At 69.6% G+C, this 113,912-nt stretch carries 109 protein-coding genes, 2 tRNA genes, 1 other RNA gene and 1 pseudogene (1 of these 113 running past the window's edge); 65 read left to right on the top strand and 48 right to left on the bottom strand.

Annotation, left to right across the window (positions count from 1 at the left end; genetic code table 11):
• Together ACFSJG_RS14440 and ybaK are read right to left on the bottom strand one after the other, a co-directional pair.
• Positions 1-377, bottom strand: the start of a protein-coding gene (locus ACFSJG_RS14440) for an LLM class flavin-dependent oxidoreductase (protein ID WP_378485877.1). 619 nt of this gene lie to the left of the window's left edge; only the first 377 of its 996 coding nucleotides appear in the window; it begins with the start codon at positions 375-377; its stop codon lies off the left edge, out of view.
• Between the two features lie 77 nt (positions 378-454).
• Positions 455-949 (bottom strand): Cys-tRNA(Pro) deacylase, encoded by a 495-nt coding sequence (ybaK, locus tag ACFSJG_RS14435; RefSeq protein ID WP_378485876.1) that lies wholly within the window; start codon positions 947-949, stop codon positions 455-457.
• A gap of 247 nt (positions 950-1,196) precedes the next feature.
• Between ybaK and ACFSJG_RS14430 the strand changes: the two genes are divergently transcribed.
• From ACFSJG_RS14430 to ACFSJG_RS14420, 3 genes are all read left to right on the top strand, one after another.
• Positions 1,197-1,838, top strand: a complete 642-nt coding sequence (locus ACFSJG_RS14430; protein ID WP_378485996.1) for a sigma-70 family RNA polymerase sigma factor — start codon at positions 1,197-1,199, stop codon at positions 1,836-1,838.
• Positions 1,835-2,116: a mycothiol system anti-sigma-R factor gene (rsrA, locus tag ACFSJG_RS14425; protein ID WP_378485875.1), complete on the top strand. Its 282-nt coding sequence runs from the start codon at positions 1,835-1,837 to the stop codon at positions 2,114-2,116. Before ACFSJG_RS14430 ends, rsrA begins: the two co-directional genes overlap by 4 nt.
• Positions 2,117-2,239: 123 nt before the next feature.
• A complete protein-coding gene (locus ACFSJG_RS14420) occupies positions 2,240-2,737 on the top strand; it encodes an SRPBCC family protein (RefSeq protein WP_378485874.1) in 498 nt (165 codons plus the stop codon).
• A gap of 92 nt (positions 2,738-2,829) precedes the next feature.
• Here the strand turns inward: ACFSJG_RS14420 and ACFSJG_RS14415 are convergent, their stop codons facing one another.
• The 6 genes from ACFSJG_RS14415 to ACFSJG_RS14390 all read right to left on the bottom strand — a co-directional run bounded on the left by ACFSJG_RS14415 (position 2,830) and on the right by ACFSJG_RS14390 (position 8,089).
• Positions 2,830-3,534: a hypothetical protein gene (locus ACFSJG_RS14415; RefSeq protein WP_378485873.1), complete on the bottom strand. Its 705-nt coding sequence runs from the start codon at positions 3,532-3,534 to the stop codon at positions 2,830-2,832.
• A 1,051-nt stretch (positions 3,535-4,585) separates the two neighbouring features.
• Positions 4,586-5,233 (bottom strand): hypothetical protein, encoded by a 648-nt coding sequence (locus ACFSJG_RS14410; RefSeq protein WP_378485872.1) that lies wholly within the window; start codon positions 5,231-5,233, stop codon positions 4,586-4,588.
• 60 nt (positions 5,234-5,293) lie between these two features.
• Positions 5,294-5,962, bottom strand: coding sequence for a hypothetical protein (locus ACFSJG_RS14405; RefSeq protein WP_378485871.1), 669 nt, complete (start codon positions 5,960-5,962; stop codon positions 5,294-5,296).
• Between the two features lie 175 nt (positions 5,963-6,137).
• A complete protein-coding gene (locus ACFSJG_RS14400; protein WP_378485870.1) occupies positions 6,138-6,860 on the bottom strand; it encodes a hypothetical protein in 723 nt (240 codons plus the stop codon).
• Positions 6,861-7,121: 261 nt separating this feature from the next.
• On the bottom strand, positions 7,122-7,793 hold the full coding sequence (locus ACFSJG_RS14395; RefSeq protein ID WP_378485869.1) for a hypothetical protein: 672 nt from the start codon (positions 7,791-7,793) through the stop codon (positions 7,122-7,124).
• Between the two features lie 221 nt (positions 7,794-8,014).
• Positions 8,015-8,089 carry a 50S ribosomal protein bL37 gene (locus ACFSJG_RS14390; RefSeq protein ID WP_095887907.1) on the bottom strand — a complete coding sequence of 25 codons (75 nt, stop codon included), beginning with the start codon at positions 8,087-8,089 and terminating at the stop codon, positions 8,015-8,017.
• 95 nt (positions 8,090-8,184) lie between these two features.
• Between ACFSJG_RS14390 and ACFSJG_RS14385 the strand changes: the two genes are divergently transcribed.
• Entirely contained in the window at positions 8,185-8,400 is a 216-nt protein-coding gene (locus ACFSJG_RS14385; RefSeq protein WP_378485868.1) for a biotin/lipoyl-binding carrier protein, read from the top strand.
• A gap of 19 nt (positions 8,401-8,419) precedes the next feature.
• Positions 8,420-9,931 carry a sensor histidine kinase gene (locus ACFSJG_RS14380; RefSeq protein WP_378485867.1) on the top strand — a complete coding sequence of 504 codons (1,512 nt, stop codon included), beginning with the start codon at positions 8,420-8,422 and terminating at the stop codon, positions 9,929-9,931.
• A 117-nt stretch (positions 9,932-10,048) separates the two neighbouring features.
• Here ACFSJG_RS14380 and ACFSJG_RS14375 read toward each other — a convergent pair whose 3' ends face one another.
• Entirely contained in the window at positions 10,049-10,303 is a 255-nt protein-coding gene (locus tag ACFSJG_RS14375; protein WP_007537924.1) for a WhiB family transcriptional regulator, read from the bottom strand.
• A 395-nt stretch (positions 10,304-10,698) separates the two neighbouring features.
• Entirely contained in the window at positions 10,699-11,655 is a 957-nt protein-coding gene (locus tag ACFSJG_RS14370) for a diacylglycerol/lipid kinase family protein (RefSeq protein ID WP_378485866.1), read from the bottom strand.
• Positions 11,656-11,718: 63 nt separating this feature from the next.
• Between ACFSJG_RS14370 and ACFSJG_RS14365 the strand changes: the two genes are divergently transcribed.
• On the top strand, positions 11,719-12,147 hold the full coding sequence (locus ACFSJG_RS14365; RefSeq protein ID WP_378485865.1) for a hypothetical protein: 429 nt from the start codon (positions 11,719-11,721) through the stop codon (positions 12,145-12,147).
• A 32-nt stretch (positions 12,148-12,179) separates the two neighbouring features.
• Here ACFSJG_RS14365 and ACFSJG_RS14360 read toward each other — a convergent pair whose 3' ends face one another.
• Positions 12,180-12,659, bottom strand: coding sequence for a GNAT family N-acetyltransferase (locus ACFSJG_RS14360; protein ID WP_378485864.1), 480 nt, complete (start codon positions 12,657-12,659; stop codon positions 12,180-12,182).
• 36 nt (positions 12,660-12,695) lie between these two features.
• Positions 12,696-13,292 carry an acid phosphatase gene (locus ACFSJG_RS14355; protein WP_378485863.1) on the bottom strand — a complete coding sequence of 199 codons (597 nt, stop codon included), beginning with the start codon at positions 13,290-13,292 and terminating at the stop codon, positions 12,696-12,698.
• Positions 13,293-13,371: 79 nt separating this feature from the next.
• Here ACFSJG_RS14355 and ACFSJG_RS14350 point away from each other — a divergent pair, with 79 nt between their 5' ends.
• Positions 13,372-14,166: a ParA family protein gene (locus tag ACFSJG_RS14350; protein ID WP_378485862.1), complete on the top strand. Its 795-nt coding sequence runs from the start codon at positions 13,372-13,374 to the stop codon at positions 14,164-14,166.
• An 11-nt stretch (positions 14,167-14,177) separates the two neighbouring features.
• Here the strand turns inward: ACFSJG_RS14350 and ACFSJG_RS14345 are convergent, their stop codons facing one another.
• Both ACFSJG_RS14345 and ACFSJG_RS14340 read right to left on the bottom strand, forming a co-directional pair.
• A complete protein-coding gene (locus tag ACFSJG_RS14345; protein ID WP_378485861.1) occupies positions 14,178-15,410 on the bottom strand; it encodes an Rv3212 family protein in 1,233 nt (410 codons plus the stop codon).
• Positions 15,411-15,419: 9 nt separating this feature from the next.
• Positions 15,420-17,051: a DEAD/DEAH box helicase gene (locus ACFSJG_RS14340; protein WP_378485860.1), complete on the bottom strand. Its 1,632-nt coding sequence runs from the start codon at positions 17,049-17,051 to the stop codon at positions 15,420-15,422.
• A gap of 308 nt (positions 17,052-17,359) precedes the next feature.
• On the opposite strand from ACFSJG_RS14340, the gene ACFSJG_RS14335 reads away from it, so the two are divergent.
• Positions 17,360-18,040 (top strand): ferritin-like fold-containing protein, encoded by a 681-nt coding sequence (locus ACFSJG_RS14335; RefSeq protein WP_378485859.1) that lies wholly within the window; start codon positions 17,360-17,362, stop codon positions 18,038-18,040.
• Positions 18,041-18,163: 123 nt separating this feature from the next.
• Positions 18,164-18,391, top strand: coding sequence for a DUF3107 domain-containing protein (locus tag ACFSJG_RS14330; protein WP_378485858.1), 228 nt, complete (start codon positions 18,164-18,166; stop codon positions 18,389-18,391).
• A gap of 91 nt (positions 18,392-18,482) precedes the next feature.
• Here the strand turns inward: ACFSJG_RS14330 and ACFSJG_RS14325 are convergent, their stop codons facing one another.
• A complete protein-coding gene (locus ACFSJG_RS14325) occupies positions 18,483-19,130 on the bottom strand; it encodes a TetR/AcrR family transcriptional regulator (protein ID WP_378485857.1) in 648 nt (215 codons plus the stop codon).
• A 288-nt stretch (positions 19,131-19,418) separates the two neighbouring features.
• Here ACFSJG_RS14325 and ACFSJG_RS14320 point away from each other — a divergent pair, with 288 nt between their 5' ends.
• The gene (locus tag ACFSJG_RS14320) at positions 19,419-20,465 is read left to right on the top strand and encodes a DUF3152 domain-containing protein (protein ID WP_378485856.1); all 1,047 of its coding nucleotides are present in this window, start codon (positions 19,419-19,421) and stop codon (positions 20,463-20,465) included.
• A gap of 15 nt (positions 20,466-20,480) precedes the next feature.
• Here the strand turns inward: ACFSJG_RS14320 and ACFSJG_RS14315 are convergent, their stop codons facing one another.
• Positions 20,481-20,927, bottom strand: a complete 447-nt coding sequence (locus tag ACFSJG_RS14315) for an acyl-CoA thioesterase (protein WP_378485855.1) — start codon at positions 20,925-20,927, stop codon at positions 20,481-20,483.
• Between the two features lie 107 nt (positions 20,928-21,034).
• Between ACFSJG_RS14315 and moeZ the strand changes: the two genes are divergently transcribed.
• Positions 21,035-22,234, top strand: coding sequence for an adenylyltransferase/sulfurtransferase MoeZ (moeZ, locus tag ACFSJG_RS14310; RefSeq protein ID WP_378485854.1), 1,200 nt, complete (start codon positions 21,035-21,037; stop codon positions 22,232-22,234).
• 80 nt (positions 22,235-22,314) lie between these two features.
• Complete coding sequence (locus ACFSJG_RS14305) at positions 22,315-23,163, top strand: TIGR02569 family protein (RefSeq protein WP_378485853.1); 849 nt, start codon at positions 22,315-22,317, stop codon at positions 23,161-23,163.
• Positions 23,164-23,208: 45 nt separating this feature from the next.
• Here ACFSJG_RS14305 and ACFSJG_RS14300 read toward each other — a convergent pair.
• Positions 23,209-23,364: pseudogene (locus tag ACFSJG_RS14300) on the bottom strand (pyridoxal 5'-phosphate synthase lyase subunit PdxS); the annotation flags it as partial.
• A gap of 55 nt (positions 23,365-23,419) precedes the next feature.
• Positions 23,420-24,067 carry a TetR/AcrR family transcriptional regulator gene (locus ACFSJG_RS14295; protein ID WP_378485852.1) on the bottom strand — a complete coding sequence of 216 codons (648 nt, stop codon included), beginning with the start codon at positions 24,065-24,067 and terminating at the stop codon, positions 23,420-23,422.
• Between the two features lie 371 nt (positions 24,068-24,438).
• Between ACFSJG_RS14295 and ACFSJG_RS14290 the strand changes: the two genes are divergently transcribed.
• The 7 genes from ACFSJG_RS14290 to ACFSJG_RS14260 all read left to right on the top strand — a co-directional run bounded on the left by ACFSJG_RS14290 (position 24,439) and on the right by ACFSJG_RS14260 (position 32,519).
• Positions 24,439-25,662 carry a DegT/DnrJ/EryC1/StrS family aminotransferase gene (locus ACFSJG_RS14290; RefSeq protein ID WP_378485851.1) on the top strand — a complete coding sequence of 408 codons (1,224 nt, stop codon included), beginning with the start codon at positions 24,439-24,441 and terminating at the stop codon, positions 25,660-25,662.
• Between the two features lie 194 nt (positions 25,663-25,856).
• On the top strand, positions 25,857-27,092 hold the full coding sequence (locus ACFSJG_RS14285; RefSeq protein ID WP_378485850.1) for an amidohydrolase family protein: 1,236 nt from the start codon (positions 25,857-25,859) through the stop codon (positions 27,090-27,092).
• Positions 27,089-27,949 carry an SDR family NAD(P)-dependent oxidoreductase gene (locus ACFSJG_RS14280; protein WP_378485849.1) on the top strand — a complete coding sequence of 287 codons (861 nt, stop codon included), beginning with the start codon at positions 27,089-27,091 and terminating at the stop codon, positions 27,947-27,949. The genes ACFSJG_RS14285 and ACFSJG_RS14280 overlap by 4 nt, the downstream gene beginning before the upstream one ends.
• The gene (locus tag ACFSJG_RS14275; RefSeq protein WP_378485848.1) at positions 27,946-28,812 is read left to right on the top strand and encodes an amidohydrolase family protein; all 867 of its coding nucleotides are present in this window, start codon (positions 27,946-27,948) and stop codon (positions 28,810-28,812) included. The genes ACFSJG_RS14280 and ACFSJG_RS14275 overlap by 4 nt, the downstream gene beginning before the upstream one ends.
• A gap of 6 nt (positions 28,813-28,818) precedes the next feature.
• Positions 28,819-31,020, top strand: coding sequence for an acyl-CoA dehydrogenase (locus tag ACFSJG_RS14270; protein ID WP_378485847.1), 2,202 nt, complete (start codon positions 28,819-28,821; stop codon positions 31,018-31,020).
• Positions 31,017-31,898: an SDR family NAD(P)-dependent oxidoreductase gene (locus ACFSJG_RS14265; RefSeq protein WP_378485846.1), complete on the top strand. Its 882-nt coding sequence runs from the start codon at positions 31,017-31,019 to the stop codon at positions 31,896-31,898. The genes ACFSJG_RS14270 and ACFSJG_RS14265 overlap by 4 nt, the downstream gene beginning before the upstream one ends.
• 48 nt (positions 31,899-31,946) lie before the next feature.
• Complete coding sequence (locus tag ACFSJG_RS14260) at positions 31,947-32,519, top strand: TetR family transcriptional regulator (protein ID WP_378485995.1); 573 nt, start codon at positions 31,947-31,949, stop codon at positions 32,517-32,519.
• Positions 32,520-33,016: 497 nt separating this feature from the next.
• On the opposite strand, the gene ACFSJG_RS14255 is transcribed toward ACFSJG_RS14260, so the two are convergent.
• From ACFSJG_RS14255 to ACFSJG_RS14245, 3 genes are all read right to left on the bottom strand, one after another.
• Complete coding sequence (locus tag ACFSJG_RS14255; RefSeq protein ID WP_378485845.1) at positions 33,017-34,048, bottom strand: pirin family protein; 1,032 nt, start codon at positions 34,046-34,048, stop codon at positions 33,017-33,019.
• An 8-nt stretch (positions 34,049-34,056) separates the two neighbouring features.
• On the bottom strand, positions 34,057-34,467 hold the full coding sequence (locus ACFSJG_RS14250; protein WP_378485994.1) for a GNAT family N-acetyltransferase: 411 nt from the start codon (positions 34,465-34,467) through the stop codon (positions 34,057-34,059).
• Positions 34,468-34,612: 145 nt separating this feature from the next.
• A complete protein-coding gene (locus ACFSJG_RS14245) occupies positions 34,613-35,305 on the bottom strand; it encodes a FadR/GntR family transcriptional regulator (RefSeq protein ID WP_378485844.1) in 693 nt (230 codons plus the stop codon).
• Between the two features lie 124 nt (positions 35,306-35,429).
• Here ACFSJG_RS14245 and ACFSJG_RS14240 point away from each other — a divergent pair, with 124 nt between their 5' ends.
• The 6 genes from ACFSJG_RS14240 to ACFSJG_RS14215 all read left to right on the top strand — a co-directional run bounded on the left by ACFSJG_RS14240 (position 35,430) and on the right by ACFSJG_RS14215 (position 43,434).
• Positions 35,430-36,698, top strand: coding sequence for a CynX/NimT family MFS transporter (locus ACFSJG_RS14240; RefSeq protein WP_378485843.1), 1,269 nt, complete (start codon positions 35,430-35,432; stop codon positions 36,696-36,698).
• Positions 36,699-36,875: 177 nt separating this feature from the next.
• Positions 36,876-38,306, top strand: a complete 1,431-nt coding sequence (locus ACFSJG_RS14235; RefSeq protein ID WP_378485993.1) for an MFS transporter — start codon at positions 36,876-36,878, stop codon at positions 38,304-38,306.
• A 129-nt stretch (positions 38,307-38,435) separates the two neighbouring features.
• A complete protein-coding gene (nirB, locus tag ACFSJG_RS14230) occupies positions 38,436-40,934 on the top strand; it encodes a nitrite reductase large subunit NirB (RefSeq protein WP_378485842.1) in 2,499 nt (832 codons plus the stop codon).
• A gap of 96 nt (positions 40,935-41,030) precedes the next feature.
• Complete coding sequence (nirD, locus tag ACFSJG_RS14225; protein ID WP_378485841.1) at positions 41,031-41,516, top strand: nitrite reductase small subunit NirD; 486 nt, start codon at positions 41,031-41,033, stop codon at positions 41,514-41,516.
• Positions 41,513-42,685, top strand: coding sequence for a uroporphyrinogen-III synthase (locus tag ACFSJG_RS14220; RefSeq protein WP_378485840.1), 1,173 nt, complete (start codon positions 41,513-41,515; stop codon positions 42,683-42,685). The genes nirD and ACFSJG_RS14220 overlap by 4 nt, the downstream gene beginning before the upstream one ends.
• Positions 42,685-43,434, top strand: a complete 750-nt coding sequence (locus tag ACFSJG_RS14215; protein WP_378485839.1) for a sirohydrochlorin chelatase — start codon at positions 42,685-42,687, stop codon at positions 43,432-43,434. Before ACFSJG_RS14220 ends, ACFSJG_RS14215 begins: the two co-directional genes overlap by 1 nt.
• Here ACFSJG_RS14215 and ACFSJG_RS14210 read toward each other — a convergent pair.
• Both ACFSJG_RS14210 and ACFSJG_RS14205 read right to left on the bottom strand, forming a co-directional pair.
• On the bottom strand, positions 43,376-45,127 hold the full coding sequence (locus ACFSJG_RS14210) for an NTP transferase domain-containing protein (RefSeq protein ID WP_378485838.1): 1,752 nt from the start codon (positions 45,125-45,127) through the stop codon (positions 43,376-43,378). The two genes, ACFSJG_RS14215 and ACFSJG_RS14210, sit on opposite strands and share 59 nt — an antisense overlap.
• A gap of 42 nt (positions 45,128-45,169) precedes the next feature.
• Positions 45,170-45,637, bottom strand: a complete 468-nt coding sequence (locus ACFSJG_RS14205; RefSeq protein WP_378485837.1) for a winged helix-turn-helix transcriptional regulator — start codon at positions 45,635-45,637, stop codon at positions 45,170-45,172.
• Between the two features lie 51 nt (positions 45,638-45,688).
• Here ACFSJG_RS14205 and ACFSJG_RS14200 point away from each other — a divergent pair, with 51 nt between their 5' ends.
• Positions 45,689-46,114, top strand: coding sequence for a PaaI family thioesterase (locus ACFSJG_RS14200; RefSeq protein ID WP_378485836.1), 426 nt, complete (start codon positions 45,689-45,691; stop codon positions 46,112-46,114).
• Positions 46,115-46,214: 100 nt separating this feature from the next.
• Here ACFSJG_RS14200 and ACFSJG_RS14195 read toward each other — a convergent pair whose 3' ends face one another.
• From ACFSJG_RS14195 to ACFSJG_RS14185, 3 genes are all read right to left on the bottom strand, one after another.
• A complete protein-coding gene (locus tag ACFSJG_RS14195) occupies positions 46,215-46,349 on the bottom strand; it encodes a hypothetical protein (protein ID WP_378485835.1) in 135 nt (44 codons plus the stop codon).
• Between the two features lie 77 nt (positions 46,350-46,426).
• Positions 46,427-46,723: an MGMT family protein gene (locus tag ACFSJG_RS14190; RefSeq protein WP_378485834.1), complete on the bottom strand. Its 297-nt coding sequence runs from the start codon at positions 46,721-46,723 to the stop codon at positions 46,427-46,429.
• Positions 46,724-46,905: 182 nt separating this feature from the next.
• Positions 46,906-47,694, bottom strand: a complete 789-nt coding sequence (locus tag ACFSJG_RS14185; RefSeq protein WP_378485833.1) for an alpha/beta fold hydrolase — start codon at positions 47,692-47,694, stop codon at positions 46,906-46,908.
• Between the two features lie 118 nt (positions 47,695-47,812).
• On the opposite strand from ACFSJG_RS14185, the gene ACFSJG_RS14180 reads away from it, so the two are divergent.
• Both ACFSJG_RS14180 and ACFSJG_RS14175 read left to right on the top strand, forming a co-directional pair.
• Complete coding sequence (locus ACFSJG_RS14180; RefSeq protein WP_378485832.1) at positions 47,813-51,100, top strand: ATP-dependent helicase; 3,288 nt, start codon at positions 47,813-47,815, stop codon at positions 51,098-51,100.
• Complete coding sequence (locus tag ACFSJG_RS14175) at positions 51,031-54,540, top strand: ATP-dependent helicase (RefSeq protein WP_378485831.1); 3,510 nt, start codon at positions 51,031-51,033, stop codon at positions 54,538-54,540. Before ACFSJG_RS14180 ends, ACFSJG_RS14175 begins: the two co-directional genes overlap by 70 nt.
• A gap of 9 nt (positions 54,541-54,549) precedes the next feature.
• Here the strand turns inward: ACFSJG_RS14175 and ACFSJG_RS14170 are convergent, their stop codons facing one another.
• Positions 54,550-54,924, bottom strand: a complete 375-nt coding sequence (locus tag ACFSJG_RS14170) for a DoxX family protein (RefSeq protein ID WP_378485830.1) — start codon at positions 54,922-54,924, stop codon at positions 54,550-54,552.
• Positions 54,925-55,082: 158 nt separating this feature from the next.
• Between ACFSJG_RS14170 and ACFSJG_RS14165 the strand changes: the two genes are divergently transcribed.
• Complete coding sequence (locus tag ACFSJG_RS14165; protein ID WP_378485829.1) at positions 55,083-56,150, top strand: potassium channel family protein; 1,068 nt, start codon at positions 55,083-55,085, stop codon at positions 56,148-56,150.
• 42 nt (positions 56,151-56,192) lie between these two features.
• Entirely contained in the window at positions 56,193-57,077 is an 885-nt protein-coding gene (gene nudC, locus ACFSJG_RS14160) for an NAD(+) diphosphatase (RefSeq protein WP_378485992.1), read from the top strand.
• 24 nt (positions 57,078-57,101) lie between these two features.
• Here the strand turns inward: nudC and ACFSJG_RS14155 are convergent, their stop codons facing one another.
• Entirely contained in the window at positions 57,102-57,359 is a 258-nt protein-coding gene (locus ACFSJG_RS14155) for a mycoredoxin (RefSeq protein WP_378485828.1), read from the bottom strand.
• Positions 57,360-57,619: 260 nt separating this feature from the next.
• Here ACFSJG_RS14155 and ACFSJG_RS14150 point away from each other — a divergent pair, with 260 nt between their 5' ends.
• Both ACFSJG_RS14150 and ACFSJG_RS14145 read left to right on the top strand, forming a co-directional pair.
• On the top strand, positions 57,620-59,785 hold the full coding sequence (locus tag ACFSJG_RS14150; RefSeq protein WP_378485991.1) for an ATP-dependent DNA helicase UvrD2: 2,166 nt from the start codon (positions 57,620-57,622) through the stop codon (positions 59,783-59,785).
• Between the two features lie 512 nt (positions 59,786-60,297).
• Positions 60,298-60,591, top strand: a complete 294-nt coding sequence (locus ACFSJG_RS14145) for a WhiB family transcriptional regulator (protein ID WP_007537839.1) — start codon at positions 60,298-60,300, stop codon at positions 60,589-60,591.
• A 93-nt stretch (positions 60,592-60,684) separates the two neighbouring features.
• Here the strand turns inward: ACFSJG_RS14145 and ACFSJG_RS14140 are convergent, their stop codons facing one another.
• Genes ACFSJG_RS14140 through ACFSJG_RS14130 form a run of 3 tightly spaced genes read right to left on the bottom strand, consistent with a single transcriptional unit; the run spans position 60,685 to position 63,343 of the window.
• A complete protein-coding gene (locus ACFSJG_RS14140; protein WP_378485827.1) occupies positions 60,685-61,623 on the bottom strand; it encodes an exodeoxyribonuclease III in 939 nt (312 codons plus the stop codon).
• 11 nt (positions 61,624-61,634) lie between these two features.
• Positions 61,635-62,150 (bottom strand): nitroreductase family deazaflavin-dependent oxidoreductase, encoded by a 516-nt coding sequence (locus tag ACFSJG_RS14135; protein ID WP_378485826.1) that lies wholly within the window; start codon positions 62,148-62,150, stop codon positions 61,635-61,637.
• Between the two features lie 20 nt (positions 62,151-62,170).
• On the bottom strand, positions 62,171-63,343 hold the full coding sequence (locus ACFSJG_RS14130; protein WP_378485825.1) for an aromatic ring-hydroxylating oxygenase subunit alpha: 1,173 nt from the start codon (positions 63,341-63,343) through the stop codon (positions 62,171-62,173).
• Between the two features lie 200 nt (positions 63,344-63,543).
• Between ACFSJG_RS14130 and ACFSJG_RS14125 the strand changes: the two genes are divergently transcribed.
• Entirely contained in the window at positions 63,544-64,161 is a 618-nt protein-coding gene (locus tag ACFSJG_RS14125; protein WP_378485824.1) for a TetR/AcrR family transcriptional regulator, read from the top strand.
• A 21-nt stretch (positions 64,162-64,182) separates the two neighbouring features.
• Here the strand turns inward: ACFSJG_RS14125 and ACFSJG_RS14120 are convergent, their stop codons facing one another.
• The 3 genes from ACFSJG_RS14120 to ACFSJG_RS14110 form a co-directional block, all read right to left on the bottom strand.
• Positions 64,183-65,511, bottom strand: coding sequence for an ABC1 kinase family protein (locus ACFSJG_RS14120; protein WP_378485823.1), 1,329 nt, complete (start codon positions 65,509-65,511; stop codon positions 64,183-64,185).
• A 33-nt stretch (positions 65,512-65,544) separates the two neighbouring features.
• Positions 65,545-66,420 carry a TOMM precursor leader peptide-binding protein gene (locus tag ACFSJG_RS14115; protein WP_378485822.1) on the bottom strand — a complete coding sequence of 292 codons (876 nt, stop codon included), beginning with the start codon at positions 66,418-66,420 and terminating at the stop codon, positions 65,545-65,547.
• Between the two features lie 99 nt (positions 66,421-66,519).
• A complete protein-coding gene (locus ACFSJG_RS14110; protein ID WP_378485821.1) occupies positions 66,520-67,932 on the bottom strand; it encodes a zinc-dependent metalloprotease in 1,413 nt (470 codons plus the stop codon).
• A gap of 141 nt (positions 67,933-68,073) precedes the next feature.
• On the opposite strand from ACFSJG_RS14110, the gene ACFSJG_RS14105 reads away from it, so the two are divergent.
• Complete coding sequence (locus tag ACFSJG_RS14105) at positions 68,074-69,096, top strand: YlbL family protein (RefSeq protein ID WP_378485820.1); 1,023 nt, start codon at positions 68,074-68,076, stop codon at positions 69,094-69,096.
• Positions 69,097-69,120: 24 nt separating this feature from the next.
• Here the strand turns inward: ACFSJG_RS14105 and ACFSJG_RS14100 are convergent, their stop codons facing one another.
• Entirely contained in the window at positions 69,121-69,741 is a 621-nt protein-coding gene (locus tag ACFSJG_RS14100) for a PPA1309 family protein (protein ID WP_378485819.1), read from the bottom strand.
• A 136-nt stretch (positions 69,742-69,877) separates the two neighbouring features.
• Between ACFSJG_RS14100 and ACFSJG_RS14095 the strand changes: the two genes are divergently transcribed.
• Positions 69,878-72,844 (top strand): UPF0182 family protein, encoded by a 2,967-nt coding sequence (locus ACFSJG_RS14095; RefSeq protein ID WP_378485818.1) that lies wholly within the window; start codon positions 69,878-69,880, stop codon positions 72,842-72,844.
• 86 nt (positions 72,845-72,930) lie between these two features.
• On the opposite strand, the gene ACFSJG_RS14090 is transcribed toward ACFSJG_RS14095, so the two are convergent.
• Positions 72,931-73,503, bottom strand: a complete 573-nt coding sequence (locus ACFSJG_RS14090; RefSeq protein ID WP_378485817.1) for a transglycosylase family protein — start codon at positions 73,501-73,503, stop codon at positions 72,931-72,933.
• Positions 73,504-74,041: 538 nt separating this feature from the next.
• Here ACFSJG_RS14090 and ACFSJG_RS14085 point away from each other — a divergent pair.
• The 4 genes from ACFSJG_RS14085 to ACFSJG_RS14070 all read left to right on the top strand — a co-directional run bounded on the left by ACFSJG_RS14085 (position 74,042) and on the right by ACFSJG_RS14070 (position 76,397).
• Positions 74,042-74,118: transfer RNA gene (locus ACFSJG_RS14085), tRNA-Met, on the top strand.
• Positions 74,119-74,456: 338 nt separating this feature from the next.
• Positions 74,457-74,533: transfer RNA gene (locus ACFSJG_RS14080), tRNA-Met, on the top strand.
• A 101-nt stretch (positions 74,534-74,634) separates the two neighbouring features.
• A complete protein-coding gene (locus ACFSJG_RS14075) occupies positions 74,635-75,294 on the top strand; it encodes a type 1 glutamine amidotransferase (RefSeq protein WP_378485816.1) in 660 nt (219 codons plus the stop codon).
• 122 nt (positions 75,295-75,416) lie between these two features.
• Entirely contained in the window at positions 75,417-76,397 is a 981-nt protein-coding gene (locus tag ACFSJG_RS14070) for an NAD(P)/FAD-dependent oxidoreductase (RefSeq protein ID WP_378485815.1), read from the top strand.
• Here ACFSJG_RS14070 and ACFSJG_RS14065 read toward each other — a convergent pair.
• Together ACFSJG_RS14065 and zapE are read right to left on the bottom strand one after the other, a co-directional pair.
• Positions 76,383-78,005: an acyl-CoA synthetase gene (locus ACFSJG_RS14065; protein WP_378485814.1), complete on the bottom strand. Its 1,623-nt coding sequence runs from the start codon at positions 78,003-78,005 to the stop codon at positions 76,383-76,385. The genes ACFSJG_RS14070 and ACFSJG_RS14065 overlap by 15 nt on opposite strands.
• A 104-nt stretch (positions 78,006-78,109) precedes the next feature.
• On the bottom strand, positions 78,110-79,153 hold the full coding sequence (gene zapE, locus ACFSJG_RS14060; RefSeq protein WP_378485813.1) for a cell division protein ZapE: 1,044 nt from the start codon (positions 79,151-79,153) through the stop codon (positions 78,110-78,112).
• 44 nt (positions 79,154-79,197) lie between these two features.
• On the opposite strand from zapE, the gene ACFSJG_RS14055 reads away from it, so the two are divergent.
• Entirely contained in the window at positions 79,198-79,782 is a 585-nt protein-coding gene (locus ACFSJG_RS14055) for a TetR/AcrR family transcriptional regulator (RefSeq protein ID WP_378485812.1), read from the top strand.
• A 64-nt stretch (positions 79,783-79,846) separates the two neighbouring features.
• Here ACFSJG_RS14055 and ACFSJG_RS14050 read toward each other — a convergent pair whose 3' ends face one another.
• Together ACFSJG_RS14050 and ACFSJG_RS14045 are read right to left on the bottom strand one after the other, a co-directional pair.
• A complete protein-coding gene (locus tag ACFSJG_RS14050; RefSeq protein WP_378485811.1) occupies positions 79,847-81,052 on the bottom strand; it encodes an acyl-CoA dehydrogenase family protein in 1,206 nt (401 codons plus the stop codon).
• Positions 81,053-81,088: 36 nt separating this feature from the next.
• Positions 81,089-82,519 carry an acyl-CoA dehydrogenase family protein gene (locus tag ACFSJG_RS14045; RefSeq protein WP_378485990.1) on the bottom strand — a complete coding sequence of 477 codons (1,431 nt, stop codon included), beginning with the start codon at positions 82,517-82,519 and terminating at the stop codon, positions 81,089-81,091.
• 187 nt (positions 82,520-82,706) lie between these two features.
• Here ACFSJG_RS14045 and ACFSJG_RS14040 point away from each other — a divergent pair, with 187 nt between their 5' ends.
• The 6 genes from ACFSJG_RS14040 (at position 82,707) to ACFSJG_RS14015 (ending at position 88,746) form a co-directional block, all read left to right on the top strand.
• Entirely contained in the window at positions 82,707-83,402 is a 696-nt protein-coding gene (locus ACFSJG_RS14040) for a response regulator transcription factor (RefSeq protein WP_378485810.1), read from the top strand.
• Positions 83,399-84,379 (top strand): HAMP domain-containing sensor histidine kinase, encoded by a 981-nt coding sequence (locus ACFSJG_RS14035; protein ID WP_378485809.1) that lies wholly within the window; start codon positions 83,399-83,401, stop codon positions 84,377-84,379. The genes ACFSJG_RS14040 and ACFSJG_RS14035 overlap by 4 nt, the downstream gene beginning before the upstream one ends.
• A gap of 93 nt (positions 84,380-84,472) precedes the next feature.
• Positions 84,473-85,975, top strand: a complete 1,503-nt coding sequence (locus ACFSJG_RS14030; protein WP_378485808.1) for a DUF4153 domain-containing protein — start codon at positions 84,473-84,475, stop codon at positions 85,973-85,975.
• Between the two features lie 66 nt (positions 85,976-86,041).
• Positions 86,042-86,890 carry a MerR family transcriptional regulator gene (locus ACFSJG_RS14025; RefSeq protein ID WP_378485807.1) on the top strand — a complete coding sequence of 283 codons (849 nt, stop codon included), beginning with the start codon at positions 86,042-86,044 and terminating at the stop codon, positions 86,888-86,890.
• A 48-nt stretch (positions 86,891-86,938) separates the two neighbouring features.
• A complete protein-coding gene (locus ACFSJG_RS14020; protein ID WP_378485806.1) occupies positions 86,939-88,108 on the top strand; it encodes a sensor histidine kinase in 1,170 nt (389 codons plus the stop codon).
• Positions 88,105-88,746, top strand: a complete 642-nt coding sequence (locus tag ACFSJG_RS14015) for a response regulator (RefSeq protein ID WP_378485805.1) — start codon at positions 88,105-88,107, stop codon at positions 88,744-88,746. The genes ACFSJG_RS14020 and ACFSJG_RS14015 overlap by 4 nt, the downstream gene beginning before the upstream one ends.
• An 11-nt stretch (positions 88,747-88,757) precedes the next feature.
• On the opposite strand, the gene ACFSJG_RS14010 is transcribed toward ACFSJG_RS14015, so the two are convergent.
• The 3 genes from ACFSJG_RS14010 to ACFSJG_RS14000 all read right to left on the bottom strand — a co-directional run bounded on the left by ACFSJG_RS14010 (position 88,758) and on the right by ACFSJG_RS14000 (position 91,939).
• A complete protein-coding gene (locus ACFSJG_RS14010) occupies positions 88,758-90,326 on the bottom strand; it encodes a multicopper oxidase family protein (RefSeq protein ID WP_378485804.1) in 1,569 nt (522 codons plus the stop codon).
• Between the two features lie 170 nt (positions 90,327-90,496).
• The gene (hisN, locus tag ACFSJG_RS14005; RefSeq protein WP_378485803.1) at positions 90,497-91,285 is read right to left on the bottom strand and encodes a histidinol-phosphatase; all 789 of its coding nucleotides are present in this window, start codon (positions 91,283-91,285) and stop codon (positions 90,497-90,499) included.
• A gap of 156 nt (positions 91,286-91,441) precedes the next feature.
• The gene (locus ACFSJG_RS14000; RefSeq protein ID WP_378485802.1) at positions 91,442-91,939 is read right to left on the bottom strand and encodes a beta-class carbonic anhydrase; all 498 of its coding nucleotides are present in this window, start codon (positions 91,937-91,939) and stop codon (positions 91,442-91,444) included.
• Positions 91,940-92,081: 142 nt separating this feature from the next.
• Between ACFSJG_RS14000 and prfB the strand changes: the two genes are divergently transcribed.
• The 5 genes from prfB (at position 92,082) to ftsX (ending at position 96,330) form a co-directional block, all read left to right on the top strand.
• Positions 92,082-93,185 carry a peptide chain release factor 2 gene (gene prfB, locus ACFSJG_RS13995; protein ID WP_378485801.1) on the top strand — a complete coding sequence of 368 codons (1,104 nt, stop codon included), beginning with the start codon at positions 92,082-92,084 and terminating at the stop codon, positions 93,183-93,185.
• Positions 93,186-94,097, top strand: coding sequence for a mechanosensitive ion channel family protein (locus ACFSJG_RS13990; RefSeq protein ID WP_378485800.1), 912 nt, complete (start codon positions 93,186-93,188; stop codon positions 94,095-94,097). It begins immediately after the preceding gene.
• The gene (locus ACFSJG_RS13985) at positions 94,094-94,564 is read left to right on the top strand and encodes a hypothetical protein (RefSeq protein WP_378485799.1); all 471 of its coding nucleotides are present in this window, start codon (positions 94,094-94,096) and stop codon (positions 94,562-94,564) included. Before ACFSJG_RS13990 ends, ACFSJG_RS13985 begins: the two co-directional genes overlap by 4 nt.
• 119 nt (positions 94,565-94,683) lie before the next feature.
• Positions 94,684-95,373: a cell division ATP-binding protein FtsE gene (ftsE, locus tag ACFSJG_RS13980; RefSeq protein WP_007534901.1), complete on the top strand. Its 690-nt coding sequence runs from the start codon at positions 94,684-94,686 to the stop codon at positions 95,371-95,373.
• A gap of 51 nt (positions 95,374-95,424) precedes the next feature.
• The gene (ftsX, locus tag ACFSJG_RS13975) at positions 95,425-96,330 is read left to right on the top strand and encodes a permease-like cell division protein FtsX (protein ID WP_378485798.1); all 906 of its coding nucleotides are present in this window, start codon (positions 95,425-95,427) and stop codon (positions 96,328-96,330) included.
• 63 nt (positions 96,331-96,393) lie between these two features.
• Here the strand turns inward: ftsX and ACFSJG_RS13970 are convergent, their stop codons facing one another.
• Entirely contained in the window at positions 96,394-97,473 is a 1,080-nt protein-coding gene (locus tag ACFSJG_RS13970; RefSeq protein WP_378485797.1) for an NAD(P)H-dependent amine dehydrogenase family protein, read from the bottom strand.
• Positions 97,474-97,599: 126 nt separating this feature from the next.
• Between ACFSJG_RS13970 and ACFSJG_RS13965 the strand changes: the two genes are divergently transcribed.
• From ACFSJG_RS13965 to ACFSJG_RS13955, 3 genes are all read left to right on the top strand, one after another.
• The gene (locus ACFSJG_RS13965) at positions 97,600-98,334 is read left to right on the top strand and encodes a glucose 1-dehydrogenase (protein ID WP_378485796.1); all 735 of its coding nucleotides are present in this window, start codon (positions 97,600-97,602) and stop codon (positions 98,332-98,334) included.
• Between the two features lie 186 nt (positions 98,335-98,520).
• Positions 98,521-98,997, top strand: coding sequence for an SsrA-binding protein SmpB (smpB, locus tag ACFSJG_RS13960; RefSeq protein WP_378485795.1), 477 nt, complete (start codon positions 98,521-98,523; stop codon positions 98,995-98,997).
• Positions 98,998-99,013: 16 nt separating this feature from the next.
• A complete protein-coding gene (locus ACFSJG_RS13955) occupies positions 99,014-99,874 on the top strand; it encodes an EamA family transporter (RefSeq protein WP_378485794.1) in 861 nt (286 codons plus the stop codon).
• A 4-nt stretch (positions 99,875-99,878) separates the two neighbouring features.
• On the opposite strand, the gene ACFSJG_RS13950 is transcribed toward ACFSJG_RS13955, so the two are convergent.
• Together ACFSJG_RS13950 and ACFSJG_RS13945 are read right to left on the bottom strand one after the other, a co-directional pair.
• Entirely contained in the window at positions 99,879-101,924 is a 2,046-nt protein-coding gene (locus ACFSJG_RS13950; protein ID WP_378485793.1) for an elongation factor G, read from the bottom strand.
• A 163-nt stretch (positions 101,925-102,087) separates the two neighbouring features.
• Positions 102,088-104,196 carry a peptidase gene (locus ACFSJG_RS13945; RefSeq protein WP_378485792.1) on the bottom strand — a complete coding sequence of 703 codons (2,109 nt, stop codon included), beginning with the start codon at positions 104,194-104,196 and terminating at the stop codon, positions 102,088-102,090.
• 187 nt (positions 104,197-104,383) lie between these two features.
• Between ACFSJG_RS13945 and ssrA the strand changes: the two genes are divergently transcribed.
• Both ssrA and ACFSJG_RS13935 read left to right on the top strand, forming a co-directional pair.
• Positions 104,384-104,754: a transfer-messenger RNA gene (gene ssrA, locus ACFSJG_RS13940) on the top strand.
• A gap of 68 nt (positions 104,755-104,822) precedes the next feature.
• Positions 104,823-105,155 carry a hypothetical protein gene (locus ACFSJG_RS13935; protein WP_378485791.1) on the top strand — a complete coding sequence of 111 codons (333 nt, stop codon included), beginning with the start codon at positions 104,823-104,825 and terminating at the stop codon, positions 105,153-105,155.
• A gap of 116 nt (positions 105,156-105,271) precedes the next feature.
• Here ACFSJG_RS13935 and ACFSJG_RS13930 read toward each other — a convergent pair whose 3' ends face one another.
• The gene (locus ACFSJG_RS13930; RefSeq protein WP_378485790.1) at positions 105,272-106,468 is read right to left on the bottom strand and encodes a lipase family protein; all 1,197 of its coding nucleotides are present in this window, start codon (positions 106,466-106,468) and stop codon (positions 105,272-105,274) included.
• A 65-nt stretch (positions 106,469-106,533) separates the two neighbouring features.
• On the opposite strand from ACFSJG_RS13930, the gene ACFSJG_RS13925 reads away from it, so the two are divergent.
• The 7 genes from ACFSJG_RS13925 to ACFSJG_RS13895 all read left to right on the top strand — a co-directional run bounded on the left by ACFSJG_RS13925 (position 106,534) and on the right by ACFSJG_RS13895 (position 111,838).
• Complete coding sequence (locus ACFSJG_RS13925; RefSeq protein ID WP_378485789.1) at positions 106,534-107,187, top strand: LON peptidase substrate-binding domain-containing protein; 654 nt, start codon at positions 106,534-106,536, stop codon at positions 107,185-107,187.
• 8 nt (positions 107,188-107,195) lie between these two features.
• Positions 107,196-107,615 (top strand): fluoride efflux transporter CrcB, encoded by a 420-nt coding sequence (crcB, locus tag ACFSJG_RS13920; RefSeq protein ID WP_378485788.1) that lies wholly within the window; start codon positions 107,196-107,198, stop codon positions 107,613-107,615.
• Entirely contained in the window at positions 107,608-107,964 is a 357-nt protein-coding gene (locus ACFSJG_RS13915) for a DUF190 domain-containing protein (protein ID WP_378485787.1), read from the top strand. Before crcB (ACFSJG_RS13920) ends, ACFSJG_RS13915 begins: the two co-directional genes overlap by 8 nt.
• Positions 107,961-108,332 carry a fluoride efflux transporter CrcB gene (crcB, locus tag ACFSJG_RS13910; protein WP_378485786.1) on the top strand — a complete coding sequence of 124 codons (372 nt, stop codon included), beginning with the start codon at positions 107,961-107,963 and terminating at the stop codon, positions 108,330-108,332. Before ACFSJG_RS13915 ends, crcB (ACFSJG_RS13910) begins: the two co-directional genes overlap by 4 nt.
• Before the next feature lie 64 nt (positions 108,333-108,396).
• Positions 108,397-108,834 carry a hypothetical protein gene (locus tag ACFSJG_RS13905; RefSeq protein ID WP_378485785.1) on the top strand — a complete coding sequence of 146 codons (438 nt, stop codon included), beginning with the start codon at positions 108,397-108,399 and terminating at the stop codon, positions 108,832-108,834.
• A gap of 39 nt (positions 108,835-108,873) precedes the next feature.
• Entirely contained in the window at positions 108,874-110,514 is a 1,641-nt protein-coding gene (gene pgm, locus ACFSJG_RS13900) for a phosphoglucomutase (alpha-D-glucose-1,6-bisphosphate-dependent) (protein WP_378485784.1), read from the top strand.
• Between the two features lie 46 nt (positions 110,515-110,560).
• The gene (locus ACFSJG_RS13895; protein WP_378485783.1) at positions 110,561-111,838 is read left to right on the top strand and encodes an MFS transporter; all 1,278 of its coding nucleotides are present in this window, start codon (positions 110,561-110,563) and stop codon (positions 111,836-111,838) included.
• A gap of 3 nt (positions 111,839-111,841) precedes the next feature.
• Here the strand turns inward: ACFSJG_RS13895 and ACFSJG_RS13890 are convergent, their stop codons facing one another.
• Positions 111,842-112,642, bottom strand: a complete 801-nt coding sequence (locus ACFSJG_RS13890; RefSeq protein WP_378485782.1) for a VIT1/CCC1 transporter family protein — start codon at positions 112,640-112,642, stop codon at positions 111,842-111,844.
• A gap of 38 nt (positions 112,643-112,680) precedes the next feature.
• On the opposite strand from ACFSJG_RS13890, the gene ACFSJG_RS13885 reads away from it, so the two are divergent.
• Entirely contained in the window at positions 112,681-113,169 is a 489-nt protein-coding gene (locus ACFSJG_RS13885; RefSeq protein ID WP_378485781.1) for a MauE/DoxX family redox-associated membrane protein, read from the top strand.
• Between the two features lie 57 nt (positions 113,170-113,226).
• On the top strand, positions 113,227-113,912 hold a 686-nt coding region (locus ACFSJG_RS13880; protein WP_378485780.1), incomplete at its 3' end, for a DsbA family protein.

Here is a 113,912-nt window from a genome sequence, read left to right as displayed (position 1 = left end):
GACGGGTCGCGGCGCAGAGCGCGCATCGTCTGCTGATCACTGCCCGGGGCGCGACCGAGTCCGAGGTCGATGCGACCGGGATGCAGCTCGGCGAGGGTGCCGAACTGCTCGGCGATGGTCAGTGGCGAATGGTTGGGAAGCATGACCCCGCCCGATCCGAGTCGGATGGTCTCGGTGTTCGCGGCGATGTGCGCGATCAGTACACTCGTCGCGGACGAGGCGATCGCGGGCATGTTGTGGTGCTCGGCGTACCAGATCCGGTGGTATCCCTGGCGTTCGGCGGCCTGGGCCATCTGCGTGCTGGCGAGGAGGCTGTCCCGGGAGGTCTCTCCGGTTCCGATCTGTGCCAGGTCGAGGATGGACAGGGGAACGCTCACGAGGTACTCGCTTTCGTACGCAGGCAGAATCGATTACCCGTTGTAACGATGCCTGGGCGACGAGTTATTCCGATCGGTCACCCTGCGGTGATCGGTGCCAGAACCGCTCCCGTGAGCCGCACCAGGTCGTTCGGGTCGAGATCGATCTCCAGCCCGCGCCTGCCTGCGCTGCACAGCACCCGGTCCCAGGTCACCGCAGACGAGTCGATCACCGTCGGCAACTTCTTGCGTTGACCCAGGGGGGAGATCCCGCCGAGGACGTAGCCGGTGGAGCGCTGGGCCTCCGCCTGGTCCGCCATCACCGCCTTCCCTGTGCCGAGCGCGGCGGCCGCGGCCTTGAGCGACAGCTTCTCGGGGACCGGCAGCACCGCGACGGCGAGCTTGCCGTCGGAGGTCTTGATCACCAGCGTCTTGAAGATCTGCCCGGACTCGAGTCCGAGGGCGCCGGCGAGCGCGTCGACGGCTTCGGTGCCGTACGAGGCGCTGCCGGGGTCGTGCTCGTAGCTGTGGACCTGGTGCGGAACCTTGGCCTTGGCCAGTGCCTGGGTTGCGGGTGTCGCGCTGCCTGCCATGACCGAACACACTAGGACGGCCGGGAACAGTCGGCGTAACGGGTGTGTTGCACCGGGCACTGGTTCGTGTCGAGAGGAGTTGCCGGTGTCGGTGAAGTGCCTGGAGCGTCCCGTCGACGGGGGTGCGGGTCGCGGTGTCGGAGGCGGTGTGGCGGTAGCCTGGATCTCCGACCAGAGCGAAGGGATCACCGTGCCCACCGACCCGAGCGAACCCCGAGACAGCGGCGCGGCCGGACAGGCCGATGCCGTGCCTGTCGACGCCGGGGTCGAAGAGTCCGAGGCCCAGCTGACGGAACGTTTCGAACGTGATGCGTTGCCGCTGCTCGACCAGCTCTACGGCGCTGCGCTGCGCATGACGCGGAATCCGGCCGACGCCGAGGACTTGGTGCAGGAGACGTACGTCAAGGCGTACTCCGCGTTCCGGTCCTTCAAGGCCGGTACCAACCTCAAGGCGTGGCTGTACCGCATCCTCACGAACACCTACATCAACTCGTACCGCAAGAAGCAGCGCCAGCCGGCGCAGTACCCGACGGACGAGATCACCGACTGGCAGCTCGCCGCGACGGCCGAGCACACCTCGCAGGGACTGCGGTCCGCCGAGGTGGAGGCGCTGGATGCGCTCCCGGACGACGAAATCAAGAACGCGCTCCAGCAGTTGCCGGAGGAGTTCCGGATGGCCGTCTACTACGCGGACGTCGAGGGTTTCCCGTACAAGGAGATCGCCGAGATCATGGGCACTCCGATCGGGACCGTGATGTCGCGGCTGCACCGTGGCCGCAAGCAGTTGCGTGGCCTGCTCGCCGACGTGGCGCGCGAACGAGGATTCAACCGAGGTGCCGCGGAGAAGGCCGCGGCCACCACCGGACCGGACCAGGAGGCGTCCCGGTGACCGAGCAGAACGAATTCGAGCAGCTCGACTGCTCCGCGGTGATCGCCGACGTCTGGCTGATGCTCGACAACGAGTGCGACGACCGTGCCCGGGCCCGGATCAAGCAGCACATGGAGGACTGCGGTTCCTGCTTCGAGGCATACGGCATCGAGGCGAAGGTGAAGTCGCTGATCGCCCGCAAGTGCGGCGGCGAGCACGCCCCGGACGGTCTGCGGCAGCGGCTGCGAATCCAGTTGAGCCAGACCACGATCGTCACCCGGATCGACCCGGGTCAGTAGCAGCGAACGCGAGCGGGCCGGGACATTGCCGTGTCCCGGCCCGTCGTTGTTCTCGCGGACCACGAGACCGCGCGGGGTCGTCGGCGCCATGCAACCGGGTACCGGCGGCGGTAGTCTCGACCAATGTCCACTGCGGTCGTTGTCGAGCAGTCGCGCGCGATTCCGGTCACGCTCCAGCGAGCCTTCGATTTGACCCTCCCGATCCCGCTGACGTCGATCTTCTCTCGGCGCTACGGCCTCCTTCCTCCGATCAAGCGGGTCGAGCAGGATGGAATCTGGAGCCACGTCGGACAATCGCGCACCGTCGTCACCACTGATGGTGGAACCATGCGGGAACTGCTGACCGTGGTCGATTCCCCGCGGTCGTTCGGCTACCGGCTCAGCAACATCACGGGTCCGCTGAGACCGCTGGTCGACACCATCGACGGAAGCTGGGAGTTCGCCCCGAAGGGCACCGGAACTCTCGTCACATGGCGATGGGTCCTGCACCCGAAGGGTGTCGGGGTCCTCGTGATGCCGCTCCTCACCTCGATGTGGCGCGGCTACGCCAGGCAGGCGTTGGAGATGTTGTCGGAGCAACTCCTCACCCCGGAATCCACGGATCGTGGGCCAGGCGCCTGAGCCGTGGACCGGCGGTGCGTCGCCCGCACGGCTTCGACGCCGGTGTCGGCCCGTGGTGACCGCAGCGCCTCGAGTCGTGACGTGTTTGGTGTTCAGCTCCCGAAGAAGAGGCTCGCGGGGAAGAGGAAATCGCAGCTCAGCGCGCAGCTCACGGTGACTCCGGTCGGGGACCAGTACAGGGTGTCGAGGCCGTCTGCTTCGACGCGCAGGGCGGCGTCCAGGTTCAGGCCCCGCTCGCCCGCCTCGCCTGTGTCGGCACGGGTTTCGGGGTCGGCCATTCTGCCGCATCCGGTTCCGATTCCAAGGCTCGGGTTGTAGAACTCGTAGACGGTGTCGTAGACGACGGTGGAATCAGTGGTGCGGTCGACCGTCCACGAGCCCGCTGCGCCGTCGTACAGGCTTGTCGAGTCGGTGACGCGTGCACCCGCCTGGTTGGTGTACGTCACCGTCCCGGAAATCGGGACGGTCCAGTCGTGGCCGGTGCACCCGCCGTTCTCGTTGAGCTGATTGATCGCGGTGACCTGCCGGGCGGGGCCCTCGGTTGCGGAGATAGTTGTGCGGTAGTGGATTTCGTCGCCGTAGAAGCCGATGTTCGGGCCGATGACCTCGTGGGTGATCGTGAGGTTGCCGTGTGTCGTCGTCGAATGGGTCGCGGTGGCGTCGTGGCCGGGTGCGACTGCATCGGAGGATTGAGCGGTGGCGAGGCCGGTGGCGCCGGCGGCGAGCAGCGCGGCGGCCGCCGCTGCGGTGGTGATGCGGGCGGCGGTGTGGCGCACGCGCCGGGAGGTGTGGGGCACTGGCTCTCCTGGGGGTGTTCGTCCGTGGACTGTCAGTCAGGAGCCGGGCACCCGGCGAAACCGAAACATACTGATTGGTCCCCCGACTCTGGCCCGGAACGATAGCGCGGTTCGCGGTGGCCAGGCGGGTGGATTCACAGATCCGTCGCGGTTCGGACGCCAAGCAGAGCCGGATATTCGGCAGTCGAGGGCGCAGGTCACATTGATGGTCGGGGACCATGCGAGGGTGCCGAGGCCGTCGACCTCGACGATCAGTTCGGCGTGGACGTCGACGCTCCCGTGTACCGCCCGCAGCGGGCGACGGTGGTGCCGTAGATGATGGCCGGCTCCACCTTTGCGCCGGAGAGATTCCGACACGGTGATGTCGAGAATCTCGACGCGGCTCCGTCCCTGCTGTGAACGCGACCACAACGGGTCGCACCAGCACCGAGGAGGCTCGGGTTCCGGTACCAGTTCCTCGACGGGCGTGAACATCTCGATGACGCGGGTTCCGTCCGGCCTGGTGTAGGTGACCCGAGCGCTGTTCGGGACGTAGGTCATGAACTGCGGGTGGTCGACGTAGCGGGTGATCGAGCGATCGGGGCCGACGGCTGCTGCGAAAGTTGTTCGGAAACCGATCTTCTCGCCGGCACCGGCCACATTGGGACCCACCACTTCCCGGGTGACGGCAACGTTGTCGACGGTGACAGCGGTGGACCGCGGTGGATCGGGACCCCGACCCGTGACTGCGGGGAGGAGGTCCGACGATCCACTCTGGGCGGCCGCGGCGCCGGCGGCGGGGGCGCCGCTCATCACGATGGCGGCGGCCGCAGGTTGGGGCGAGCGCGGGACGGGTCATCGTCGGTCCTCGTCGGGGGGAGGGTGCAGGGTGACCGGTAGGGTAGTGGTCGGCTGCAGGCGCAGACGTCCGAATTGTGGGAATCCGCCTCCCGAACGATGTCCGATCAACACCCGGCTCGACCCGGGACAGAAATGCGTGACAACGCGAGGGCGGGAACAAGCGTCGTGTTCCGGTCCTGGATGTTTCAGTGGGAAGTGGAGTTACGTCGAGTCATTGGAAGCCGATGCATCCGAGAAGGCACGTCACTCGTGGTCCGCTCACGTGCACCATGTCGAGCCCGGTTGCCTTGACTCCCACCCAATGGCGAACGTCGTCCAGATCGCCAGGGCCGAACATGCAGCTGAAACAGCGACCATTGCTGAAGACGAATGTCGACTCGTACACGACCGTGGCACCGGTTGCGGCGTTCAGCTGCCACGGTCCGAGCAGGGTGGCAAGTGGGGACAAGGTGTAGTTCGGATCCTGGCCGCCGTGTACCGCTGGGATGGTCACTCGTTGGCCGGTGGGATCGGTGTAGGTGACGGTGCCGGACCTGAACGTCAGGTGGTCGGCCGTGCTCGGCTGGAGTCCTTGGTCGAAGAAGCTCGTGACCTCGCCGGTGCCCTCGGTCGCGGAGACAGTGGTGCGGAAGGTGACGGTGTCGCCGTTGAAACCGACCGCGGGGCCGACTACGGCGTCGGTGATGGTGAGGTTGCCGTGGGTGGTGACCTCTGTACGGTCGCCGCCGACGGAACCTGTGTCGGCGGCGGTGGCCGTGCCGGTGATGCTCATTATGCTCATGGCGGCGGCCAGGACGCCTGCCGCGAGTGCGGCGAAGGTGCGCGCTTTTCGTCGTACCCGTGGCATGTCACCGAACATCTTCTCTCCCTCTGCATGCGCGGTGTGAATAATGTTGTGGAGTAGCGTGTTTCGTGGTGTTCAGCTGGCGAACGGGAACATCTGAGGGTGGCAGGCGTTGACGCACGACGCCTCCACGCTCATGTGCGGCCACTGCTGGGTTCCGAGTCCCGAGATGTCGGCGGTGACACCGGTTCGGACGCCGACGTACCCTTCGAACGAAGGATTCAGCGCATCCAACCAGCGGTACGAGATGTCGACGATCACTGTCGAGCCCGTGGGGATCGGCCACTCGATGTCGGAGACGAGCATTCCGGCGAGGCTTCCGGGGCCGGTGAGGGTGGGAATGTGACCCGGAACCGGCGTGAGTGACTCGGTGACCTTTGTCCCTCCCGGTTCGGAGTAGGTGACGTGCGCGCTGTCCGAAACGTAGGTCATGCCCTGCGGGTGGTCGACGTAGCGGGTGATGGTGCGGGCGGGGCCGTCGCTGACGGCGAACGTCGTGCGGAACGTGATCTTTCCGCCGGGTCCGGCGACGTTGGGTCCCAAGACTTCCCGGGTGACGGTCACGTTGTCGACGGTGACGGTGGCTGATCTGGAGAGGTCGGGGTCGTTGCCGGTGACGACGTGAACGGCATCGGATGATCCGCTCTGCGCGGTGGCGACGCCGGTCGCGTGCATTCCGGTGACCAGAAGGGCCACGGTCGCGGCGGCGGCGAAGACGTGACGGGTGTGTGTGGACCTTGTCATCGGGGATCCCTGGTTTCGAGCGGACCGGGTGGTCGTGAAGCCGGCCGTGGAGGCGGCGAGAAGTGCGGTGGCGGCGGCACGTGTTCGTCACCGGAGTGGTTGTGGACAGGAACACGCGGAGCTGTGCCCGCCCTGTCTTCCACACCGCCGGCACTCACAGCGGGGAGCAGACTGTTCAGCTTCCGAAGGCGGCGCCCAGGGCGGCGAGGCCAGGGATCTGGCAGTCGAGGACGCATGTCACGGTGACGCCGGTCGGGGACCAGCGGAAGTCGTCGAGCCCGTCTGCGCCGATGGTGAGTGAGTTGCCCAGGTTGAATCCGTTTGCGGGGGTGGCGACGAATGACTGCGCCGCCGCGGCGCGGCCGCATCCGACTGCGGGTCCGACATTGGGGTCGAAAAGCTCAACGACGAGGTCCTGGACGACGGTGGTGTCATTCGCGGGGTCGACCGTCCACGATCCCGATGCGTCACCGGAACTGGGTTCGGTAACCCGTTCACCCGCGTCGTTGGTGTACGTCACCGTCCCGGAGCGGACGACCTGCCAATGGTGGTAGCCGGTGCAGTCCTTCTGGAATGCGTGCCAGTCGATCTCGTTGATCTGTCGCGCCGGGCCGTCGGTGGCGGAGATCGTTGTGCGGTACCTGATCGTGTCGCCGAGCATTCCGAGGTTGTTGCCGATGATTTCGTGAGTGACGGTCAGGTTCTCGTACGTCGTCGTGGCGTGAGTCGCGGTTGAGTCGTGGCCCTGGACGGCCGCGGCGGACCCGAAGACGAGGTCCGCGGATTGGGCTGCGGCGACACCGGTGACGCTCGCGGCGAGCAGTGCGACGGCGGCACCGGCGGTGACGAGGCGGGCGACGGCGCGGCGGGCGGAGCCGCGTCGGGAAATGTGGGTCACTGGCTCTCCTGGGTTCGTGGTGGTCCGATGTGAGGAGCGGTGGCCCATGCGTCACGGATGCGCGATCGCGAAAACATACTGATTGGTCCCCCGACTCTGGCGCGGAACGATAGTCCGATCGCTGTGGTCGCGACTGCGAATCGACCGATTCGTCCAGGCGCCTGCCCGGGAGGACATAGGGCCGGGCACCCGGAGGTGTCCGGCCCTGCGTGCGCGTTACGGTGCCCCGAATCCGTCGGCACGGGGGAGAAGCCGGATGGGTCAGCTGCCGAAGATTCCCTCGACCGATCCGGCCGGGTTGTCGAATCTGCAGCCGAGGGCGCAGGTCAGGGTAACGCCGGTCGGGTTCCAGTCGAGGGGATCGAGTCCGTCGCTGTGGACCACCACCCGGGTGTCCATGCCGATCGGGACTGTCCTGACCCCCACGGAGCAGCCCGCCTGCGCTCCTCCCGGCCCGTACGCGAACGTGCGGACACTGTCGTAGACGACGGTGCTGCCGGCGACGGGGTCGACTCTCCACGAGCCGGCCGCGGGGGTGGAGGAGGGCATCGCGTCGGTGACGCGTTCGCCTGCCGCGTTGGTGTACGTCATGGACGCCGACCGCTTGTTGGTCCAGTGTCCGTAGCAGTCGAAGGTGTCCCTCACGGATTCCCAGATTCCGGTGATCTGGCGTGCGGGTCCGTCGGTGGCGGAGACCGTGGTGCGGACGTGGATCGTGTCGCCGAGGAATCCGGTGTTCCCGCCAACGATTTCGTGGGTGACGGTGAGGTTGTCATGGGTTGTGGTTGCCCGCTCGGTGCTCGTTGCAGACCCGGTGCCGGCGGATTGGGCTGTCGCGGTGCCGGTGACGCCCGCGGCGAGCAGTGTTGCGGCCGCTGCGGCCGTGGCAATGCGGGCGGCGGCGCCGCGTCGGCGTCGGGAAGTGCGGGGCACGGGCGCTCCTGGAGGGTCGTTCGGCGAACTGTCGGGAGGCGGCGGACGTGGCGACAACGAAACATACTGATTGGTCCCCCGACTCTGGCGCGGAACGATAGCTCCGCTCGCGGTGGCCGGAAGGGTGAATCGACGGATTCGTCCGGACGCGGGCCCGGGAGACGACAACAGGGCCGGACACCCGAAGGTGTCCGGCCCTGTGGAGGCTTTGTCTACAACGCTCAGGCGTTGGGACGCTTGCCGTGGTTTGCGGCGCTGCCCTTGCGGCTGCGCTTCTTGCGACCACGCTTACCCATGGTTGTCTCCCTTCTTTGCGAACCAGCTCCTGCCCATTGTTCCATGTGTGGTTGGCTGTTCCTTCATTGGCAGGTCGACACAAGTGAGGTACTCCATGGCCGAGGACGTGCGCGCCGAGATGGTTTCCACGGTTTTCCAGGTGGTCGTCACCCCGGGCGACGAGGTCAAGGAGGGTGACACCCTCGTGATCCTGGAGTCGATGAAGATGGAGATCCCGGTGATCGCGGAGGTGGACGGCACCGTTGCCTCCGTCGACGTCGCCGTGGGCGACGTCATCCAGCAGGGTGACCTCATCGCCGTGATCTCCTGACCTTCCCGGCAGCGTCCTCATGTCGACACTGAGCGATCTTCTCGCCGAGCACACCGATCTGCCCGGAGATGCCGTCGACCACCTGCAACGGGTGGTCGGGGAGTGGCAGCTGCTGGCGGACCTGTCGTTCGCCGACGTGCTGCTCTGGGTGCCGACCGACGTCGGCGCGGATTCCGAACCGGGAACGGACCTCGTGTGCGTCGCGCAGTGCCGGCCGACGACCGCACCGACGGTGTTCGCGGAGGACGCCGTCGGCTGGCAGGTGTCGGCGGTCCGGCACCCGCACGTGCGTCAGGCACTGACGGAGTGGCGGATCGTGCGGTTGCCCGACGATCCGCACGATGCGGAGGTGCCGGTGCGCCGCGAGGCGATCCCGGTTCGCTGCAACGGCGACGTGATCGCCGTCCTCAGTCGTGACACGAACCCCGCGCAGCAGCGGCAGTCGAGCCCGCTCGAGGTCGCGTACCTCGACTGCGCCGCGGAGCTGTGCCAGATGATCAGCGAGGGCACCTTCCCGACCCCTGAGGAGCACGGAGAGATCCTGTCGAGCCCTCGGGCGGGTGACGGCTTCATTCGGCTCGATCCGGACGGCACGGTCGTCTACGCGAGCCCGAACGCGTTGTCGGCCTATCACCGGATGGGGCTGACGACGACGACCCTCAAGGGTGGTGACCTCGCCTCGGTGACGCGGACCCTCGTCACCGACCCGTTCGACGCGCAGGACGTCGCGACCGACATCCGTGAGGCGCTCGCCGGCAAGGCGGGCAAGCGGATGGAGGTGGAGGCGCGGGGTGCGATCGTCCTGTTGCGGACGTTGGTGCTCCGGCCGGGTGGCCAGCCCGCGGGCGCGGTGGTGCTGATCCGCGACGTCACCGAGGTCAAGCGCCGCGACCGGGCGCTGCTCAGCAAGGACGCGACGATCCGGGAGATCCACCACCGGGTGAAGAACAACCTCCAGACCGTTGCCGCCCTGCTGCGTCTGCAGGCACGTCGCACGCAGCACGAGGAGGCGCGGCAGGCGCTCACCGAGTCGGTGCGCCGGGTGACGTCGATCGCCCTCGTGCACGACATCCTGTCGATGTCCGTCGACGAGGAGGTCAACCTCGACGAGCTCGTCGACCGGTTGGTGCCGATCATGGCCGATGTCGCGGTCGTCAACAGCGCGGTGCAGATGCGCCGGGTCGGCAGCTTCGGTGTCTTCCCGGCGGAGCGGGCGACGCCACTCGTGATGGTCCTGACGGAATTGGTACAGAACGCGTTCGAGCACGGCTACGAGTCGGGGCAGAGCGGCACGGTGACGCTCCGGGCGACGCGGTCCGCGCGGTGGCTCGACGTCGTGATCCACGACGACGGCGCCGGGCTGCCCGTGGACTTCAGCCTCGAGAAGTCCGACAGTCTCGGACTGCAGATCGTCCGGACCCTCGTGTCCGCGGAACTGGGCGGGACACTGGGGATCCGGCCCGCGCCGGGAGGTGGCACGGACGCCGAACTCCGGGTTCCGCTGGGCCGCCGCGCTCCCGCGCGGATCTGAGTCGTCCCGGGTTCGCGCGCGAACGGTGAAGCGTCCGTGCGGGCGTCGCACCTGCAACGCGAACACGACTGGGGCCCGGCACCTTTCGGTGCCGGGCCCCAGTCGTGGTTCGGGGTGTCAGACCGCGCTGCGGGCCCGGGTGCGTGCGTTGCGACGCTTCAGCGCGCGACGCTCGTCCTCGCTCATGCCGCCCCAGACGCCCGCGTCCTGACCGGACTCGAGTGCCCACGAGAGGCAGTCGGCGGTCACCGGGCAGCGGTTGCACACCAGCTTGGCGTCCGCGATCTGAGCGATGGCCGGTCCACTGTTGCCCACAGGGAAGAACAACTCCGGGTCCTCGTCCCGACAGATTGCCTTGTGGCGCCAGTCCATCCTTCTGCTCCTTTACCGGGTGCATGTCTGCACCGTGTCGTGTGTTGTCGGTGGTGGTGCTTCGAGCACCTGCGATTCGCGTGTCGTGACACCGAACCGTCTCGCGTAGTTCATGCGCAGAGGACCAAATGTTTCCGCGCTGTTGCTTGTGAATGCTTTCACGAACGCGCAGGAAGTCAATAGAAAATGGCCCGTCCGTGGGGTAACTCACTATTGCCGGTCACCCGATGTGGTCTGCATTACTTTGTACCCCGCTGACGACAACTTTGCAGTATGGGAGTACGCTTTTTCTGAACTTTCTCCAAGGGAACGTCCGGCGATGGCGTCGTGTCGGACGCGGTTCGCTCGGCACGACCGTTGTTCGCGGGGTGTTAGCCCCGGTTGTGTCGGCCGACTCAGCCCCGGCTCGGGGCGATCACCGTCAGTGCGTCCCGCACGGAGACGAACTCGACCTCGGTGCGCTTGCCGATGTAGTCGCCGTCCATCTGCAGCCCGATCGGTGCGCTCGAGGTGATGCGGACCCGCGGTGTGTCGTCGATGCGAAAAAGATTGCGGGACTTGGGGTTCGAGCCGGGGGTGAGGAGCTGACGAACAACCGGCAGGCTCGCTGCCACGCTCATCGACCGCATCGCGAAGACACCGAGGCCGGTGTCGAAACCGGTGTCCGGATTCACCGCAACGGGGCGCCGGTTCAGATACGTCCACGGGCTCGAGTTCGAGACGAACGCGTAGTGCACACCGTCGACGGGATCGTGCCCGGGGACCTCCACCGTCAACGTGGGTTCGTGGCCGCTCGCGCGGAAGAAGGCGCGCACCGCCGTGCGCACGTAGCGGGTCGGTGTCGCGGCGTGGCCCTTGGCGCGAGCGACGTCGATCGCCTCGCACACCTGGGCGTCGAGCCCGAGGCCGGCGTTGAACGTGAACCAGCGACCGTCGCAGTGTGCGAGTCCGATCTTCCTGCGCTCGCGGAGTTCGAGCAGTTCGATCAGCTGGTTCGTCGCGACCACCGGATCGGGGTCGATGCCGAGCGAGCGGGCGAAGACGTTCGCCGACCCTCCGGGAACGACCGCGAGAAGCGGGATCGGCCCGATGGTCAGGTCGCTCATGGCGGCGGGCTCCGGAGCGCCGAGGAGGCCGTTCACCACTTCGTTGACGGTCCCGTCGCCGCCGTGCACGATGATCAGCCCGGTGCCGTCGAGGTGGGCGCGCCGGGCCAGCTCCGCGGCGTGTCCGCGGTGGGTGGTCTGCACCACGCGTACCTGCACCTGGCTGGAGAGCGCGTGAGCGAGCAGGTCCCGCGCCGCCGGGGTGGTCGAGGTCGCGTTCGGGTTGACGATCAGCAGCGCGCGCACGGGACGTCAGCCTAGCCGCAGCACCCGCGACGCCGCCGAACCGCCGTTCTATAGGCTGGCGTCGTGCCGAAGTCGCCCGCATCGCAGCTCACTCCCGCCACGGTCCGCTGGGCCGGTGGCCTCGCCGCTCTCGAAGGCGGCGTTGCGGTCGTCGTCGCCGTCGTGTTCGTCGTGCGCGGTCTCACCGGGCACGACCAGGACGCGGCGAACCCCTACGGCAACGCGGCATGGCTGGTCATCCTCGGTGGTGCGGTTCTCGCGGCCGGTGTCGCCCTGTTGTGCGGGCACCGGTGGGGACGCACCGTGTCGGTCGTCGCGAACCTGTTGCTGCTGCCGGTGGTGTGGTCGTTGCTGACGGATTCGCATCAGCCGGTACTCGGCGTGATCGCGGCGCTCGTGGTCGTGCCCGCGCTCGTGTTGCTGTTCTCCGTACCCACCTCCCGGTGGATGGCGCAGGAGTACGGCGAGGCCGAGGACGAACCGCAGGACTGACGAACCGGGTCGGGCGCCCGCCTCGGGTCGCGTCAGTTCACCACTTCCGCCGCGAGTCGCGTCAGCCCGTCGCCGCTCAATCGGTATCCGAGCCACTCGCTCTGCGCGTCCGCGCCGAGTGACTCGTAGAACTCGATCGACGGCGTGTTCCACGTGAGCACCGACCACGCCAGGCGCGAATACCCCCGCTCGACGCATTCGCGCGCCAGCGCCGCGAGGAGCGCCTTGCCGTGGCCGCGCCCGCGATGCTCCGGCTGGACGTAGAGGTCCTCGAGGTAGATCCCGTGCACGCCGTCCCAGGTCGAGAAGTTCAGGAACCACAGCGCGGTCCCGACGACCGTGCCGTCCTCGACGGCGACGTGCCCGAACAACGCCGGGCTGTCGCCGAACAGGGCGGTCGTGAGCTGCTGCTCGGTCAGCGAGCACTCGTGGCGGGCCTTCTCGTACTCGGCCAGCTCGTAGACCAGTCCCGTGACCGCGGCCGTGTCCGCTGGTTCGATGCGGCGGATCATGCTGTACCTCTTTCGCTTTCGCTGCTCTCGTGGGGCTCAGGTGACGTTGTGGGAGACGATCTGCCGCATGCCGTGTTCGAATCCCAGCACCGTCAGTCCGCTCGGTGAGAGTGCGAAGCGGCGTCCCTCGGCGAGCGGCAGACCGACCCAGCGGGCGATCAGGGCGCGGGAGAAGTGGCCGTGCCCGACCAGGACGACGTCGTGTTCGGGCAGGTGCGACTCGGCGACGGCGAGGACCATGTCCGCCCGCGCCTCCACCGTGTCGGGGTCCTCGCCTCCGGGGCACGGATGCGTCCACACGGTCCAGTGGGGGACGTCGGCGCGGATCTGCGCGCTCGTCAGGCCCTCGTAGCGGCCGTAGTCCCACTCGACCAGGGCGTCCCACGGACGGGCCGGCAGGCCCGCGAGCGCGGCCGTGCGCTCGGCTCGGGTCCGCGGGCTGCACAACACCGCCGGCTCGTGCAGGCTCAGCGCGCCGACGCGGGTACCCGCCTCCCGGGCCTCCCGCTCACCCTCCGGGGTGAGCGGAACGTCGGTACGTCCCGTGTGTCTGCCCGCCGCCGCCCACTCGGTCAGACCGTGACGGAGGACGACGACGCGGGGGTTCGGGCGGTCGTGCGCCGGTGCTACCACCTGCGCATCATCTCAGGCCGGGTCCGGCGCCGCCGCGTGCCGGTCGCGGGCGCGCCGCGAGTACGCAAAGATCACTGCCGTGACGACAGTGCTCGCGGTGGCGAATCAAAAGGGTGGGGTCGCGAAGACCACGACGGTGGCGTCGCTCGGCGCCGCGCTGGCGGGGCTCGGACGGAAGGTCCTGGTCGTCGACCTCGACCCGCAGGGCTGCCTGACCTTCTCGCTCGGCCACAATCCGGACCGGCTCGAGACCTCGGTGCACGACGTGCTGACGGGACAGTTGCCGCTGCGGGACGTCGTCCTCGACACCGACGAGGGGTTCGCGCTCGTTCCCGCCACGATCGACCTCGCGGGCGCCGAAGCGGTGCTGCTGATGCGCCCGGGCCGCGAGTTCACCCTGAAACGGGCACTGGCCACGCTCGACGACGACTACGACGTCGTCCTCGTGGACTGCCCGCCGTCGCTCGGGGTGCTCACCCTCAACGGCCTCACGGCGGCGAACGCGGTGCTGGTGCCGTTGCAGTGCGAGACGTTGGCGCACCGCGGTGTCGGGCAGTTGCTGCGCACCGTGACCGAGGTGCAGCAGATCACCAACCCGGACCTGACGCTGCTCGGTGCGTTGCCGACGCTGTACGACGCGCGCACCACCCACAGCCGGGACGTCCTCTCCGACGTCGCCGACCGTTACGACCTGCCGGTGCTCGCGCCGCCGATCCCGCGCACGGTCCGGTTCGCCGAAGCGAGCGCATCGGGGGCGACGGTGCTCGCCGGCCGCGGCAACAAGGGCGCGCAGGCGTACCGGGAACTGGCGGGAAACCTGGTCGCCCACTGGGACGACGGCGCCGACCTGCGGACGTTCACCGCCGCGGAGTGAGCCGCGGCGGATCAGCCGGCGCGCAGCGCGACGAGTTGGTCCCCGCGCTGTTCGAAGAGGGTGTCGCCGAGCGCTGTGGACGTGATCGGCCGGCCACCCGAGGCGAGGGGATTCTCGTCGCGGGCGACGGGGATGCGCTTCACCTCGGCGCCGGAGGCCGTGTCGATCACCGCGAGGGCGCCGTCGACGGGAACGAGGAACCGGCCGCCCATCTGGGTGCCCGGGCCGAGCGCGTCCTGGACGGTCCATCCCGGGGTGAAATCGGTTGCGCGCAAAGAGATCACCTGTGATCCCGTCCACCAGCTGACGAACGATCCGGTGCGGGCGACCGTGGTCGTGGGGGAGACGTCGGAGGGCGCGGGGAACCGGGCGGACTCGACACCGGCTCCGTCGTACACGACGACCGCGGCGGGGACGCCGTCCGACGGCGGCAGGTAGACGGCGGTCCGCTCACCGGAGACGGCGAGGACGTGGGCGTCGGCCCGGTCGCCGCCGACGTCGAGGACGATCGACCCGTACTCCTGCGGTGTGGTGTTCTCCTTCGGCGCCGGGTTGAGAACGCTGAGCCGCACCGCGGCGTCACCGGGGCAGGACTCCAGGACTGCCAGTCGGCTGCTGCTCGACGCCGCCGAGAGCAGTTCGCACCCGGATCGGGGTTGCACGCCGGGGTTCACCGGCGCATCGACCCGGCCGTACTCGAGCGTGCGCACGAGGTCGGAACGCCAGACCTCCATTCGGCTGTCGCCGAACGCGAGCACGTACGTGCCGTCTTCCGAGAGGGTCACCGGGTCGTCGGCGTCGCTCGACCGCTGGGCCTGGCGGACGCCCGTCGACCCGTCGAGCTGGGTGACCTGCCCGCACCCGCGTCCGTCGGGATAGACGGCGACGGCGGTGTTCCACGCCCCGACGAGCCCGCACAGCGCCCGGTCCCGCCGGTAGTGCCACAGGTGCTCGCCCGTGACCCCGTCCCGACCGGTGACGGTGTCACCGTCGCCTGTGACGGCGACGCCGCCCGCGACCACGGGGGTCGCGGTGGCGTCGCTGTCCGCGCGCCATGCCTCGACGAGGCTGTCGGGTACGGCCGGGGCGTTCTGCGCGGGTGGCGCGGGGTTGTCGGCGCGGACCGACTCGGTGCCGTGCGCGTCACCGGTCAGCCAGATCACGCCGGCCGCCACCACGACGAGTACCGCGATGACGCACGCGGCCAGGACGTCGGCGCGGGTGCGCCGCTCGGGTGCGAGCACGGTGGTCGGTTACTCCGAGGCCGTTGCGGTGGCCGTGCCGACTCCGGCGCCACCGGAGCGGCGGCGACGACGACGGCGCCGAGCGGGTGCCGCCTCGCCGCTGGGGGAGGTCGGCTCCGGTGCGACCGCTTCCGACGAGGTGTCGGCGGGTGCGGTGCTGGCCGCGTCGGCGGTGCGGCCGCCGCGGGTGCGCTTGCGGGCGCGTGTGCGGCGCGGACGCTCGGAGGCGCCGCCCTCGGCCGCACCGTCATCGGTGGAAACGTTCTGTGCGCGTTCCGGTTTGGGCTTCCGGACGGTGCCCTTGGCGTCGGTGGGAATGTTCAGCTCGGTGAAGAGGTGCTCCGAGCTGGAGTAGGTTTCGACCGGCTCCGGGATCCCGAGGTCCAGCGCCTTGTCGATCAGCTGCCAGCGCGGGATGTCGTCCCAGTCGACCAGGGTGACGGCGGTGCCGGTGCGGCCGGCGCGGCCGGTGCGGCCGATCCGGTGCACGTAGGTCTTCTCGTCCTCCGGGCACTGGTAGTTGATGACGTGGGTGACGTCGTCGATGTCGATGCCTCGAGCCGCGACGTCGGTCGCGACGAGCACGTCCACCTTGCCGGTGCGGAAGGCCTTGAGCGCCTTCTCGCGAGCGATCTGGCCGAGGTCGCCGTGCACCGCGCCGACCGAGAAGCCACGCTCGTTCAGCTCGTCGGCCACCTTCTGCGCGGTCCGCTTGGTGCGGGTGAAGATCATGGTGGCGCCGCGGCCCTCGGCCTGCAGGATCCGAGCGACCATCTCGGCCTTGTCCAGCGCGTGCGCGCGGTAGATGTGCTGGCTGGTGCGGTCGTGAACGGCCGACGACTCCGGCTCCTCCGCGCGGATGTGCGTGGGCTGCGTCAGGAACGTGCGGGCCAGGGTGATGATCGGGCCGGGCATCGTCGCCGAGAACAGCATCGTCTGCCGGGAGTCGGGCACCATCTGCAGGATGCGCTCGATGTCGGGCAGGAAGCCGAGGTCGAGCATCTCGTCGGCCTCGTCCAGCACGAGTACGCCGATCTTGCCGAGGATCAGGTGGCCCTGCTTGGCCAGGTCGAGTAGGCGGCCGGGGGTGCCGACGATGACGTCGACGCCCTTCTGCAGCGCCTCGATCTGGGTCTCGTACGGCCGACCGCCGTAGATCGAGAGCACCGAGAGCTTGCGGCCGTTGCTGCCGGGCAGGTGCTTGCCTGCGTTCACCAGGTCCTCGGTGACCTGGATGCAGAGTTCGCGGGTCGGGACGATGACCAGCGCGCGCGGGGTGCCGTCGAGCGGGGCGGTGCCCGGGCGAGCGTCAGCGTCCGCGTCGTCGGTGGTCGCGGTGGCGCTGGACACGCGGTGCAGCAGGGGGACGCCGAATCCGAACGTCTTGCCCATGCCCGTTCGCGCCTGACCGATGAGGTCGTCGCCTGCCAGTGCCAGCGGGAGGGTCAGCTCCTGGATGGCGAAGGTGCGCTCGATCCCGATCTCGGCCAGTGCCCGGACGATCTCGTCGCGGACGCCGAGCTCGGCGAAGGAGGGTGGGGTGTGGGTGGTATCGAGCTGAGCGGACAGGGTGGTCTCGCTCGCGTCGTCTTCGTGGTCGATCGTGATCTTGCTCAGTGCTCTGGCCTTCCTCGTCGGCACGCGCGCACGAGCTGGGCCAGGCCGGTTGCCGGGCGCTGGGCATTGCCCAGTTCCGACTCTCGCCGTTGACCTCGTCCACTGGTCGCTGGTCCTGCGGCCTGCGCGGCGACCCGGGACTCGTGTGTCCGGTTCGCGGCGCGGCGCGGGACGAAGACCTGTGGATCAGGTGCGCGCACATTGTCATGGGCCGCCACGCCTCGTGATCCATCCGATTGGCCGGGTGATCGGGCGGCGCCCCACGACCATGGTAGCTGGCCCCGCCGAGTTCGCAGGTAGTCGCGTGCTCACCGGCGTCTAGGCTGTGCTCCATGGGAGCCAATTCCGCCGATTCGCTGTCGCCCGCCGTCGCCGCCGATCATCCCGGTGTGAGTGAGCTGTTCGCCGTGCTGGCGTACGGCGAGATCTCCGCTTTCTACCGCCTCGCCGAGGACGCGCGGATGGCGCCGACCCTCGCGGGTCGGGTCGCGCTGGCCCGGATGGCGGGCGCCGAGATCCGGCACTTCGAGACCCTCGAAACGGCACTGACCGAGCGCGGACTCGACGTGTACGAGGCGATGACGCCGTTCGTGAAGGCGCTCGACGACTACCACCGTTCGACCCATCCGTCGACGTGGCTCGAGTCGCTGGTCAAGGCGCACGTGGGCGACGGCATCGCGGCGGACTTCTACCTGGAGATCGCCGACGCCCTGGACCCGTCCGTCGCGACCGTGGTCCGCGAGGTGCTCGCCGAGACCGGGCACTCCGAGTTCGTGGTCCACGAGGTGAGCGAGGCCGTCCGGGCGAGCACCAAGGAGAAGGACCGCCTCATGCTGTGGGGCCGGAGGCTGCTCGGCGAGGCGATCACCCAGGCACAGTTCGTGATGGCGCAGCGCGAGGAGTTGACCGACCTCGTGCTCACAGCGAGTGGCGACCTGAACGGTGTCGCCGCGCTCTTCGACCGGATGCAGCAGCGGCACGCCGAACGGATGGCGGTCCTCGGCCTCGTCTGACCGTGTTCCGGCGCCGGTGCCGGTGCTGTTCGCTGTCAGCACACGCCGCGCGCGGGTTTCTCGGCAGGTGTCTGCACTAGCCTGGGCACCGGTAGTGATGGCACGAGACTTCGGAGGTTGGCCGTGGAGGTCAAGATCGGCATTTCTGACAGCCCGCGTGAGCTGATCGTCAACAGCGAGCAGACCCCCGACGAGGTGACCGAGCTCGTCTCCGCGGCGATCGGTGGTGACGCCGCGGGCGTGCTCACGCTCGTCGACGAGAAGGGCCGCAAGTTCCTGATCCAGGCGGCGAAGGTGGCCTACGTGGAGATCGGTCAGGCCGACAGCCGCAAGGTCGGTTTCAGCAGCTGATCGGCGCCACACGGTCCGAGAACGCAGAACGGGACGCGGAGTGATCTCCGCGTCCCGTTCGTGTTCGTACTGTTGATGCCGTCCGACGTGGTCAGGACTGCATCGGCACGTGCGAGAGGCCGCCCCACGCCAGGGCGACGGTCGTGTCCACGGCCTCCTCCTTGGGGATCGGGCGGTTGGCCTGCAGCCAGTAACGCGCCGTGAACTGGCTCGTCCCGACGAGGCCGACGGCGAGGATGCGGGCCCGGTACGGGTCCAGTCCCGAATCGTGGGCGACCAGGTCGAATACGGCGTCGACGCACGCCTCGGTGGCGCGATCGACCTGCGACTGCACCTGGGCGTCGCCCATGAAGTCCGACTCGAACACGAGGCGGTAACCCTGGTTCTCGTTGTCCACGAAATCGAAGAAGGCCAGTACCGCCGCACGGACACGCTGACGGTTGTCCGTCGTCGACCGCAGGGCCTGCCGGACGCCCGAGATGAGGTTGTCCACGTAGCTCTGGAGCACCGCGAGGTAGAGGTCGAGCTTGCCGGGGAAGTGCTGGTAGAGCACCGGTTTGCTCACGCCCGCACATTCCGCGATCTCGTCCATGCCGGCCGAGTGGTAGCCGCGGGTGACGAACACCTCGCTGGCCGCCTGCAGGAGCTGGAGCCGACGCGCATCGCGGGGCAGCCGGGTGCTCCGCTTGGCTCCCTGCCTTCCGGAGGGCGTTGCGGAACGATCCGCGAGTTCAGTCATCGTGCTCCCAATCTGCGTCTTCACGATTCCGTGCCTCGTGCTGCGTGGGTGAGGTGCTCACGGCGCCGGGTGCACAAAGTCATCGAACAATACCGAACCTGCGTCCGGGCATCCGTGAATTGGCGGATGCAACCTCCCCGAGTATTCCAGGTCACTGTCACGGGCCGGTTTCCAGTGGGTGCGACGGCGCTGCGTCGCAGGTCGTGGCGCCTTCCGGTACGGCGCTGCCGGGTGTGTCGCCCGGCGCGCCCGAACGGAGCGCCGCGGCGACTGTGAGACCCTGGGTCCGTGACGGATGGAGGTGGACCGCGGTTGCGGGGTGGTGGACATCCCGGCCGCGAGGGTCGGGTCGACGACCGGACGGACAACCGGGCCGGGTCGCATCAGCCGCTACGGGCGCTGTGGGATCCGGTCAGCGGTGACACCGGCCGCTCGCGTGGACCCCGCCCGGATCGCCAGGTCCGCAAGCAGAGCAGGCTGGGCCGGTTCGTCGCCACCTACGGCTGGCGGGCCTACGCCATTCCGGTGCTCGCCGTCGTGACGGTGCTGGTGCTCGTCGACGCCCTCCGCGGCGGTGGACCGACCGATTCCGCCGAGGACGGGCTGCCGGGTTTCGGGACCCGGAGCACGAGCGTGGACGGGACCGGGATCATCGGCGTGCCGCCGCAGGCGGACGGAAGCTTCGCCGAGTCGATCTCGTCCGGCACGCTTCCGGACGGTGGGCCGTTCACTGCCGAGGGCGCGGGCTCGTGGCGAGTGCTCCCGGGGACCTCGCCGAAGGTCGGTCAGGGCACCGAGCAGGTGTTCACGTACACCGTCGAGGTCGAGGACGGCATCGACACCGCGGGATTCGGCGGTGACGAGTCGTTCGCCCGGATGGTCGACCAGACGCTCGCCAATCCCAAGAGCTGGACGAACGACCCGCGGTTCGCGTTCCAGCGAGTCGACACGGGTGAGCCGACGTTCCGGATCTCGCTGACCTCGCAGATGACGATTCGTGAGGCCTGCGGGTACGACATCCAGCTCGAGGTCTCCTGCTACAACCCCGGCATCGACCGCGTCGTGCTCAACGACCCGCGCTGGGTACGCGGCGCGGTGGCCTTCCAGGGTGACATCGGCTCGTACCGGCAGTACCTGATCAACCACGAGGTCGGGCATGCGATCGGTTACGAGTCGCACCAGCCGTGCGAGGCGGACGGTGGTCTCGCCCCCGTGATGATGCAGCAGACGTTCGGCACCTCGAACGACGACATCGCCAAGCTCGATCCCGAGGGAGTCGTGCCGATGGACGGCAAGACCTGCCGGTTCAACCCCTGGCCCTACCCCCGCGGCTGACGCCCCTTCGCAGCGTCACACCCCGTTCGGCCGCACCCACGGTGCGAGCACCGAGCGCTGGTCGTCGGTGAGCCTCCGGAGGGTGCGCGCATACGGATCGCCGAGAGCCAACTGGGTGGACGCCTCCACCGCCGGGCGTGAGTCGGCTGCGGCGCCCGCGGCCCGGACCTCGTAGTGGACCGTGAGGTCCGCGCTGCGCACCCGGGCCAGCCACATCGACACCTGCAGGGGACTGTCCGCGTGGGCGAGGGGAGTCCGGTACCGGATCTCGAGGTGCGCGACGACCGAGTTCCGCAGCAACGCGGCGACCTCGGGGTCGACGGACGTGAGCCAGTCGATCCGAGCCTCCTCCAGCAGGGTGACCATCCGCGCGTGGTTCACGTGCTTGAACGCGTCCATGTCGGACCAGCGCACGGTGATCGCCGTCCGGTGGACGGCGGGATCTGCTGCGGACTCGGTCATCGGGCTCCTCTGGTGTGCCTGCCGGTGGGTGACGGTCTGGACGGTAGCCGACGGCACCGCGGCGGGGGCACCGTCGCCGCGACGTCGCCCGTGGGGACAATGGTTGTATGGCGTCTCCCGCATTCACTCCCGACAGCCGCTCCCTGCCGCCGCTGGTGGAGCCTGCCGCGGACCTCGACCGCGACGAGGTGGCCCGGTACAGCAGGCACCTGATCATCCCGAACGTCGGTGTGACAGGTCAGAAACGGATCAAGAACGCGAAGGTCCTCGTCATCGGCGCCGGTGGCCTCGGCTCGCCGACATTGCTCTACCTCGCCGCTGCAGGTGTGGGGACGATCGGCATCGTGGAGTTCGACGAGGTCGAGGAGTCGAACCTGCAGCGACAGGTCATCCACGGAAGGTCCGACGTCGGCCGGCCCAAGGCCCACAGTGCGCGGGATTCCGTCCTCGAGATCAACGACCGGGTGGACGTGCGACTGCACGAGTTCCGCCTCGACAGCACGAATGCCGTCGACCTCTTCTCGCAGTACGACCTGATCCTCGACGGCACCGACAACTTCGCGACCCGCTACCTCGTCAACGATGCCGCGATCCTCGCCGGGAAGCCGTACGTGTGGGGGTCGATCTATCGGTTCGAGGGCCAGGTGTCGGTGTTCTGGGAGGCGGCACCCGACGGTAGGGGGCTGAACTACCGCGACCTGTACCCCGAGGCGCCCGCCCCGGGGACGGTTCCGTCCTGCGCGGAGGGCGGTGTGCTCGGCGTGCTGTGCGCCTCGATCGGTTCCGTGATGGCGACCGAGGCGATCAAACTGATCACCGGGATCGGGGAACCGCTGCTCGGGCGGCTGATGATCTACGACGCCCTGGCGATGAACTACCGCACCATCCGGCTGCGGCGCGATCCCGGACGCGCGCCGGTGACCGAGTTGATCGACTACGACGCGTTCTGCGGGGTGGTCACCGACGACGCACGGGACGCCGCCGCGGACGGCACGGTGACCGCGACCGAACTCGCGGCACTCGTGAAGGCGGGCGAGGTCGCGCTGATCGACGTCCGTGAGCCCGTCGAGTGGGAGATCGTGCACATCGCAGGCGCGACGCTGGTCCCGAAGGGCCGCATCCTGTCCGGGGACGCGCTCGTCGAGTTGCCGCAGGACCGGCCGATCGTGGCGTACTGCAAGACCGGGATCCGCTCGGCGGAGGTGCTGGCCGCCCTCAGACAGGCCGGGTTCTCCGACGCCAGGCATCTGCAGGGTGGCATCACCGCGTGGGCCGCGCAGGTGGACCCGAGTCTGCCGACCTACTAGGACTTCGCTGTGTGTCGGCGCGGGGACTTTGTGGCGCGTCAGCGCCGATCGGGGGCGGACTCGGCGGTAGCGTTGGCGGCGTGAGCTCCGTCGAACCTCCTCTGCATGTGCGTTCCACCTTCGGGCTGCGGGAGACGACCCCGGTTGCGCTCGGCCCGGACTGGGAGGGCGGCTGGCGATGCGGCGACGTCGTGTTGTCGCCGGTCGCCGATCACGCTCGCGCGGCCTGGTCGGCGAAGGTGCGGGAGACGCTGAACCCGGACGGGGTGCGACTGGCGCGTCCGGTGCGGGCGACCGACGGCCGCTACGTCGTATCGGGTTGGCGGGCGGACACGTTCATCGACGGCACGGCGGAGCCCCGGCACGACGAGGTGGTGTCGATGTCGCTCCGGTTGCACGCGGTGACCGCACCGCTGGAGCGTCCCCGGTTCCTCATGCAACCGCCGGTGCCGCCGTGGCAGGACGTGGACGTGTTCGTCGCAGCGGACCGATCCGCGTGGGAGCAGGTGCCGCTGCGGGGAGTGAAGGGGCAGTTCGAGCCGTCCACCGCCGACGGCCGCACCAGCATCGAGTTGATCGGACAGCTCGCGACTCTGCGCAAGCCGGTGCACAGCCCCGATCAGCTGGTCCACGGAGACCTGTTCGGCACGGTGCTCTTCCAGGGCTCGGAGGCACCGGGGCTGACGGACATCACGCCGTACTGGCGCCCGGCCGCGTGGGCCGCGGGCGTGGTGGTCGTGGACGCGATCTCCTGGGGCGGAGCCGACGAGGAGCTCGTCGGTCGCTGGGAGGACCTTCCGGAGTGGCCACAGATGCTGTTGCGGGCCTTGATGTTCCGGCTGGCAGTTCATGCGCTGCATCCGCGTTCGACCGATGCCGCCCTCCCCGGACTCGTCCGCACCGCGGACCTGATCCGGTTGATGCTCTGACCCGGTCCTCCCGGGAGGTCGGCACAGCCGCAGTCCGTGATCGGGTCACCAGCCGCGTTCGGCGAGGCGGTGCGGCTGCGGGATCTCGCCGACGTCGATACCGACCATCGCCTCACCGAGACCGCGGGAGACCTTGGCGAGGACGTCCGGGTCGTCGTGGAAGGTGGTGGCCTTGACGATCGCGGCGGACCGCTCGGCGGGTTGCCGGACTTGAAGCGCAGCGGGGGTGTCAGGGGTGCTGACGGGAGTTCTTCCTTCACTGATCGGGGGTGGTGATGCAGGCGTCGGTGGGCCGCAGGGCCATCCCGTCCAGGAACACCGCCAGGCAGTCCTCGGAGAGTTCGTCGAGGGTGTAGGGGTCGTCGGGTTTGCGCCAGTAGACGCTGAACCACACGGAGTCGCGTAGGAACCGGTGGAAGACCTTGGAAGGAACGTCTTTCCGGAGGGAACCGGCGTCCTTTCCCGCCTCGATCGCGTCGAGCCAGATGGTCTGGATCGAGTCCGCGAGACGGCGTGCCTCCGCGTAGTCGAGGAGGTTGCGCAGGTTCGCGAACTCCGCGTGGTAGACCTTCGTCGCGTCGGGTCGTGCGGCACCGGTGGCGAGCGAGACGTCCACGATCGCCTTGAGTCGGGCGCGCGGTTCGAGATCGTCGAGGTTCATCGACCGGTAGTCGGTGAGCAGATCGGACAGGTAGCCGGTCACCAGCTCGTTGACGATGGCATTCTTCGATCGGAAGTAGTGGTACAGCGCGCCGGCGTTGAGGCCGACCGCGTCGCCGATCTCGCGCATGGACGTGCCCGCGATGCTGTGGGCGGCGAACGCGGCTGCGGCGGCGGCGAGGATCTCGGACTTGCGGTCCGGAGCGCTTCTCGATCCCGTTCCCGCTTCCGATTGAACAATCATTCAAACACCATATGGGTCGAGTCGCTCGGGGTCAAACGCGTGTCGACTGCGCTTCGGAACGAGAGTAAAAGTGTTGCACTGCAACGCTGTTGGCGGTCGACGTACGTTCGGGGTGGAATCTCGTTCCAGGTCTTGACGGGTCGATGTCGCCGATCTATATTCCGATTGAATGAACGTTCAAAGGACGTAATTCGCAATTGTCGGACGGGACGGCACCGCGGTGCCTCCGTCATCGCGGCCCGCACGGGTTCGCATCTGCGCACGGAGTGCGACCACGCCTGCATCCGCTCGAATCGATGCGGCGTTCCGGCCGGACGGCGGCATCGGCAGCCGTTCCGGATGTCTACCGAAAACTGTGACGAGGAGATTCCATGACCAGGGTTGTCTATGCCCGCAGCGTGCACGACGAGCGCGAGATCGAGGCGTGCCTCGAGGTTCTGCGCGGTGGCCCGTTCGCGCTCAAAATCGGCAAGAACGTCGCCGAGATGGAGCGGCGGGTCGCCGATCTGTACGGGAAGAAGCTGGGCCTGATGTGCAATTCGGGCTCGTCCGCGCTGTACCTGGCGCTCGAGCTGCTGGATCTGCCCAAGGGGTCCGAGGTCATCACCTCGCCGCTCACGTTCTCGACGGATGTCTCGCCGATCGTGCGTGGTGGGTGGGTTCCGGTGTTCGTCGACGTCGAGCCCGACACCTACAATGTCGACGCCTCCAAGATCGAGGAGCTGATCACCGACAGGACCAAGGCGATCCTGGTTCCGAACCTCGCGGGCAACGCGCCCGACTGGGACACGATCCGCGAGATCGCGGACCGGCACGATCTCAAGGTCATCGAGGATTCGTGTGACTGCATCGGTACCACGCTGCGCGGCACCAAGACCGGCTCCCGCTCGGACATCACGGTCACGAGTTTCGCGATGTCGCACATCATCACCTGCGCCGGCAACGGTGGCATGGTGTGTCTCGACGACGAGAAGCTTCGGGACAAGGGCCTGATGCTGCGGCGCTGGGGCCGTCGTTCCGAGCCGCATCTCTTCGGGTCCGAGCAGGCGAAGACGGGGCGGGTGTTCCGCGAAGACCTCGACGGAGTCGCCTACGACAACGATTTCATCTTCGACGTCCTGCCGTGGAACTTCGAGCCGTCCGAGCTGGGTTCTGCGTTCGGGCTCGTGCAGCTCAGCAAGCTCGACGTCAACTACAAGCGTCGCCACGAGATCTTCGACGCGTTCAGCGCGGCGTTCGGCGCATATCCGGACCTGTTCCGGCTGCCGAAGCCGCTGGAAGGGTTCCACACCGCCTGGCTGTGCTACCCGGTGACGATCCGAGAGGACGCCGGCTTCGAGCGGTCCGACCTGCAGGAGTCGCTCGAGGGTGCGGGTATCGACACCCGAACGGTGTGGAGCGGCAACGTCACTCGCCACCCGATGATGCGGAACGTCGAGTACCGGGTTCCCGAGGGTGGGCTGCCCAACGCGGACGAGGTGTTCGAGCGGGGTATGTCGCTCGGGATGAGTCACGGTACGACGGACGAGGAGCTCGACCACGTGGTCGCCGGCATTCATGCGTTCGCATCCAAGTTCTCGACCGCAACGCAGTAGCGTCCGGGCGCTTCGGGGAGCCCCCGGCCGTCGGGCCGGGGGCTCCCCGGCGTTTCGCGGGAGAACGCACAGCGGATAGAACAGGATTCTAATCGGAGTGAGATCGAGGCTTGACAAGCAGTGAATGCGCGCTAGTCTTCGATGCAAGTAGATAGAACACGGTTTCAGTAGTGCCGTTGATCAGGAGAATCGCAGTGACGAACGAACGCCCGTACATCCTCATCTCCGCCGACAGTCACGCCGGCGCCGACCACGCGACGTACCGCGAGTACCTCGAGTCCGAGTGGCACGAGGAGTTCGATGCCTGGCGTGGTCGGTACAAGAACCCCTATCGCGATCTCGTGGACGACGGCCGAACCCGCAACTGGGACAACGAGCGCCGCATGAAGGAGACCCAGGAGGACGGCACGGTGGGAGAGGTGCTCTTCCCGAACACGGTGCCGCCGTTCTTCCCGAGCGCCGCGGTACTCGCCGGTCCGCCGCGCGCCGAGGACTTCGCGAAGCGACTGGCCGGCATTCGCGCCCACAACCGGTGGCTGAAGGACTTCTGCGACGACGCTCCCGCGCAGCGTGCAGGTGTCGCGCAGATCTTCCTCAACGACGTCGACGAGGCCGTCGCGGACGTGAAGTGGATCAAGGAGAACGGACTGCGGGGTGGCATCCTGCTGCCGAACCTGGCACCGGACGTCAAGTGGGTCAAGCCGCTGTACGACCCCGAGTACGACCGTCTGTGGGAGGTCTGTGAGGACCTCGGCGTGCCGGTGAACAGTCATGCGGGCACCGGTCTGCCCGACTACGGCCGCTACAGGACGTCCTCGATGCTCTACATCAACGAGGTGGGCTTCTACTCGATGCGCCCGCTGGTGCAGATGATTCTCTCGGGCGTCTTCGAGCGGTTCCCGAAGCTCAAGTTCGCGGTCTCGGAGCAGGGGTGTGCGTGGGCGCCGGACCTGATGCGTCAGCTCGACACCGTCGATCTGCGCGTCAAGCGCACAGGCCGGATCGGCGAGCTGTTCTACAGCGAGGACGAGCAGTTGCCGCTGCGTCCGAGCGAGTACTTCCGCCGCAACGTGTGGGTCGGTGCGACGATGCCGTCGGCGCAGGACATGGCGTCGCGCGACACCCTGGGTGAGGGCAAGTTCATGTGGGGCAGCGACTACCCCCACAACGAGGGCACCTACCCGTTCACCCGCGAGTGCATCCGCCAGGTCATGCACGACGTGGAGGAGGCGGAGCTGCGGAAGCTGTTCGCCGAGAACGCAGCCGAACTGTACGACTTCGACCTCGATGCGCTGGCGCCGCTCGCCGCGACGTACGGACCCACGCCGTCCGAGGTCGCGCAGCCTCTCGCCGAGCTGCCGGAGAACCCGAACGACGTGCTGCTGCGCGAGTCCTTCGCGGCGCAGCTCGAGGCGGAGCTGAGCGCGTGACCCACCGGTTCGAGGGGCGCCGGGCGATCGTCACCGGTGCCAGTCGTGGCATCGGGGCGGCGATCGCCCAGCGGCTCGCGGCCGACGGGGCCGCGGTCGCGATCGTCGCGCGCACCGTCGACGAACCGGGCCAGGGATTCGACGGCACACTCGCTGCGACTGCCCACCTGATCCGCGCCGCTGGCGGTACGGTCACGATCGTCCCTGCCGCACTGGAGAATCCGGAGTCCCGGGCGCGGATCGTCCCGGAGGCCGAGGCGGCACTGGGCGGGTCCGTCGACATCCTGGTCAACAACGCGGCGGCCGCGATCTTCCAGCCGCTGCGGCACTACCCGGCCAAGCGGGCGCACCTGACATTCGAGGTGAACGTGCATGCGCCGCTCGATCTCGCACAACGGGTGATCCCGGGAATGCGTGAGCGGGGCGAGGGCTGGATCGTCAACATCACCAGCGGGACCGCCCGGATTCGCCCGGTCGAACCGCTGCCCGCGGGGGAGACCGACCTCGACGCCGACATCCACGGCACCGCCCTGTACGGCATGAGCAAGGCGGCACAGGACCGGATGACAGCCGGCCTCGCAGCCGAACTGAACGGCACCGGAATTCGCGTCAACGCAGTGCGTCCGCGCTCCGCCGTCGCCACCTCCGGTGCGCTGTCGGTGGCATCGACGATGGTCGGCTCGGAGTGGTTCGTCCCGGAGTCGCTCGAGGAGATGGTCGAGGCGGTGACGTGGCTGTGCGATACGCCGCCACACCACACCGGCAGGATCGAGGCGAGCCTGGACGTTCTCGAACGTGAAGGGCTGACCGTCCGGGACCTGCGCGGCAGGCCGATCATGAAGGAGCAGAAGGCATGACGCCCTACGACGGCATACCCGTCATCGACACGCACATCGGCTTCCGCGAGGCGGGCTACGACGAGTACGCCTTCATCACGCGTCAGACGAAGGACCGCGAGAGCCGCGACGAGTACAGCATGCCCGCCCAGTACATGTTCACAGGTGTGCCGGCCGACCTGTCCACCGACGACCCGATCTCGGTGACACTGCACGAGATGGACAGGCACGGCATCGAGATCGGCATGGTGAGCATGGCCAAGGAGTCCGGGCAGCGTGCGGTCCGCATGTTCCCGGACCGGTTCGTCCCGCAGGGATCGGCGGTCGACCCCAACGACATCATGGGCACCCTGAACCGGATGACCCGTGAGTACGAGGAGTTCGGCATCGTCTCGGTGAGTTCGTTCGCCGCGGGCACGTTCCCTCAGGTGGCCCTCAACGCGCCACAGATGTACCCGATCTACGCCAAGTGCGTCGAGCTCGACATCCCGATCTTCGCGTGCGCGGGCATCGCGGGGCCGCGGCTCAAGTCCGCGGTGCAGCACGTCGAGTTGATCGACGACGTGATGTTCGACTTCCCGGACCTGGTGTTCGTCACCCGGCACGGGTGCGAGCCGTGGCAGGACCTGGCCGTCAAACTGATGCTCAAGTGGCCCAACCTCTACTACTCGACCTCCGCGTTCGCGCCCAAGCACTACCCGAAGGCGATCGTCGACTACGCCAACACCCGCGGTGCCGACAAGATCATCTACGCGGGCTACTTTCCGGCCGGGCTGACGCTCGACCGGATCTTCACCGACATGCCGCACGTGCCCTTCAAGGACGAGGTGTGGCCCAAGTTCCTGCACGAGAACGCCCGCAAGGTGCTGAAGCTGAAAGGGTGATCGGACATGCCGATCGGTATCGGAGCAGATCACGACGCGCTCGCCGACGCGCTCGCGCGATTCGTCGCCCGCGAGGCACCCGTGGAACGGACCCGTGGGCAGTTCGACGTGCTCGCTCGCGGAGAACGGCCCGCCTTCTGGGACCAGTTGGTGGGCATGGGGATTCCGTCCCTGCATCTTGCCGAGGAGTACGACGGGGCAGGCGCGGGGGTGCTCGAACTCGCGGTCGCCCTGGAGCGGTCAGGTCACGGCCTGCTGCCGGGACCGCTGCTGCCGACGGTGACGGCCAGTGCCGTCGTCCAGGCACACGGCACCGACGCGGCCCGCAAGACCCTGCTGCCGGGCCTGGCCACCGGCGGCACCGGAACGGTCGCACTGGACCCGGGAACGGTCGTTCTCGACGGTGACGGCGACGAGGTCGTGGCGACCGGCGAGACCGGCCTGGTGCTCGGAGCGATCGGCGCCGACGTTCTCGTTCTCGCAGGGCGATGCCGGGAGAAGGCGGTGTGGTTCGTCGTGTCGGCCGGCGACGTGGGCGTGGAGATCGTCGCCGAGACGGGCGTCGACCTGACCCGGGACATCGGCCGGGTGCGGTTGTCCGAGGTGCGGATTCCCGCCGAGCACGTCCTCGCCGCCAGCGAGGACGAGGTCGCGGCACTGGCCGTGCTCCTGCAGTGCGCAGAAGCCGTGGGAGTCGCCCGGTGGGCTCAGGAAACCGGGCTCGCCTACGCGAGGGTCCGGGAGCAGTTCGGCCGTCCCATCGGCTCGTTCCAGGCGATCAAGCACAAGTGCGCGCAGTTGCTCATCCGCGTCGAGGTGATGACCAGCGCCGTGTGGGACGCGGCGATGGCCGCGGATCGCGGCGACCTCGCCCAGATCGAACTCGCCGCGGCACGCACCGCGACGGTGGTGCGGCGTGAGGCCGTCGACGTCGTCCTCGATTCGCTGACCGTCCTCGGCGGCATCGGCAACACCTGGGAACACGACATCCACCTCTACTGGCGTCGTGTCGTGAGCCTGCTCGCGCTCGGCGGCTCGCAGGACTCGTGGGCCCGGCGGGCCGGTGAACTGGCGTCGACCACGGCACGGGAGGCGGTCCTCGGGTACGAGGACCGGCCCGAGTTCCGTGCCGGGGTGGCGGCGACGATCGCGGAGTCACAAGGACTCGACCCGGCAGCGGCGCGCGTGTTGCTCGCCGACCGCGGCCTCGTCTCGCCGCACTACCCGGAGCCCTACGGGCTGGGAGCGGACACGGCCGGGCAGCTGATCATCGCAGAGGAGTTCGCGCGAGCAGGCGTCGAGCAACCCCGCACGGTGGTCGGCGAGTGGGCGCTGCCGTCCGTCCTCCGGTACGGGACCGAGGACCAGATGCGGCGGCTCGTCGCACCGACGCTGCGCGGAGAGATCGTCTGGTGTCAGTTGTTCTCGGAGCCGGGCGCCGGGTCCGACCTGGCATCGCTGACGACCTTCGCCACCAAGGTCGACGGCGGTTGGCGGATCGACGGCAGCAAGGTGTGGACGTCCAAGGCGCACGAGGCGCACTGGGGGATCTGCCTCGCGCGCACCGATCGGGACGCACCCAGGCATCGTGGGATCAGCTTCTTCCTCGTCGACATGTCGGCAGCCGGAGTCGAGGTTCGGCCGTTGCGGGAAGCCAACGGCGACAGCATGTTCAACGAGGTGACCCTCGACGGAGTGTTCGTCCCGGACGCCGACCTGGTGGGTGCGCCGGGTGAGGGGTGGACGGTGGCCCGCACGACGCTCGCCAACGAACGTGTCGCCATGGGAGCCACTCCCGTCGCGGGCGGGCACCGGCTGGATCCCGTGGAGGTGGCGCGGGCCCTCGACCCGGCCGCCCGGCAGGAGGCGCTGCCTGCCCTCGGCCGGATCACCGCCACCACCGGGGCGCTGGACGCGCTCGCACATCGTGGTGTCCTCAAGCGACTGTCCGGCCTGAATCCGGGCGTCGAGGCGAGCGTGCTGAAGGCCGCATCGGCTCGCCACATCACGGAGGCTGCCGCGCAGGTGCTCGAGTGGTTCGGACCGGAGGCTGCAGTCGGGAGCCTCGGCCCGGACGTGTCCGGCGGCGGGCGCGCGGCCAAGGCGTACCTGTCGACACCGTCGCTGCTCATCGGCGGTGGCACCCTGGAGATCCAGCTGAACGTGATCGCCGAACAGATCCTCGGGCTCCCGAGGGAGGCGCGATGACGGAGCGAGTGCTGGCCGGCCGGACCGCGATCGTGACCGGAGCCAGTGCGGGTCTCGGCCGGGCCGAGGCGCTGGCCCTCGCGCGAGCGGGCGCCGATCTCGTGATCAATGCGCGCGGTGAGCGGCTGCACGACGTCGCCGACGAGATCCGCGGCGTCGGTGGATCGGTCGTGACGTGCGTCGGCGACATCGGCGAGCAGTCAACGGCGGACCGGCTCGTCGCGCTCGCGGTCGAGCGGTTCGGCCGGCTGGACGTCGTGGTCAACAACGCCGGGATAGTTCGGGATCGCATGGTGTTCAACATGTCCGCCGACGAGTGGGACGACGTGCTGCGGATCAATCTTCGCAGCACGTTCCTCACCACCCGCGCCGCCACCGACCACTGGCGCCGGCGCGCGAAGGAATCCGGTGGACCGGTCTACGCCCGCATCGTCAACACCTCGTCGGAGGCGTACGCGTCGGGTCCGCCGGGTGCCGCCAACTACGCGGCATCGAAGGCAGGCGTCGTCGCCCTGACGATGTCGACGGCGCGCGGATGCGAGTCGTTCGGGGTGCGGGCCAACGCCATCTGCCCGCGCGCACGGACGGCCATGACCAGCGAGGTGTTCGGTCCGGGCCCGGATACGGGGGAGGACCCGCTGTCCACCGAGCACGTTGCACCGCTCGTCGCCTACCTCGCGTCCCCCGTCGCCGACGGCGTCACCGGCCGCGTTCTGGTGGCGTACGGCGACCGGATCGACGTGATGGGCCCGCCGACGGTGGCGGCGAGCCTGAGGTCGGCGTCGCGGTGGAATCAGGGCGAGCTGGATGCGGTTCTCGGCGCCCACCTCGTGGATCCGACGCCCGGGACGGCCCTGTCCGCCGCGGGAGCGGACTAGGCTGCGCTCGTGACCGAACCCGTTGCCGCGCCGCTGAGCCCCGACGACATGACCGACACGCAGCGTCGGCGTCGGCAGCTCCTGACCGCGACGGTGATCGAGATGCTCGCCGACACAGGGCCGGACGGAATCCAGATGCGAGAGGTGTCCGAGCGCTCGGGTGTGGCGCTGGGGACGCTGTACCGCTACTTCCCTGCGAAGCAGCACCTGCTCGCGGCCTCGATGGCGGCGTGGAACGACATTCTTGCGGAACGGCTGACAGAGGAACGCGAATCGGGCCGCCATCACGCGGGGTCGGTGCTCGATCGAGTACTGGATCTCTACACGAGGCAGATGAAGGCGTTCCAGCGCGGGCCGAACTTCGCTCGACTCGAGGTCGAGTTGCAGACGTCCGACGATCCGTACGTCCGCGACACACTCGACGAGCGATCGGCGGTCAACAGGAAGGCGCTGTTCGAGTTGATGGACGGCGTGCCCGCCGAACGGGCGCGCCTCGCATCCCTGTCGATCGGCAGCACCATGCTGAACTCGCTCGTGTTGTGGACCACCGGGCGAATCGGGTTTCCGGAGGCTCTCCGGAACGTCCAGGACGTGAGCCGGCTGGTCCTCGGCGACCAGTAGGCACGACGGGCCGGACCGCTGCGACGATCGAATCACCCTTGGGCACAGACGACTCCGACTGTCGTCGTGCGGTTTCTCCCTGCGCTCGATCGTGTCGGCGCCGGGGTTCGACGCGTCGGTTCTGCCCGGTGGATGAGAAGCGCGTTCTCCCCGAATCCTGAGCGGGCGGCTACTCGGCAGTAGCGCTTGTGTATTGATCCGGACTGGCGTTACATATAGATAGAATTACGTTCTATATTGTTCGTGCGTCGCGCGGTCGACGGCAGTTCTGATCGGTCCGTCGATGCGCTGTGTAGCGCGGGTTGCGTTCGAGTGCCGACGGCGCGGAGTGGAACGGATAGCTGACGGAGCAGGACCTGATCGGATACATGCCCGAGCGGATTGCGCGATACAAGATTCCGACGAGGTGGGTCTTCCGAACCGACGAGCTTCCCCGCAACGCCACCGGCAAGGTCAAGCGAGTGGACGTGCTGGCCTCCCTGTAGCGATCCTCCGCGTCACGGGGTGTCGAGGCGACCATCCGGATGCCGGGCGAAGCGGCCCGCGTCGCCGGGCTGGACGGGATCGTCGGAGGGCCACGGCCACCCGCCGAAGCCGGTGCGACGGTAATCCTCGAACGCCTCCTGAAGCCCGGCGGCGTCGTTCATCACGAAGGGCCCGTGCTGGGCGACGGGTTCTCCGATCGGTCGTCCCTGCAGCAGCAGGATCTTGATCCCACCCGGGCCGGCGGTCAGCGTCACCGGCTCGGTCGCGTCGACGAGTACGCCTGTGCCGACCGGGATCTCGGCGGTGGCCGGGTCACCGAGGCGGACCGAGGAACCCTCGTACACGTACAGCACCCGGTGCGTGTCCGGGCCCGCCGCGGCAGGCAGCGTGAACTCGGCGTCGGCCGCGGACTCCAGGTGCCAGATCGCGAGGTCCGCGATCTCGTTCGACGCCCATGACTCGGGTGGCGGAGCGAGGGCGTCGGTGTCCCCGAACGCGCCGGCGACCACGGTGACCTCCGTGCTGCGTCCGCCCGAGTCGGTGTGGACCACACGCGGTGTCTTCTCGCTCCAGAACATCGAGAAGTGCGGATCGGCCGTCTTGGACGCGGCGGGCAGGTTCACCCAGATCTGGAACAGTTCGAGTGGGTTGCGCCGGTCTCGTTCCAGGAGCGGGAACATCTCGGAATGCGAGACGCCGCGGCCGGTGGTCAGCCACTGGGTGTCGCCGTCGCCGTAGCGGGCGGTCGCGCCGAGGGAGTCCGCATGGTCAACCATGCCCTGGCGGACGTGGGTGACGGTCTCGAAGCCCCGGTGCGGATGTTGCGGGAAACCGGGGACCGTCTGCCCGTGGTACATGTTCCAGCCTGCGGGGTTGCCGAAGTCCTGACCGAGGGGGCGTCCGGCGAGCGAGGCGTCGGGGCCGAGGTCTGTCGTGCCCTCCGGATAGTCGTCGAGGTGATAGGCGACGAACAGGAACGGGTCGACGGCCTGCCACGGCGTGCCCAGTCGGAACACCTGCAGCACGGGATCGTTCGCACTCATGTTCCTGCTCAACGTAGGTCCGGTCCGTTTGCTTCCCGGTCGCCCGGCGGCGTCCACCGCATCGGGACGTGGTCGATGCCCGCTTCCACGTAGCCGGGGCCGGTGGTCACGAATCCCAGTGCCGCGTACCAGTTCTCCAGGTACGCCTGTGCGGAGATCTCGACCGGCCCGGTGGAGTCCGCGAGTGCGGCGAGCACGAGGTCTCGTGCGAGGCCACGCCCACGCGCGTCGGCGGCGGTTGCGACCCGGCCGATGTGCGGTGTCGGTTCGTCACGCAGCACACGGAGTGTCGCGAGCACGGTGCCGTCCGCCTCCTCGCACCAGTACAGCGTCGTCGTCGGGTCGAGGTCGCGTCCGTCGAGTTCCGCTTCCTCCACGATGCCCTGCTCGTGGACGAACACCGCGGTCCGCAGCTGCATGATCCGGTACACGGCGGCGGGGTCCGTCGCTCGGAGCGCCGCGTGGCGGATCCGGGGACGGTGCTCGGCTGTCGACACCGTTCGATCGTGGATCAGCGCGCGGGGTCGCGCAACGCCGGCCGGTCCGCGGGGCCGCGGAGTGCGGTCAGTCCGCGGGGCCGCGGAGTGCGATCAGTTCGGTGAGGAAGTGCCGTGCCGCGGACGCGGCGCGCTCGGGATCGGCGTCGATCACGGCCTGCACCAGTTCCGCGTGCTGCGGCTCGAACGAGTTCGCGGCGTCGACCGGGTGCCGGTCGATGGTCTGCTCGATGGCGGGCAGCAGGGAGTCGTAGAACTCGAGGTAGACCTCGTTGTGGCTCGCTGCGACGATTGCGCGGTGCAGGGCGAGGTCCGCGGCGACCGCGGCTCGTCGTTCCGCGTCCCCGGCGTCCACCGCGGTGTTCCACAGCACGTTGCGGCGCTCGAGCAGTGTGCGCAGGTTCTCGACGTCGGCCTCGTCGCGGCGCCGGGCGGCGAGCGCCGCCGCGGTGACGTCCAGTGCCTGCCGTAGTTCGAGGACGTCGCGTTCGTGTGCGGAGGCGAAGTACTTGCCGAGGGTGCAGCCGAGGTCACTGGTGGCGATCACGTAGGTGCCCGAGCCCTGCCGGCGTTCGAGCATGCCCGCGTGCACGAGGGCCTGCACCGCCTCGCGGACGGTGTTGCGGCCGGTACCGGTGAGTTCGGCGAGCGCAGGCTCGGTGGGGATGCGCTCGCCGACCGGCCAGCGGCCGGAGGTGATCTCGGCGCGCAGCTGCTCGGTGACCTGCGCGATGAGGCTGGTGCGGCGTACGGGTTGCACGGTGGCCCTTCTCGGTGGCGTTCGTCGCACGCGAGCTTAACCGGTTGCCCCAATTCGTCCAGTCATCCTATGATTTTGCGATCCGCGCTCGCGGACCTTCTTCGACCAGAACACGAGGTGAACCGTGACCGTGCAGGCGACGGCCCAGACCGACGAGACGCGAACCAGGTCGCTGATCGCGGGTCGCGTCGTCGTACTCGTCGCGATCGTGCTGTCCGCGCTCACCCTCCGCACCGCCGTCACCTCGCTGACCCCGCTGCTCGACGAGATCGGGCACGACGTCGGGTTCGACTCGGCGGTCGTCGGACTCTTCGGGATGCTGCCCACCGCGATGTTCGCGGTGTCCGGCATCCTCACGCCGCGGCTGACCAGGCGGTTCGGTCTCGAGGTCGTCGTCCTCACCGCGATGGTGATGACGGCCGTCGGGCTCGCGGTGCGTCCCGCGATGTCGGGGACCGCCGCACTGCTCGTGTTCTCCGCGCTCGCGCTCGGCGGCATGGGCATCGGCAACGTCGTCGTCCCGCCGCTGGTCAAGCGCTACTTCCCGGACCGCATCGGTGCGGTGAGCACCGTCTACATCCTGTGCGTGCAGATCGGTACCACGATGCCCGCCCTGGTCGCCGTGCCGCTCGCGGACGCCTACGACTGGCGGGTCTCCCTCGGCGTCTGGGCGTTGCTCCCGGTGGCGGCGGCGCTGCCCTGGCTGAGCGTGCTCGCCGCCCGGCGTGGACGTTCCGCCGACGACACCGCGATCGCGGCAGGCGCCGAGCCCGCCGGTCGGGTCTGGCGGTCACCGGTGGCGTGGGGCATGGCCGGGATGTTCGGCATGACCTCGCTCATCACGTACTCGATGTTCACGTGGATCCCGAAGATCCTCACCGAGGCGGGTGCGAGCGCCGGCTTCGGAGGCTCGATGGTCGCGCTGTTCAGCGCGGTCGGGTTCATCGCCGCACTCGGGGCGCCGTCCCTGTGCATCCGGATCGCCAACCCGTACCCGGTGGTCGTCGCCTGTGGCGTCAGCTACCTGATCGGATTCGCCGGACTGCTGTGGGCGCCGATGTCCGCCCCGATCCTGTGGATCGTGGCCGTCGGACTCGGCCCGAGCACGTTCCCGATGGCGCTGACGCTGATCAACCTGCGGACCCGCACCGCCGCCGGTTCGGCGGCACTGTCGGGATTCACGCAGGGGCTGGGATACGCGGTTGCCTGTGTCGGCCCGCTGATGTTCGGTGTGCTGCACGACGTCACGGGTGGGTGGACGTGGCCGTTCGCGCTGCTCCTGTGCGCGGTCTGTGTGGTCATGATCGCGGGCCGGGTCGCGTGCAAGCCCCGCTTCCTCGAGGACTCCTGGCACTCTCACAGCGCCGAACGCGGCACGCATCACACTCCGTAACATGCCGTTCACCTGCGAAAATGTTCTCACACCGGCGGTCTCGCCCGGGTGAGAGCAAGTTCATTGCAGAGTCACTGACGGCAGCACCGAGGCAACATCCCGCTCGTAGTTTTGGGCCACACCCCAACACCACGAGGAGGCTCGGTGACCAGCACACGTTCGGACGACGACGCAGCAGTGACCGTGGGCGCCGCGACAACCGTCGCGACGCCCAAGCACTACATCGCGCAGTGGGATGCCGAGGACGTCGAGGCATGGGAGGCCGGCGGCAAGGACGTCGCCAAGCGCAACCTCATCTGGTCCGTGATCGCCGAGCACGTCGGATTCTCGGTCTGGTCGATCTGGTCCGTGATGGTGCTGTTCATGCCGACGGACGTGTACGGAATCGACGCCGCGGGCAAGTTCTTCCTCGTCGCGGTCCCGACCCTGGTGGGCGCGATCCTCCGGATCCCCTACACCGTCGCGACGGCACGGTTCGGTGGCCGCAACTGGACCGTCTTCAGTGCCCTCGTACTCGCGGTGCCGCTGTTCGGCACCCTCTACCTGATGCTCAACCCCGGTCACTCGTACACCACGTTCCTCGTGGTCGCGGCCATCGCCGGCGTCGGCGGCGGAAACTTCGCCTCCTCGATGACGAACATCAACGCCTTCTACCCGCAGCGGCTCAAGGGCTGGGCGCTCGGTCTCAACGCCGGTGGCGGCAACATCGGCGTCCCGGTGATCCAGCTCGTCGGCCTCCTCGTCATCGCGACGGTCGGCAACACCGAAGCCTGGATCGTGTGCGCGATCTACCTCGTGTTCTGTGGATTCGCAGCTGTTGGCGCCGCCCTGTTCATGGACAACCTGGGCAACCAGAAGGCCGATCTGACCGCGATGGGCAAGACCCTCAAGTTCAGTGACTCCTGGGTCATCGCCTTCCTCTACATCGGCACCTTCGGGTCCTTCATCGGCTACAGCTTCGCGTTCGGCCAGGTCATGCAGATCAACTTCCTCGCGGGTGGCGACACTCCGGCGCAGGCCGCACTGCACACCGCGCAGATCGCGTTCATCGGCCCGCTGCTCGGCTCCATCGCCCGCCCCTACGGCGGCAAGCTCGCCGACCGCATCGGCGGCGGCAAGATCACGCTCTACACCTTTGCCGCGATGACCCTCGCCGCGGGCGTGCTGGTCACCGCCAGCATGATCGACGACAGCACCCCCGGCGCGGCGAGCACCGGCGTCCTGGTGATGCTCGTCGGCGGCTTCATCGCCCTGTTCCTGCTGTCGGGCATCGGCAACGGCTCCGTCTACAAGATCATCCCGTCGATCTTCGAGGCCAAGGCGCAGGGCCTCGATCACCTCGACGCCGAGGGCAAGGCCATGTGGTCGCGGAACATGTCCGGTGCGCTGATCGGCTTCGCCGGAGCCATCGGCGGACTCGGTGGCGTCGGCATCAACCTCGTGCTCCGCGCGTCGTACCTCAGCGACGCGAAGTCGGCCACCATGGCGTTCTGGGTGTTCCTCGCCTTCTACGTCGCCTGCATGGTCGTCACCTGGTTCGTCTTCCTGCGCCGCCCGCGGGAAGGCGTGCTCATCGCGGACAAGACCCCGGCGCTGGTCGCCGACTGATCCGCCGCAGTACCCCGGTCGCCCGGTGAACGGGCGGCCGGGCCGCGGCCCACGAACCGGGCACCGCCAGTCACGGTCCCGGGACAACCACCACACATGCAACGAATTGATCCAGGAAGAGGGTGCGGCATGAGCCACAAGTCTGTAGTGGTCGTGGGCCACGGAATGGTCGGACACCGGTTCGTCGAGGCGATGCGGTCCCGCGACGAGGCAGGCGACTGGAAGGTCACCGTCCTCTGCGAGGAGACCCTCCCCGCCTACGACCGTGTCGGCCTGTCGTCGTACGTCGGTGCGTGGGATCCGAAGGAACTCGCGCTCGCAGGCAACGAGTACGACGGTGACGCCATGGTGGACCTGCGCACCGGCGTCCGCGCCGATGCGATCGACCGCGACGCACGCACCGTCACCACCTCGGCAGGCGACACCCTCTCCTACGACGCTCTCGTGATGGCGACGGGCTCGTACGCCTTCGTGCCGCCGGTCCCCGGCCACGACCGCCCCGAGTGCTTCGTCTACCGCACCATCGACGATCTCGACGGCATCCGCGCCCGCGCCGACGCCGCCGGACCGGGCGCCGTCGGCGTCGTGGTCGGTGGCGGCCTGCTCGGCCTCGAGGCCGCGAATGCGTTGCGGCTCATGGGCATGACACCGCACGTCGTCGAGTTCGCGCCGCGTCTGATGCCGATCCAGGTCGACGAGGGCGGCGGTGCGCTGCTCGCCCGCCTCGTCGAGAACCTCGGCGTCAGCGTGCACACCGGGGTCGGCACCGCGGCGATCACGGAGGGCCCGGACGGGATCGCGGTCGAGCTGTCCGACGGCTCCGTCATCGACGCGTCACTCCTCGTGTTCTCCGCGGGTGTCCGCCCGCAGGACCAGCTCGCCCGCGACGCCGGCCTCGAGGTCGGTCCGCGCGGCGGCATCGTCACCGACATCGGCTGCCGTACCTCCGACGACGCGATCTACGCCGTCGGCGAGGTCGCCGCGGTCGAGGGCGTCTGCTACGGCCTGGTCGCGCCCGGCTACAGCACCGCCGAGGTGGTCGCCGACCGCCTGCTCGGCGGCGCAGCCGAGTTCCCCGGCGCCGACCTGTCGACGAAGCTCAAGCTCATGGGCGTCGACGTCGCGAGCTTCGGTGACGCCCACGCGCAGTCCGAGGGTGCCCTCGAGGTCGTCCTGAACGACGCCGCCAAGGGAACCTACGCCAAGCTCGTCGTCTCCGACGACGCGAGGATCCTGCTCGGCGGCATCCTCGTCGGCGACGCCTCGGCCTACGCCTCGCTGCGCCCCCTCGTCGGCCGAGAGCTGCCGGGCGATCCCGCCGCGCTGATCTCGCCCGCGGGCGAGAAGCCGGGCGCCGGATCGCTGCCGGACGACGCCGAGGTCTGCTCCTGCAACGCGGTCACCAAGGGCACCATCTGCGGCGCGATCGCCGAGGGTGCCTGCGACATCGCCCAGGTCAAGGCGTGTACCAACGCGGGCACCACCTGCGGCGGCTGCCTGCCGACGATCAAGCAGCTGCTGGCGTCGTCGGGTGTCGTGCTCAGCAAGGCCCTGTGCGAGCACTTCGAGCAGTCCCGCGCGGAGCTGTTCCAGATCGTCCAGGCCACCGGCACCCGCACTTTCTCGGCGCTGATCTCCAAGTACGGCAAGGGAACCGGCTGCGACATCTGCAAGCCCGTGGTGGCGTCGATCCTCGCCTCCACCGATTCGGACCACATCCTGCACCGTCAGCAGGCGGGCCTGCAGGACACCAACGACCACTTCCTCGCGAACATCCAGAAGAACGGCACCTACTCCGTCGTGCCGCGCATGCCCGGTGGTGAGTGCACGCCCGAGCAGCTGATCGTGATCGGCGAGGTCGCCCGCGACTTCGGTCTGTACGTGAAGATGACCGGCGGTCAGCGCATCGACATGTTCGGTGCCCGCGTCGAACAGCTGCCGCAGATCTGGAAGCGCCTCGTCGACGCCGGCATGGAGTCCGGTCAGGCCTACGGCAAGTCGCTGCGCACCGTGAAGAGCTGCGTCGGTTCGACCTGGTGCCGCTACGGCGTCCAGGACTCCGTCGGCATGGCCGTCGACCTGGAGATGCGCTATCGCGGCCTGCGCTCGCCCCACAAGATCAAGTTCGGCGTCTCGGGCTGCGCGCGCGAGTGCGCCGAGGCCCGCGGCAAGGACGTCGGGGTCATCGCCACCGAGAGCGGCTGGAACCTCTACGTCTGCGGCAACGGCGGACAGTCGCCGAAGCACGCGGTCCTGCTCGCGGGCGGGCTGGACGACGAGACCCTGGTCAAGTACATCGACCGCTTCCTGATGTTCTACATCCGCACCGCCGACCGGCTGCAGCGCACCGCGCCGTGGCTCGAGGCGATGGACGGCGGCCTCGACCACCTCAAGGACGTCGTCTGCAACGACAGCCTCGGCATCGCCGACGAGCTGGAGGCGGCGATGGCCAAGCACGTGCACGGTTACAAGGACGAGTGGGCAGGCGTGCTCGAGGATCCGGAGAAGCTGGCCCGGTTCGTGTCCTTCGTCAACGCACCCGACGAGGCCGACCCGACGGTGGCGTTCGACGAGTCCGGGGCCCGTAAGGTGCCCGTTCTGATGGGGATGCCCCCGATGCCGGCGTGACATTCACCTGCTTACCGCGAGGGAATCGGCCCTTAACAGTCGGGTAACACCGGCTCCGTAGAAATTGAGGGCAGCTTGTTACAGGGAGGACCACCGATGACCGTCATCGATTCGACGACGCCACCAGAAACCGAGTCGGGGGGTGCAGCCGCCGAGAACCACGGCAGCGGGGCCGCCAGGAACTTCGGTCGGGACAGTGTGAACGACGGCAGACTGGAGTGGACGTCGGCGTGCCCGCTCAGCCGGCTCATTCCGGGTCGCGGCGTCGCGGTCCTGCTCAGCGGGGGCGAGCAGGTGGCGTTGTTCCTGCTCGACGACGGATCGCTGCGCGCGGTCGGGAACATCGATCCGTTCGGCCGTGCCGCGGTCATGTCGCGTGGCCTGGTCGGCGACCGCGCAGGTGAGCCGATCGTCACCTCGCCGCTGCTCAAGCAACCGTTCTCGCTCGTCGACGGGCGGTGCCTGGACGACGAGTCGGTGTCCCTGCCCGTGTACGGCGTCCGGGTGTGGGCCGGTGTCGTCCAGGTCCACAGCCCGCTGCGCGGCTCCGCGGGTGACTCCACCGCCACGACCGGCGAGTGACCGTGACGACCGACGAGACGCGGATCGGTGAGCCCCTCAAGGGGTTCACCGTCGGGGTGACCGCGGCCCGACGTTCGGAAGAGTTCAGTACCCTGCTCACGCGGCGGGGTGCGACGGTCGTCAATGCGCCCGCCATCCGCATCATTCCGCTCGTCGACGACGCGGAGCTGGAGCGGGTGAGCCGGGAACTGATCGAGCGGCCGGCGGAGATCACCGTCGCGACCACGGGGATCGGCTTCCGCGGTTGGATGGAAGCCGTCGACGGCTGGGGGCTCGCGGAGGAGCTGGGCGCTGCGCTGGGCGAATCCCGGATCCTCGCCCGCGGGCCGAAGGCGAAGGGCGCGATCAGGGCGGCCGATCTGCGGGAGGAGTGGTCGCCTGCGTCCGAGTCCTCCGCGGAGGTCCTCGACCATCTGCTCTCCGAAGGGGTGGAGGGCAAGCGGATCGCCGTGCAGTTGCACGGCGCCACCACAGAATGGGAACCGCTGCCCGACTTCTGCGAGGTCCTCCGGCTCGCCGGCGCCGAGATCGTGCCCGTCCCCGTCTATCGCTGGACTCCGCCGCCGGATCAGGCGGCGATGGACCGGCTGATCGAACTGACCGTCACCGGCGGCCTCGACGCGGTGAGCTTCACCAGCGCCCCGGCGGTGGCCTCGATGCTGATGCGTGCCAAGGAGATCGGGCTCGTCGAACCGCTGCTCGCGGCGTTCGGCGGTCGGGTGCTCGCAGTGTGCGTCGGGCCCGTCACCGCGGCGCCCCTCGAAGCGCTCGGCGTCCAGACGACGATGCCGACGCGGGCCCGCCTCGGATCGCTGGCCCGGCACATCGCGGAGGAACTCCCGCGCCGTGCGATGAAGGTGCGCGCGGCCGGACACGACCTGAGCGTTCGCGGCAGCTGTGTCGTGGTCGACGACGAGGTACGGCAGCTGGCGCCCGCGGCCATGTCGCTGATGCGGACGCTCGCGCGGCGGCCCGGCCGGGTCGTCTCACGCGAAGAGCTGCTGGCGGTGCTGCCCGGCGGGGGAGGGGACACCCACGCGGTCGAGACGGCGATCGCCCGGCTGCGTTCCTGCCTCGGCGCGCCGAAGATCGTGCAGACCGTGGTCAAGCGCGGGTATCGGCTTGCCGTCGACGACCCCGCGGACTGCGACGACGACGGGAAACGATGATGAGCAGATCGACTTCCGAACGACCGGCGCTGGTTCTGGTCGCGCACGGCACCCGTAGCGCCCGCGGCGTCGAACTCGTCGCCGCGCTGGCGGAAGAGGTCGCCGCATCCGTGGGGACGACCCGCGTCGCGTTCGTCGACGTCCTCGGTCCGTCCCCGTCGGAAGTGCTGCGCGAACTGGACGCCCCCGCCGTGGTGGTGCCCGCGTTCCTGGCCTCGGGGTACCACGTCCACACCGACGTCCCCCGCGAGGTCGCGGACTCGGGCAACATCGACGTCCACGTGACGTCCGCATTGGGGCCGGACCCGGTGCTGGCAGCCGTGCTGCTGCACCGCCTCCGGGAGGCCGGGTGGCAGCCGGGTGACGCGGTCGTGCTGGCTGCCGCGGGATCGTCCGATCCGCGGGCACTGGCGGACGTGCGGCGGGCGGCGGCGATGCTCGCGGACCTGACCCGAGATCGCGTCGAGATCGGGTACGTCGCGACGGGCGAACCGCGTGTTCCGGCCGTCGTCGCCCGGGTGCGCGAGGAACATGGCCGCCGGGTGTTCGTCGCGTCGTACCTGTTGGCGCACGGGCTGTTCCACTCGCGTCTCGCCGATGCGGGCGCGGACGGGGTGGCCGAACCTCTCGGCGTCCATCCCGACCTCGTCCGGCTGCTCGTCGCGCGCTACCGCGCCGGTGTCGAGGCGGTCACCGCGGGAGCGGGAGCAGTTCGACGACACCACCGTCGGGTGTCGCCGGTTCGATGACCGCGAGCGCCTCGGCCCCGACCAGGGCGCCGAGGTGCGCGGTCCGTACCTGGTTGACCGCGACCAGGGTTCCGTCGGGCCTGCGGTGCACGGGAACGATCCGCGGCGTGTCGCCACGGCTTCCGTTCGGGGCGACCGCGGCAGCGTTCGCAACGGCACCCGTGACCACCGCCGGCCGCGGCGCCCCGATCAGCGCCGCCGCCACCGCAGGAGCGGTGAGCAGGATCGTCGCGACGGCGGCGTACGGGTTGCCGGGCAGTCCGATGACGATGCGCTCGTCCGGCAGCGCGGCGACGACCTGTGACCCACCGGGCCTGCAGCGGACCCGGCTGACGACGATGCGGGCGCCGGCTCGGTTCAGTGCCTGACGCAGGTGATCGGCGGCGCCGCCGCCGGTGGCACCCACGATCACGATGACGTCCGTGTCCGTCGACCCGGGAGCGAGGAGTTCGTCGAACCCGCCCGCCGTGTCACGCAGGTGAGTGCTCGCGTTCGACTGCATGCCGCACCACGAAAGATAATGCGGGAGAACGGGTCCGAGTGAATCCCTGGTCTGGCCGTCGCGGAGGGGTCCGTCGCGGCGGATCTCGTCGCCGGTTACTACGATATGCGCGCGGACCGGACCGCGTACGAGGAGTTCGGTGACCTCCGCGCTGCGGGCGAGCGAGGCGAGCGCCGCCGTCACGCGGGTACCCGTCGCGGCGAGCGTGACGCCCGGGTGCCAGTCCTCGCCGCGACGGCGGGTGTCGTCACGGTCGGGTGTGTCGTCCTTGTGGGACAGCGTCGTTCCGTCCAGGTCGGTGTGCTCGTCGCGGATCACGGCGGTCGCGCCGGCCGGAACGTGTGCGCCCGTGGCGATCCGCACCGCGTGGCCGGGGTCCAGGACGACCTCGTCGGTGGATCCGGCGTACCGGATCGCGGTGTCGAGTTGCCACGGCCCCGGTCCGGACACGGCGTAGCCGTCCATCGCGGACACGTCGACCCGCGGCAGGGCGTCCGCCGCGACGAGCGGCTGTGCGAGTGCGCCGCCGATCGCGTCGATCGGTGACTGCTCAAGGGCCGGAAGCGATTCGATCGCCCCGCGCAGGGTGGTGCGGGCATCGGCGATCGACAGCGGCGTGTGCGCGATGCGGGCGCGGGCCGCCAGCAGATCGGCTTCGGTGTCGCAGTCGGAGATGTCCGACATCGCGACGGTGGTGACGTTGTCCGGGACGAGGGACTTCATCGGCTGGTTGGTGAGACCGCCGAGCGCGGTGAGTCGTTCGCTGAGCGCGGAGGTCCGCCACACGCCGAGCAGGAACTGCACGCGCCCCGACTCGTCGACGGCGAATGCGGCGTCCGCGCCAGTGGTGTCGACCGCTTCGCGCAACCTGTCCACGGCCTCGGCGGTGATGGTGGGCAGGTCGGCCGCGAGCACCGCGACGATCGGCGCCGTGCCGCACTGCTGCAGTCCCGCGGCGAGCGCGGCGACGGGCCCGGCGCCGCGGGGGGACTCCTGCGCCTGTCGCACCGACGGGTCGAGGTCGTCGCGATGCGGTCCGACGACGACGGTCACGTCGGCGTCCTCGACCGCGGCGAGTGCGGTGGCCAGCATGCTGCGTCCGCCGACCTCGATGGCGGGTTTGTCGACGCCGCCCATGCGACTGCCGGACCCGCCGGCGAGGACGATGGCGTCACAGGGTTCCGCGGTCATGCGCTCATCGTCGCACGGCGGCACGGGTGACGGTGTCCGGCCTCAGTGGGTGAGTGCGCGGGCTCCGGGACCGGGGGTGCCGACCGTCTCACGCGCGGTCAGGCCCTCCTCCGTGACAGGTCGGACGACCGCGTGCACGGGGCTTCCGCTGGATCGTTCGCGCACCACCATGGCGGGGCCGTCACCGTCGGCGAGGTGTCGGTCGCCCCATTGCAGGAGGGCGATCAGCACAGGCAGCAGGTCCATGCCCTTGTCGGTCAGGCGGTACTCGTTGCGCGAGCGCCTGCCCTCCTCCCGGTACGGCTCGACGCGCAGGATTCCCGCGGCGACGAGCTTGCGGAGCCGGTCGGCGAGAACGGATTCCGACATGCCGATGTGGCGGTGCATGTCGTCGAAGCGGCGCACACCGTTGAACGCCTCGCGGAGGACGACCATCGTCCACTTCTCGCCGATCACGTCGAGGGTGCGCTGCACCGAGCAGTTCTCGGTGCTCGTCTCCAGCCACTCCATGGCGCCATCGTAGCGCTTGCTGGCTGTGGATTCAGAAGCTAGCCTCGAAGTATGACAACAACCGATTTCCTCGACGCCGCCCGATCCCTGCCCGAACGGGCCTTCGTCGCCGCGGCGGGCCTCGTCGTGGACGAGGTGACGGGCACCAGGGTCGCCGGGCACATCGACCTCACCGACGAGCACTTCACGCCGTGGGGCGTCGTGCACGGCGGCGTCTACGCCACCGCGGTCGAGTCGGCGGCCAGTATCGGCGCCAGTGCGGCCGTCGTCGACCGCGGACAGTTCGCGGTCGGAGTGCACAACGCCACCGACTTCCTCCGCTCGTCGAACGGTGGCGAGCGGGCGCTCGTCGTCGCGGAGCCGCTGCAGCAGGGCCGCGTCCAACAGCTGTGGCTCGTCACCGTGACCAGCGAACAGTCCGGGAATGCCCTCGCGCGCGGGCAGGTTCGGCTCCAGAACGTGCCGCTGCCCGCCTGATCCGGTCATCGATCCACGAAGGGCGCCCCTCCCTGCGTGGGAGGGGCGCCCATTCCCCGGGTGTTCCGGGGGAGTGTCTGACGGTCGGGTGCCGGGTGCGTCAGCTGCCGAAGAACGGTGCCGCCTGCGGCTGCGGCTGAGGCTGAGGCATCGGGGGCAGCGGCTGCTGGTGTCCGAAGCCGCCCTGCATGGGGAAGGCGTTGTCGATGGCGTTGTGGAAGTGGTTGATGTCCATGGCTTCATGTCTACGCACCGAACCTGGGCGGACCGTGGACGCAGCCTGGCAATCGGCTGGGCGCTCGTGGCCGCCCGTCAGTGGGTGTGCCGGCACACCTTCAGGTCGACCCGGCCGTCCGTGATCGGAACACCCTCGGCCGCAAGCCGTTCCAACTGCCTGCGGGCGAGGTGCGGAGCAGGTCGCCCCGATGCCGGGACGACGCGGTGCCAGGGCAGGTCCGAACTGTCGGTCCGCATGATCCACCCGACCGTCCGCGCGGAGCTCAACCCGGAGGCCGCCGCGAGGTCGCCGTACGTGCTCACCCGGCCCGCGGGGATCGCCGCGACCAGCTCCCGGACGCGTTCGACCTGTTCCTCCGTGGTGGCGGCCACTACGGCATACCTCCCGATCCTCTGGTCGGCGCCCCCGGCGCCCGATCGCCGACCGGCTGCGTTGTCATCGTCACCGATACAACCCCGGTTTCGGCTCCTCTTCTGCGCAGGAGCGGAGCCCGCGGAGCGACTCCTCGGGCTTGCCGGACGGCGATCGTTTCGCCGGGTGCATCCGAGAAGGATCAGGAGTCATGCCCGAGCAGCTTCTCGATCAGCGCGGCGACCTCGCCGGGCCGGGCGTTCGCGACCATGTGATCGACGTCCATCTCCAGGACTGTCAAGTTGTCGCCGAGGCGCTCGGCCAGCGCCGCACGCAGGCGCGGCGTCACGTACGGCGGTTGCACCCGCATCGCCTGCACCAGCACCGTCGGCATCGTTGCGGGCGGCAGCACGGCAGGGCGCGCCAGCTCGCCCCAGGACGCGACAACGGCGGGCACCGCGTAGCGCCAGCCGACCCGTCCGTTCTCCAGGTCGACGAGGTGCTCGGCCATCTCCTCGTCCAGCACGTCGGACGCCACGTCCGCCCACGCGCCGTGGACCTTCTCCGACCGTGCCTCGGCCGCGTCGGTGTAGTCGGGGTAGCGCATCGTCAGATCGGCGACCTCGAGCATGCGCGCCGGATCCAGCCCCATCGCGGGGTCGAGCAGGATCAGGGCCCGTACCTTCTCCGGGACCCGTGCGGCGAGATGCATCGCGATCGCCCCGCCGTACGAGTGCCCGACCACGATCGCGGGTCCGGTGGCCTCGGCGTCGAGCAGGTCGACCAGGGAGTCGACCTGGTCCGCGATGCCCCACGGCGGGCTCCACGTGGAGCGGCCGTGACCGCGCAGGTCCGGGGCGATCATCCGAACCTGCGGCAGGTGCCCGTCGGCGAGGTGCCGCCACCGCTTGCCGTGGCCGGTGAGGCCGTGCAGGGCGAGCACCTGGGTCCCGTGCTCGGGGCCGAAACGATGAACCTTCAGATCGGACACGCAGCCATTGTGCCGACCGGACCCGCGTGACGCTCGGTCGCCCCGACCTCGGTGGCGCAGGTCACCCGCTGCGTGACGGTGCGCGGGACTGTCGGGGGCGCGTGGTGCAATTTCGGGCATGAGTCGGGACCGGACGCGTGAGCGGGCGGAGCGTCCGGCCACCACCCTGGTGCGCCGCGCTCCGCGTCTTCCGCACGTCCGCCGGTGGGGGCCCGAGGTCGAGTCCCTCCTCGCGGCATCCGCCGGCGTCGGCGTGACCACCCGCCGCCCGTGGCAGGTGCTCGGAGGGCCGGGTACCGGGAAGACGTCCCTGATCGTCGATCTCGCGGCGTCGCGGATCGGCGGACCGGACGGTGACCCGGAATCGGTTCTGGTGCTGACCCATTCACGGAAGGCCGCAGCGTCCGTGCGCGAGGAGGTCACGGCGGCGCTGCTCGGTGTCGGGTCGGCACGGGCCACCCGCGAACCGCTGGTGCGGACCGTGCACTCCTACGCATTCGCGGTGCTGCGGTTGCAGGCCGCGGCCCACTCCAACCCGCCGCCGCGGCTGATCACCGGTGCCGAGCAGGACGCGGTGCTGCGTGAACTGCTCCGCGGGGACGTCGAGGACGGTGCCGGGTACTGGCCGGAGCGGCTGCGCCCGGCGCTTCCGATGGTGGGCTTCGCGGCCCAGTTGCGCGACCTGATGCTGCGCGCCGGGGAGCGTGGCCTCGGACCCGAGGACCTGGTGCGGCTCGGGCGCGAACACGACCGACCCGAGTGGGTGGCCGCCGGCCGGTTCGTGTCGCGATACGAGCAGGTGATGCTGCTGCGCGGATCGGTCGGGGTGGAGGCGCCGGAGGCGACCGCACCGGCGCTCGACGCCGCAGAGCTGGTCGGCGCCGCGCTCGACGCCTTCGCGACGGACCCGGACCTCCTGGCACGTGAGCGGGCCCGGATCCGGTGCCTGCTGGTCGACGACGCGCAACACCTCGATCCGCAGGCCGCGGAACTGGTCCGTCTGCTCGGTGACGGTGCCGACCTCGCCGTCGTCGCGGGCGACCCGGACCAGGCGGTGTTCGGGTTCCGCGGCGCGGACGCCCGCTTCCTCACCGAGCTCGCCGAGCCGGGCGACGACCACCGCATCGTGCTGGCGACGAACCACCGCAACGCGCCCCGCGTCGCGACGGTCGCCGCGCGCGTCGCGCGGCGTCTGCCCGGCGCCTCGCCGCACCGCGACGCGTCCACCGCCACGGACGATCAGGGACGCGCCTCGGTCGCGGTCCTGCCCGCGGCGGGCAAGGAGTCGGCGCTGATCGCGGACACGCTTCGTCGGGCCCACCTGCACGACGGCGTGCCGTGGTCGCGGATGGCGGTGATCGTGCGGTCCGTCCCGCGGGTGCTGCCGCCGCTGAGGCGCGCGCTGCTGGCCGCCGGTGTCCCGCTCGCCACAGCGGGATCGGAGCTGCCGCTGGCCCGTCAGCACGCCGTCGCGGGACTGCTGCTGGCCCTCCGGGCGACGGCCGGTGGCACGTTCACGGGTGAGGACGCGCTGGCGCTGGTGTCCGGACCGGTGGGCGGTGCGGATCCGGTGACGTTGCGCCGGCTCCGGCGCGGGCTGCGCCGCGTCGAACTCGCGGCCGGAGGCGACCGGGATTCCGCGGAACTGGTCCGCGTCCTCGTGGTCGAGGGCGAGGACGCGCAGCCGGACCTGGTGGCCGGGCTCACCGAAGGGGAGTTCGGTGCGCTGCGGCGACTACTCACCGTCCTGTCGCGGGCGCGCACCGCGCACGCGCAGGGCCGGGGTGTCGAGGCGGTGCTCTGGGCGTGCTGGCAGGCGACCGGACTCGAGAAGCGCTGGGCGGCGGCGTCACTGCGAGGCGGGCCGATCGGCGCCCAGGCCGACCGGGACCTCGACGCCGTCGTCGCGCTCTTCGACACCGCCGCGAACCACGTGGACCGGCTGCCCCGAGCCAGCCTCCTCGGCTTCGTGGAGTACCTCGCCGATCAGGAGATCCCGAGCGATCCGCGGTCGGCGGTCGCGGGGCAGGAAGCGGTGTCGGTGCTCAGCGCGCACGCCGCCGCGGGACGGGAATGGGACGTCGTCGTCGTCGCGGGCGTGCAGGAGGGGCTGTGGCCCGGCCTGCGTCCCCGTGGAACCCTGCTCGGCACAGAGCTTCTCGTCGACCTCACCGCGGGCGTCGCCGATCCGGGCAACCACACCCTGTCCCGGACCGCACCGCTCCTGGCGGAGGAACGGCGCCTGTTCCTGCTCGCCTGCAGTCGCGCGCGCCGCACGCTTCTCGTCACGGCGGTGCGTTCGGCGGGCGGAGACGAGGACCTGGAGCCCTCCCGCTTCGTCGACGAACTTCTCGGCGCGGACACCGAACTCGACGAGCCGGCCGCCGATCTCGAACCCGCGGTGCAGAATCGGGTGCTCGCGCTGCCAACGCTGATCGCCGAGCTCCGGCGCGTCGTGTGCGATCCCGACCTCGCCGAGACCGACCCGGAGAAGCAGCAGCGTGCTGCGCTCCAGCTGGCGCGGCTGGCCGCGGCCGGGGTGCGTGGCGCCCATCCCGAGCAGTGGTACGGCGTCGGCGCTCCCAGCACCGGTGATCCCCTCTGGCGCGCCGAGGACGGCGCGGTACCCCTGTCGCCGTCGACGATCGAGCAGCTCGACACCTGCCCCCTGCGGTGGGCGTTGGAACGGCACGGTGGCAGCGACGGCGAGAACACGCATGCCGTCGCGGGAACCCTCGTGCACACCCTGGTTCAGGCCGTCGCCGGGAGGATGCCGCCCGATCAGGTACGCCGGGCACTCGCGAGCGCCTGGGACGCGGTCGATCTCGGGTCGCCGTGGTACTCGAAGCGCGAGATGGGTCGCACCGAGCAGATGATCGACACCTTCTCGGAGTGGCTGCGGCGCAGTCGGGGGGAACTCATCGAGGTGGGGGTCGAGGTCGCCGTGGACGGAGTACTCGAGGCGAGGGCGGAGGGGGAGCCCGCGGTGCACCTGCGGGGCCGCATCGACCGCCTCGAACGTGACGCCGACGGTCGGCCCGTCGTCGTCGACGTCAAGACCGGCCGTAACCCGGTGAGCAAGGAGGACGCGCAGGCCCACGCACAGCTCGCCACCTATCAGTTGGCGGCGACGCGCGGCGCGATCGACGGTGAGCCGGCCGGACCGGCGGGCGGCGCGCGGCTGGTGTTCGTGGCAAAGGCGCACCGCGCGGACGGCGCCACCCAGCGCGTGCAGGCGCCGCTCACCGAGGAGACCGAGGAGCAGTGGCTGGACACGGTGCACGCCGCGGCCGCCGCCACCCAGGGGCCGAGCTACCTCGCGCGCCCGAACGACGGATGCCGACACTGCCCGGTGCGGTCGAGTTGCCCGGCACGGGACGAGGGCAGGCAGGTGACCCAGTCGTGAGCAGCCGGACGCCACACGCCCGCATCACCCCCGCCGAACTGGCGGCCGCGCTCCGTCAGTTCCCGCCGACTCCCGAACAGTCCGCCGTGATCTCGGCGCCCGTGGGTCCGACGCTCGTCGTCGCGGGTGCCGGCGCGGGCAAGACCGAGACGATGGCCGCGCGTGTCGTCTGGCTGGTGGCCAACGAACTCGCGCACCCCGAGCAGGTGCTCGGACTGACGTTCACCCGGAAAGCCGCACAGCAGTTGACGTCCCGTATTCGTCAGCGTCTCGCGCGGCTCGCGGACCCGGGCGTGACCCGCCGCCTCGGACTGAGCGAGGACCTGCGCAACCGCATCCTGTCCAGCGAACCCGAGGTCAGCACCTACCACTCCTACGCGGGTCGGCTCCTCACCGAACACGGTCTGCTACTGCCGATCGAGCCGTCGTCGGACCTGCTGTCGGAGACGGCGCTGTGGCAGCTCGCGCACCGCGTCGTCAGCTCCTGGGACGGTGACCTCGACACCGACCGCAACCCCACCTCGCTCACCGAATCCGTGCTCGCGCTGTCCGGCCAGCTCGCCGAACACCTCGTCGAGGCCGACGACCTCCGCGAGGCGCACACCGAACTCGACAAGCTGATCCACACCCTCCCCGCCGGACCGCGGCAGCGCGGCGGACCGAAGAAGGACCTCCTCGACATCCTCACCACCCAGCAGGAGCGTGTCGAGCTGCTCCCGCTGGTCCAGCGGCTCGCGGACACCCTGCGCCGGGAGGGCGCGCTCGACTTCGGGAGCCAGATGTCGCTCGCCGCGCGGGTCGCCGCCGAGCACCCCGAGGTCGGCAGATCGGAACGCGAGCGGTACCGGGTGGTGTTGCTCGACGAGTACCAGGACACCGGTCACGCTCAGCGGGTGCTGCTGTCCGCGCTGTTCGGCGCCGGTGAGGACGGCTCGCTGGCGCTGACCGCCGTCGGCGACCCGATGCAGTCGATCTACGGGTGGCGCGGGGCGTCCGCGGCGAACCTTCCCCGCTTCGCCACCGACTTCCCACTCCCGGACGGGCGCCCCGCGCCGCGACTGGAACTGCTCACCAGCTGGCGCAACCCCGCCGAGGCGCTGGACCTGGCCAACGCAGCCTCAGCCACCCTCCGGGATCGGGGCGTCCCGGTTCCCGAGCTGCGGCCGAAGCCGGACGCGCAGCCGGGTGACGTCCGGGTGGCGCTGCACCTCGACGTCGAACGGGAGCGGGAGTGGGTGGCCGATCGGATCGCCGCAGAGTACGCCGCCGCCGACGAACGCGGCGAGGACCCGCCGACCTCCGCGGTCCTGATCCGCCGCAACGCCGACGCCGCCCCCGTCGCGGCGGCACTGCGGCGTCGCGGGCTGCCTGTCGAGGTGGTCGGGCTCGGTGGACTCCTGCACGTGCCGGAGGTCGCGGACGTCATCGCGATGCTGCGCCTGGTCGCGGACCCGCTCGCGGGCAGCGCTGCGATCCGGGTGCTGACCGGCGCGCGCTGGCAGCTCGGCGTCGCGGATCTGGCGGCGTTGTGGCGCCGGGCGCGGGCACTCGCGGTCGGCGCCGCGCGGAGCGCCGGGGGAGCGGTCACCGACCCCGACAGCCTCGACAAGGCACTCGATGCCGCGCTGCCCGGTGAGTTCGCCGAACAGGCCGGGCTGGCGGACGCAATCTCGGATCCCGGTGCGAGGGAGCGTTATTCGGAGATCGGGTTCCGGCGGATCAGCGCCCTCGCTGCGGAGCTGGCCTCGCTTCGGGAGCGCATCGGCCAGCCACTGACCGAGCTCGTCGCCGAGGTCGAACGGGTACTCGGAATCGGCATCGAGGCGCAGGCACGGCTGCCGTGGCTGCGGGCAGGAGGTGCCGGGCGCGAGCACCTCGACGCGTTCGCCGACGTCGTCGCGGGGTACGCGCGCAACACCTCCGCGACGCTGACCGGACTGCTGGCGTTCCTTGCCGCGGCCGACACCGTCGAGAACGGCCTCGCACCCGGTGAAGTGGAGGTCGCGCGAGATCGGGTGCAGGTGCTCACCGTTCATTCGGCGAAGGGGCTCGAATGGGAGGTCGTCGCCGTGCCCCACGTCGTCGACGGGGTGTTCCCGTCGGGTACCGCGACGGGGACGTGGCTGGGCGCGCTCGCGGAACTGCCACCGCACCTGCGCGGCGACCGCGCCGACGACGCCGACGGGTCGGACGGGGTGCCCGTTCCGAACTTCGAGAACGTCTGCGACCGCAAGGACCTCGAGGACGCGCTGGTCGCGCACAAGGAGGCCCTCGCGCGCCGCAAGCTCGACGAGGACCGGCGACTGTTCTACGTCGCGCTGACGCGGACCGAACGGGCGCTGTACGTGTCGGGGCACCACTGGGGCGAGACCGGTGCCGCGCCGAAGGGGCCGTCCGAGTTCCTGAGCGAGATGCGCGCGGTCGTGACGTCCGCGGCGGAGCAGGGGCGGCCGCTCGGTGTCGTCGAGCACTGGGAGGCGGATCCCGAGGCCGAGGCCGCGAACCCGCTGACCGCAGACGTCGACGCCGCGGAGTGGCCTCGGGATCCGCTGGGCGACAGGCGTCCCGGGGTGTCGCGCGGCGCCGACCTCGTGCTGGCCGCACTCGCCGACCTCGGCGGTCGCACCGACGACGGGAAGGTCGAGCCGGCGGTGGCGCTGAGTCTCGACGCCGATCATGCCGACGGCGAGGACGATGCCGTCGGTGCGCCGGACCGTGACCCGGAGGGCTGGGCCGCCGATGTCGACGCGCTCCTCGCGGAACGTGCGGCCCGGGCAGCGGCCCGCGCCGAGGTCGCGCTGCCCGGTCAGTTGTCGGTCAGTCAACTCGTCGATCTGGCCGCGTCTCCCGACGAACTGGCCGCCAGGTTGCGCCGTCCGCTTCCTTTCCCGCCGAACCCGTTGGCACGCAGGGGAACAGCCTTCCACGCCTGGGTCGAGCGCCGATTCGGGGCGACCCGCCTCCTGGACATGGACGAGTTGCCCGGCGCCGCCGACACGGACGGCGCAGCCGACGAGGACCTCGAAACGCTGCAGGCGGCCTTCCTGCGCTCGACCTGGGCGCACCGCAACCCTGTGGAGGTGGAGGTGCCGTTCGAGACCTCGATCGCGGGCACGGTCGTGCGCGGCCGGATCGACGCGGTCTTCGCCGACCCGGACGGCGGATGGACCGTCATCGACTGGAAGACCGGCGCCGAACCGAGCGCCGCCAACGAGCACGCGGTCGCGATGCAGTTGGCCGCCTACCGGCTCGCGTGGGCGGAGCTGATGACGGCCCGCTCGCTGGCCCGCGGCGGCGATCCCGTCGACCCGGCCGGTGTGCGCGCCGCCTTCCACTACGTGCGGACGGGCCGCACCATCGCCCCCGACGACCTGCCCGACGCCGCCGAGCTCTCCCGGTTGGTCGAGTCGGCGGGGGGCCCGGCGACGGACGACGCGTAGCCCGCGGGCTCAGGACACCTGGCGTCGAACCTTCAGTGCCGCGGCGATCATCGGCAGTTGCAGGGGGAGGCGGGCCAGTGCGACCGCCTTGAGCGGCGGGGCGATCTTGTCGCTCCGAACCCAGTCGACGGCCATCTGCACGTTCGCGGGGAATACCGCGACGAGCAGTGCCGCGGCGAGCGTTCCACCCAGCCGGCGAGTGCGCGGAACGAGGAGCGCGGTGCCGATTGCGACCTCGGCGACACCCGACGCATAGGTGTAGGTGCGCGCGTCACCGGGCAGTTGGCGCGGCACGATGGAATCGAACGGCTTCGGCGTGACGAAGTGGAGCGTGCCCGCACCGAGGAAGAGTGCGGCCAGAGCGGGAGCGGGTGAGAACTTCATGGCACCACCCTGCTGTACGGGGTGCCGTGGCGCCAGCGAATCGCGGCATGTTCGCACGTCGGTCAGGGTCCGTCCGATCCTGTCCGCGTGGTCCGTCGTGCGCCGGCCCCATCGTTGGCTAGGCTCCGAGCCGATGTCTGCGAACGGGAGCACAATCCATGGCCGGTAAGTTGCGCCAGCGGCTGAACGATCAGGAGAGCCTGACCGAGCGGCCCGACTTCGCGTTGGTCGGAGTCCTGCGCATTCCCGAGGCGATGCGCAGTCCCTTCCACCTGATCTTCCGGCGCGTCATGATGGCGGTCGCCGTGCTGTTCCTCGCCGTGTTCGTGATCTACCTCGACAGGGACGGCTACCGGGACGCGCAGGAGAACCCGCTGTCGTTCCTCGACTGTCTCTACTACGCGACGGTGTCGCTCTCGACCACGGGCTACGGTGACATCACGCCCATCACCCCTGAGGCGCGCTTGATCAACGTCATCGTGATCACGCCGCTCCGGGTCCTCTTCCTCATCATCCTGGTCGGTACCACGCTGTCGGTCCTCACCGAGCGGTCCCGCCAGGCATTCAAGATCCAGCGTTGGAGGCAGTCCGTGCGCAACCACACCGTCGTCGTCGGGTACGGCACCAAGGGTCGGACCGCGGTCGACGCCATGCTCGGCGACGGCATCAAGCCGGCCGACATCGTCGTCGTCGACACCGACCAGACCGTCCTGGACTCGGCGGCCTCCCTCGGGCTCGTCACCGTCAACGGCTCCGCGACCAAGTCGGACGTCCTCCGGTTGGCCGGCGTGCAGAACGCCGCATCCGTGATCGTCGCGGCGAACCGGGACGACACCGCGGTCCTGGTGACCCTGACCGCTCGCGAGGTCAACCCCAAGGCCAAGATCGTCGCCGCGATCCGCGAGACCGACAACGCCCACCTGTTGCGGCAGTCGGGCGCCGACTCGGTGGTCGTCTCCTCCGAGACGGCGGGACGACTGCTCGGCATCGCCCGCACCACCCCGACCGTCGTCGAGATGATCGAGGACCTGCTCACCCCTGAGGCCGGGTTCGCCATCGCGGAGCGGGAGGTCGAGCACGACGAGATCGGTGGGTCGCCGCGTCACCTGTCCGACATCGTCCTCGCCGTGGTCCGCGACGGCCGCCTGGTCCGCGTCGGCTCGCCGGAGGTCGATGCCGTGGAGGAGACCGACCGACTCCTCTACATCAGGCGCGTCGGGAACTGACCCCGCGCACGCCCTACTGTGGTGCGCGTGACTGATTTCGTGATGACCGAGGTTCCGTTGCTGTCCCGTTCGGTGCTGGACCGGGCGGAGGAACTCCGGTCCGACACCGACGCCTTGCGGGCGGGGTGGGCCGATGCACTGGTCCTCAAGGTGAATCACCGCGGTCAGGCGCACGTCGACGGTGCCGAACTCGTCCTGGAACCGGCGTCGTCGCTGGGTGCGGAACCGGTCTCGGGTGCGGTGTTCCTCGGCCGCAAGCCCGACGGCACGCACCTGTGGGCGGTCCGCGTTCCCGCGATGATCGGCGAGCTCGCCGACCTGCGGATGATCGGTCACCGACTCGACGACTCCAGTGCCGGGCTGCTGACGACCGCGGTCGCGGTGCTGGCCTGGCACGACTCCGCCGGCTTCAGCGCGATCGACGGGTCTCCGACCACGCCGACGCTCTCGGGTTGGTCACGGCACAGCGCGGGCACCGGTCACGAGGAGTTCCCCCGCACCGACCCCGCTGTCATCTGCCTGGTGCACGACGGCGCCGACCGGGTTCTGCTCGCGCGCAACGGCACCTGGCCCGAGCGTCGGTTCTCCGTGCTCGCCGGGTTCGTCGAAGCGGGCGAGTCGCTGGAGTCCTGTGTGGCACGGGAGATCGAGGAGGAGGTCGGAGTGGTCGTGTCCGACATCCGCTACCTCGGGAGTCAGCCGTGGCCGTTCCCGCGATCGGTGATGATCGGATTCTCCGCGGTCGCGGACCCCGAGGCGCCGCTGGAGTTCAAGGACGGCGAGATCGCCGAGGCGCACTGGTTCGAGCGCGAGGAGGTGCGTGCCGCGCTGAAGCTGGGCGACTGGACGTCGCCTGCGGACGCGCGCCTCCTCGTCCCGGGCTCGGTGTCCATCGCCCGCGGCATGCTCGAGGCGTGGGCCCGATAGGACGATCGGAGACCGAGCGGAAGGTCAGAGACCGAGCGCCTTCTTCACGTCGGCCAGCGACGGGTTGGTGGCCGTGCTGCCGTCGGCGTACTTGACGGTCGGGACGACGTGGTTGCCGCCGTTGACGCTGCCGACGAACTCGGCCGACGCGGGATCGTCCTCGATGTCGATCTCGACGTAGCCGATGCCGTTCTCGTCGAGTTGCTTCTTGAGTCGTCGGCAGTACCCGCACCAGGTGGTCGAGTACATGGTCAGGGCGGTGGCGGTCTCGGTAGCAGTCACGAGGATCACAACACCACGGGCGCAGCAGATTGTTCCCGCCGCCCTCCCGGCTGAAGGTGGCATTCATCTCACCCAGCCGCACGAACGGGACCTTCAGCCCGCCGGCGGGTTCGACACCGACGGCGGACGGGTCCGCGGCGGTTCGGGCTGAAAGTGGCATTCATCTCGATGGGGAGGCTGAACGCGGCGTTCAGCCCGTCCGCTGGGGGATTCGGGGCGAGGGCGCTGCGGGGCGTGATCGGGTGTCGGACGGCCCTGCCATGATGGACGGCATGGCAGCGGACCCACCGGACTCTTCAGGACTCGATCCGCAGCAGTCGGCGGCTGTCCTGGCGCCGCGCGGCCCGGTGTGCGTGCTTGCGGGCGCGGGCACCGGCAAGACCCGCACCATCACGCACCGGATCGCGCGACTGGTGGCCGACGGTCACGTGTCGGCCGGACAGGTCCTCGCCGTGACGTTCACCGCCCGCGCCGCGGGGGAGATGCGTTCCCGATTGCGCGGGCTCGGTATCGGCGAGGGGGCGAATCAGGTGCAGGCCCGCACCTTCCACGCGGCCGCGCTCCGGCAGCTCCGGTACTTCTGGCCGCAGGTGGTCGGGGACACCTCCTGGGAGCTGCTCGACCGCAAGTTCGCCGTCGTGGCGCAGGCCGCCAACCGGGTGGGGCTGTCCACCAGCACCGACAGCGTGCGCGACCTCGCGGGCGAGATCGAGTGGTCCAAGGCGTCGCTGATCGCACCCGAGGACTACCCGGCGGCCGTGGCCCGGGTCCGTCGTGACGCGCCCGCGGATCCCGCGAAGGTCGCCGCGGTGTACGCGGCGTACGAGTCGCTCAAGATGCGTGGCGAGACGATGATGCTCGACTTCGACGACCTGCTGCTGCACACCGCGGTCGCCCTCGAGGACCATCCCGCGGTAGCGCAGGAGTTCCGGGAGCGGTACCGGTGCTTCGTGGTCGACGAGTACCAGGATGTCACTCCGTTGCAGCAGCGCGTCCTCGACGCCTGGCTCGGCGACCGGGACGACCTGACCGTCGTCGGCGACGCGAACCAGACGATCTACTCGTTCACGGGCGCGACACCGCGCTACCTCCTCGACTTCTCCCGCCGGTTCCCGGATGCGACGGTGGTCCGGCTCGAACGGGACTACCGCTCGACACCCGAGGTGGTGTCCCTCGCGAACCGGGTGATCGGCGAGGCCCGGGGCCGGATCGCGGGGACCAGGCTGGAACTGATCGGTCAGCGTGCACCTGGCCCGGAGCCGGTGTTCGCGGAGTTCGACGACGAGCCGGCCGAGGCCGCCGCCATCGCCGCCCGGGTCAAGAAGCTCATCGACGCCGGTACGCCGGCCGCGGAGATCGCGGTGCTGTACCGCATCAACGCCCAGTCGGAGGCGCACGAGCAGGCACTGACCGAACTCGGCATCCCGTTCCAGGTGCGCGGCGGCGAGGGTTTCTTCACCCGGCCCGAGGTGCGTCAGGCGGTGACCGCGCTGCGTCAGACGGCCGGCCGCGACGACCTGCCGGTCGGCGCCGACCGCGGCGAAGCCCTGGTCACTCTGGTCCGCGCGGTACTGGTGCCGATGGGACTCACCGACACCGAACCGTCGGGTGCCCAGGCCCGGGAGAAGTGGGCGTCGCTGACGGCGCTGGTCGAGCTGACCGAGGAACTGCTCACCCACGACCCCGAACTCGATCTCGCCGCACTGCTGCGTGACCTCGCCGCCCGCGCCGAGGCGCGGCACCCTCCGACGGTGCAGGGCGTGACGCTGGCGTCGCTGCACGCCGCGAAGGGTCTCGAATGGGACGCGGTCTTCCTCGCGGGGCTCACCGACGGCACGTTGCCGATCCAGCATGCGTTGGGGGACAAGTCGACTCCGCCGGATCAGGCCGCGGTCGAGGAGGAGCGCCGCCTGCTGTACGTCGGGGTGACGCGCGCCCGCGAGCATCTGCAGTTGTCGTGGGCGTTGGCCCGCAACGCGGGTGGGCGTCGATCCCGCCGCCGGTCGCGGTTCCTGCTCGGGCTCGTGCCCGACGACTCGCCGGCATCGAAGATCGCCGCGCCTGCCGGGCCGCAGAAGAAGCGTCCACGGTGTCGCGTGTGCGGCAAGCCGCTGCTCGACGCGTCGACGACGATGCTCGGTCGCTGCACCGACTGCCCGTCGAACCTCGACGCCGCGCTCTTCGACGCGCTCAAGGCGTGGCGCAAGGAGAAGTCGACGGCGATGAAGGTGCCCGCGTTCGTGGTGTTCACCGACACGACGCTGATCGCGATCGCCGAGCAGCAGCCCGGCGACGACCAGGCGCTCGTCGCGATTCCGGGCATCGGCGCGAAGAAGCTCGAACGGTTCGGGTCCGACGTGCTGGCGGTCGTCCGCGGGGAGGATCCGGTGGCCGTCGCTCAGCTGAGTCTCGTCGACGAGACATAACCGCAGGTAGAAAATAGGTTGTGCGCTCCCACCGGGTGCGCCTATCCTGGTCTCCGACGTTGTGGGCTGGTGCCTGCCGTCACGACCGGCCGGGCCGACGCAGTTGCGTGGCGCGGGAAGATGGACGACAGAGGCCGCAGGGCGGCCCGTCAGGGATGGGACAGGAGGTGATCGGACCGATGATCGATCGGATCAGCAGCGCGCAGGGCGCAGTAGGCATGTCGGGCTATGCGCCCGCTCGGATCGATGCCGCCGCTCACCTGCCCGCAGCCCTGTGGGCGGGGAAAGCGCTGACGCGCGTCGCCCGTCGCCCCAAGGCAGCAGCCCTCATGTCCGTGCCCCGGATCGGAAGCCGAGACCACTCTCGGTAGCACTCTCCACCAGGCCACGGACGCCCCAGCGGACCGTGGCCGTTCTTGTTTCTCGGACAGTTCCCCATCGGGAACGTCGTTCCAGGACAGGTCGCCGGTTCGCACCATCCGAACCTCCGACGAGTCCGTAAGGAGCACGACGTGTCCACCGCGACAGTCCGCACCATCACCGAACCCACCACCCCCGGGCCGGTGCAGCGCGAATTGCCTTGCCGTGCTGACAACCCCGACCTCTGGTTCGGCGAAACCCCCGCCGAACTGGAACTCGCCAAGTCCCTGTGCGCTGCGTGCCCCGTGCGTGCACTCTGCCTGAGCGAGGCACTCGACCGTGCCGAGCCGTGGGGCGTGTGGGGCGGAGAGATCCTCGATCACGGCGTCGTGATCGCCCGCAAGCGTCCCCGTGGACGGCCGCGGAAGGTTGCCGTCTGCGCGTGAGGTGGCGCCGCACCGCCGTTTCGCAGCGTCGAGGCCACACCGCTGTTCGGCTGAAGGGCCCGTTCATGCGCTTCGAGCGCATGAACGGGCCCTTCAGCCGGGAGTGGGGTCGAACGAATCGAGGTCGTAGTCCACGACGACCGCGGCGTGGTCGCTGATCCGGCGGTCCGCGGACGGTTCCCGATCAGTGCCCGCCGCGCCGGCCGACGTGGCCAGCGCGGGAGTGGCGAGGTGGTAGTCGATGCGCCAGCCGGTGTCGTTGGCGAACGACTGCCCGAGCCAGGACCACCAGGAATACGGTCCGTCGGTGTCGGGGTGGCGGCTACGGACGACGTCGACGAGCGTGCGTGGCGACAGGATCGAGCCGAACCACTCCCTCTCCTCGGGGAGGTAACCCTCGACCTGGTTGCTGCGCCGCCAGTTCCGCACGTCGTGCCGGGTGTGCGCGATGTTGAGGTCGCCCATCAGCAGGAACTCGCGTCCGGTCGCCCGGGCGGCCTGGCGGGATCGGGTCAGTTGTCGCGCGAATCCGTCGAGGAAGCGCATCTTGCGTTCGTAGCGGGCGCCGCCGTCCGGTGCCTCCCGCATCCGGCCCGGCTTCTGGAGATGTTCGGGGAGGCCACCTTTCGGCAGGTACAGCGAGGCGACGGTGATCGGTGCGTCGGCGAGGTCGACCTCGAGGTACCGGCCCTGCGTGGCGAATTCGCGGAGTCCACGCGCGAGCGGTGCCGGGTCGAGCCCGGTCACCTCGACGTGAACCTCGCCGGGCCCGCGCAGCAGTGCGGTCCCGCTCCACGTCCGCACCGCGTCGGGGGCGTGCCGCGTCAGGATCGCGACACCGTTGCGTCCGGCGAGCACGCCCTCGTCGTAGGCGAGGTGATACGGACCGAAGACGCCCGGTGGGATCGCCGCCGCCCGGGCCCGTACCTCCTGCAACGCGACCACGTCGGGTTCCCGATCGCGCAGCCACTCCTCGAACCCGCGCCGCTGCGCCGCCCGAATCCCGTTGATGTTGAACGTCGCAATCCGCACGATCGTCCAGTCTAGGCAGCGGACTCGCCGGGGTCGTCGGGGGCGCGGGGACGCAGGACGACCACCGGGATCTCCCGTTCGGTCCACGCCTGATAGGTGTCGAAGTCGGCGTAGGCGTCGACGAGCAGCGGCCACAGTCGGGCGCGCCGAGCGGGGTCGGCGGTCTCGGCCGTGACCTCGCGAATCCGACTGCCCATCTGGACCCGGGTGTCCGGGTGGGCGCACAGGTTGCGGTACCACTGAGGATGTTTCGGAAGGCCGCCCTGCGAGGCGACAACGATCACGTCGTCCCCGTCCTCGATGTACAGCAGTGGGGTCGTGTACACGGTGCCGGACTTGCGCCCCCGATGCTCGAGGAGCAGCGTCGGTACCGGTTTGCGGAATCCGGCGCCGATGCGCCACATGCCCCCGATCCGTCCCCCGGTGCGGCGGTAGAGCCAGACCTGGCACCGCCCGACGTGTTTGAAGATCGTCGGCAGGACGGGCGAGTCGAGCTGACGTGGCCGCGGCGGGGTCTGATCGGTCATGGGCGTCTCCTGGTGCGGTGTCATGCGAGGGCGATGCCCAGTTCGGCGGCGAAGGTCGTGATCATGTGCTGGACGCCGATCTCGTTGCGGCCGATGATCATGTGGTCGTGCTGGCCGCGGCGGACGCCCTCTCCGCACTGCGGGAGCATCGCGAAGTCCTCGTCCCGTACCGCAGCGTGCACCTGAGCGAACACGGTGTCGTACAGCTCGCGCTGCTCGTCGGTCGTCGCCGGGTACTTCGCCAACCAGCTGTGCCGCAGGGTGCACGAGGTGGGCGAGCCGGCAGGCAGCATGTCGAGGACCTCGACCCCGACCGGGCTGTTCGCGAGGACGAGATTCGGGTAGATCCAGTAGATGACTCCCATGTTCGCGATGGGATCCCAGTCCCCGTCGGGATTCTCGTCGAGCGCGGCAACCCAGTTGAACGGGAAGCCCATCCGGTGGTGGCGACCGAAGGTGTCGTGAATCGAGGTGTTCGCGACGGTGTTCTGCCCGATGACGCTCTCGCCGTGGACGAACGGGAAGTGGTAGCTCTCCGCGAACGCTTCGAGCGCGCCCTTCCAGCTCACCTCCGACACGAACTCGCGCTGGTCGTGGTAGCCGTACGAGGCGTAGTCGAACTGTGCGAGCTCGGGAGCCATCGGGCCGAGGTGGGCGTCGACGTCGATGGACTCGCCCTCGGTCAGCACCGCCCACACGAAGCCGTACTTCTCCTCGCTGGGCAGTTCGACGAGCCCGTACTCGGCGCGGTTCATGCCCTCGAAGCCCTCCTTGCCGGGCACACCCGCGAGTTCGCCCGTGTTCTTGTACGTCCACGCGTGATACGGGCAGGTGAAGCGGCGGGCGTTGCCGGAACCGCAGGCAGGCATCGCGCCGCGGTGGCGGCAGTAGTTGAGCAGGACGTGTGCGGTGCCCGAGCTGTCACGGGTGACGAGCAGGGAGTCCCCGAGCACGCTGCGGACCACGTAGTCGTCGGGGTTCGGGATCTGCGCGCTCGGGATGATCGCGAGCGGCGTCCGCCGCAGGATCTGCTTCTCCTCGATCTCATGGATCTTCGGGTCGCGGTAGTAGTGCAGCGGCACCTTCAACGGCGACGGCGCCATGTCGGTCGTGCCGACCTGAACGTGCCGCAGCGCGCGGCGGGTGAGCTCTGGGGTGAGTCCGGTGGTGGAGGCGTCGTGCGTGGTCGACATCGTCGAGGCCCTTCGCTGGGGGTGTCGTCGGATGAAGAGACCATACAACTCATGCACTTTGTATTGTCGTGTTTTCGTGAACGGACACGGCGCGAACACACACGGGTAGGGTTCCCCGTCGTCAGTCGATGCCTGTGCGCACTTTTGGTGGTTCCAACTACCAAAAGTGCGCACAGGGTGGGTAGTGAGGAGTTGCGGCGATGCGCACACACGGATGGTCCGGGTCCACGCCGGCCGACGACGCCGAGGCCGTCGCGCGCATCCTCGCCGAGGCCCGCCACGCGCTCGACCGGACCGGAGCCGACATCAGCATCACCGAGGTGGCCCGCGGGCTGGGCGTCACCAGGCAGACCGTCTACCGCTACTTTCCCACCGTGGAAGCACTCCTCGTCGCGACCGCGGTCGCGCAGGTGGGACCGTTTCTCGACCTGCTCGATGCCCACCTCGACGGAATCACCGATCCCACGGACGCCGTCATCGAGGGCATCGCCTACACGCTCGAGCAGATCTCCGAGGAGAAGTACCTGAGTATGGTCCTCGCGCCAGGGCGGGCAAGCGCCTTCTCCGCCGGCGTCACGTCCGACACCGCGCTGACCTTCGGTCGGGCGATACTGGAGCGGTTCGGTGTGGACTGGGCGGCTGCCGGATTCTCCGGCCGGAATCTCGACGAACTCGTCGAGCACATGCTGCGGATCGTGCAGTCCTTCGTCATCGACCCCGGCCGGCCGCCGCGATCCGGGACCGAACTCCGGAACTACCTGCGGACCTGGGTCGCGCCGGCCGTCGACCGAATCCGGGACGCGGGCGCGGCCGTCTGACGGTGCGGGCCGACCCCGGCGTCACTCCGCCCGGCGGACGTCCTCGGTGAATCCGGGGAGCCACTGCGTGAGGATGCCCATGTACGGCGCCTCCGCGTCGAGCTGCGCGCAGATCCCGACCGACCCGAGCAGCACCCGGAAGATCATCACGTACTCCGGAGGCAGGTTCAGTGCCCGAGCGGTCCGGAAGTGCTCGGACGAGAAGTCGGTCGCGGTCCCCGCCGCACGTTGCAGCCAGGACCTCGTGAAGTGGAACGACTCGGTGTGGATGGGGTCGGTGAACGGCCGCAGGTAGTTCGCGATCTCGTCGTCGGTGACGTGCCGCCCCGGCAGGACGAAGTTGTTCGCGCGCAACAGCTCGGTCAGCTCGTCGAACCGTTCCTCCAGTGCGAGCCGAACCATCCGGCCCAGCACCGGGGGCAGGCCACCGGGCATCGGAGCGCATGCACCGAAGTCGAGGACGCCGAGGCGGCCGTCCTCGAGCAGCATGAAGTTGCCCGGATGCGGGTCGCCGTGCAGGAGCCCCACGCGATTGGGCGACGCGAAGTGGAACTCCGCGAGGCGAGCGCCTGCCGTGTTGCGCTGCTCGGCGGTCCCGGTCGCGATGATCGACGACAGCGGCGTCGCCGACATCCACTCCGTCACCACCACCTTCGGTGCGCTGGCGACGACCTTCGGCACCGCGAACTGGGGGTCGCCGTCGAACTCGGCCGCGAACGCGCGCTGATTGTTCGCCTCGATCCGGTAGTCGAGCTCGTCCTCGGTGCGGGCGCTCAGTTCGTCGAGCACGGGTTTCACGTCGACCCCGGGCATCACCGCGGTGAACATGCCCGCCATCCGGGAGAGGGTCTTGAGGTCGGAGCGTAGTGCCTCGTCGGCGCCCGGGTACTGCACCTTCACCGCGACGTCGCGCCCGTCCGACCACACGGCCCGGTGCACCTGCCCGACGCTCGCCGACGCGGTCGGGTCGTCGTCGAAACTGGTGAACCGCTCGCGCCACCGGGTACCCAGCTGCTCGTCGAGCACCCGATGCACCTTGCGGGCGGGTAGCGGGGGAGCCTCGGCCTGCAACTTGGTCAGCGCGTCCCGGTACGGTTCGGCGAACTCCTCGGGGACCGCCGCCTCCATCACGCTCAGCGCCTGCCCTAGCTTCATGGCGCCGCCCTTGAGCTCGCCGAGCACCGTGAACAACTGTTCCGCGGCCTGCTGCGTCAGCTTCGCGTCGATCTCGTCCCGGTCACCGCCGGCGAGCTTGCGGCCGAAGCCGACTGCCGCGCGACCCGCGATCCCCAACGGGATGCTCGCGAGTTTGGCGGTGCGGGCTGAGCTGCGGCGGGGAATGTCTGGCACGACCCCATCATGGCGGACGATCCCCGACTTCGCCTACACCGCAGGTGAGCACCCGCACTCCGGATGACGCGACCATCGCCTGCGGCGTAGGCGGGCCGCGCGCAAGTCGAACTCCAGTGTCGTGTCCAGGCACGACGGCGCCCGCGTGGCGTCTGCGTCCAGGAGGACACGGACCTCGTTGGCCGCGAGCGCCACCGTCGCCCGAACGGTGCCGGGTTCGGCGTATCCGACCCTGCCCACGAGCTGCGCGGCCAGATGCGGCCAGTCGGCGTCGGCGGCCGTCCGCGTCAGGTCCGCGCAGCGCAGGCAGCTGGTTCGGCCCGGCAGCACCATCGGACCGACGACACCGCGCCCGTCGCGCAGTCGGACGGTCAGATGGGGAACCGCCACGTCCATGAGGGCGGCGACCGTCCACGGGTCGGGGACCAGATTGTCGGTGAGGACCACGCATCGTGAGCGGTGGAATGACGGCGGATGCGTCGCGTGATCGGGGCCGGTACGGACCACACGGAGTGGTCCTGCTCCCAGCATCGCGGCGACGCCGTCCGCGAGCGGACCGCGGCCGTGGACGTGGATCTGCGGCAGCGGGCCGGTCTGCTCGGCAGGATCGGGAAGCGCCGGCAGCAGGGCGCCGGCCGCGGACAGTTCGGCCACGATCTGCTCGATCTCCGGTGGTTCGACGCCGACCCGGCTCGCTTCCCATACGATCTCGGCGCGGGTGCGGCGGCCGTCCAGCATCCGCAGCACGTCGGCCAGCGCGGTGGGCGTCACCCCGATCGGCGGCCGGACCAGCAGGGCGGATTCCGGATCCCACCCCAGCTGGACCGAGCCGCTGGGCCGGGTGAGGACGACGATGCGCGGGTCCAGCCGGGGCGCGGCCGGGCGTGGGCCGGGTACATGACGGGTCATAACCGTCAGGGTGTCAGCCGACGGTGCCGCACCCCCGCGCCGAGACCCGGTTGTCCACAGGGTGCAGGCCGCCCTGACCTGGTATTTCGTCAGTCCACGCTATTTGCTCGGATTGTCGCCCTGCGCATCGTCGTCGTCCGCGTCGGCGCCCTCACGCTCTGCGCGTTCGCGGGCCTGCAGCGCCTCCAGCTGCGCGATCGGGTCGTCGAACGAACTGGTGCCGCCGCCGACCACGCGGTCGACGAACGCCGCGGGGTTGTCCAGGTCGCTGGAGTCGGGCAGCAGGTCGGGGTGGGCCCACACGCCGTCCCGGCCGTCGATGCCGGCGGCCTCGGTGACCTGACGCCACAGCTGTGCCGCTTCCCGGACCTTGCGCGGACGCAGCTCCAGGCCGACCAGAGTGGCGAAGGTCTGCTCCGCGGGTCCGCCGGTCGCGCGGCGCCGGCGCAGTGTCTCGCTGAGCGCACCGACGCCGGGCAGGCGATCGCCGAGAGCCTGCGCGACCACCGTCTCGACCCAGCCCTCGATCAGGGCGAGCAGGGTCTCCAGGCGCTCGAGCGCCTGCTTCTGCTCCGGGGTCGTCTGCGGCTCGAAGGTGCCCTGCTGCAACAACTCCTCGATCTTCGACGGGTCGGTCAGCGAATTCGGGTCGAGGCTCTGGGCCGCCTCCTCGATCGCGGAGAAGTCCATCTTGATGCCGCGCGCGTACTCCTCGACGGTCGCGAGCAGGCGCTGCCGGAGCCACGGCACGTGCACGTACAGGCGCTGGTGGGCCGCCTCGCGGGCGGCGAGGAACACCAGGATCTCGCGGTCGGGCTGCTCCAGTCCCTCACTGAACTTCTCGACCGCGCTCGGCAGCAGCGCGGCGACGCCGTTCGGGCCGAGAGGCAGGCCGATGTCGGTCGACGTCAGCACCTCGGTCGCGAGCTGTCCGAGCGCCTGTCCGACCTGTGAGCCGAACGCGAGCCCACCCATCTGCCCGATCATCCCGAGCATCGGGCCCGCCATCTGCCGGGCCTCCTCGGGGAGACCGGACACCCACATGCCGGACACCTGCTCCGCCACCGGATCGCACAGGCGCTTCCACGTGTCGAGGGTGTTCTCGAGCCACTCGACGGGCGTCCACGCGACCGTCCGGGTGGCGCCGGCGGGGAGGGTGGTGGCGCCGTCGAGCCACAGTTCGGCCAGGTGAGCCGAGTCCGCGACAGCCGTCGAGGTCGTCGAGGAGACGGGGGTGACCGAGCCGATCTGCTGGAGCGCCAACTTCTTCGCGACCTCGTAGTTCACCGGACCGGACTGACCGCCCGGTCCCATCGCGCTGCCCATCCCGCTGAGCATCTGCCCGAACTGGGTGAGCATCTGGCCGAGTGCCGCCGGATCGAAACCCTCGGCGTTGAAGCCGAACGGCATCCCACCCGGGCCCGTCGGGCCGCCGGCGTTGTCCCCGCCCGTGTTCTTGTCGCGGTCGGGATCGTCGTCGGAGTTCGAGAAACCAAACGGCAGATTGCTCATACGTCCACGGTACAAGGCGCGCAGCCGGGCATGGGCAGCGGAAATCACGCCGAGCGCGAACACCGGCACCGCCACTGTGACGCACGAGGCACGCCGGGAGGTCTGAACAGGCCGCGCTCCGTCGACCTCTACGCTGGCCGAGTGAATCGACGGATGGTCACCCTGGTCGCGGCACTGGTTCCGGTCGTGGCACTGCTCGGACTCGGAACGGTGGTGCAGGTGCCGTTCGTGGCACTCGGGCCCGGCCCGACGTTCAACACCCTCGGCGAGGTCGAGGGCGAGCAGGTCGTCGACATCTCGGGCACAGAACTGGACCCGACCTCGGGAAACCTGAACATGACCACCGTCTCGGTGCGTGACGGGCTGACGGTGTTCGACGCGTTCGGGTTCTGGCTCAGCGGTCGCTACGGCATCGTGCCGCGCGAGGAGGTCTACCCATCCGACCGCAGTCGCGACGAGGTGCAGGAGGAGAACGCCGCCGACTTCGCGCAGTCGGAGGAGTCCGCGGAACTCGCCGCACTGCACTTCCTCGGCGAGCCGGTGGCGCTCGAGGTGGCCGACGTCGCGCAGGACGGCCCGTCCAGCGCCGCGCTGCGCGTCGGGGACCGGTTGGTCAGCATCAACGGCACGGCGGTACGCACCGTCGGTGACGTGCAGCGGGCGGTCGCGGACCTGGCACCGGGGACGGTCGCCGAGATCGTCGTCGTCCGGGACGGCGCAGAGCAGACGGTGCCCGTCACGCTCGGTGCCCGGCCCGGCCACGACGACGTCGGGTACCTCGGGATCACCCCGGTCGAGAAGCCCGACGTGCCGTTCACCGTCGACTTCAATCTCGCCGAGGTCGGCGGCCCGTCGGCCGGACTGATGTTCGCTCTCGCCGTCGTCGACAAGCTGTCGCCGGGAGAGCTGAACGGCGGGACGTTCGTTGCGGGCACCGGCACCATCGACTCGGACGGCAAGGTCGGACCCATCGGCGGCATCCCGTACAAGCTCGTCGCCGCGAGGGAAGCGGGAGCCGCGACGTTCCTGGTGCCCTCGAACAACTGCGACGAGGCGAAGCAGCAGGTCCCGGACGGGCTGCGGTTGGTCCGCGTCGACGACCTCACCGGCGCCGTCGAGGCGCTGGACTCGCTGAACCGGGGCGAGGACGCGCCCGCCTGCTGATCCGAATCGTGTGGCGGCCGGCCGTCACCAGTCCCCGGGGTCTGCCTCCATGGTTGCCTGCAGTGCGTGAACGAGACCGGGGGCCAGGTTGTCGCCGGTGCGCAGTTCCGGCTCGGCGAACGGGTCGTCGTCGTCCTCGGGTGCCAGTGCGATCGCGCACTCGGACCGCCCGTCCCTGAGCACGGCCGCGATCAGCCGGGCAGCCCGCCGGTCCGGATGTGCCCCGGCTGCCGCGCGAATGATGTCGTCGGCGTCGTTGTCCCGGCCGAGGGCGGCGCCGACGGCCGAGTCGAGATCGGCGGTCGCACTCGGCGGCAGCACCAGGATCTCCTGCACGACCATGCATCCGGCGACACCGGCCGCCCAGCTGGTGGTGCCGAGGTACTCCTCGAGGGCGGCGCTGCCGCCGTGCAGGTCCTCGGGAAGCGGGTGCTGTTCGATGGGGGTGAGCTCCGAACCGTCCTCGAGCTGATCGAGCAGATGGGGCTCGGCGATCGCGATCTGCGCGGTCGGCACGAGCGCGAACATCTTCGGCGGCTGACCCCAGCCGTCCGCGCCGACGTGCGCGGCGACTTCCTGGACACACCGCGTCAGCGCTTCTGAGGAGATCGGGGCCTGGTGGTCGGCGGCGTCGAAGTCGTTCACCCGACCATCCTCGCACCCAGGGCGTCCATCCGGACAACCCGGACGACCGCCCGCACGCACTTCTGGAGCCCACGTAGAGTGGGACAAAACACCCCGCGGCCCGCCCGACGGCCGCCCAACAACCGGAGTGTGACACGTGGGCATGAGGCCCCCTACCGGACTTCCGTCGTTGTCCCGACGGAGCCGAGTGTTGTTGGTACTGGCACTCGTCGTGGCAGTTCTCCTGCTGATCGGACCGCGACTGATCGGCGGCTACACGAACTGGCTGTGGTTCGGCGAGGTCGGATTCCGCGAGGTGTTCTCGACGGTGCTGATCACCCGGCTCGCGCTGTTCCTCGTCGTCGCACTGGTCGTCGGTGGCGCCGTGTTCGGCGGGTTGCTGCTGGCCTACCGGTCACGGCCCGTCTTCGTTCCCGCCGTCGGACCGAACGATCCGATCGCCCGGTACCGGACGGCGGTGATGAGCAGGCTCAAGCTGTTCGGTGTCGTCGTCCCGGTCGTCATCGGCGCCCTCGCCGGGCTGGTCGCCCAGTCCAATTGGGTTGCGGTGCAGATGTTCCTGCACGGCGGCTCGTTCGGGCAGCGGGATCCGCAGTTCAATCTCGACGTCGGCTTCTACGCCTTCGACCTGCCGTTCTACCGGTTCGTCCTGAACTGGCTGTTCGTCGCCGTGATCCTCGCGTTCATCGCGAACCTGGTCACGCACTACGTGTTCGGCGGCATCCGGCTGGCCGGCCGTGAGGGCGCGCTGAGCAACGCGGCACGGATCCAGTTGGCGGTCCTCGCGGGCACCTTCTTCCTTCTCAAGGCGATCGCGTACTGGCTGGACCGGTACTCGCTGCTGTCGAGCAGCCGCAAGGAGCCGACGTTCACCGGCGCGAGCTACACCGACGTCAACGCGGTGCTGCTCGCGAAGCTGATTCTGATGGCGATCGCCGTGATCTGCGCGATCACGTTCTTCGCGGCGATCGTGTTGCGCGACCTCCGGATTCCCGCGATGGCGACCGGCCTGCTGCTGTTGTCGTCGATTCTCGTCGGTGCGGTGTACCCGCTGGTCGTCGAACAGTTCTCGGTCCGGCCCAACGCGGCGGACAAGGAGAGCACCTACATCGAGCGCAACATCGCGGCGACCCGAGAGGCCTACGGCATCACCGACGAGGAGGTGACGTATCAGGACTATCCGGGATACAGCACCAAGTCGCCGCGTGACATCCCTGCCGACCAGACCACGATCGCGAATGCACGACTGCTCGATCCGAACCTGCTGTCGCCGACGTTCACCCAGCAGCAGCAGCTGAAGAACTTCTACGGGTTCCCGCCTGCTCTCGACATCGACCGCTACGACGTGGAGGGCGAGAAGGGCGACTACGTGGTCGCGGCGCGCGAACTCTCCCCGCGCAGCCTCACCGGCAACCAGACCGACTGGATCAACCGGCACACCGTGTACACCCACGGCAACGGGTTCGTCGCAGCTCCGGCCAACAAGGTCAACGCGGCCGCGTCGAACTCCGCGGAGGAGGCCGCCAACTCCAACAGCGGTTACCCCGTCTACACGGTCAGTGACATCGCCTCGCAGCAGGCTGGTAACCAGGTCATTCCGGTGGAGCAGCCGCGCATCTACTACGGCGAGGTCATCGCGGACACCGATGTCGACTACTCGATCGTCGGTGCGGTCGAGGGTGAGGGCCCCCGCGAGTACGACACCGACACCTCCCAGTACACGTACACCGGTGCCGGCGGCGTCTCGATCGGGAACTGGTTCAACCGGCTCGCATTCGCGGCGAAGTACGCGGAGCGGAACATCCTGTTCTCCAGCGCGATCGGATCCGACTCGAAGATCATCTTCAACCGTGACCCGCGCGAACGCGTGACGAAGGTGGCGCCCTGGCTGACTGCGGACGGCAACGCCTATCCCGCGGTGGTGGACGGACGGATCAAGTGGATCGTCGACGCCTACACGACGCTCGACAACTACCCGTATGCGCAGCGGAGCTCGCTCGACGGGCTCGTCGAGGACAGCATCGACCAGACCACGGGCAGGCCGCTGCCGCGCAAGGAGGTCTCCTACATCCGCAACTCGGTCAAGGCCACCGTCGACGCCTACGACGGCACCGTGACGCTCTACGAGGTGGACCAGAACGACCCGGTGCTCGACGCGTGGATGAAGGTGTTCCCGGGCACCGTGCAGGGCAACGACACGATCCCGGACGACCTCCGGCAGCACTTCCGCTACCCGGAGGACCTGTTCAAGGTTCAGCGGGAGATGCTGGCGAAGTACCACGTGAACGATCCGCGTGAGTTCTTCACGAACAACGCCTTCTGGTCGGTGCCGAGCGATCCGACGATCGACACGACCGCCAACCAGCCGCCGTACTACGTGTCGGTCGGCGATCCGGAAACGGCCGAGCCCCAGTTCAACCTGACGAGCGCGATGGTCGGCTTCAACCGGCAGTTCCTGTCGGCGTACATCTCGGCGCAGTCGGACCCGGAGAACTACGGCAAGATCACGGTGCTGAGATTGCCGACCGACACCACGACCCAGGGTCCGCAGCAGACGCAGAACTCGATGATCTCCGATCCTCGGGTGGCGTCCGAACGGACACTGCTCGAACGGTCGAACCGCATCCAGTACGGCAATCTGTTGACGTTGCCGATCGCTGAGGGCGGGATCCTGTACGTCGAACCGATGTACACGGAACGCAATTCGACCAGCCAGGACAGTTCGACCTTCCCGCAGTTGTCGCGAGTGCTGGTGAGCTACCGGGATGCGAGCAACAACGTCCGGGTCGGGTATGCGCCGACACTGTCGGAGGCGTTGGACCAGGTGTTCGGTCCGGGCGGGGGTGCCGCCGCGACCGCGCCGACAGGTACGCCGGAAAGCGGGCAGGCCACCGGTGAGACCACAGACGACCAGGGCCAGGCCGTGCCTGCGACCCCTGCGCCGACGACGCCCTCCGGTGACCGCGACGCGGTGGTCGCCGAGCTCGACGCGGCGATGGCCCAGATGCGGCAGAGCCAGCAGAGCGGTGACTTCGCAGCGTACGGCGCCGCGCTCGACCGACTGCAGAAGGCAGTGACCGCGTACCAGAACCTGCCGAATTAGCACCGCCGCAGCGAGCGGGAATCAACGAAGGCGCCCTGCCGATCGAACTCGATCGGCAGGGCGCCTTCGACTGTGTTGGGGCCGAGTCAGCGGGCGAGGCCGACCAGGTAGACGCTGTTGGCGTCGATCGCGGCGCGAACGTCGCCGCCGACTCCGTACTGGTCGCCGGTGGCGACAGCCAGGTCGCTCGCCTCGCGAAGCTGATCCGCGGTCAGCGCGGGGAAGTTCTCGGGGAGCCCGGGAACGGCGGCGACGGTCGGAACCGTCGCGGGTGCCTCGACGACCGGGGCGGGGGCCGGCTCCGGAGCGGGCTCGGGCTCGGCGACGGTCAGGTACTTGCCGCAGTGGGGCCACGCGCCGGCGCCCTGGGTCGCGAGGACGTTCTCGGCGACGCGGACCTGCTCCTCCTTGGAGGCGTTGTGCGCCTGGCCGGTGCCGCCGTTCGCGGCCCACGTGCTCTGCGAGAACTGCAGGCCGCCGTAGTAGCCGTTGCCGGTGTTGGTGGACCAGTTGCCGCCGCTCTCGCACTGTGCGACGCCGTCCCAGTTGTGGGTGGCTGCGGAGGCGGTGCCCATGCTGAGTGCCAGTGGGATGGTGGCCAGGGTTGCGGTCGCGGCAACGGCGGCGAGCGCACGCGTGGACGTCTTACGAGTGGTCATGCGGGTGAATCCTCTCCGCGCGTGCCGACGGGAACGCACGGCAGCCAGACGCGATCGGATGTGATCAGGCGTGGTCGTGCGATCGGTGCGGATCGGCCGTGGCGGACAGGGAATGCTGTTCGTCGCCCGGCGCTGGGGAATCCGCGCCCGTCCCTGCCCCTCGAAGGTTTCGGGTTCCGATCCCGCGGGGCAGTGTCGAGCAGCGGCGGGTCGGCTGAGCCCGGTCGTTTCGGGCCGGGGACGACGCTAGCCAAGAATTCGCTGCGGTTCATCCCGGTCGAACTGTGGCCTGCCGCAACGCACTTGACGTCGTAGCTCGCGTTTCGCCAGGTCACGTCGGCGGGTCGCGACACCGAGGCCGTTCCGTAACCCCGCCGTTATGTGTGGGGCATCACCACGATTTTGTGAAGTGGGACACAGTGATTGGGGTTGTCTCGGCGCGAACCGCGTCGGTCGAGTCGACTTCCGGCCCTCTCGGCGCGTGCTGTCCAGGCGATTTGTGTTCGCTTCATCTGCTCGTGTAACTTCGTTCAGGCAACGCGGGGTGGAGCAGCTCGGTAGCTCGCTGGGCTCATAACCCAGAGGTCGCAGGTTCAAATCCTGTCCCCGCTACCAAAGATCAGGCCCGGGATTCAGTGCGAATCCCGGGCCTGATTGCATGTGAGCGCTTCCCAATGCCGCCGAAGGTCTCGGTTCGGTCGGTGGACGTCACGAACCGGCGACACGTGGTCTCGGGTCAGTACACGCCTGGTCCGGGGTGTGGAGTCGTTCAAAGCGTAGGTCGGCGCCGGACGGCGTAGTGTCGACGTCCCACACGCGGAGTCGCCCAGATGAGGTGTGACCGTGCACGCCGTCCGCAGTCACTTCTGCTGATGTCGGATCGACAGCCGTATTGCCTGCTCAGGGCGCGATTAGTTGGCAGCGCCCGGTGTCGTGTACTGTGGGAAACGCAACGCGGGGTGGAGCAGCTCGGTAGCTCGCTGGGCTCATAACCCAGAGGTCGCAGGTTCAAATCCTGTCCCCGCTACCACGGTACGAAGACCCGGTCTCATCTCGAGGCCGGGTCTTCGTCGTTTTCGGGGTTCACTGTCGGCCGCGTCGGTGGGGGAGCGATCGTGTGAGGATGCGGTCATGAACTGGTGGATCGTCACGCACGTCCCCTTCGAAGGACCGGCCCTGATCGCAGCCGTCATGGCCGAGGCCGGGATTACTCCGTCGCTGTGCGCCCCTTATGCCGGCGACCTGTTGCCGGCACCCGAGGACTGCGCCGGACTCGTCGTCATGGGTGGGCCGATGAACGCCCTCGACGACGCCGGTCACCCGCACCTCGCCTCCGAACGTGCACTCATCGCGGCGTGTGTCGAACGCGACATTCCTGTTCTCGGAGTGTGTCTCGGTGCGCAGTTGCTGGCCGCCTCGCTCGGCGGCCACGTCTTCGCCGGGCCGGCAGGCGAATTCGGTGCCGGCGTCGTGACAGTGACCGACGAGGGTCGCGTCGACCCGGTGTTCGGCGGCCCGGATGCGCGGTGGCCGGTGGTGCACTGGCACGGTGACACCTTCGATCTACCCACCGGCGCAACGCTGTTGGCCGGCAGCGACCGGTACCCGCACCAGGCGTTCCGCATCGGCCGCGCGGCCTACGGACTGCAGTTCCACGTTGAGCTGAGGGGGATCGATCTGCCCATGATGCTCGAGTACATGCCGCCGGGAACTGCGCCGGAGGCCACCTACCTCACGGAAGTCGAGGGGGTCGGCAGGAAGTTCCTGCGCCGATTCCTCGCCCTTGCCTGACCGTATCTTGCTGATTTCGCAAGCAGCCTTGCTTGAATCGCTTCGTATCGGGACAGTGGAAGTCGGTCCCAGCGCGGTGCGTGGGAGATCGGAAATGTGGTCGGCAGCGAGAGGAGTCGGTGATGGAACTGGAGACAACCCGGACGTCGGACAGCTACGACGTGGTGGTCGTCGGAGGCGGCGCCGCGGGACTCGGCGGTGCGTTGTCGTTGTCCCGGGCGCGGCGGTCCGTCCTGGTCGTCGACGCCGGGCATCCGAGGAACGCGCCCGCCGCGCACATGCACAACTACCTCGGTCGGGAGGGCATGCCACCCGGTGAGCTGCTGCGCATCGGGCGTGGCGAGATCGCCGGATACGGTGCCGAATTCCTCGACGGAACGGTACGTGAGGTCGCACGGGACGGGTCCGGATTCGTCGTCGCCACGGCGACGGGCGAGCGGATCGCCGCCCGGCAGGTGCTCGTGACGAGCGGACTGGTCGACGAACTCCCCGACGTCCCCGGTCTGGCAGACCGGTGGGGGCGCGAGGTGCTGCACTGCCCGTACTGCCACGGGTGGGAGGTCCGGGATCGGCCCGTCGGCATCCTGGCCACCAACTCCTTTGCCGCGCATCAGGCGTTGATGTGGCGACAGTGGAGCGACGACGTCGTCGTGTTCGCCCACACGGGGCCGGAGTTCGATCCCGCCGACCGGGAGAAGTTCGCGGCGCGCGGCATCGAGATCGTCGACGGCGAAGTGACCGGACTCGAGGTGCGCGGCGACCGTCTCGTCGGAATCCGCCTGGGAGAACGGGTGATCGAGCGGGAGGCGATCGTCGTTCCACCGAGGTTCCGGGTGCGGGCCGACTTCCTCGCCGGACTCGGACTCGCGCCGGTACCGATGTACATGGGCGACGAGGTGATCGGCACGCACCTGCCCGCCGAGCCCACCGGCGCGACCACCGTCCCCGGCGTGTGGGTCGCCGGAAACGTGACCGACATGCGGGCGCAGGTCATCTCGGCGGCATCGGCGGGCGTGTTCGTCGGCTCGATGATCAACGCCGCGCTGATCGAGGACGACGTCACCTCGGCAGTCTCGGCACTGCGAGGGTCACACGTCGGGTGACTCCCAGTCGTGGAGAACGCGGCGCAGCAGCTTGCCGGTCGCGTTGCGCGGCAACTCGTCGAGGAACACCACGTCGCGGGGCACCTTGTACCGCGCGAGGTGTTCCTTGACGTGACTTCGGAGTGCCTGCTCGTCCTGCGGGGCGCCGTCGACGGTGACGACGAAGGCGCGCAGCCGGTGACCGAACTCCACGTCCTCGACTCCGACGACGGCGGCGTCGGCGACGTCGGGATGCTCGGCCAGCAGGTTCTCCACCTCGAGTGGGTACACGTTCTCGCCGCCCGACACGATCATGTCGTCGTCGCGGCCGTCGACGAAGAGCAGTCCGTCCTCGTCGAAGTGGCCGACGTCGCCGGTGGAGAGCAGACCGTCGATACGTTCCTTGTCCCGGCCGTCGGTGTAGCCGTTGAAGCTGAGTCCGCTGGAGACGAAGATCCGTCCGATGACGCCGGGTTCGCTGATACGGGTGCCGTTGTCGTCGTAGAGCGCGACGTGGCAGGTGACGGGCGCGCGCCCCGCCGTCCCGGGCGCCCGGGCCATGTCGGCGGGGGTCGCCACCGTGGCGACCGCACATTCGGTGGACCCGTACAGGTTGTAGAGGACCGGACCGAATGCCTCGGCGGTGCGCCGGGACAGGTCGGGTGAGATCGCGGAGCCTGCCGCGAACACGATCGACAGGTTGGTCGTGTCGTAGCCGGACAGGACGTCCGGGCCGAGGTCGACGATGCGCTGCAACATCGTCGGCACGACGACCAGTGAGTCGGCCCGGTTCGAGGCGACGAGGTCGACCGCCTGCAGTGGGTCGAACCGGCGCTGCATCACCACGGTCTGGCCGAGCGCGAGAGCGAGGCCGAGCTGGGACAGGCCGGTGCCGTGGAAGGCGGGTGCCGCCATCACCATCGTCTGGCCGCGCCGCAGCGGTACCCGATCGAGGAACTGAGCGGACGCGAGGGGCGTCGTCCGTTCCCTCGGAGCGCCTTTCGGGGTTCCGGTGGTCCCGCTGGTGAGCAGCACGAAACTGCCGTGGACGGCGGGCGGGTCGACGGGTGCGGAGGTCTGGCGCGCGATGAGGGCGTCGAGGTGGGGCGCACGCTCGGTGGCCCTGCCCCAGGCGAGGTAGCGGCGGACGTCGCCGGGCAGTCCGTCGGCGACGGCGGCGAACTCCTCGTCGTACACGAACGAGCCGACCTGTTCGCGGGCGGCGACGTCGACGAGCTGCGGGGCCGCGAAGCCGGTGTTCATCAGGACGAGCTTGTTGCCGAGCTTGGCCGCCGCGAGCATCGTGACCAGAAGTCCGCGGTGGTTGCGGCACATGGCACCGATCACCGAACCGGTGGTCATGCCCTCGGCCGACCACGCGCGGGCGAGCGCGTTGGACCGCCCCTCGAGTTCGCTGTACGTCAACTGCCCGTGTTCGTCGACGAGGGCGACGGCGTCGAGTCCGGCGTTGACGTGTGCGTGCACCGGGCCGGCGAACGGTCCGTACTTCTCGACCGCGCGAATCGAGGCGATGCCGTGGTCGAGGCGAGGGAACGGCACGAGGCCGCTGCGCACCATCACCCGCACGGCGGAGAGCGTGTCGGTCACCTTGGTCAGCACGCCTGGCATACGCATCCCCCTGAGGAAGGTGTCGGTGATCTGGATCACAGGGTACTGCCGAGGGTGTCCGATGTGGGGGGTATTCGCCGGCGTCGTGGCGCACCGTTCGGGGCTCACGATGCCGCGGTCCGCGGTTCCTCCTTGTCGGTCACCGGTTCGCCGTGCCGCAGCTCGTGCAGACGGCTGGTCATCCGCGCGACCTCGACGGGCATGCCGCTGCCCACCGCGAGTCGGCGCAGCGGTGTGTCGGCGAGGAACACGGTGGGCACGTCGAGGTCGTGGAGGACGTCGACGAGGTTGGCGAAGCGTTGTGCGGGTTCCGCGCCTGCCGACTCGAGGTCGGGTACGCCGTCGACGACCCACCGGCGGTGGTTCCGGGCCAGTGCGAGGTAGTCGGAGGGCGCGGTCGGGCGCACGCAGATGTCGGTGAAGGCGATCCACAGTTCCTCGGCGGACGCGCGACGGGCGGTGACCGGTCGGCCGGCAGCCGGGACGACGATCCGGTCGCCCGGCCCGGGTCGATCCAGGCCGGCGAGGAGTTCCTGATCCCGGGTGCCGGGGAAGAGCCATCGGCCCGCGGCGAACCCGGATCGGTGATCCGATCGGCTCCGGTAGTCGACCTCGCCGTCGACCCCGATCACGGTGAGTCGCCGCTCGATCAGGTCGATCGTCGGCAGGAAGGTGTCGTGGAACAGAGGATTCGGCATGAGTGCGTGGGGACGGTGGTTGGAGGTCAGCACGATGCGGACCTTCCGGTCGAGCAGAGCGGGCAGTAATCGGGCGAGGAAACGGCCGTCCGCCGGGTCGTGCACGTGGAACTCGTCGAAGCAGACGATCTCTACGTCGCGCAACAACCCGTCCAGTGCGGCGGTCAGGTCGTATCGATGTCGGCGGACCGCGGAGTGCAGCTCGTGGAAGAACTCGTGGAAGTGCACCCGCCGCTTCCGGTCGGTGGTCAGCGCAGCGAAGTAGGTTGCCATCAGCCAGCTCTTGCCGCGTCCGGGCGGCCCCCACAGGTACACGTCGTCGCGCGTGGTCGCGAGGACGCGAGCCGCACGCTGTTGGTTCGCGTCGAGCTGGAACCCGAGTTCGTGTGCGGCGGTGTCGAACACGTCGACGGGGAGCGGTCCCTCCCGGTTCCTGCGATGTCGGCGCACGGCCGCGACTCTAGCATCGTAGAGGGATGGACTAGTGTGGGTGCATGACCGAACGTCCGTCCCGCCGTGACCTCATCTGCCGGGCCGCGGTCGAGCTGGCGGCGGAGGGCGGCAATCACGCCGTCACCCATCAGGCGATCGACGCGCGGCTCGGCCTGGCCCGCGGATCGACTTCGTACTACTACCGCACCCGCGCGGCACTGGTGTCCGCGACGATCACGCACCTCGCGGAGCGGTCGCGCACACAGTTCCTCGGTCTCGTCCCGTCGGAGCCGCCCCGGACCGCACGGGACGCGGCAGGTGTGATCGCGGGGTACCTGGGTGCCCTCGTGGCCGATCGGCGCACCGACGTCCTCGCGCGCTACGCATTCGTCTCGGACGCCGTCGCGGACGAACGGCTTCGATCGGAACTGGCGTCGTGCCTGTTCTCCGTCGAGGCTGCTCGGGCTCTCATGGACGTGCTCGCGGTCGACGACGCGGACGCCTCGGCACGCGACCTCGTCAGCCTCTGCGAGGGGCTGGTGTTCGACCTGGTGTGCGGGACGAGGTCGCTCCGGGACGCCGATCCCCGGACCGAGGTCGAAGCCGCCGTAGGCGGGTGGATTCGGACGCTGGTTCCGTCTCGCTGACACATGCCGAACGACGGAAGTCCCCTCCCGATCGGGAGGGGACTTCCGGCATTGGCGTGGTCGACTACTTCAGCTCGGTCGACGACTTCCCGAGCAGGCGGCGAGCGATGATCAGCTGCTGGATCTGCTGGGTGCCTTCGAAGATGTCCAGGATCTTGCTGTCGCGCGCCCACTTCTCGAGCAGGGGACGCTGCGAGTAGCCCTCGGTGCCCGCGAGTTCGACGGCCTTGAGCGACACCGCGGTTCCGGTGCGACCGGCCTTCGCCTTCGACATGGACGCCTCGAGCGAGTTCGGCTGCTTGTTGTCGGCCATCCACGTCGCGCGGAGCGCGAGCAGGTACGCGGCCTCCCAGTCGGCTTCCATCGCCAGGAATTCGGCGGCGGCGGCGTGCTGGTTGTTGGCGGGAATGTCGTAGCTGATCTCGATGCCCGCCTCCGTCAGGATGCCGCGCAGTTCCTCGAGGACGGCGCGACCGAGGCCGATGGCCATGCCGGCGACGATCGGGCGGGTGTTGTCGAAGGTCTGCATGACCCCGGCGAAACCCTTCTCGACGTTGACCTCCGGGTCGCCGAGGATGTTGTCCTTCGGGATCCGGCAGTCCTGCAGCAGCAACACCGCGGTGTCGGACGCCTTGATGCCGAGCTTGTGCTCGAGGCGCGCGACGGAGAGGCCGGGCGCGTCACGGGGAACGACGAAGGACTTGATCGCGGCGCGGCCCTTCGTCTTGTCGACCGTCGCCCACACGACGATGTGGGTGGAGCGCTCACCGGCGGTGACGAAGATCTTCTCGCCGTTGAGGACCCACTCGTCGCCGTCGAGGACGGCGGTGGTCGTGACAGCGGCCGAGTCGGAACCGAAGCCGGGCTCGGTGATCGCCATCGAGGCCCACACCTTGCCGAAGCGCTCCAGCTGCTCGTCGGTCGCGACGGCGGCGATCGCCGAGTTGCCGAGGCCCTGGTAGGGGATCGAGAGGGTGAGACCGACATCGCCCCAGCAGGTTTCGATGACGTTCATCAGCGACGCCATGTTGCCGCCGTTGGCGTTGCCGACCAGCTTCGGCTCGTCGCCGCGGCCCAGGGCGGCGCCGGACGCGCCGGTGCCGGAGTCGTTGAGACCCTCGACCATTGCGGCCATCGTGTCCAGCTCGACCGGGTACTCGTGCTCGGCGAGGTCGTACTTGCGGGAGACGGGGCGCAGGATCTGCGCGGCCACCTGGTGCGCCTGGTTCGACGACACCTTCAGCTTCTTGGGAAGTTCGAGATTGATCACGGTGATGTTCTCCTGTGAAGTGTGAGGGCTCGCGCGTCAGATGAGGACGATGCCCTCGGCGACGCCGATGGCGCGAAGGTCTCGGTACCAGCGTTCGACCGGGTGCTCCTTGGTGAACCCATGGCCGCCCAGCAGCTGGACGCCGTCGAGACCGATCTGCATGCCCTTGTCGGTGGCGAGCTTGCGAGCGAGGGCCGCCTCCCGGGCGAAGGACTTGCCCTGCTCCGCGCGCGATGCGCCACGCAGCGTCACCAGGCGCAGCCCGTCCAGCTCGATGGCGATGTTGGCGACCATGAACGCGACCGCCTGGCGGTGGCTGATCGGCTCGCCGAACGCCTCCCGCTCGTTGACGTAGGGGATCACGTAGTCGAGTACGGCCTGGCCGGTGCCGACGGCGAGCGACGCCCAGCCGAGGCGGGCGAGCCGAATCGCGTCGGCGTAGTCGGTGGCACGCTGGTCGGCGTCCGCCTCGCCGAGGATCGCGGACTCGGGCACGGCGACGTCGGTGAGGACGAGGCGGCCGAGCCCGGCGGCGCGCAGGCCCATGCTCGGATCGGCCTCGACGACGAGGCCCTTCGAGTCGGACTCGACGAGGAAGAAGGTGGGCCGGCCGTCGAGTTCGGCCGCGACGACGAACAGCTCGGCATCGGCTGCCGCGGGGACGAACGACTTGACGCCGCTGATCCGGTAACCGCTGGGGGAGCGAACGGCCTTGGTCTGCAACGCGAACGGGTCGAACAGTGCGCGCGGCTCCGTGACGACGACCGCTGCGGTGGGCACACTCTCGCCGGTGAACGACGGCAGATAGGTCTTCTGCTGTGCCTCGGACCCGAACTGGGTGAGCGCGACCGCGACACCGCTCGGGGCGAGCAGTGGCAGGGCGAGGCCCATGTCGCCGTGTGCGAGGGCCTCGGCGACGAGGGAGTTGGTGACGGCACCCCGCTCGGTTGCGACGCCCTCGAACTCCTCGGGCACGTTGATGAGGGTGATGCCGAGTTCCGCGGCGCGCTTGGCGAGATCGGCGGGTGCGGCGGCGGCGTCGTTGGCGCCTGCGGCGGCGGGGCGCAGGATCTCGGCGGCGAAGTCGCGCACCGTGTCGACGATCATCTGCTGCTCGTCGGTGGGGGTGAGGTCGAAGTAGTCGGCGTTCTTGGCCTCGCCGGCGGGCAGGCGGGTGGGCTTGCCGCCGCCCGAGACCTTCGCGAAGGTGCGGGTGGCCGCGCCGAGCGTCTGGAAGCCGGTCTTGGTGCCCTGGTAGGTGACCCGGTTGATGGGCTCGCGGAGGTTGTACTTCTCCGCCAGGTCCGACCCTGTGATCCTGGTCAGCACGCGCATGGCGGCGCCCATCGCGTCCCGCTTGATCGGGTTGAGTCCGACAGCTGAGGTGTCGCGCGGACGGCGGGCTGCCGGGGTGTCACTGCTCGCGCCGTTGGTCTTCGCGACGCTGTCTTGCTTGGTCATGATCACCATTTTCTCGGTGTACGGACTCGGACTCTTCGTATCTTACTCCGGAGTAAGAAGTGAAGTCGAGAGTACACGTGAATCGGTGTTCCGGGCGGGCATGAGCCGAGTTCGCGAGATCCTGCCGGATCCTCCATCGAACCTTCACAAGTCCCTCCCGGAATCCCCTCATCCGGGCCATACAGTCGAGGTCATGACCCAGCGCACCGTGCTCGTCGTCGAGGACGACCGGACCATCGCCGACGCGATCGCCGTCCGACTGACGGCGGAGGGATACGCGGTGCGGGTCGCTTCCGACGGGCCCACCGGCGTCGAGGAATGCGCCTCGTGTCGTCCGGACCTCGTCGTCCTGGACGTGATGCTGCCGGGTTTCGACGGTCTCGAGGTGTGCCGTCGCATCCAGGCCGGGCGGCCCGTACCGGTGTTGATGCTCACCGCGCGGGCGGACGAGACCGACATGGTGATCGGGCTCGGTGTGGGCGCCGACGACTACCTGAGCAAACCGTTCAGCATGCGGGTGCTCGTGGCCCGGGTGGCCGCGCTGCTCCGCCGCGTCGACCGGGGCGTGGGCGGGTGCGACGGCGAGGTGCTCACCATCGGGCCGGTGGAGATCGACCCCCTCTCCCGCCGGGTCCGCACGGGTGGTGTCGAGGTGCACCTGACGCGAACCGAGTTCGACCTGCTGCTGCACCTGGCCGGCCGGCCAGGTGCAGCCATGCCCCGGGAAGTTCTGCTCGAACAGGTGTGGGGGTGGGGCGGCGGGGCCACCAGCCGGACCGTCGACAGTCACGTCAAGGCATTGCGCCGCAAACTCGGTAGCGACCTGATCCGCACCGTCCACGGCGTCGGGTACGCGGTCGAGGTTCCCGGACGCCGGGTGCCGCGATGAGGTGGCCTCGGCCCCTCGACCCGTTCCGGTCGTTCAAGGTCAAGACCGGATTGCTGGTGGTGTTGTCGGTGTTCGCTGCGTCTGTGACGTTCTGGTTCGCCTCCGACTGGCAGTTCCGCTTTGCCCTCGGCGCGGCGCTGCTGGTGTCACTGGCTGTCACGCAGATCCTCGCCCACGGTATGACGTCTCCGCTGCGGGAGATGACCGCGGCCACCCGGGCGATGGCGGCCGGTGACCTGTCCCGCCGTGTCAGGGCCACTTCCCGCGACGAGATCGGTGAGCTGGCGCGGGCGTTCAACCGGATGGCCGAGGACCTCGAAGCCGACGACCGGTATCGACGCGAGCTGATCGCGAACGTCTCGCACGAACTGCGGACCCCGATCGCCGCCCTGCAGGCGGTCCTCGAGAACATGGTCGACGGTGTCGTCGAGCCCGACCCCGCCGCCCTGCACACCGCCCTCGACCAGACCGAACGGCTCGCGGACCTGGTGCGCGACCTCCTCGACCTGTCCCGTCTGGAGGCGGGAGTCGTTCCGCTGCAACGGCACCGGTTCGAGGTGGAGCCGTTCCTTCGGGGTGTCCTCGACGAGCGCGTCGGTCCTGCGGCCGGCGTCGAGTTCCGGTTGGACGTTCAGCCCGTGACACTGCGCGCCGAGGCCGACACCGCTCGCCTGCGTCAGGCTGTGTCGAATCTCGTGGACAACGCACTCCGGCACGGGGCGTCCTCGTCGGTGCACGTGCGGGCGCACGTCGACCGACGGTCCCACCTGGTCGTCGACGTCCACGACGACGGCCCGGGAATCCCGGTGTCCGAACGGACCCAGGTCTTCGAGCGCTTCAGTCGAGGTGGAACCACCGGCGGGGGAACGGGATTGGGGCTCGCCATTGCGCGGTGGGCGGTCGAGCTGCACGACGGCCGGATAGGGGTCCTCGACACACCGTCCGGATGCTGCATCAGGGTCGAACTACCCACCTGACAGTCCGACGAGACAGAGGGACGCCGGCACCCGCCGCCGTCCCGCGATGACGCCTGCCCTCGACCGGGAGGCGGTGAGGAAGGGAACTCAGCTGTGACCACTCCGACCATCGGTCCACCGTCGGCGACGTGCTCGGGGACACCGGCGGGATCCGGGACCCGCCTGTGGCGGCGCGACCGGACGTCGATCGCGCCGACCGTGACCCTCGCCGCCGCTCTCGGCGCGGGTGCCCTCGCCGCCCTCGTCCTGCGAGTGGACACACCCGGCTTCACGTACCCGCTCGTCGGGCTCGTCGTCGCCGGAGCAGCCGTCGTCGCCGGCCGTCCACGACCGTCCCGTGGCCACCTGCTCGCCGTTGCGGTGACGGTCGCGATGCTGTCCGTTGCGACGGTGCGTGGCGCCGGCTGGCTGATCGCGCTGTGTGTCGTCGCCGGCTGGGTCGTCGGGTCCGTCGCCCTGCTCGGGGTGCGACGGTGGACCGGAATCGGGCTCGCGCCGTTCGCCGTGTGGTGCACACCGACACGGCTCGTCGGCTGGGTGCGGCGACGTGGAGGTCGCCGCGGTACCGGCGTTCGCCTCCGTGCCCCGCGCGTGCTCGGCGTCGTCGCGGTGAGTGCCGTCCTCGTCACGGTGTTCGGCTGGTTGTTCGCGGAAGCGGACCCGGAATTCGGCAGAATGCTCGGTGGTGTCGCTCCGAGTGTGCACACGGACGATCTGACCGCAGGGATCGTCACCGGCTCGGCGGTCGTCGTCGTGTCGCTGGCCCTCGCGTACCTGTGGCGCCGGCCGATCCGCCTGGACCGTCTCGCGCCACCTCCCCGGCGCCCGGTGGCAGCCTGGGAATGGGCCGTCCCGCTGCTCGCCCTGGTCCTGCTGTTCGCCGGCTTCGTGGCCGTCCAGGTCCGCGTGATGTTCGGCGGCCACGAGCACGTGATGACGACGCCGGGCCTGACGTACGCACAGTACGCCCGTCAGGGATTCTGGCAGCTGTGCGCGGTGACAGTCCTGACCTTGGTCGTGATCGCGATCGCCGTCCGCCGGGTGAACCGAGGCGCAGCCCGGGACCGGGCGCTGGCCCGCGTGCTGTTCGGGATGTTGTGCCTGCTCGCGATCGTCGTGGTCGCATCGGCACTCCATCGAATGTCGCTGTACGAGAACGCCTTCGGATACACGCGGCTGCGACTGTCGGTGTGGGCGGTCGAACTCTGGTTCGGTGTGGTCTTCGGCGTTCTGCTCGTGGCGGGGATTCGGATGCGAGGCGACCACCTGCCGCGGGTCGTGCTCGGATCGGCGGCGGCCGGACTGCTGATCTTTGCGGCGGTTAACCCCGACGGACTCGTCGCCGACCGCAACGTCGAGCGATACGAGCGGACCGGATCGATCGACGTGAGCTACCTGCGGGGGCTGACGGTGGACGCGGTACCCGCCCTGGATCGGCTGCCCGAACCCGTCCGCTCCTGCGCGCTGCGCGGGACCCGGGTGCAGCCCGACGCCTGGTACGAATTCAACGCAGCCCGTGCGCGGGCCCGAGAAATCCTGCGAGAGCGGCCGGTCGGCCCGAGTGCGTCGTGCGCTGACACCGTGACGCTGGGGTAGCGAACTCGTGCGACACGAGATCACGATGTTGACTCTCACATCGTGTGAGGCCGCAGACTCTGATCCATGGCCGACGACCCCGACACCGACGACACCCTGATGGCGATCGGCGAGTTCTCCTCGCTGACGCGCATCAGTGTGCGGATGCTGCGTCACTACGACGAACACGGCGTGCTGACCCCGGCTGCCGTCGACGCCGCCACCGGCTACCGCCGGTACCGGCCGCAGCAGATCACCGACGCAGCCCGCATCCGCCGGCTGCGCGACGTCGGATTCGGCGTGTCCGCCATCGGGGCGCTGCTCGCCGCCGACGGAACTCCCGCGTACCGGCGTGCGCTGCACATGCATCGCCGCACCCTGGTCGAGGAGGCCGATCTCGCGCGGACCCGACTGCGTGCCCTGGACCGGATGCTCGACGAGACAACCGAGGAGATCGCCATGACCACTGTCGAACTGACCGACATGCCCGCCCACACGCTCGTCTGCCTGCGCGGCACCGTCGCCGACTACGCCGCCGAAGGCGAACTCTGGCAACGCTTCATGCCCGCGGTGCAGTCGCAGGGCGTCACCCCGGCCGGACCCGGTGGGTGCATCGAACACGACGGCGAGTTCCGCGAAGCGGACGTCGACGAGTCGGTGTTCCTGCCCGTCGCGCCCGGCACCGCGGTCGACGCGCCACTGCACACCGTCGCGGTCCCGGACCGGCGGGTCGTGGTGGCCACCGTGACCGGCCCCTATGCCGAGGCGATCCCGCGGGCGCACGAGGCGATCGCCGCCTTCCTCGCCGAGCACGGGCTGTCCGCGGCGCGGGACGGTGACGACGTCACCACGCACCACTTCAACGTCTACGTCACCGATCCGAGCACAACCCCCGAGGCGGAACTGGTGACGGCGGTGCATCTGCCCGTCCGCTGACGGCGCGGGGCCCGGCGTCGGAACCGCCGCCGGGCCTACTGTGGACCGGTGCCCGAACGTCGCCCGCTGACCCCGCCGACAGCGCTGCTGCGCGGGCTGCCGCTGGTCCTCGTTCCGCTGATGTTGCTGGCGAGCGACTTCCCCGGGGAGTTCCAGGTCCCGGCGTGGTACTGGATGGCCGCGATGTCGTCCGCGGTCGTGTTCCTGCTCGGCGCCCGGTGGCCGACTCCGGTGTCCGTCGCGCTGTCGGCGCTCGCGATTCCGATGTTCGCGGCGGAGGCATGGGGGCTCTCCGGTCTTGTCCCGTACCTGGGGGCGGTCGCGTTGACCGAGGCCGTGATGCGGACTCGGCGCACGGACACGACTGTCCTCCTCGCCGCGTGCTGGGCCGCGGCGGTACTGCTGGGACTCGCCGCGGAGAACACTCCGTTCTGGCGGGCCGCAACCGCCGTCGAAACGGTTGCGGCCGTCGGCCTCCCACTGCTCCTCGGTTTGTACCTGCGCGCGCAACGCGACCTCGCCGCCCAGCTGCGGGCGCGCGCCGCCGAGGCCGAAGCGCGTCGCGCCCACGACGCAGGGCGGGTGCGTGCGGCCGAACGCACCGCGCTCGCACGCGAACTGCACGACCTCACCGCGCACCACATGGCGTCGATAGTGCTGCGGATCGGTGCCGCCCAACACGTGCTCGCCGACGCCGATCCGCGGGTTCGTGGCGTACTCGAGGACGTGCGCGCCACCGCCACCGGCGCCCTGTCCGACGTCCGCAGGATGACGGTGGCGCTGCGGGATCCGAACCTGGGCGAGGTCGCGCTCGTCGAACCAGACGCCGTCCCCGCCGAGATCGAGGCCGCCGTCGACCGCTTGCGTGCGGCCGGGTTCGCCGTCGACTCGGACATCGACCCCTGGATCCGGAACCTCGATGCGATCGGTCGGCTCACCTTGCTGCGGGTGGTCCAGGAATCCGTGACCAACGTGATGAAGCACGCCGACCCCGCTGCGACCGTCGGTGTTCGGGCCGTTCCGCGCGACGGTGGGGTGTCCGTGACGGTCACCAACCGCCGTTGCGCCGAGAGGTCCTCATCGGGCGACGGCTACGGCCTCGTCGGCATGGCGGAGCGGGTCGAACTCGCCGACGGCACGCTCGATGTCGACGCCGCCCCGGACGAATGGCGGGTCCGCGTGTGGCTGCCCGCCGCGACGACAGGGGAACCTCGATGATCCGCGTGCTCGTCGTCGACGACCAGAGGCTGGTACGCGCAGGTCTGCGCATGCTGATCGAGTCCAGCGACGACCTCGCCGTGGTCGGGGAGGCGGTGAACGGTGCCGACGCGATCCGGCTGGCCGTCGAGCTGTCGCCGGACGTGATCCTGATGGACCTTCGCATGCCCGGCGTGGGTGGCGTCGAGGCGACCCGGCAGATCTGCTCCGGCGCGGCACCGCCGAAGGTGTTGGTGCTCACCACCTTCGACGACGACGACCACCTCTACCCGGCGCTCGCGGCGGGTGCGGCGGGATTCCTCGTCAAGGACACCGCGCCGGCCGATCTGCTCGATGCCGTTCGCCGGGTGGCGGACGGTGACCTGCAGTTCTCGCCTGCACTGCTCCGGCGGCTGGTCGACCGTGCCGTCGACGGTGGCACGACCACAGGGCGACGGGACGCCACGGAGAGCATCGAACTCACCGGGCGCGAGGAGGACGTGCTGGCGCTGGTGGGCGAGGGCCTGAGCAACCAGGAGGTCGCCGACCGACTGCACCTGGGTCTGTCCACCGTGAAGTCCCACATCGCGAACCTGATGGACAAGACGGGCTGCGACAACCGGGTGCGGCTGGCCGTGTTCGCGCATCGACGCACCTGACCGACGACCGCTCAGTGCCCGCCGTGGCCGGCGCCCGGTGTCGTCGGGGCGCTCGCCGCGTGCCCGGTCCCCATTCCCGTGGCGGCCATCGGCAGTGGCTGTTCGCCCGGTCCGAGCACGAGGAACTGGCCCATCATTCCCATGTCCTCGTGGAGGAGCAGGTGGCAGTGGTACATGTACGGCATCGCCGGGTCGGTGTACTCGCTGAACCGCAGCGCCAGCCGGAGCGTGCTGCCGGGCGGCGTGTAGACGGTGTCCTTCCAGCCACGCAGCTCAGGCGGCGGCGTCGCGCCGTCGATGTCGAGGATCTGGAACTGGGTGTCGTGGACGTGGAAGTTGTGCGGCCAGTTGTCGACGTTGCGCACGGTCCAGACCTCGACGGTGTCCACGGCCGACGTGAAGTCGACGCGTGCCATGTCCATCTGCTGCCCGTTGATCATGAACCACTGCAGTTCGAACTCGCGGCGAGCGACCGCGGCGTTCGGGTCGATCGAGGGAACCGTGGCGAGGGTGTCGGGGATCGCGGCCGAAGGGCCGAGGGTCGTCGTGGGACGCAGCTCGACGACGTCGAAGTCGTCGTGCACGCCGGCGTCCGTGGCCTCCGGCGCGTCGAGCCCGGCGCCGTCCTCGAACGGGAAGGCGCGCAGCAGAACCGGGGCGGCGCCTGCGGCCACCACGATCTCGGCTCGCTCGCCGGGGCTGAGCGCGATCCGAGTCAGCCGCACCGGTTCGGGCAGGAGGCCGCCGTCGCTCGCGACCATGTCGAATTCGCGATCGTCCGAGAACCCGAGGTTGTACATCCGCCCGGCGGAACCGTTGAGAAGGCGCAGCCGAACCAGTTCGGTGCTCACGGGCAGGTAGGTGTCGGCGAACCCGTTCGCGACCACGGTGTCGCCGAGGAGACCGACGTCGGTGGAACCCGACTCGTCGAGTGCGCCGTCCGCCGCGAACCGCTTGTCCTGGACGACGATCGGGATGTCGTCCACCCCGTAGGTCGAGGGCAGTCCGCTCGACGGGGTGTCCTCGTCGTCGACGAGGAAGAAGCCGGCGAGGCCGCGGTACACGTGCTTCTCGGTGGTGCCGTGCGGGTGCGGGTGGTACCAGAGCGTGGCCGCCGGCTGATTCACCGTCCACGTCGGTTCCCACCGCGCGCCCGGGGCGATCGTCTGGTGCGGGCCGCCGTCGTATCGGGCGGGCACGTGCAGCCCGTGCCAGTGCACAGTCGTCGCCTCGGGGAGGGCGTTGTCGATCGTGAAGGCGACGGTCTCACCGCGCCGGGCGCGGATCGTCGGGCCGAGGACGGAACCGTTGTACCCCCACGTGGGAGTGCGTGTGCCCGCCAGCATCTCGGTGGATCCCGGACCGGCGGTGAGGGCGAACCGCCGGACTCCGGACGCGTCGGTCGTCGCCGTCGCGAGCGGAGGGATCGGGAGCGGCCGCCGCCGACCGGCCACGGAGCGCGCGGGTTCCGTCGCGAACCCGACGCCGTCCCCTGCGCACGCCGCCGACAGTGCGACCGGCGCGGCGGCCAGTCCGATCAGAAAGGACCGGCGGGACAGGGCGGTGGTGCGGGCGCTCACGGAACTCCTCGGTGTCGACGGTGGATCGACATCGAGTCTTCGCGGCGGAGGCGGCCTCGAACTCCGCCGTCAGGCCGCAACCGGGGTGCCCGGAACCAGCCGTGCGACCCTTGTGTCCGTCGCTGCGTCGTGGTACCGGCCGCCGGTTCGGCCGACCGTCGGCGCTCGGGTCAGGCGGTTCCGAGTCGGGTGAGGACCTCGTTGTGCAGCGATCCGTTCGTGGCGACGGCGCTACCACCGTGCGGACCGGCCGCGCCCTCGAGATTGGTGAACCGGCCACCGGCCTCGCGCACCAGCACGTCGAGCGCGGCGAGGTCCCAGAGGGACACCTCGGGCTCGGCCGCGATCTCCAACGCGCCCTCGGCGAGCAGGCAGTACGAGAAGAAGTCGCCGTAGCCGCGGACCCGCCACACCGCGTCCGTCAGGTCGACGAACCGATCCCGGATGCCACGGTCCTTCCAGCCGGACAGGCTGGAGAAGCTCAGGCTCGCCGACCCGAGAGCGTCGACCGACGACACCGTGATCGCACGCGGCTCGCCGTCACCCGCGGTCGCGAACGCCCCCGAGCCGGTCGCCGCCCACCAGCGCCGCGACAACGCAGGCGCGCTCACCACGCCGACCACCGGGACACCGTCCTGCAGCAGTGAGATCAGGGTCGCCCACACGGGCACGCCGCGGACGAAGTTCTTCGTGCCGTCGATCGGGTCGACCACCCACTGCCTGCCGTCGAAGATGGCGTCGCCGCCGAACTCCTCACCGAGCACCGCGTCGTCCGGGCGTTCCGCGGCGAGGACGGCCCGGACCTCCCGCTCGACGGCCAGGTCCGCGTCCGACACCGGCGTGAGGTCGGGCTTGTCGTCGACATGCAGATCGAGGGCCCCGAAGCGGTCGCGGGTGATGGCGTCGGCGGCGTCGGCGATGCGCAGGGCGAGCTGGAGGTCGGCGCTGAAGTCGGTCACGGGCACACACGCTACCGCCGCCTCGTCCCACCACCGCGGCTCGTCCGGGCTGTCGCACCGCGCAGCGGCGTCGACGCAATGTCACATCGTGTGCAATCAACGCGCACGATGTGACATTGCGCCCATGGGGCGAAGGGGTGCGGGCGTGCGGTCGGCTCAGGAGGTGGCGGCGACCTCACGGAGCAGCCCGGTGGCGACGTCGAAGACGAATCCGCGCAGGGACGTCGTCGCGGTCACGAACGGGCTCGTCTCGATCCGGCGCAGCGACTGGCGCACGTCCTCGTCGAGGTCGCCGAACGCCTCCGCCGACCATGCGGGCTTGATGCCGACCTCGTCCTGGATGGCGCGCTTGAAGTCGTCGTCGGTGAACGTCAACATCCCGCAGTCGGTGTGGTGGATGAGGATGATCTCGGTGGTGCCGAGCAGACGCTGGCTGATCGCGAGGGAGCGGATCTCGTCGTCGGTGACGACACCGCCCGCGTTGCGGATGACGTGTGCCTCGCCCTCCTGCAACCCGAGGATCCGATACACGTCGAGCCGAGCGTCCATACAGGCGACCACGGCCACGTGCCTGCTCGGCGGCAGCGGTAGCGGACCGCTGAACGTGCGTGCGTACTCGGCGTTGTTGCGTAGGTAGTCGTCGGTCACGCTCATGGTGGAGCTCCTTCGTCGGGGACGGTCGATCCGTGCAGGGAACACCTCACCGACCGTCCTGACAATGTTTCTGCGCACCGCGGTCGGAGCAGAGTGGCCGCGACGCATGTGTCGTCGGTCGGACCCGGTAGCCTTGATTCTCGTGCATCCCGACGTTTCCGCTGACCTCGCCGAGCTCGACACCACTCTGACCACCGTCGAGACGGTGCTCGACATCGAGGAGCTGCGCCGCCGCATCGACGAGCTCGAGCACCAGGCCGCCGACCCGGACCTGTGGAACAACCAGGAACACGCGCAGCAGGTCACCAGCCAACTGTCGCATGCGCAGGCCGAACTGCGCCGCGTCGAGGAACTGCGTTCGCGCCTCGACGACATGGAGGTGCTGTACGAGCTCGCCGAGGAGGACGGCGCGGAGGCCGTCGCCGACGCGGACACCGAGCGGCACAAGCTCCGCGAGGACATCGCCGCGATGGAAGTCAAGACGATGCTCTCCGGTGAGTACGACGAGCGCGACGCGCTGGTCAACATCCGCTCGGGCGCAGGCGGCGTCGACGCGGCCGACTGGGCCGAGATGCTGATGCGCATGTACATCCGCTGGGCCGAGAAGCACGGCTACGGCGTCGAGGTCTACGACACCTCCTATGCGGAAGAGGCCGGCATCAAGTCGGCGACCTTCGCGGTCAAGGCCCCCTACGCGTACGGCACCCTCTCGATCGAGATGGGCACCCACCGTCTCGTCCGGATCAGCCCGTTCGACAACCAGGGCCGCAGGCAGACGTCGTTCGCCGAGGTCGAGGTCCTTCCCGTCGTCGAGACGACCGACCACATCGACATCGACGAGAACGACGTCCGCGTCGACGTGTACCGCTCGTCCGGCCCGGGTGGACAGTCCGTCAACACCACCGACTCCGCGGTGCGCCTGACGCACATCCCGACGGGCATCGTCGTGACGTGTCAGAACGAGAAGTCGCAGCTGCAGAACAAGGTGTCCGCGATGCGGGTCCTGCAGGCCAAGCTGCTCGAGCGCAAGCGCCAGGAAGAGCGCGCCGAGATGGATGCCCTCAAGGGCGACGGCGGCAGCTCCTGGGGCAACCAGATGCGCTCGTACGTCCTGCACCCGTACCAGATGGTCAAGGACCTGCGCACCGAGTACGAGGTCAACAACCCGTCCGCCGTCCTCGACGGCGACATCGACGGGTTCATCGAATCCGGCATCCGCTGGCGGATGCGGGGAGAGCAGGACTAGTTGACCGAACCCGTCGTGTCCGTCACCCTCGCCGCAGGGTGGCTCCCGGAGACCACGAACTTCCAGGACTGGCTGAAGTCGAGTGGCCTCGAGATCGTCCTGTACGTGCTCGGCGGGTTGCTCATCGGCCGGTTCCTGTCATGGGTCGGCAACCGGATCACCGACCGCATCGACCAGAACTACAACCAGGGCGACGCGCTGGTCCGGTCCGAGGCGACCAAGCACCGCCACGCGCTCGCCCAGGTGATCACCTGGGTGCTGGTGACGATCGTCTACACCCTGGTCGCGCTGGAGGTGCTGCAGCGCCTCGGCTTCTCGATCAGCAGCCTCGTCGCACCCGCCACCGTGCTCGGCGCCGCCCTGGGCTTCGGTGCCCAGCGGGTCGTCCAGGACATCCTCGCCGGGTTCTTCATCATCGCCGAGAAGCAGTACGGCTTCGGTGACGTCGTCACGATCGCCATCACCGGATCGGGGGAGGACGCGTCCGGCACCGTCGAGGACGTGACGCTGCGGGTGACGCGGCTGCGCTCGTCGGACGGCGAGGTCATCACCGTCCCGAACGGCCAGATCGTCAAGGCGGTGAATCTGTCGAAGGACTGGGCCCGCGCCGTCGTCGACGTCCCGATTCCGGCGGCCGCTGATCTCAACCACGTCAACGACATCCTCCGGACGGTCGGTCGGGACGCGTTCGCGGATCTCGATCTCGAACCGTTGCTCCTCGACGAGCCGACGGTCATGGGCGTCGAGTCCATCGAACTCGACACCGTCAACATCCGGATGGTGGCGCGCACCCTGCCCGGCAAGCAGTTCGAGGTCGGTCGGGCACTGCGCATCCGGGTCGCCGCCGCGCTGCGCAGGGAGGGCATCTTCATCGGACCCGACCTCTCGATGGACCAGGGGGACGCGACGTGAGCCGCCCGGAGGGTGCCCACGAGGCCCACGTGAGCGTGACCGTCGACGACCTCGGGGCGAAGCCCCGGAGGAAGTGGACCTGGCCGGACCACATCGGGCGGCTTCGTACGTCGACAGTCGTGCTCATCGTGGCCTTCCTCGGCACCGCGTTGCTGCGTAGCTACCTCATGGCTGCCGAGCCCGAGCCGAGCCAGCCCGACGCGGCCGTGCTGGTCCCGATGGAGACGACGCAGTACCAGCCGCCGACGACCACGCTTCCGCCGACCACCACGACGCCCCCGCCGAGTACGACCACCGGCCAGGAGGGCAGCGCGACCGGGACGAGCGACACGCCGACGACGTCGCCGTTGATCGTGCTGCCGCCGGGGCTGGTTCCGTCCGGGGTCGAGTTGCCGCCGGGTGTCGCTGTCGAGACGACGACCGCGCCCACGCCCAGCGCGTCCGTCGCGCCCACCACGACACCCTGACCCGGGTACCGCCGCGGGATTCGCCACCGAGTTGCCGGTGGGGGTCCCGCGGTGTCGTCGTCGCAGGCCCCGCGGTGGTGCCCGGTGCCCGGCCCGGGTCGTGTCTACACTGGCTCCTCGTGATCAGCGTCGAGAATGTGTCCAAGTCCTACAAGGCGTCCTCGCGGCCCGCGCTGGACAAGGTGAACGTCTCGATCGACAAGGGGGAGTTCGTCTTCCTGATCGGCGCGTCCGGTTCGGGCAAGTCCACGTTCATGCGACTGCTGCTCAAGGAGGAGACGCCGACGTCGGGTGACATCCATGTCGCCGACTTCCACGTCAACCGGTTGTCGGGTCGGCGGGTGCCGAAGCTGCGGCAGTCGATGGGGTGTGTGTTCCAGGACTTCCGGCTGCTCACCCGCAAGACGGTTGCCGAGAACGTCGCGTTCGCGCTCGAGGTGATCGGAAAGCCACGGGCGGTGATCGAGCGGACCGTCCCCGAGGTGCTCGACCTGGTGGGACTGTCCGGCAAGGCGGATCGCCTCCCGAACGAGCTCTCCGGTGGTGAGCAGCAGCGCGTCGCGATCGCGCGGGCTTTCGTCAACCGTCCGCTCGTCCTGCTCGCCGACGAGCCCACCGGCAACCTCGACCCCGACACGAGCGGCGACATCATGTTGCTGCTCGAACGGATCAACAGGACCGGCACGACGGTCGTGATGGCCACCCACGACAACCACATCGTCGACTCGATGCGCCGCCGGGTGGTCGAGCTCGACCTCGGTCGGGTGGTGCGTGACGAGGCGAGGGGGGTCTACGGCGTGGGTCGCTGACGCCCCCGCCGCCGACGAAACCGCCCCGACTCACGAAGGACCACCACTTCGATGCGTGCCAGCTTCATCTTCAGCGAGGTCTTCACCGGACTGCGCCGCAACATCACCATGACGATCGCGATGATCCTGACCACCGCGATCTCCCTCGCGCTGTTCGGTGGCGGCCTGCTCGTCGTCCAGATGGCGGGGAAGACCCAGCAGATCTTCCTGGACCGGGTGGAGGTGCAGATCTTCCTCACCGACGACGTCTCCACGTCCGACCCGGGCTGCACCGGCGACCTGTGCCGTGGGCTGCGTGAAGACCTCGAGGCCACCGACGCGGTGGTGTCCGTGCAGTACCTCAACCGGGAGGACGCGGTCGCCGACGCCAAGGAGCGTGTCTTCAAGGACCAGCCCGAGCTCGCGGCCATGGTGAGCCCGGAGGCGCTGCCCGCGTCGTTCAAGGTGCGTCTGTCCGATCCCGACCGTTTCGGTGTCGTCGAGGACACGTTCGCGACCAGACCGGGTGTCGACAGCGTGCTCAACCAGCGGGACCTCGTCGAGCGGCTGTTCAGTGTGCTCGGCGGCATCCGCAACGCCGCCTTCGCGATCGCCGTCGTCCAGGCGATCGCGTCGATCCTGCTGATCGCCAACATGGTCCAGATCGCCGCGTACACCCGCCGTACCGAGGTCGGGATCATGCGGCTGGTGGGAGCCACCCGTTGGTATACGCAGTTGCCATTCCTACTGGAGGCAGTGATGGCCGCGCTGGTCGGCGCGATTCTCGCGATCGTGGCACTGTTCACCGCGAAGAGTCTGTTCGTCGACGATGTCCTCGCGGACGTCTACGAGGCCAACATCGTCGCCCAGATCTCCAACAGTGACGTGCTCCTGGTGGCGCCGATCCTCGCCGTCGTGGGCGTCGGCATGGCTGCGATCACCGCGTACGTCACGCTGCGTCTGTATGTCCGCGAATAGCGCGGTTCCCCCTGACTACGAAGGAGCCCCGGCGATGTCGCCGGGGCTCCTTGCGTCATCGGATCAGGATGCCGGCGAGTAGGTGCCCTTGCCGGTGACCAGTGGCAGGTCGAGCGTCGTGCGGATGCCGGGAGGCGCCGCGACGACGGTGGGGATCGCGTTCACGATCCGTCCGGCCGCGGCGACGATTGCAGCGTGGTTGTGGTCGCCCTTGCGGCTGGTCGGGCAGATGTCGACGCGATACGACGGCTCGCCGACGATCTCCACGCGGTACGAGCCGCCGTCCTGCGCGGGACGGGCCCAGTCCGGACGCAGGTCGTCGCGCAACCGGGTGATGTGCTCGACCACGACGGCCGGCTTGCCGTCCACTGTCCCGGTGATCTCGAACCGGATCGCGGCGACACTGCCCTCGGGCACGTGGCCGGCGGCGATGTCGAACGACTCGGGTGCAGGTTCGCGCTCGTAGTGCTCGGTGATGCCGTCGAGCGTCACGCCGAGACCGGCCGCGAGCTGGTGCAGCGTCGTCCCCCACGCGATCGACAGGACCCCGGGCTGCAGCAGCATCGGGATCTCGTCCATGGGTTTGCCGAATCCCATGACGTCGAACATGACCTCGGCGCCGTCGTAGGTGGCGTAGTCGGCGATCTCGGTGCAGCGGATCGACTCGACCCGCTGGCAGGTGCTCGCGAACGCGAGCGGAATCAGGTCGTTCGCGAATCCCGGGTCGACGCCGGTGACGAATAGGCTCGCGCCGTGCTCGGCCGCGAAGGCGTCGAGCTTGTCGGGGTAGTCGCCGGGGATGACGTGCCACGGGTACTGCAGGATGACCGGCGCCGAGCCGACGACGTCGATGCCCGCGCCGAGGAACTGGCGGCAGTCGCCGATCGCCTCGGCGGTGCGGGTGTCGCCCATGGCGCAGTAGACGACGCAGTCGGGTGCCGCGGCGATCAGGTCGTCGAGGTCGCCGGTCGCGAGAATGCCGGTGACCGTGTCGGTCCCGGCGAGCTCACCGGCGTCCTTGCCCACCTTCTCGGGCGTCGAGACGCACACCGCGACGAGCTCGAATCGCGCGTCCTCGATCAATTGGGTCAGTGCGAGCCGGCCGACGTTGCCGGTGCCCACGTGGGCGACACGGATCGCCATGGATGTGTACCTCCTGCGGTTGGGGGAAGCGCTGAGCCTGTGCGTCGCGTCACAGTAGACGGCAATCCAGACAGCTGTCCATAAACCTGTTCACAAACGTGTCCCGTCGCGGTACCGTTCCGACCCATGGGACGTGTCGACGACAAAGTTGCTCTTATCAGTGGTGGTGCGCGAGGCATGGGTGCGGCACACGCGCGCATGCTCGTGGCGGAGGGCGCGAAGGTGGTGATCGGTGACATTCTCGACGACGAGGGCAAGGCTCTCGCTGCGGAGCTGGGGGACGCAGCGCGGTACGTGCACCTCGACGTCACCTCGCCCGACGACTGGACGGCCGCGGTCGCGACCGCAGTGGACGACTTCGGGAAGCTCAACGTGCTCGTCAACAACGCGGGCATCGTCAACGGTGCCCCGTTGCAGCACCTCAAGCTCGCGAAGTGGAAGCAGATCCTCGACGTCAACCTGACCGGCACCTTCCTCGGCATGCAGGTTGTGGTCGAGCCGATGATTGCCGCCGGCGGCGGGTCGATCGTCAACGTGTCGTCCGTCGAGGGCCTTCGCGGCAGCCCGTGGGCGCACGGCTACGTCGCCACGAAGTGGGGCGTGCGTGGGCTCGCGAAGTCCGCAGCTCTCGAACTGGCGCCGCACAACATCCGGGTCAACTCGATCCACCCCGGTCTCATCCGCACGCCGATGACCGAGGGTCTGCCCGAGGACCTGGTGAAGATCCCCCTGGGCCGCCCCGCGGAGTCGGAGGAGGTGTCGACGTTCGTGGTGTTCCTCGCCAGTGACGAGTCGTCGTACTCGACCGGCTCCGAATTCGTCATGGACGGCGGCCTGACCGCGGCGGTCCCGCACAAGTGACGCGGCTCCGGCGGCGCCGATCCGGCGCCGCCGGAATCCCGTTCGTGGGGGTGCCGCGAATCTCGCTCGTGGGGGTGCCGCGAATCTCATTGGTGCCGCGCCGGGCCACCGAACTATCGTGGGTGGTGAGCCAGGCCGGTGGCACGACGTCCCCGGCACATTGTCGTGGACCGGAGGGGCCCGCACGTGAAGGAAAAGGGCCGCAAGGTCATCGCCACGAACCGTAAGGCGCGGCACAACTACACCATCCTCGACACCGTGGAGGCGGGCATCGCGCTCGTCGGCACCGAGGTCAAGAGCCTGCGTGAGGGCAAGGCGTCCCTGGTCGACGCGTTCGCCACGGTCGACGACGGTGAGGTGTGGCTGCGGGGCCTGCACATTCCCGAGTACAACCACGGCAGCTGGACCAACCACGCGCCGCGGCGCACCCGCAAGCTGCTGCTGCATCGCCGCGAGATCGACAGTCTCGTCGGCAAGACGCGTGAGGGGAACCAGACGCTGGTTCCGCTGTCCATGTACTTCAGTGACGGCAAGGTGAAGGTCGAACTCGCCCTCGCGAAGGGCAAGCAGGACTACGACAAGCGGCAGGACATCGCCCGCCGCACCGCCGAGCGCGAGGTCACCCGCGAACTCGGCCGCCGCATCAAGGGCATGAGCCGCTGATCCAGGCACGCCGGCCGTGACCGCTGTCCTGCTGGCACTGGTCGCCGCCGTCGGCTACGGCGTCAGCGACTTCGTCGGCGGGCTGGCGTCCCGCCGGGTGGCCGCGCTCCGGGTGGTGCTCGTCTCCTACCCGGTGTCGCTTCTGATGGTGCTCGCGGTCGCGCCGTTCGTAGGCGGGGAGCTGACCCGGTCGGCGCTGCTGTGGGGCGCCGTGTCCGGGGTGACGTCCGGCCTCGCGGTGTGGTGGTTCTACCTCGCGCTGGCCGACGGCCCGATGTCGGTGGTGTCGCCGCTGACGGCGGTGCTGGTGGCGGGTGTTCCGGTCGGGGTCGGATTCGCGACCGGCGAGCGCCCCGGCGCGCTCGCGGGAGCGGGAGTCGTGCTCGCGCTCGTCGCGGTCGTCCTCGTGAGCCGGGAGACTCCGGAGGCAGCGGGGGAGGCCGTCGACGGTCACCGGGCCCGGTTCACGTCGACGGTGGCGTGGCTGACAGTCGGGTCGGGTCTGGCGTTCGCGTTCTCGTTCATCGGTCTCGACCGGGTCGGTGACGACTCCGGGCTGTGGCCGCTCGCGGTGTCGCGGGCCGCCGCCACTGCCGTGGTGTGGGTGGTCGCCGCCGCGTCCGGTCAGTTCCGGCTCCCGCCGCGCGATGTCGCCCGGCTCGCGATCGGGATCGCGCTCCTCGACGTGATCGCGAACGGCGCTCTGATGTTCGCGTTCTCGGGCGGCATGCTGTCCCTCGTCGCGGTGATCGGGTCGCTGTATCCGGCGGCGACGGTGCTGTTGGCGATGACCATGCTCGGGGAGCGCGTGGGGCGGCTGCAGCAGTTCGGCATGGTGCTGGCCGTCGCGGCGGTCGCGATGATCGCGATGGCGTGAGTCGTCAGTCGGCGTGACCGTTGCCGGTGTGCTTGGCGGCCACGGCCGTGGGCATGACGTCGTATCGGAGGTGGGCGCGCGCGAACTCGGCGGTGCCGTGAGTCAGGGATCGAAGGTCCACGGGGTAGCGGGCGAGTTCGATCTCGGGAACCTCGGCGCGGAGCAGTGCGGTGCCGGGCTCGGGGGTTTCGGTGCCGAGCACGTGGCCGCGCCGGGCGGACAGGTCGCCGAGGACGGCGCCGAGGTAGTCGTCGGGCAGCGTCACCCGTACCGCGGCGACGGGTTCGAGCAGTCGGATCTCGGTGTGCCCGGCCGCGTCCTTGATCGCGAGCGCGGCCGCCGTCTGGAAGGCGGCATCGGAGGAGTCGACGGAGTGGGCTTTCCCGTCGACGAGGGTGACCCGCACGTCGACGAGGGGATTGCCGGTCGCCACCCCCGACGACAGTTGCGTCCGCACACCCTTCTCCACCGACGGGATGAAGTTCTTGGGGACCGATCCGCCGACGATCTTCACCGCGAACTCGAATCCGGAACCCGCTGGGAGTGGCTCGACCTCCAGATCGCAGATCGCGTACTGCCCGTGACCGCCGGACTGTTTGACGAGGCGGCCATGGCCGGATGCACTGCCCCCGAACGTCTCCCGCAGAGCCACCCGGTACGGAACCGTGTCGACGTGCACGCCGTGTCGGGTGCGGAGCCGGTCGAGGGTGACCTCGGCGTGCGCCTCGCCCGTGCACCACAGCACGATCTGGTGCGTCTGCGGGTTCTGCTCGAGCCGGAGCGCGGGATCCTCGACGACCAGCCGGGCCAATGCCTGGGACAGCTTGTCGTCGTCGGCCTTGCTGTGCGCCTCCACGCCGATCGGGAGCAGCGCGGCGGGCAGCGGCCACGGCGGCATGGGATCGGCCGAGGCGTCGTCGGCGAGCGTGTCCCCGATGCGCGTGGAGGCGACCTTCGGGACGCACACGACGTCGCCGGCCTTGGCTTCCGGAATCGGGTGCGTGGCCTTGCCGAACGGCCCGGACAGCGTCGTCAGCCGATCCTCGGTGGCACCGTCGGCGCCGATCACCTGGAGGTGGGTGTCGGGCCGCAGGGTGCCGGCGAACACCCGCACCAGGTTGATGCGACCGACGTACGCGTCGCCGGTGATTCGGATGACCTGCGCCGTCAGCGGGGCATCGGGGTCCGCGGCCGGGCCCGGGCCGACGCGGTGTGTGGGGTCGGGGAAGGAGCCGGCGATCAGGTCGAGGAGTTCCGTCGAACCGAACCCGGAGTCGGTGACGGCCAGCGCGGGATGCAGGGTGCAGTCGACGATCTCGTGCCGCAGCCCGGCGAACAGCGCATCGGTGTCCAACTCCTCCCCGCCGAGATACCGCTCCATCAACGAGTCGTCGAGACCGGAGATCGCCTCGACGAGGCTCTCCCGGGCGGCGGCGGTGTCGGGTGCCGACTCGACGTCACCGTAGGTGCGGCCGGTCAGCAGGTCGACGGAACCGACGGGGACGCCGTCAGCCAGAACGGGCTGGTACACCGCTCGCAACGTGTCGGGGCCGAGTCCGAACGCGTCGTGGCACAGGGTCAGGATGTCGTCGAAGCTCTCGCGGGCCTGATCGAGTTTGGACACGACGATCGCGCGTGGCACGCCGGCCTCGGAGGCCTCGCGCCACAGGGCGCGGGTCGGCGCGGTGACGGGATCGGTCGCGGACACCACGAACACACCCGCGTCGGCGGCGCGGATCCCGGCGCGCAGCTCGGCGTCGAAGTCGGGATGCCCGGGCGGGTCGAGGACGTTGATCCGGACTCCGTTCCAGTCCAGGGGGAGCACCGACAGCTGCACCGACCGTTGCTGTTGGTGTTCGACATCCTCGAAGTCGGAGACCGTGGTCCCGTCGGCGACGCGCCCGGCCTTCGTGACCGCACCCGCGGCCAGCGCCAGCGATTCGGAGAGCGTGGTCTTCCCGACGCCGCTGCAGCCGACGAGAACGACGTTGCGTATCTGCTCGGTGTCCGGTGCGGCCGGCTGAGACCGGGACGATGATCGGTCGGCCACGTCGAGCCTCCTCACGCCGGCGATGTCGCCAGGGCGGCGGCGGTGCCGGCTCGGGGTCGAGTCTAGGCGCGGCCGCGTGGCCGATCCGGGCGAATCGGCCACGCGTGCCCCAGCTGTGACCTCGAGGAAATGTCTCCCGGTCCTTGTCCCACTTCGCGACTGTCTACTTCGCGACGCGCTCCCACATCTGCAGGTACGCCTCGGCGCCACGGCTCATGTCGTCGATGATCTGGTCACCGTCCGCTCCGGCGGCGTTCCGCATGTCGGCGATCCAGTCGGGAATCAGTCCGTACTGGGCGACGCCGTCGGTGTTGACGTCGAAGACGCGCTCGCCGGTGCGCTGACGGTCCATCACCGTGCCGCCGTCGAAGGTGGTGTACGGGTAGACCAGCGGATGTTCTGCGGCGTCCTTGCGCGGGGCGGCCTGCGGGCCGAAGCCGTTGGTGTCCGCGCCGTAACCGAAACCGAAGTAGTAGTCGTCGCTGCGCTGGGCGCGGGCCTCGCGCCACGACGTGACGAAGCCGGGGGCGCGGTCAGCCTTGGGATCCTGACCCGGCTCGCGTTCCTGGGCGTCGAGCTGGCCCGCGTACAGCGCCACGAATCCGCCGAGCGCGTAGATCCGCCCGTAGAACTTGGGGTCCGACCAGCTGTGGCTCGACACCACGCCCGAGTACCCGGCGTCCTCGAGGATGTCGAGGGTGGCGTCTGCGGTCTTGACGCTCATGTGGTCGATGTCGACGATCATGCCGCGGTCCATCATTCCGCGGATCATGTGCTCGCCGAGTGGTGTCAGGCCACGGACGTTGCACAGTGGTCCCTCGGGGTAGACCGGCGTGGTGACGCCCGGCGGCAGTGCCGCCAGCGCCTGCGCCGGACCGTCTCCCATCGACAGCAGCGGATTGTCGTGCTCGGCGGTGGTGCAGGGCTCGGCCTCCCAGAACCGACCGGTGCCGAGGAAGTTGCCCGCGTTCACCGCGACGCCCTGGACGCCTGGGTCGAAGCGGACGCCGCCGAACGCATTGTCGAACTTGTGGGTGACGATCATCTGCCGCACACCCATCGCGTAGACCTCGTCGAGGCCGCGGTCGACGTCGGCCTCGGTGCACTGCGCGACGCCGTCCTGGATGCCGCAGCCGAACGGTTCCGACACCTCGATGCCGAGTGTCACCGCGAGCTTGCCCTCGGCGGCGACCCGGCGGACCTCCTCGGGGGAGCTGACGATCCGGAACCAGCCGCGGCCGGGCCCGCCGTACTGGGCGTCCACGTAGTCCTGGATGGCGTGAGCCTGTGCCGCCTGTTCGCGGACGGTGTCCATGTCGTTGCAGGAGCGGCTCTTGAGCGGGTAGACCTCGCACAGCACGTGGTTGTTCACCAGCAGGTTGGTGAAGATGCGCAGGCCGCCGCGCCAGGCCCGCTCGACCCACTTGTAGTAGGTCTGTTCGTGGGTCAGGGAGTCGTGCGACGGCCAGTCCGCGAAGGTGGGCCAGCCGGTGGTGTCGTGGCCGGTGAACGGGCTGCCGTGGGAGATGACGTCCTCGAGCAGCGCGGGCAGTCCGTCGCTGCCGTGGTCCTCGCAGTCGCGCAGCGCGACGGTGATGCCCTGCGGGTCGTAGGGGGTGCCGCAGTGCACGTCGCCGCCGATGAACAGGTTCGCGTTCATGTGCACGTGGGTGTCGATGAAGCCGCGGACCTCGCCGTTCGGGCCCGTGCCCGACAGGGGAGTGCCGGTGGCGCCCACCTCGGAGTCGGGGAAGTCGGCGCAGCCCTCGGCGCGGGTGAGGGTGAAGCGGCCGCCGTTCGGGTCGACACCCGGCTCGGTCGACCACAGGCGACCGTCGTGCGTGGTGAGCTGCGTGCCGTTCGAGGTCGCGGTGAGGCTGTACACACCGTCGGTGTTGGTGAGCGTCCAGTCCGTCGCCGGGGTCGCGTCGCGGGTGGTGACGACCGCGTTGCCGTCGTCGTGGGCGAGCATGTCTCCGCCGCGTCCGTACAACATGAACCGTCCGAGCTGTGCGGCGTGCAGTCGGAACGCCTCGGCCTCGTCTGGGGTTCGCGCGTCCGCGCGGGGGCCGTCGGGGGTGACGCGGACGAAGGCGTCGGCCGTCTCGGACCGCAGTGAGAAGCAGCCGTTCGCGAGACCGAACACCGGATCGTCGCCCGGGAGCGTGGGTAACTGTGCGGGCGCTGCGGAGGCGGTGACGGCGCCGGCGGCCAGCGCGACGGCGAGGCCGATCGCGGGCAGGACGCGGCCGAGGCGGGCTGCAAGTCTCATCTGTGTCCGAAGTCTCCCCGTTGACTGAGTGTGCTGTGGATCAACTGCCGCATGTCGGTCCGGAGCGTAGGGGGCTATTGGACGAATGTCCAGATATCTACTCGAGACACGCCGAGAAGAAACGAGGATGAAATCTCCGCGCGGGGGCGTTACAGTGTGTGGTCCCAGCAGGTTGCTGGGGACGTACGGGGCTGAACGGTTTCGACTGCGTACGTTGAGTCAGGGGAAGCGTGTCGGTGCAGGCAAGAGACCACCGTAAGCGTCGATGCAACCAATTAAGCGCCGATTCCAATCAGCGCGACTACGCTCTCGCTGCCTAAGTAGCGAAGCGTGTCTGTCAGTCCGATCTCGCCCTCGGGTCGGGTACTGGCATCAGCTAGAGGGCTTCACCGCACGGCTCGGTCACGGAGTCGGACGGGACATCACACAGTGACTGGGATCGTCATCACGGCTTGTTCGCGGGACCGGGAGATCCAAGTAGAGGCATAGCGAACTGCACACGGAGAAGCCCAGGCGAAGCTGCGTAGGACCCGGGTTCAATTCCCGGCAGCTCCACGAACGAGGGCCCCGGACCACACGGTCCGGGGCCCTCGTCGTGTCCGGGCCGGGGGTCGTACGCTGGCCGCGTGGACCAGGAACCCGCCGATTTCGCGCACACCGAGGCCGCGGCCCGTCGACGCCGGGAGAAGGCAACGCACCTCGCGCGATTCGTGTGGGACCGCGCGATCACCGGTGACGAACTCCTCGCCATGGCCGATGACCGGCTGCGCAAGCTGGCCCGGGAGGCGGGGGCGAATCCGCCGAGCACCCGGGAGACGTGGACCGTCGTCGCCGAGCTGCTCGGCGAGAAGACCCGCTGGGCCGACGCCCATCCCGACGATCCGCGGGCCGTCCCGGCCTACGCCGACGAGAAGATCACCTGGGTCAAGCCGCCGCTGCCGCCCTGGCCCGGCCGCTGACCCCCTGCCCACCTGCCCGACCCGTACGGCTGAAAGTGGCGTTCGTCTCGTTCAGTCGCATGAACGGCACGTTCAGCCCGACGGCTGGGGGCGCGTTCGGTGAGATCGGGGGTCGGTCAGCAGTTGCTCGGCGCGGCCTGGCCGGCGAAGCGGTCGCCGAGGAAGGCGAACGCGCCGGGGATGCCCTCCAACGCTGCCGGCCCGTGATCGCCGGGCAGGACGTTCAGAACGACCGGGGTTCCGCCCCGGCACCACCGGCTCATCGTTGCCGCCACCGAGGACGCGGGACTGAGCTGATCGCTCGCGCCGTGCCACGCGAACACCGGGGCACGCGGCACTCCCGGATACGACATCAGGCTGTTCTCGTCGAACACCGCTCGCATCTCCGGTGCGAGTACCCGCGCCGGATCGGCGGTGACCTCGGGGGTGCTGCGGCCGGCGCCCGCGTTGATGATCTGTTCCTGGCAGGCGTTGGCGATGCTGTCGCGCAGCGCCGACCCTGCGGGTGTCAGGAACGCGGAGGGTTCGATGCGCCCGGCGTACTCGCGTTCGAGGCCGAGGGTGGCGGCGAAGGCCAACCCGAACAGCGGGTGCGGTGCCAGGCCCAGTCCGGACGCGAGTTCGGACAGGTTCGTCGGAACGCCACCCTGCGCGACGCCGACGATCGGCAGCTCCGGCGCGTACGTCGGTGCCAGCGCCGCCGCCCATCCCGATGCCATCCCGCCGCCGGAGTAGCCGACCAGCCCGACCGGGCTGCGCACCAGGCGCAGCTCGGGAAGTCGTTTGACGGCACGGATTCCGTCGAGCACGATCTGCCCGCCGAGCTTGGCGGCGCCGTAGGCACTGGTCGGGCCGAGGTGATCGGGCAGGGCGACTGCCCAGCCGCGCAGCAGCAGCGGAGCCAGCGCCGGAGCCTCGGTGAGTCCGCCGTTGAACAGCGTGTGCGACGGCCCGCACTGTGTGCCGAGGGAATTGATGATCGCCTGGAACGACACCAGCGGCCGATCCACTCCGCCGCGCGGCACCATCACCGTCGTCGCCGCGGCGATCGGTGCACCGGACGAATTGGTGGACCGGAACAGCAACTGCCAGCCGTCGGCGTTGCCGTAGCGGGACACGTCGACGGGTCGCACGCGCAGCACGTCGCCGTTGGCCCGGGCCGCGACATCCGGTGGAGCCGAGTAGAACGGGTCGGGATCCGCGACGGGCGTCGTCGGCTGCGCCGCGGCGGGTGGCGCGATCAGGGCGGCGAGCAGCGCGGTGGCGAACAGGGCAGCGAGGGCGGACGTGGTCCGCCGGAGCACAGAGTGCATGGTCGTCCCCTTCCATCGGCAAGGCTACGACTCCGGCCGGGTGCTCGCAGCGCTAACCTGACCCGGTGCCTACCGAACTGCCGATGTTTCCGCTGGGAACGGTGCTGTTCCCGGGTGAAGCGCTGCCGCTGCAGGTGTTCGAGCCGCGCTACCTGACGATGGTGGACCACTGCCTCGCGCAGCCCGACCGGTTGCGGTTCGGGGTGGTGCTGATCGCCCGCGGCCACGAGGTCGGTGGCGGCGACGACCGGACCGGTGTAGGGACGATCGCCCGGATCACCTCGTGCCGGCCCGGCGGCGGTGCCCGGCTGCTGATCGGCAGTGTCGGCGAGCAGCGGATCCGGGTCGACGAGTGGCTGCCCGACGACCCGTACCCGAGGGCCGTGGTCACGGAGTGGCCGGACGAGCCGTCGGACGTGTCGGATGCGGCGGCCGGGGAGCTCACCGACAGGCTGGCCGAGTTCGCCGACCTCTTCGCGCGCTTCTCGGTGCGGCAGGGACGTCCCGCGCTGCCGGTCCCGGTCTGGGCGGACCTGCCCGGCACCGACGGTGACCGCGGTTTCGCGCTCGCTCGCAGCCTGCCTATCGGTGCGATCGACAGGCTGCGAGTGCTGTCCGCGCCGGGGCCGGGGGATCGGGTTCTCGTCCTCTGTGACGCACTCGCCGACGTCGTGGCGGCCCTGAGGTTCCGGCTCGCGGACCCGGGCGGTGCCGAGTAGGAGGCGTGATGCGTGGTGACGCGGCCGTCGTGGCGGCAGTGGCCGTGGGAGGGGCGCTCGGGGCGCTCGCCCGGTACGGCGTCGCCCGCATGATTCCCGCCGCTCCCGACACGTTCCCGTGGGCTACGTTCACGGTGAACGTCCTCGGCTGCCTGCTGATCGGAATCCTGCTCGTCCTCGTCACCGAGGCGTGGACGGCGCACTTCCTGCTGCGGCCGTTCCTCGGGGTCGGGGTGCTCGGTGGCTTCACCACGTTCTCCACCTACGCCGTCGAGATCGTAGGCCTCACCGACGAGGGGCGGCCGGTGCTCGCGTTCACCTATCTCGCGGGCACGCTCGTTGCGGCACTCGCGGCGGTCGTCGCCGGAGTGTGGTTCACCCGCGCCGCGGTCGGCGTGGCGGTCACGAAGGGATCCGACGATGGCTGACGATCCGAAAAAGCATGTCCTCGGATCGGTTTCCGCAGCACGCCTGTCGATGCTGCTCGGTGCCGACGACCTGTGGCATCACACGCCGAAGTTCCAGGAGATCGTCCGACGCGCTCGCGACGCCGGACTGGCCGGTGCCAGCGTGTGGCGGGGGATCGAGGGTTACGGGGCGTCCTCGCACATCCACACGACCCGGCTCCTCGACCTGACGGACGGACTGCCGGTACTCGTCGTGATCGTCGACGACGAGGAAAGGATCCGCGCCTTCCTGCCGACGATCGCCGAACTGCTCACCCAGGCGACGGTGACCGTGGAGCCGGTCGAGCAGGTGCGCGTGAGCGAACAGTGACCACCGTCCTGCTGGTGATGCTCGGCGGCGCCATCGGCGCACCCGCTCGCTTCCTCCTCGACCGCACCGTCCAGTCCCGGCACGACTCGGTGTTCCCGTGGGGCACCCTGTGCGTCAACCTGATCGGGTCGCTGATCCTCGGTGCCCTCGCGGGGGCCGCGACCGCCCACGACGGCGCATTGTGGACGGTCCTCGGGACCGGATTCTGCGGGGCGCTGACCACCTACAGCACCTTCGGGTACGAGACGGTCCGACTGCTCGAAACGGGTGCACGTGCGATCGCCGTCCTCAATGTCGCGGTCAGCGTCGTGGCCGGTGTGGCCGTGGCTGCGCTCGGGTTCGCCGCCGGTGGCGCAGTTCTCGCCTGACCCGCGCCGGGCGCCGCGGCCTGGCACACTCGGGCCGATCCCATCCGACAGCACCTGGAGCAAGATGACGGCGACGATCACGCGCGCGGTGTTCACCGGTGTCCTCGCGGCCGTCGGCGCCGGCCTCGTCGTCGGGGTCGTCGGCCGAATCCTGATGCGTGCCACGACCCTCCTCGCGGGTGGGACCCCCGGCTTCTCCTGGAGCGGATCGGCGTCCGTCGTCGTGGTCTACGCGGTCGCGATGATCCCGGGCGCGATCGTCGCGGCCCTGACGACGCGGCGCGGGTCGACGCTCCCGCTCGTGGCGGGCGCGGTGCTGCTGTGTTTTCCGGCCGTCGGCATCGCGTCCGAGGAGGTCGGGTACCTCGGCGACCTCGGCCCGGTGCGGCTGGCGGCGGTCCTCGTGTGCGGCACAGCGGTCTTCGGGACGCTCGCGCTGCTGCCGCTGGTGACGTTGCGGCTGGTCCGACTCGCCACCGCGACGCGGGTGCCCGCGTCGTGATCGAATGACGCTGCACCAACGCGAACTCAGGAGGTCGTCGTGGCACATGAACGGGCCGGTCAGCCGGCGCAGGCGCAGGATCTCGAGGATCTCGCACACCTGGTGACCGCGTACTTCAGCGTCGTGCCCGACGCGACCGACCCGGATCAGCGGGTGGCCTTCGGTACCTCCGGACATCGAGGATCCAGCCTCGTTGGTGCGTTCAACGAGGCTCACATCCTCGCGACCACGCAGGCAATCGTGGAGTACCGCGCGTCGCAGGGCATCACCGGTCCGCTGTACCTCGGGCGGGACACCCACGCGCTCTCGGAGCCGGCGTGGACCAGCGCCCTGGAGGTGCTGGGCGGCAACGCTGTCGACGTACTGATCGACGCCGCCGACCGGTACACGCCCACCCCGGCGGTCAGCCACGCCGTCCTGAGGCACAACGAGTTCGGGCCCGCTGCCGTCGCCGACGGCATCGTCGTCACCCCCTCCCACAACCCGCCCCGCGACGGTGGATTCAAGTACAACCCGCCGCACGGCGGCCCCGCCGGATCCGATGCGACGTCGGTGATCCAGGACAGGGCGAACGAGCTGCTTGCCACCGGTCTCACCGGGGTGCGGCGGGTGCCGCTGGCGAAGGCGCTCGCGACCGTCGCGTACCCGTTCGACTTCCTCGGCAGCTACGTCGACGACCTCCCGTCGATGGTCGACCTCGACGCCGTCCGCACCGCAGGTGTCCGGATCGGTGCGGACCCGATGGGTGGTGCCGCCGTCGACTACTGGGGCGAGATCGCGCAGCGGCACCGCCTCGACCTCACGGTGGTGAACCCGCTGGTCGACGCGACGTGGCGGTTCATGACCCTCGACACCGACGGCAAGATCCGGATGGACTGCTCGTCGCCGGACGCGATGGCCTCGCTGATCGGGGCGCGGGACCGGTACGACATCGCGACGGGCAACGACGCCGACTCCGACCGGCACGGCATCGTCACCCCGGACGCCGGGCTGATGAACCCGAATCACTACCTCGCCGTCGCCATCGACCACCTGTTCACGCATCGCGAGGGGTGGCGCGCCGGGACGAAGGTGGGCAAGACGCTCGTCAGCTCGTCGATGATCGACCGGGTCGTCGCGGGCCTCGGACGGGAACTGGTCGAGGTGCCCGTCGGGTTCAAGTGGTTCGTGCCCGGTCTGTTGTCCGGGGAGCTCGGCTTCGGTGGTGAGGAGAGCGCCGGCGCCTCCTTCCTGCGCCGCGACGGCCGGGTGTGGACCACCGACAAGGACGGCATCGTGATGGCGTTGCTGGCGTCGGAGATCCTCGCGGTGACCGGGGCGTCGCCCTCGCAGCGCTACCGGCAGCTGGTCGACCGCTTCGGTGACCCGGTGTACGCGCGGGTCGACGCGCCCGCGGACCGTGCCCAGAAGGCGGCGCTGGCGGCGCTGTCCCCGGAGGCGGTCACCGCGACCGAGCTCGCGGGGGAGCCGATCACCGCGACCCTCACCTCGGCACCCGGCAACGGTGCGCCGCTCGGCGGTCTGAAGGTGTGCACCGAGAGCGCATGGTTCGCGGCGCGACCGTCCGGAACCGAGGACAAGTACAAGATCTACGCGGAGTCGTTCCGCGGCCCGGACCATCTCGCACAGGTGCAGGAGGCGGCCCGCGACGTCGTGCAGGGAGCGCTCGCCGGCGCCTGACCCGTCACCGGGGCCGGTGGGGTGCGCGCCTACCATTCGTTCCGAGATGAGTGAGCCGACAGCAAACAGTCCCGAGACGAGTGCCCCGACGTCGTCGACGCGGCTTCCTTCCGAGATCTGGGTGCTGGTCAGCGCCGCGTTCGTCATCGCGCTCGGCTACGGCATCGTCGCGCCCGCGTTGCCGCAGTTCGCCGTCAGCTTCGGTGTCGGGGCGTTCGCGGCGACGGTGGTCATCTCGTCGTTCGCGTTCATGCGGCTCGTGTTCGCTCCGGTCAGTGGCTCGCTGGTGCAGCGGCTGGGGGAGCGGCCCGTCTATCTCACCGGTCTGCTGATCGTGGCGGTGTCGACGGGGGCGGTGGCGTTCTCGTCCGGCTACTGGCAGCTGCTGGTGTTCCGCGGGCTCGGCGGTATCGGCTCGACGATGTTCACCGTGTCCGCGCTCGGCCTGCTGATCCGCATCACCCCAGCACACATGCGGGGCCGGGTGTCCGGCCTGTACGCCACCTCGTTCTTGTTCGGCAGTATCGGCGGCCCGCTCGTCGGTGCGGGGCTCGTCGGGTTCGGGTTGCGGGTGCCCTTCCTCATCTACGCCGTCGCGCTGCTGGTCGCGGCGGCCGTCGTGTACCTGCGACTCAAGGACTCACCGCTCGCCGAACCCGACCAGCAGGCCGGGCACGTGGAGTCGATGACGTTCCGTGACGCCCTGCGGTCACCGATCTATCGGGCCGCGCTGCTGTCGAACTTCGTGAACGGGTGGGCGGTGTTCGGCGTCCGGGTGGCGCTGGTGCCGCTCCTCGTGGTCCAGGCGCTGAATGCGGGCGAGGGCTACGCCGGTATCGCGTTGACTGTCTTCGCGATCGGGAACGCGCTCGTGCAGATCCAGGCCGGACGCCTCTCCGACGCGCACGGTCGGCGCCCGTTCGTGCTGATCGGACTCGTCGTCGCCGGAACGTCGACGGCGCTGCTCGGGTTCAGTCCGAACCTGTGGGTGCTGTTCGGGCTCTCCGCGCTGGCCGGGGTGGGGTCGGGGTTCATGAATCCGTCGCAGCAGGCCGCCGTCGCAGACGTCGTCGGATCGAAGGCGCGTGGCGGACCCGTGCTGGCGGCGTTCCAGATGGCGTCGGACGTGGGGTCGGTCCTCGGTCCGCTCGTCGCGGGTCTACTCGCCGAGCAGGTGTCCTACGGTGTCGCGTTCGCGATCACCGGTGCGCTGACGGTGCCGGCGATCGTCGCGTGGGCGATGGTGCCCCGGTCGGCGCGACGCGGCGTTCCCGTCGCGGGCGAGGGCGCCGACGGCAGCGAACCCGAGGCGCGGTCGCGGTAGCGATCATCCCGCGACGGCCACGCCGATGAGGTGGCCCACGAGGTAGGTGGCGCCGACCGCGACGAGCCCGAACACCAGTTGTCGGATCGCACCGCGCAGCAGCGGTTGCGACGTCAGGTGCGAGGTCGTGGCCCCGACGAGGAGCAGGCCGCCGCAGCCAACCGCGAGACCCGCCGCCAGTGACTCGAAGCCGAGCAGGTACGGGATCAGCGGGATGATCGCGCCGATCGCGAACATGACGAACGACGACGCCCCCGCGACCAGTGGGGACGGCTTCTCCGTCGGGTCGACGCCGAGCTCGTGCGTCAGGTGGATCGTGACGGCCTGCTCGGGGTCGCGGTGCACCTCGGCGGCGGCGGCCAGCGCGGTCGGTTCGCTCATCCCCATCTCCACGAAGGTGCCGACCAGTTCGGTCTGTTCGGACACGGGGTGACGTTTCTGTGCGCGGCGCTCGACCCGGACCTCGGCGTCGATCTGCTGGTTCGCCGTCGACACGGATGCGTACTCGCCGAGCGCCATCGAGAACGCTCCGGCCGCGAGGCCTGCGATTCCGCTCATCACGATCTCGTTCGCGGCCAGTCCGGCACCACCGACACCGGCGAGCAGTGAGGTGTTCGTCACCAGCCCGTCCATCGCCCCGAATGCCGCCGCTCGCAGCCATCCGCCGGAGACGTCGGCGTGCCGGTGGTCGAAGTCGTGCGGCAACGAGCCGTGGGGGAGGCCGGGCGCCTGCACGGCCGGTCGTTCCGGCCCGTCGGACGGCGGCTGTGAGCTGCCGGGACGAGGTGACGCCACGTCATCCATGAATCGAATGTACGCGCCGCGTGAGTACGGTGAGAGTCGTGTGGAAGCCCGTCGTCAGTCTGCTCGCTCGCCTCGGTCTGGCGGCCGTCTGGCTCGTGTCGGGGGCGGTCAAGCTCGCCGACCCGATGCAGACGGTGGTGGCGGTCCGGGCGTATCAGTTGCTCCCGGAGGACCTGGTTCGCCCAGTGGCGTCGGTGATGCCGATGTTCGAGATCACGCTCGGCCTGTTGCTGCTCGTCGGCCTCGCGGTGCGAGCGACCGCGGTCGCGTCGGCGGCGATGCTGCTCGTCCTGATCGGGGTCATCGTCTCCGTGTGGGCACGGGGCCTGTCCATCGACTGCGGATGCTTCGGCGGTGGCGGAGTCGCGGACGTCGACGGCTGGGACTACGCCCGCGAGATCGCCCGCGACGTCGGCTTCCTCGTACTCGCGGTCTGGCTGATCGTGTTCCCACGCAGCCCGGTCGCGCTCGGGCCGGGGTCGCGCGCCATGCTCTCAGTGCCAGCTCAGCAAGAGGTGACACAGTAAAACCGTACTTACCCAGCAGAATCCATCCACGGACATACCGGACCGGAGGACCGCACCGTGAGCAGCAAGAAGGTCAAACCCGTCAAGGCGGCACCGCAGGCCACGTCGAGTCGATCGACGTACATCCTCGGTGGCCTCGCGGTGGTGGTGATCGCCGTCGTCGTGATCGCCGGTGTGCTGTGGAGCAGCAACCGCAGCAAGCCTCGCAACGAGGGCTACGGCGGGGTGTCGAACTCGGCCGTGCAGGTGACCACCGATGCCGACGGCGGGATCCTCGTCGGTCTGCCCGACGCGACCACGACGATCGACCTCTACGAGGATCCGATGTGCCCGTACTGCGCGGAACTCGAGCACACCAACGGTCAGGAGATGGCGCAGAAGATCGACGAGGGCTCCCTCGCGGTCCGCTACCACACGCTGGACTTCCTCAACCGGTTGTCGGCGAGCGGCGACTACTCCTCCCGCGCGGCCGGCGCGTTGATGTGCGTCGCGGACAGCGGCGACGCGATCGCGTTCTCGGCGTTCCACACGGCGTTGTTCTCGTCGGACAACCAGCCCGCGGAGAACGGCAGCTCGGACCTGAGCAACGCCGATCTCGCGGACCTCGCCCGTGACGCGGGCGCGAACGACGAGGCGGTGACCTGCATCGCCGACGGCGCGAAGGTCGCGGATGCGACCGCCGCCGCGCAGACCGGTCGTGAGGCGCTCGCCGCCACGGGTGCCGCGGGCACCCCCGCGGTGAT

It is taken from the genome of Rhodococcus gannanensis (genome assembly GCF_042681175.1).
Taxonomy (GTDB): domain Bacteria; phylum Actinomycetota; class Actinomycetes; order Mycobacteriales; family Mycobacteriaceae; genus Rhodococcus_G; species Rhodococcus_G gannanensis.
The sequence above is the reverse complement of the archived record's forward strand: the minus strand, read 5'-3'. Positions and strand labels throughout refer to the sequence as shown.

Coding starts and splice junctions, on each gene's coding strand:
- ACFSJG_RS14135 (WP_378485826.1), bottom strand. CDS start 62,150: ATGACCGATCAGACCCCGCCGCGGCCACGTCAGCTCGACTCGCCCGTC.
- ACFSJG_RS14290 (WP_378485851.1), top strand. CDS start 24,439: ATGACCAGGGTTGTCTATGCCCGCAGCGTGCACGACGAGCGCGAGATC.
- ACFSJG_RS14015 (WP_378485805.1), top strand. CDS start 88,105: ATGATCCGCGTGCTCGTCGTCGACGACCAGAGGCTGGTACGCGCAGGT.
- ACFSJG_RS13895 (WP_378485783.1), top strand. CDS start 110,561: ATGAGTGAGCCGACAGCAAACAGTCCCGAGACGAGTGCCCCGACGTCG.
- ACFSJG_RS14175 (WP_378485831.1), top strand. CDS start 51,031: ATGCCGACACTGCCCGGTGCGGTCGAGTTGCCCGGCACGGGACGAGGG.
- ACFSJG_RS14130 (WP_378485825.1), bottom strand. CDS start 63,343: ATGTCGACCACGCACGACGCCTCCACCACCGGACTCACCCCAGAGCTC.
- ftsX (WP_378485798.1), top strand. CDS start 95,425: ATGCGTGCCAGCTTCATCTTCAGCGAGGTCTTCACCGGACTGCGCCGC.
- ACFSJG_RS14070 (WP_378485815.1), top strand. CDS start 75,417: ATGGAACTGGAGACAACCCGGACGTCGGACAGCTACGACGTGGTGGTC.
- ACFSJG_RS14195 (WP_378485835.1), bottom strand. CDS start 46,349: ATGGACATCAACCACTTCCACAACGCCATCGACAACGCCTTCCCCATG.
- ACFSJG_RS14420 (WP_378485874.1), top strand. CDS start 2,240: ATGTCCACTGCGGTCGTTGTCGAGCAGTCGCGCGCGATTCCGGTCACG.
- nirD (WP_378485841.1), top strand. CDS start 41,031: ATGACCGTCATCGATTCGACGACGCCACCAGAAACCGAGTCGGGGGGT.
- ACFSJG_RS14025 (WP_378485807.1), top strand. CDS start 86,042: ATGGCCGACGACCCCGACACCGACGACACCCTGATGGCGATCGGCGAG.
- crcB (WP_378485788.1), top strand. CDS start 107,196: ATGCGTGGTGACGCGGCCGTCGTGGCGGCAGTGGCCGTGGGAGGGGCG.
- nudC (WP_378485992.1), top strand. CDS start 56,193: ATGACCGAGGTTCCGTTGCTGTCCCGTTCGGTGCTGGACCGGGCGGAG.
- ACFSJG_RS13915 (WP_378485787.1), top strand. CDS start 107,608: ATGGCTGACGATCCGAAAAAGCATGTCCTCGGATCGGTTTCCGCAGCA.
- ACFSJG_RS14405 (WP_378485871.1), bottom strand. CDS start 5,962: ATGACAAGGTCCACACACACCCGTCACGTCTTCGCCGCCGCCGCGACC.
- ACFSJG_RS14270 (WP_378485847.1), top strand. CDS start 28,819: ATGCCGATCGGTATCGGAGCAGATCACGACGCGCTCGCCGACGCGCTC.
- ACFSJG_RS14250 (WP_378485994.1), bottom strand. CDS start 34,467: ATGCAGCTGCGGACCGCGGTGTTCGTCCACGAGCAGGGCATCGTGGAG.
- ACFSJG_RS13930 (WP_378485790.1), bottom strand. CDS start 106,468: ATGCACTCTGTGCTCCGGCGGACCACGTCCGCCCTCGCTGCCCTGTTC.
- ACFSJG_RS14275 (WP_378485848.1), top strand. CDS start 27,946: ATGACGCCCTACGACGGCATACCCGTCATCGACACGCACATCGGCTTC.
- ACFSJG_RS13970 (WP_378485797.1), bottom strand. CDS start 97,473: ATGGCGATCCGTGTCGCCCACGTGGGCACCGGCAACGTCGGCCGGCTC.
- ACFSJG_RS14125 (WP_378485824.1), top strand. CDS start 63,544: ATGCGCACACACGGATGGTCCGGGTCCACGCCGGCCGACGACGCCGAG.
- ACFSJG_RS14205 (WP_378485837.1), bottom strand. CDS start 45,637: ATGGAGTGGCTGGAGACGAGCACCGAGAACTGCTCGGTGCAGCGCACC.
- ACFSJG_RS13890 (WP_378485782.1), bottom strand. CDS start 112,642: ATGGATGACGTGGCGTCACCTCGTCCCGGCAGCTCACAGCCGCCGTCC.
- ACFSJG_RS14335 (WP_378485859.1), top strand. CDS start 17,360: ATGGGAGCCAATTCCGCCGATTCGCTGTCGCCCGCCGTCGCCGCCGAT.
- ACFSJG_RS14385 (WP_378485868.1), top strand. CDS start 8,185: ATGGCCGAGGACGTGCGCGCCGAGATGGTTTCCACGGTTTTCCAGGTG.
- ACFSJG_RS14090 (WP_378485817.1), bottom strand. CDS start 73,503: ATGACCACTCGTAAGACGTCCACGCGTGCGCTCGCCGCCGTTGCCGCG.
- ACFSJG_RS14170 (WP_378485830.1), bottom strand. CDS start 54,924: ATGAAGTTCTCACCCGCTCCCGCTCTGGCCGCACTCTTCCTCGGTGCG.
- ACFSJG_RS14075 (WP_378485816.1), top strand. CDS start 74,635: ATGAACTGGTGGATCGTCACGCACGTCCCCTTCGAAGGACCGGCCCTG.
- ACFSJG_RS14360 (WP_378485864.1), bottom strand. CDS start 12,659: ATGATCCGCCGCATCGAACCAGCGGACACGGCCGCGGTCACGGGACTG.
- ACFSJG_RS14040 (WP_378485810.1), top strand. CDS start 82,707: ATGACCCAGCGCACCGTGCTCGTCGTCGAGGACGACCGGACCATCGCC.
- ACFSJG_RS14035 (WP_378485809.1), top strand. CDS start 83,399: ATGAGGTGGCCTCGGCCCCTCGACCCGTTCCGGTCGTTCAAGGTCAAG.
- ACFSJG_RS14265 (WP_378485846.1), top strand. CDS start 31,017: ATGACGGAGCGAGTGCTGGCCGGCCGGACCGCGATCGTGACCGGAGCC.
- ACFSJG_RS14255 (WP_378485845.1), bottom strand. CDS start 34,048: ATGAGTGCGAACGATCCCGTGCTGCAGGTGTTCCGACTGGGCACGCCG.
- ACFSJG_RS14215 (WP_378485839.1), top strand. CDS start 42,685: ATGAGCAGATCGACTTCCGAACGACCGGCGCTGGTTCTGGTCGCGCAC.
- ACFSJG_RS14410 (WP_378485872.1), bottom strand. CDS start 5,233: ATGTTCGGTGACATGCCACGGGTACGACGAAAAGCGCGCACCTTCGCC.
- ACFSJG_RS14325 (WP_378485857.1), bottom strand. CDS start 19,130: ATGACTGAACTCGCGGATCGTTCCGCAACGCCCTCCGGAAGGCAGGGA.
- ACFSJG_RS14200 (WP_378485836.1), top strand. CDS start 45,689: ATGACAACAACCGATTTCCTCGACGCCGCCCGATCCCTGCCCGAACGG.
- ACFSJG_RS14065 (WP_378485814.1), bottom strand. CDS start 78,005: ATGCCAGGCGTGCTGACCAAGGTGACCGACACGCTCTCCGCCGTGCGG.
- ACFSJG_RS14380 (WP_378485867.1), top strand. CDS start 8,420: ATGTCGACACTGAGCGATCTTCTCGCCGAGCACACCGATCTGCCCGGA.
- ACFSJG_RS14055 (WP_378485812.1), top strand. CDS start 79,198: ATGACCGAACGTCCGTCCCGCCGTGACCTCATCTGCCGGGCCGCGGTC.
- ACFSJG_RS14180 (WP_378485832.1), top strand. CDS start 47,813: ATGAGTCGGGACCGGACGCGTGAGCGGGCGGAGCGTCCGGCCACCACC.
- ACFSJG_RS13905 (WP_378485785.1), top strand. CDS start 108,397: ATGACGGCGACGATCACGCGCGCGGTGTTCACCGGTGTCCTCGCGGCC.
- ACFSJG_RS14295 (WP_378485852.1), bottom strand. CDS start 24,067: ATGATTGTTCAATCGGAAGCGGGAACGGGATCGAGAAGCGCTCCGGAC.
- ACFSJG_RS14260 (WP_378485995.1), top strand. CDS start 31,947: ATGACCGACACGCAGCGTCGGCGTCGGCAGCTCCTGACCGCGACGGTG.
- ACFSJG_RS13945 (WP_378485792.1), bottom strand. CDS start 104,196: ATGAGACTTGCAGCCCGCCTCGGCCGCGTCCTGCCCGCGATCGGCCTC.
- ACFSJG_RS14000 (WP_378485802.1), bottom strand. CDS start 91,939: ATGAGCGTGACCGACGACTACCTACGCAACAACGCCGAGTACGCACGC.
- ACFSJG_RS14165 (WP_378485829.1), top strand. CDS start 55,083: ATGGCCGGTAAGTTGCGCCAGCGGCTGAACGATCAGGAGAGCCTGACC.
- nirB (WP_378485842.1), top strand. CDS start 38,436: ATGAGCCACAAGTCTGTAGTGGTCGTGGGCCACGGAATGGTCGGACAC.
- ACFSJG_RS14115 (WP_378485822.1), bottom strand. CDS start 66,420: ATGACCCGTCATGTACCCGGCCCACGCCCGGCCGCGCCCCGGCTGGAC.
- ybaK (WP_378485876.1), bottom strand. CDS start 949: ATGGCAGGCAGCGCGACACCCGCAACCCAGGCACTGGCCAAGGCCAAG.
- ACFSJG_RS14210 (WP_378485838.1), bottom strand. CDS start 45,127: ATGACCGCGGAACCCTGTGACGCCATCGTCCTCGCCGGCGGGTCCGGC.
- ACFSJG_RS14315 (WP_378485855.1), bottom strand. CDS start 20,927: ATGACCGAGTCCGCAGCAGATCCCGCCGTCCACCGGACGGCGATCACC.
- ACFSJG_RS14375 (WP_007537924.1), bottom strand. CDS start 10,303: ATGGACTGGCGCCACAAGGCAATCTGTCGGGACGAGGACCCGGAGTTG.
- ACFSJG_RS14150 (WP_378485991.1), top strand. CDS start 57,620: ATGATGGACGGCATGGCAGCGGACCCACCGGACTCTTCAGGACTCGAT.
- moeZ (WP_378485854.1), top strand. CDS start 21,035: ATGGCGTCTCCCGCATTCACTCCCGACAGCCGCTCCCTGCCGCCGCTG.
- ACFSJG_RS14110 (WP_378485821.1), bottom strand. CDS start 67,932: ATGAGCAATCTGCCGTTTGGTTTCTCGAACTCCGACGACGATCCCGAC.
- ACFSJG_RS13965 (WP_378485796.1), top strand. CDS start 97,600: ATGGGACGTGTCGACGACAAAGTTGCTCTTATCAGTGGTGGTGCGCGA.